Below are 113283 nucleotides of genomic sequence, written 5' to 3'. Positions count from 1 at the left end.
GCCACGACGTTCGACGGATCGTCCGGGTCGACCACCACGTCGATCAGGTCCCCCTCGATCGGCTCCGGATCCAGTTGGTCACCGCCGTCCACCTCGACCGCGACGCCGTCGGCCGGACGTGCGACCTTGACGGTCACCTCGCGAGACCTCGACCACTTGTCTTCCGAGACCGAGACGACGACAGCCTGCTGGACCGGGCCGTTGGCGATCAAGTGCTGGTTGTCACGCCCGCCCGAGATCCCGAGCGGCAGGATGGCGAGTGAACCCAGCGCGATCGGCACGCCCACCAGCAGCCGGACAGCCCGGATCAGCACCTCGCGCCATCCGATCCGCCGCGGTCGGCCGGCGTGTGCTGCGCGGGCTGTCGCCAACGCACGTGACATTGCCCGGTCGCGGGCTTCTCGTGTGCGTCTTGTTGGGGCCTCCAACCGCTTCCACCAGTCGAACCGTTCGGCCAGCCAGCGGGCGGGGTAGCAGGCCCCGCCCGCGATTGCGGCGCAGGCGATGGGGTTGTCGTAGAAGAAGCTCGGGCGGGTCAGCCAGCCGACGAAGTACAGGCCGCCGCCGACCGTGCAGAAGAAGAGCAGCAACAGCGCCAACTGCCGGCCATGGAGGTCGTCGTCGGGGTCGCTCACCGGAACATCATGAGCGATTGACGCCGGACGACAGAACCTGGTTCCGCTACTCGGGTTCGTTGTGGGAGTGGCCGCCTACTTGGTAGGGGGTGGTGATGCCTTCGTACATCAGGTGGGTTACCAGGCCTTGGGAGGCGTGGGGGAGGTTGTGGCAGTGGTCCATCCAGAGGCCGGGGTTGTCGGCTACGAAGGCGATCTCGTAGCTCTCTTTGTTGCCGACCTCGAGGGTGTCGGTCCACCAGGGTGAGCCGGTCGCTGCGACGCCGTTGCGGGACAGGACGACGACGTGATGGCCGTGCAGGTGCATGGGATGCGCCTGGCCGCTGGTGTTGGAGATCTTCATCTTGACGATGTCTCCTTCGGCGACCATGAACATCGGTACGTCGGGGAACTTGTGCCCGTTGATCGTCCACCACAGCCCTGGTATGCCATCGAGGAAACCGGCCGTCCGCCCGATCCGGTACTCGAAGCTGCGGTTCGCCTTCGCCGGGTCGAAGCCGAGCGGCGCCGGTGCGCCGTACGTCAGCAGATCGACGTTGTTCCCCGGCAGTTCCGCGTGAGGTGGATCAGCGGGGCCGATGCCTAGGGACGTTGACGCCGTGCCTGCGTCCAACCGCATCCCGCCGGCCGGTACGACGGCCTCAAGGTCGACGCGTCCGCCTGCCGCCAACGGATACGCAGCCGTCACCGCGGTCGGCCCGTGGACGTCGCGTCCGTCGACCGCGACCACCTTGTATGGCATACCAACCAAGCCGACCCGCAGGATCGCGTTGTCGGTGTTGATCACCCGCACGCGCGCCGTCGTACCTGCGGGAAGATCGACCCGCGAGGTCCCGGTGTGGCCGTTGATGGTCCGCCTGCCGTCGTAGGTGTGGATGGTGGCGATCACTTCGCCAGGCTTCTCCGGCGCGATCACGATCGGGCCGAACAGGCCGCCCTTCACCTCGTCGGCCGACACCTGATGCGAGTGGTACCAGTACGTCCCGGCCGCCGGCGCCTTGAACCGGTACACGTGCTTCCCACCTACCGGTACGGCGTCCTGTGTCACGCCGGCGACCCCGTCCTCCGCGTTCGGTACGTCGATCCCGTGCCAGTGCAACGTCGCGCCATCGGGGACGGACTCGTTCACGAACGTCACCTGGATCAGATCGCCCACTCGTGCCCGGATCAGCGGACCCGGCGACGTCCCGTTCACCGTGTACCCGTCGACGGTCTCCCCGGACGCGAGCTGGAACTTCTGCTTCCGCGCCGTCAGCGTCACGTTCACATTTGGTATACCAGTCTTCGGCCCGGTGAGATCGGCGACGCTCGTCCCGGTCATGCCGCTCATCCCGGCATGGTGCTCGTGCTCCATCGACTGATCCATTGCCGGTCCGCCGCCGTAATCGGCGTACCCCATCTCCGCCGGGTTGTACGAGCCCGGGACCAGGCTGGTCGCCCAGAGATACCCCAGCGGTACGAGTACCGCCAGGGTGATCCCGAGAGCGACCAGCCGGCCCCACCGCCGTTTCTTGACCTCAGCCACTGGTCACAGGCTGGTTGGGTACGGCGGCCCGTCGAGCCCCCATGCTCGCGACAGCGGCGATCGCAAGCCCGTTGATCCCGTGCAGCACGCCCAGCGCCGGGACCCCGAAGGACACCACCGCGAGCAGGAACTGCAGGACCACGAGACCGACCACGATCCCGGCCAGCACGCGACCCCGCGGTACGTCGGTCAGGAAGGAGACGATCAGGAACACCAGCGCGAGCAGACCGATCACCGTACCGGCGATGCTGTGGTAGCTCTGCCCGAAGTTGCTGTAATCGGCCCCGATCGCGGTCCCGTCGTCCGCATCCTTCGCGATCGTGAACCCGGAGAGCGCGATCGAGGCGATCTGCAGCACGACCGCGATCGCGATCAGCAGACCGAGCGTCCGGTATACCGTCCTCATGCTCGGCGCTCCGTCCGCCGCTTCCGGATGACGATCACGGCCGCGACGATCAACGCGATCGGCAGGAAGGGCGGATGCCCGCCCAGCACCACACACCCGAACGACGCCAGTACCCCGATCACCCCCACCACGAGCAACAACGGCAACGGAACCCGCCCAAGGAACCCGCGCTTGGCCCACTCGGGCCGCGGCCCCCCGAACGGCCCGGCGCCAGGCCCGCCACTACCGGCTCCACGCCAGCCGGCCCCCGGACCGGCGCCGGGCGCGGTAGCGTCGGCGGCGTTCTGCGGTGCCGTCCACGGCGGTTTGCGCCAGCCCCACGGTCCGGCCCATCCCTCACCGGTGCCGCCCTCACCGTCGCCGGCGAAGGCGGCGTCGCCTGGCTGGTGTGCGCCCGGCAGATCCGTGAACAAGCCGTCCAGGTCCACTCCAGTGCGTGCCTTCAGCGCCTGCTCGACTCGTTCGGAGTGCTCTTCGGCGCTCAGCCGGCCGGCTTCGTAATGCTCGCCCAGACGCCTGACCGCGTCCTCACGCTCACTGTCGCCGATGCGGATCGATCCGCCCGGCCTCTCGTCGCTCATGATTCTCCTTGATGCTCGTCGGTTCTCCGATGGCACCAAGGTTGTCGTTCCGGCCCCCGTCTCCGCGTCGCCTCAGCGGCGACACCTTGCCTACCCCCGGAGGAGCACCCTGCGCCTACCGACGCAGTACGACGTACTCCCCCGGGCGTAGGCCCGGCCAGGGTCAACCCTTAGCTATCCCCTCAGCTGTTCACCGCGAGGATCTTGTTCACATCGTTGTTGGCCTTCGCCAGCGACGAAGGCGCGGCTTCGAACGACATCACCGACTCCATAGCCGGCGTCATCACCGCGGTCACGTCCGCCGCGTTCGGGTTGGCCGGATACGGGAACACGTCGCCCGCCTCGACCGGCTCCAGGAATGGAGTGACGTCCCAGCCGCTCTTGGCGAACGCCGCCTTCGCCGCCGGCATGCTGGCCGCCACCGCCGGGAACACGACGCCTGCCTTGGCGACGATGTCCTGAGCGGTCTGCGAACCGAGGAACTTCACCCAGGCCCAGGACGCGTCGCGCCGCTTCGTCCCAGCCCAGATGGTGTCCGCCAAACCGTTCATCATCGACATCCGCTTCTCGACCGGACCGATCGGCAACCGCGCCAGCTTCGTCTTCACCTGCTTCAGCTGCCCGTACGTCCCGAGCATCCACGATCCGTTCGGCGTCATCCCGTACTTCCCGGCGCCGAACGACGTCGTCACATCCACACCGGATTTCGCCTGCGCGTACGTCGGCATCAGGCCCTTGGTGATCAGGCCCCGCCACCAGCCGATCGTGTCGGTGAACTTCGGGTCGCCGTAGAAGAACTTCGTACCCCACGGTTCGCCCTGGGAGTACTTCCAGCCGTTGCTCGCGGCATACCAACTCCAGCTGGTCTGCCCGTCACCACCGCCGGCATCGGCGTACCCGAGTCCGTAGACCTTCACGTTCTCCTTGTCGAACCCCGACTGGTCGCCGCGACGCCCCTTCGAATCCACCGTCAACCGGCGGATGATCTGCTCGAACGTCCCGCCGTCCTGCGGGTTCCAGGTCATCGAGTTGAGTTGGTCGGTGCTGATCCCTGCCGCCTCGGTGAACGCGCTGTTGTAGAAGTAGACCTCGGTATCCCAATCCTTCGGCAGTCCGTACCGCTTGCCGTCGGCACCGATCCAGCGATCGGCGAGACCCTTCTGGTAGATGCTCAGATCAACGTTGTCCTTGGCAACGTACTCGTCGATCGGCAGTACTTGGCCCTTGTCCGCGAACAGCGGGTACTTCGACGAGTGCCCGGTGAACACGTCCGGTGCCGTCTCCGAGATGAACCCGGTCACCAACTTGGACCAGTAGTCGTTCCACCCGTACTGCTCGATGGTCAAGGTGTACTGCGGGTTCTGCTCGTGGAACACCTTCGCGCACTCGGTGTACATCGGCAGCTGGGCGGAGTCCCACAGCCAGTAGATGACCTCGCCCGGTCCGCGTGCCGCGGCGCCGTTGTTGCACGCGGCAAGCGACGGTACGGCGAGAGCGGCGATCCCGGCCTTGAGGAGATTGCGTCGTGAAATCAGTGAATTCATGGGCCCGTCCCTCACTTGATTCCGGAGAAGCCGATGGAGTTCGTGATCCGTCTGGCGAACGCCAGGAACAGGATGATCATCGGCAGCGCAGCGATCAGTGTCGCCGCCATCAGCCCAGCCCAGTCCGGGCCGCCCTGCGGCGTCTGCGACCGGAACACTCCGAGCGCGACCGTCAGCACGCGGACGTTCTCCTGCTGACCGACCAGCAGCGGCCAGAAGTAGTCGTTCCACGAGTTGATGTAGGTCAGGATCGCCAGCGTCGCGATCGGCGCCGCGCTCATCGGGATGATCAGCCGGAAGAAGATCAGCCGGTGGCCGGCGCCGTCGATCATCGCCGCTTCCTCGAGCTCCCGGTTGATGCCGAGGAAGAACTGCCGCAGGAAGAAGATCGCGAACGGCGTCATGAACGCGCCGGGCAGGATGATGCCGGCGAAGCTGTTCAGCAGGCCGAGGTTCTTGATCAGCACGAAGTTCGGCAGCACGGTGAAGATCGGCGGCACCATCAGCGCGGCCAGGAACAATGCGAACACCTTGTCCCGGCCCGGCCAGCGCAGCCGGGCGAACGCGTAGGCCGCCATCGCGCTGAAGAACACCTGGCATACCGTCGTGATGGTTGCCACGACCAACGAGTTCCGCAGGTACAGCCAGAAGTTGACTGCGGCACCGGAACCGCCTTGAGCCTGTGCCTCCTCGATACTCGACAACCCGAGTACGCGCTTGAACGCGCCGAGCGTCGTCTCCACCGGCAGCAGCGAATTCGGGTGACCGGGCAACTGGGTGTTGTCCGAGAACGCGGTCCGCAGCATCCAGTAGAACGGGAACAGCGTGACAATCAGCAGAATGACCAACAGGACCCAGGCGACGGTGCGCCCGACGCTCACCTGCCGTACCGAACCGGTTGTGACGCTCATGCGAGATCACTCTCCCGCGCCCGCAGCAACCGCAACTGGACCAACGAGACGACCGCGAGGATCGCGAACAACACCAGCGCCATCGCCGAGGCGTACCCGAAGTCGAACCGGGTGAACGCTCGCTCGTAGATGTAGTAGTAGATGACTCTTGTCGCGTTGATCGGACCGCCCTGTGTCGTCACCGCGACCGTGTCGAAAATCTGGAACGACCCGATCATGGTGACCACCAGGACCATCACCAGAACAGGCCGCAGCAGCGGCAGCGTGATCCGCCAGAACGTCTTCCACTCGGTCGACCCGTCCACCTCGGCCGCCTCGTAGACGTACGACGGGATCATCTGGAGTCCGGCGAAGACCAGGAGCGCGGTATACCCCATATGGCGCCAGACGTTGATCCCGGCAACGGTCGGGATCGCCCAGTGCGAGTCGCCGAAGAATGCGATCGGGTCGATCCCGACCCAGCCCAGGAACGTGTTCACGACGCCGACCTGCACGTCGAGCATCCAGTACCAGACCAGCGCGACCACGACGTTCGCGACGAGGTACGGCGCGAGGATGATCGCGCGGACCGTGATCGATTTGGTCAGCCGGTACATCAGCATCGCGATCCCGACCGCGAGGACGGTCTGCAGGCCGATGTTGATCACGACGTACTCGACCGTGACGCCGAGCGCGTTCCAGAAGAAGCTGTCGTGGATCATCCGGTCGTAGTTGGCGAGCCCGTTGAACTTCGGCGCCGAGAGCAAGCTGTACTCGGTGAAGCTCAGGTACGCGCCGCGCAGCGTCGGCCAGATGTAGAACACGACGAAGCCCACGGTGGCCGGGGCGATGAAGATCATCGCCACCTTCAGGTCTCCTAGGCTTCGCCGCTTCCCCGGCGGTGCTCCGGAGTCCCCGTGACTTCGTCTCGTTGTGGGTGGTGCGTTGGTGGTGGCGGTCACGGGGATCTCCTCTTCTGTCTGCGATCGGGTGGGCTTACCCGATCGCGGTAACTTCCAGCAAGATCGCGCTCTCGGGCCATTGCACAGGCATGAGTACTCCGACCGAGGCGAGGGCGGCGCCGTTCAACTCCACGCTTCCACGGTCGACCGACCAGGCGGTGGACCGCGACTCGGGTCCGGGTGTCGCGAGCTTGCTGACTCGATAGGTCCGCTGCGGGTCGAGGCCGGGCAGCCTGACCCGACCGACAGCGGACGTCACCGACTGCTTCACCTGTACGACGCTGAACAGGCCTCGGGCGCCGTCTTGTGCAACTACGCCATGGACGAGCACGTCCTCGGGACCGCGGTCGGCGCGGACGACGCGACCGGTGTGGAGTAGCGGCCGCAGCTTCTTGTGCAGCGCGACCCAGCCCTTGAGTTCCTCGCGCTCCTCAGGGCTGGCCGACGCGATGTCCCACTCGATACCGAAGTGGCCGAACAGGGCAGTGGCCGCCCGGAACGACAGCGTTTGCGTGCGGCCGGTGGTGTGGGCGCGCGGCGGGCCGACGTGGCAGCCGATCAACTCCGGCGGCAGCAGCAGCTGCGTGTACCGCTGGATGGTCTGCCGCTCGAGGGCGTCGTTGCTGTCGCTGCCCCAGATCCGGTCCGTGCGTTCCAGGATGGCGAGGTCGACCCGGGCGCCGCCGGACGAGCAGGACTCGATCTCGAGGCCCGGATGCCGGCGCTTGAGCTCGTCGATCAGCCGGTATACCGCCAGCGTCTGCTCGTGGATCCCCGCCGTACCCGTCAACTGGTTGCCGCCGTCAACGAAGTCGCGGTTGTGGTCCCATTTCAGGTACGCGATGTCGTACTCGGACAGGATGCTGTCGAGCCGCTCGAGGATGTAGTCGTAGGCGGCTGGTATACCAAGATTCAGGCCGTGCTGGTGACGTGCTGTCGGCGGCAGCCGGTCGCCGGCGGCGAGGATCCAGTCCGGGTGCTCGCGCGCCAGGTCGGAGTCCGGGTTCACCATCTCCGGCTCGACCCAGAGGCCGAACTGCAGGCCGAGGCCTTTCACATGGTCTACCAACGGGTGCAGGCCCTTCGGCCAGATCCCCTCGTCGACGTACCAGTCGCCCAGCCCGGCGTGGTCGTCGCGGCGGCCGCGGAACCAGCCGTCGTCCAGGACGAAACGCTCGGCGCCGACCTCGGCGGCCGCGTCCGCGAGCGCCTTCAGCTTGTCGAGGTCGAGATCGAAGTACACGGCTTCCCACGTGTTCAGTACGACGGGACGCTCGGTCTTCGGGTGGTTCGCCCGCGCACGCAGGTAGTCGTGGAAGCGGTGTGAGACCTGGTCGAGGCCGACGCCGTACGAGCCGTAGATCCATGGGGTGCTGTAGGTTCCCTGCGGCTGGAGGCGGCCCTCGCCCGGGAGCAGGAGCTCGCCGCCGCCGATGACGGCGTACCCGCTCATGCCGCGCTCGGCGTACGAGCGGTGGTTGCCGCTCCAGGCGGTGTGCACGGCCCAGATCTCGCCGTCGCGGAAGCCGAAGCCGGGGGTGCCGGCGAACAGGAGCAGGGTCGCGTCCGCGCCGGTGCGGCCGCGGCGGTTGTCGCGGATATGCGCGCCCTGGGTGAATGCGTGGCGCTGCGGGTGGCGCTCGCCGATGTGCCGGCCGGTGAGGTCGAGCAACTCGGTCGCCTCGGTCGGGACCGGCAGCGCGAGCAGCAGTCCGTCGACGGTGTACGGCGTCGCGGCCGCGTTGGTCAGGTCCGCCTTGGCGCGCACCAGACCGGAGTCGGTCAGCTCGATGGTGAGCTTGAGGTCGAGGCCCGCCTCGGTGTCGGCGGCGTCGACCTGCACGGTGTTACCGGTCTGCGCGACGCTGGTCAGCCGGAAGCTTGCGGAGAAGTCGTGCCCGTCGCGGTGCCCGCTCAGGCCTGGTATACCAAACCAGCCGGCCGAGTACTCCGGAACGATCGCGATCGGACGGTTCTCGTCCAGGCCGTTGCCGTCCTGGACCGCACCTGCGCCGCGGCGCAGTTCAAGCAGAGCGCTCTCGGTCAGCTCGCCCAGGTCCGTACCCCAGTGCAGGACGGACGGAAGGCCGGGGCCGGAGCAGTCGAGCACCAGGCTGACCGCGGCGGCCCGGAGCTGCAGGATCTCGATGTTCGACACTGTTGATTCACTCTGCTTTCTGATTGATTTCAGGACGGAACTATTTACCCCGCCAGCCTCAATGTCAATGCTTCACGAAGTTAAGTAATTACCCTACGACTGTCCAGCGTTGTCATCCCAGAACCCGGCAACCGTTATCCAACCCACAGCCAAACAACACCGCCACCCCAGCCCGCGCGGCGGACTGCGACGTCCCCACATGCCGCGGCGGGGCGGCGTCCTCGCGTGCCGCGGCGGGGGGCGGGGTCCCCGCGTGCCGCGGCGGGCGGCGGCGTCTCCGCGTGCCGCGGCGGGCGGCGTTAGGTGAGGCGGGTGCGGATGAGGAGGTCGTGTAGGGCCGGCTCGGCTGTTGGGCGGTCGGGGAGGTGGCTTGCGGCCTCGGCCTCGTCGAGGGCTGTCTGGAGGCGGGTGACATCCTCGGACAATTGATCGGCCGACGGGCCATCCAGCGGCGCATGTTCGGCTTCGGCTTTGGCGGCCATCAGCTTGGGTAGATAGGCCGGCGCGCGGTCGAGCAACTCGCGCAGATCGGCCCGCTGCGCACCTCGCTCGGACATGCCGCCCATGCGCGCGTACCGGCGGATCTCCAGGCCATCACATTTGCGGGCTGCGGCCCACGCCCCGCAGGCCGCTGACACAGGCCGCCGATTGTGATGGCCTGGGGATCCGCATCCTCTTGACAAATTTTCCTGTCAATTGGAGATTGGCTTCATGATGCGGTACGTCGAGGAGCCGGAGAAGGTGCGGTTGGCGTTGTCGCCGATCCGGCGGCGGCTGCTGGAGCTGCTGCGGGAGCCAGCGTCCGCGACCCAGGTGGCGGCTGCGCTCGACCTGCCTCGGCAGCGGGTGAACTACCACCTGCGCGAGCTGGAGAAGGCCGGGCTGGTCGAGCTCGTCGAGGAGCGGCAGCGGCGCGGGTTCACCGAGCGGATCCTGCGCGCGTCCGCCGGCCTGGTGGTCGATCCAGGCGTGATGGGTCGGGCGTTCACAGAGATCCAGGACCAGTACGCCGCCGAGCACCTGGTCGAGGTCGCCGCCGGCACGGTGCGCGATGTAGCGCGGATGCAGAGCGCGGCCGACGTCGAGGGGAAGCGGCTGCTGACATTCACACTCGAGGCCGAGGTGCGGTTCGCGGAGCCGGGTGATGTGCACCGGTTCACCGATGCGTTGACCGCGGCCGTACAGCAGGTCGTCGAGCAGTTCGACAGCGAAGGCGGACGGCCGTACCGATTGATCGCGGGCGGTCATCCGGCACCCCGCCGTACCGAAGGAGAGTCATGAAGATCGTGGTCACCGTCGCGGCGCCGGTCGAGGCAGTCTGGGACGCCCTGCGGAACAAGGAGAAGATCCGGCACTGGCACGGCTGGGAGTACGAGGGGCCGCAGGGTGGATTGGAGGAGGAGATCGATCTCATCTACTTCACCGAGACGACCGAGGAGGGTACGACGCTGACGCTCGGCCACGGCGACCGGTTCGAGGTCGAGCCGTTCGAGGGCGGGTCCCGGGTCACGCTGACGCGTGCGGCGCGCGGCGCCAACCCTGAGTGGGAGGCGTACTACGACGACGTCACCGAAGGCTGGATCACCTTCTTGCACCAACTTCGCTTCGCCGTCGAGCGGCATCCGGGCGAGCCCCGGCACACCCTGTTCTTCTCCGGCACCGGCCCGGTGTCGCCGATCACGGAGCTGGGCATCCCCGCCGAGCAGGCCGGCGCACCCGTCGAGCTGGAGCTCGTTGGTCAGCCCATCAAGGGCGAGATTTGGTATACCAGCGAGCACCAGGTCGGTCTGACAGTAGATGCCTGGGGCAACGGTCTGCTCGTGCTCAGCCACCTCCCACCGGGCGAACAGAAGCCGGACGGCGCCACGATGGCGATCCTGTCCGTGTACGGCGACGCCGACCGCGACGAACTGGAGACCCGCTGGCGCGCGTGGTGGCAGCAACGCTGGCCCGAGGAACTCAACCTCCTCGGAGGCTGACCAGGGGCTGCCCCGGGGCGGGGCCTGACGCGGGACCGGGCGGGACTGGGCGAGACGGGGCGGGACGGGGCGGGACTGGGCGGGATGACACGGTGGTGACAGGGCGCAAACGTGTCAGTACGCTCGGTCTACCAATGATGGTTACCCGGGAGTACCTTGACGCCGACGGTGATCTGGTGGGGGTCCTGAGATCACCGAACTCCGGCGAGAGAGGCCTTCCGGATGAGAGTTCCGAGAAGTCGTCGAGTGTCCGCAGCAATCCTCCTACTCTCCCTGACCGGGCTCGGCCTGGTCGCTCCCCCGGCACACGCCGACGGCCCTGGCTCTGGTACGCCATACGTCGTCACCGTTGGGGATTCCTACATCTCGGGTGAGGCCGGCCGCTGGGCCGGTAGCTCGAACGACTCCGAGGCACCGGCCGACGCGCTCGGTGCTCACGCCTACCACGACAACGCGAGCCACACCGCCGAGCAGATCCCGCGATGCCACCGCAGCCAGTCTGCCGAGGCGTACATCGGCGGCGGCGTCGGCGGACTGAACCTGGCCTGCTCCGGCGCGAAGACCACGACCGCCACCGGCGACTACTTCAAGCCGGGCATCGACTTCTACGACGACGGCGCCGGCAACCTCGGTCAGGCGAAGATGCTGCAGCAGTTCGCCGTCAGCCACAACGTGAAGCAGGTCGTGGTCTCGATCGGCGGCAACGACTTCAACTTCGCGTCGATCGTCACCCAGTGCGTGCAGGACTTCCTGCTGTCACCGTCCTGGGATCCCGACTACTGCAAGGACGACTCGTCCGTCGTCGCCAACTTCACCTCCGCCAACATCACCACCGTCCGCGCCAGAATCGCGACCGCGTTCCAGAACGTCCGCACCGCGATGCGCAACGCCGGGTACGGCGACACCGCGTGGAGCCTCGTCGTACAGACGTATCCGTCGCCGATCCCGTCGGCCAGCGGGTTCCGGTACAGCCAGAGCGGTTTCACCCGGCAGAGCACCGGCGGCTGCGGCTTCTGGAACGCCGACGCCGACTGGGCCAACGCGACCGCACTGCTCACGATCAACAACACCGTCCGCGCCGCGATCGGCCAGTCCGGCCTCGGCAACGCCCGCCTGCTCGAACTCCAATCCGCCTTCAACGGCCGCCGCCTGTGTGAGAAGACTGTCGGCCTGTACGAGGAAGTCGGCCTCAGCTCCTGGACCCAGCCCACCGCCGTCGACAAGACCGAGTGGATCAACCAGATCCGCACCGTCACCACGATCGGCTCGAACTACTTCATCCAGGAGTCCCTACACCCCAACTACTGGGCCCAACTCGCACTCCGCAACTGCGTCCGCCAGACCTACACCCAGAACCGCGGCGGCACCTGCACCATCGCCGGCACCGGCCTCGTCAACGGCGAGCCCAGGATGTCCCTCAACTGAGCCGCAACCTGAGCCGGCCGCCGCACCCCCGAAGGTGCGGCGGCCGGGTTCTTTTCAGGGGGTCAGCTCAGGTTGAGGCCCGTGTCGTCGACGACGAACGAGGTCTGCAGGGAGCTGTCTTCGGTGCCGGTGAAGCTGATCGACACCGTCTGGCCGGCGAACGACGAGAGGTTGAACGACTTGAGCGAGTAGCCGCTCGCCTTGTTCAGGTTCGAGTACGTCGCCAGCGTGGTCGAGCCCGCCTTCACCGTGAGCTTGTCGTACTGCGTAGTCGTAGTGGTCTCCGCAGAATCGATGTGCAGGTAGAAGGTGAGCGTTGCCGCGCAGCCGGACGGGATGGTGACCGACTGGCTCAGCGTGTCGGTGTGCGTCTGGCCGTAGCCGTCCATCCATGCCTTCCAGGTGCCGCTGTGCGCGGGCTGGGAGGTGGTGTTGTCGATCACTCCGGCCGAGGCCGACCACGGCGACGCCGTACCGGTCTCGAAGCCCGCGTTGCCGAGCTTCTGGCCGGGCGAGGAGCAACCGCCGCCGACGGAGCTGACGGTGATGCTGAACGACGTGCTGCCGGATCCACCCGCGCTCGCGGTGGCCGTGGCCGTCACGTTGTAGGTACCGGCGGTGGTCGGCGTACCGGAGACGGTGCCCGTGGAGGAACCGATGGTGATGCCGGCCGGCAGACCGGTGGCGGACCAGGTGTACGGCGCGGTGCCGCCGCTGGCCGTCAGCGTGAACGACGCGATCGCAGTACCGACCGTGCCGCTCTTGTTGCCCGGGTTGTTGACCGTGACGCCACCGGAGACGGTGCACGTCGGGTCACCCGACTGCGCCGGAACGCTGACCGCGTCCCACGCCGCCTTGACGGTGTTGAACTCGGTGCAGCTGCCCGGGTACAGGTTCTTCGCCGCGGTCAGGGTCCAGGTGCGGTACTTCAGGTACGAGCTGCTGCTGGTCTTCATCAGCATCGCGTTGTACATGATCTTGATGGCCTTCTGGATGCCCAGACCGGTCACCGACGAGCTGTTGCAGGTCGGCACGTTCGGGTTGCCGCCGCTACCGATGGACAGCAGGACGAACCAGTGGTCGCCAGGACCGGCTGCCGCGTGCACCTCGGAGCCCGGGATCGAGCTCGAGTAGCAGTTCGGGTCGCCGACCGCCGACGGGTTGTACATGTTGCGGATCGGGCCGCTGCCGACCAGGTTGACCTCTTCACCGACCAGGAAGTCCGGCGGGTCGTAGGCAGAACCCTGGTTGCTGTAGAACTCGGTGGCCGCGCCGAAGGTGTCGGCCACGAACTCCTGCGTGCCCGAACCCGAGATGCCACCCGGGGTGTGGTCGTCGATGCCGTGGCCGAGTTCGTGGCCCACGACGTCCATCGAACCGATCCAGCCGCCGGCCGTGTTGTGGCCGACCTGCACCTGCGTGCCGTCGTAGTACGCGTTCTCGTCGTTCAGGCCGACGCGGATCGGCCAGCCGCCGCCGTTGCCGTCGAAGCCGTTACGGCCGAGCCAGTCGGTCAGCATGTGCCGCTCGGTCTGCGCGGTGAACAGGGCGTCGACGCAGCCGGTCTCCTTGTTGGACGCCGTCCCGTTGCCCCAGTTGTCGTCCGGACCGGAGAACGTGGTGTTGTTCGCCGCGTCCTGGCAGGACTGGTTGGTGGTGTTCGGGTCCTTCATCGAGTACGTGCTGCCGGACAGCGTGGTGTCCAGGTGGACCGGGTTCGGTCCGCTGTACGCCGCGGTGCCGTTGCCGGCCATCACGTGCTCCTGCGTACCGAGCACCTTGCCGCTCTGCGCGTCGACGTACACCGACAGACTCGACGGCTCGCTGGCGCTGCGGCCGGTGACCCGGGACTGCCAGGCGAGCTTCGGAGTGCCGTTGAGCGCGTAGACCGCGAGCGTCGGCGTGGTCGAGGAGTCGACCTTCTTCAGCTGCTTGGTCGCCGTCTTCAGCGCTGCCGCGGCGGTCACCTTGGCCGTCGTCGACAGGTCGGGTACGGCGGTGGTCTGGGCGACCGAGGTGGATTTCACGGCCCCCTTGGCGTCGGTAACGACGACGAAGTCACCACCGATGACCGGGAGACCCTTGTACGAACGCTCGTAGGGGACGTACTGCAGGCCGGACGGCTCCGAGATCACCGATTTCGCGGTGAACTTGTCGTCCTTCGAGGCGTGCAGTGCGCTCGGCCGGCCGGCGACCAGGGACGACGCGGAATCGACGGCGAACGCCTTCGACTGCGCCTGCGAGGGCCGGGGCGGGGGTGCCGCACTCGGCGCGGCCCCTGCGGCCGACGTACCGAATCCGGCGAGTGCTGCCGCGGCGAGGCCGGTAAGCCCCAGTACGACGGCAGGCTTGCGAGAACGCTGGAACAAGACCATTGGTATTGGTCCCTTCGCGAATACGGTGCTTTGGGCGGGTTGCGCCTCGCCGGACTGCAGGCGGTGCACCACTCCGCCCGGAACCTCCGGCCTACTCATCGGGCCTGTTACTGGGTCCCCCTTTTCATCCGGCCCCGATGAATCGCGCGGGGGGACACTATGTCCGCGACCCCACCCGGGCAAGGCGCTACCGTGCCGTTGGCACCGCAAAGACAACTGATCGCGTTGTCATCGCTACTAACAGCTGACAAAGGCGACCGAATCCTGAGATTTGTGACAACCGGAGGCTGTACGCCGGGAGCGTCGGGCCGGGCTGTGAGGGGGTTGTCGCGGAGGGTGCTGGTGGGGTACTGCCGGTGGTCCGGAGCGGGCGCGGATGGCAGAATCGCGCAGACGGGTTGGCTGTGGCGGGGTGCGACACGCCGGCAGCGGCGCGACGGAACGCGATCACGATGACGCCGGCTGGGGTGTGAGTGGAAACCGAATTCGTGCTGTCGCTCGGTGAGCAGCGCTGGACGCTGCCGGCCGGGACCGACACGTTCACCATCGGCCGCGCCTCCAACGCCGACATCCGGCTACAGGCCGACGACCAGATCTCCCGCATCCACGCCCGCCTGTCCCGCGACGGCACCACCTGGACCCTCCACGACGAGTCCCGCAACGGCACCGGCCTCAACGGCCACCGCATCACCGCCCCCACCGCCCTCAGCACAGGCGACCGCATCCACATCGGCCGCTCGATCCTCACCTTCCACAAATCCACCAGCCCCGACCGGGTCATGCCGGCCACCACCCAGCCGGACGGGGTCGAGTCGAACGAGGCCGGGTCGGGCGAGGCCGGGTCGGGCGAGGCCCGCGCCGCGGGACACCGGTCCCCAGCCGCTCCGGGTCCGGGTGCGGCTGCTGGTGCTGCTCCAGGTTCTGCTGTGGCTGCGGGTGCCGCTTCGGGTGCGAGTGCGGGTGCAAGCTCCGGCACGGCGGCGCCCGAGTACGCGCCTGCCGAGCCCCGGTATGAGCCCACGCCCGTCTCCGGATACACGCCCGAGCCCAACCCGGCGTACGCGCCGGAGCCCGACCCGGGGTACACACCTGAGCCCACGCCCGGCGCCTCCCCCGCCGCTCGCGGGCACGAGCCTGCGTCCGACCCCGGGTACGCGCCTGAGCCCACGCCCGGGGGCTCGCCCGACGCGCGCGGGTACGAGCCTGCCGACTCGGGATACACGCGTGAGCGCAGGTCCGGGGGCTCGGCCGACGGCCCCGGGTACGCCGGCTTCGCGGCTCAAGAGGCGCCTTCAGTTGCCCCGCCGGGACCTGCGGGTCCTGCGTCCGGTGGAGCGTTCCCGCCCGCTGAGGAGCCGTGGGGAGCTGACGCGGTCGGCGGTGGTGAGGAGTACGGCGGACTGGCGTACCAGGGCGACGCTGCGGCCGAGTACCAGGCCGCCGAGTACCAGGCGGACGAGGCCGTCGGCGGTGGTGAGGAGTACGGCGAACCGGCGTATCGGGGTGAGGAGGAGTACGGGGCTGCTGGGGTTGTGCCTGGGTTTGAGGTTGAGGAACCGGTCGGGCGGGCGGGCGATGGGGGTTGGGCGGCTTATCCATCGGCTGACAATCCGGAGCCGGTTCGGTCGCCGTGGGAGATCTCGGCGCGGGTCGAGCAGGCGGAGCCGAACTGGAGCCAGTCGGACAACTGGCCGGAACCGAGCAGGGCGCCGGCGGAGCGACGGCTGCCCGGCGCGGACCGGCGTACGAATGCGGATCGACGCGCCAACGCAGACCGGCGGACGAACGCCGAGCGCGGCGCCAGCACAGACCGCCGGACGGATGCCGAGCTGGGCACGAACGCAGACCGCCACACGAACGCAGAGCGGAGCTCGAGCGCGGAGCGGCGTGCGGCGGGGGGCGAGGGGGATGCCGTCGGGACGGTGCGGCTGCCTCGTCTGCTGATCGTTAGCGCGGGGATCATCGTCCTCGGGCTCATCGTGAACCTGATCGTCACGTTCCTCGCCGACGGGCCTGGGGGCGCGCTGCGGTGGCTGGTGCCGCCGGGGATTGCGTTGGTGGTGGCAATGGTGCTCGCGTTGCTCGATGCGGCCGCGCCGAAGGACCACCGTCCCGGACGGCTCGACGTGTCGATTCTGATCGCGATCGCCGTCGTGCTCGTCGGCGTCGGCGTCGGCGGGTTCGTGCTGACGGCGGGCACGGAGTACGTCGGCGGCTACCTGACCGGCAACGAATCTGGTGAGGACCGGCTGGTCAAACCCATCGCGAAGCCGTCCGGCGCGGTCACCGTCACGGTCGAGAACGTCACGTATACAAGCCATTTCACCCGCGTCGAGGTGATGCTTGCCAACGGCGCCAAGGAGCCGGTCACGATCCCGATCGCCGGAGCGACGTTCACCGCCGCGGACGGCACCGCCCTGCGCGCCGACACCCGGCGCAGCAGCTGGCCGAGCAAGGTGGCGACCGGCGGCACCCAGCACGGCACGATCACGTTCAAGGGCAAGCTCCCGGACAGCGCGGACGCCGCCGTCCTCACGTTGAAATCCGGCGAGACCGCGTTCGCCGTACCCGTTGCCCTCAGCAACTGACTTGAACATACATCGAAAATTGATATAGTCGTCGGCATGGATGTCGATCGGCTGACCACTGTCATCGAGGACTTCAACACGATCTTCATCCGGCTGCCGTCGGTGCGGAGATTCAACTTCTCGACTCTGTCGGTGCTGCACACGCTGAACCGCAAAGGCCCGCTGCGACTCACCGAGCTCCTCCCGACGGAGCAGCTGAAGCAGCCTGCCCTGACCAGCCTGGTCGCGAAGCTCGAGCAGGACGGTCTGCTCGAACGCCGCCCCGACCCCAGCGACGGCCGGGCCAGCCTGATCTCCCTGACCAGCGCGGGCCAGGAGATCGTCCACTCCCGGCACGCGCACCGGGTCGCGAAATTGACCGCACTCGTCGACCAGTTGACGCCCGAAGAGCGTGCCCTGCTCGCGGGCTCCGTCGACGTACTCCATCGCTTGACCGAGCTTGCGGAGGATTCCCCATGATTCCAACGCCCATCCACGTGTCCGACGACGTTCTCGAGGATCTCCGTCGGCGTCTCCTGGCGACGAAATGGCCCCGCGACGCCGGCAACGACGACGGCTTCTACGGAGTACGTCGTACCCGCCTGCAACCGCTCGTCGAGTACTGGGCCGACGGCTTCGACTGGCGGGCCGCCGAGCGCGCGATCAACGCGTACGACCACTACCGGGTCGACGTCGGCGACGTACCGGTGCATTTCATGCACAAGCCCGGCGTCGGTCCGAACCCGATCCCGTTGATCCTGAGTCACGGCTGGCCGTGGACGTTCTGGCACTGGTCGAAGGTGATCGACCCGCTCGCCGACCCCGCGTCGTACGGCGGTGATCCGGCGGACGCGTTCGACGTGATCGTGCCGTCGCTGCCCGGGTTCGGCTTCTCGACGCCGACGCGGCCGGACATGAACTTCTGGAAGATCGCCGACGTCTGGCACTCGCTCATGACGGAGGTCCTGGGACACCCGAAGTACGCTGCTGCCGGGTGCGACGTCGGCGCGCTGGTGACGGGACAGCTCGGGCACAAGTACGCCGATGAGCTGTACGGGATGCACATCGGATCGGCGCTGAAGCTGTCGTTCTTCAACGGCGATCGCGGGTGGGACCTGAGCGGCGGCAACCCGATCCCGGCCGGTCTCCCGCCGGAGATTCACGCCCGGATCATCGAGCTCGAACACCGCTTCGCGTCGCATCTCGCCACACACGTCCTGGACCCGAGCACGCTCGGTTTCGGTCTCGCCGACTCACCGGCCGGCATGCTCGCGTGGATCCTGGAACGCTGGCAGAAGTGGTCCGAGAGCGAGAAGGCGTTCACCGACGACGATCTGCTCACGCACGCGACGATCTTCTGGGCGGGCAACGCGATCGACACCTCGATCCGCACGTACGCCAACAACAACCGCTACCCGTGGACGCCGTCCCACGACCGTACGCCGGTGATCGAAGCGCCGACCGGGATCACCTTCGTCAGCCACGAGGACCCGCCCGGCGTCCACACCCCGCAGGAACGCGTGGACAACTTCCTCGCCAGCGACCGCGCGCCTTGGTACAACCACGTCAACATCACCGCTCACCCGAACGGCGGCCACTTCATTCCGTGGGAGCTCCCAACGGAATGGACCGACGACCTCCGGCGTACGTTCCGCGAGCTGCGCTGACGCGCGGTCAGCGGACGGCGGCCGACAGCGCTTGGTAGGCGGTGACGAGCTCGGCCCGGTGGGACTCGGTGTCGGTACGCTCGCTCCCGGCGAGGTACGCCGCGAGGTTCTCGGCGTGGATCTGCCAGCCGGTGCCGAAGTACTCGATCTTGTCCAGGGGGACGCCACGCACCTCGATGGTGAGGATCGTCTGCTCGCCGTCGGCGGTCAGCGTGGCTTCGATCGTCTTGTCGAACGGCGCCGGGCCGTTGCCTCGGTCCGCCGATTCGACGGTCTCCCTGGTCGTGACCCGCACATTTCGCGGCGGTTCGCAGACGTCGACGCGTCCGGTGCTGTGCAGGTCGGCGGCCTCGACGTACAGGGTGAAGTCGCCGCCGAGGCGAAGATCGCCGTCCACCTTCCCGTACCACCGGGCCAGCCGGTCCGGCTCGGTGACGGCCGACCAGAGATCGTTGATGTCGGTGTCGTAGCGGTCCTCGATCCGGACGACGCCCGCGCCGTCGGCCGCAGCCAAGCGGCCCAGAACCCGACTTGCTCCGCTGGATGTCATTTGTCGCTCCTCTTTCCCCTGGCGATCTCGGTGTGCAGCGCGTCCAGCCGCTGCTCCCAGAGAGCGCGGTACCGTCCCAGCCATTCGTCGAGCTCGGCCAGCGGCTCGGACCGCAGGCTGTAGACCCGGCGCTGCGCTTCCTGCCGGCTGTCCACCAGCCCCGCCTCCCGCAACACCTTCAGATGCCGGGAGACCCCGGGGCGCGCGATCGGCAACAGCTCCGCCAACTCCCCCGCGGTCGCGGGACCGGCGGCCAGCGCCTCTACCAGCGTCCGTCGACCGTCATCGGCCAGAGCCCGCAGTACAGCTTCCATGGCTCTTATGTAACCACCCGGGTACGTAACCGTCAAGATACATAAGTGGTCAGATAGTCCGCAGCGACGCCTCGAGGTCGTGGTCGACGTACCCGTGGCGCTCCCCGCGGACGAGGTGCAGACGGATCTGCTGGGCGATCGTGTCCGGGGCGTTGACGTCGGGCGCGTTGTGGTCGAGGCCGGGCAGGATCGTGTACTCGGCGCTCGGCAGGATCGTCGCGAGCTGCGGGAGTACTCCGGTCAGGTACGCGGGCGACTTCTCACCACCGAGGAGAAGGGTCCGCGACGCGATCCCGGCGTACCGGCTGCCGTCGGAGTCGAGCCGCGCGACCTCGCCGATCTCGGCCGGCGTCGTCGGCATCATCTCCCGCGTCTCGCGTCCACCCGAGCCGCGCAACATCAGCAACGAGATTGCCCACCGCAACGGACCGGCCCGGAACGGCAACAAATCAGTGCCTTTGAGGAACGTAGCCATCGCGGCCACCTTCCGCCCGTCACCCAACTGTTGCCTGAACACATCCAGCCAACTCGCATCGAACGACCCGCCGATGCTGACACCCGGCTCATAAGCAATCAACGCATCCAACGGCTGCCGCAATCCCACATGCAGCGCGATCAGCCCGCCGTAACTATGCCCGAACACCACCCGAGCCCCGGTGTGCTCCATCACCGCAAGCACATCATCAGCCTCGGTCTCGATGCTGTACGCCGTCCCGCGCGGCGCGCTGGCACCCCGCCCACGCCGCTCAACCACATGCACCGTATGAACCCCAGCCAACCCCCGCGCAAGCCGCTCGTAGTGATGCGCCCGCCGATTGTTCCCCGGAATTACCACCACCCCAGGCCCGGCCCCCGTGCTGGACACCTCGACCCCGTCGACCAACGACCGCCGCCACACCTCGGTACGCCCCATCCCCAACCCTCCCTGATTCACACCCCTACCATCCCCAACACCACTGACACACCCCTGACTTCCCGCTGGCACGAACTCAATTCCGCGAATTCGGACCGCCGCCCGCACGGAGCGTCTCGATGCGGCGCCGTACGGTGCGTGCCAGCCGGTTGTGTGCGCGAGGGACGCATGGGAGGCCCGGCCGTCCTCACCGAGGGCGTCGAGAAGGGCACGGTCGGCATCGGCGAACGCGGACCGGCGATGGTTCAGCCGATTCCTGAGCTGCAGCGCTGCCTCCCGGTTCCTAAACGGCTCGGAACGGTCTATAGCTGTAAGAAGGGACGTGGTCCCGGGGGAAGGCTTTCGCCGTGGTGCCGTTGGCATCCGGGCCGATCTGACACTGCGCAACTGGGGTGAACTGCGCCCCCGGCCACGCGACAGGGGAGGCTCTCATGGCGAGCATGAACGACAACATCAAGACGGTCGAGGCCATCTACGACGCATTCGGCCGCGCGGACGTCGGCTTCATCGTCGACCAACTCACCGACGACGTCGACTGGTCGTCCGTCTCGGAACTGCCGATCGCGCCATGGCACGGCGCCCGGCACGGCACGGCCGAGGTCCAGACCTTCTTCCAGCAACTGGCCGAGACCATCACCGTCACCGAGTTCACACCACTGTCGTTCGCCTCCAACGACACCGACGTGATGACCATCGTCCGCTTCAGCTCAACCAGCATCCGAACCGGCAAGTCCGGCACGATGGAGCTACACCACTGGTGGCGCTTCCGCGACGGCAAGGTCTACCACTACCGAGGCACCGAAGACACCGCCCTAGCCGCCCAACTACTCACCGACTGACGTCAGACGGAGCGTAGGGCGTCCTCGAACTGCCTGACGTGGCTCTCGCCGGGGAAGTGCCGCTGCAGTTCCTGGTCGAGTTCTGCCGCGACCATGCGCAGGTGCACCTTTGACTGGCGGCCCTCCTTCAATCCCTCCATGCCGAGACTGACAGCCTGCTCGAGGTCGCCTTCACGGCCCGCGACGAACCCGAGGTTGATACGGCACTCGGAGATCCGCATCGGTGACAGCTCCGTCCCATCAGGGGCGGTGTTGTCCCGGATCACTTCCTGTGCGTACCGGGCGGCCTGTTCGTTGTCGCCCGCCATCCGGTGTACGTCCATCGAGTAGTAGTCCCACTTCGCCGGGTCGACCTTGAAGTGGTTGTCGGGGCGGTCTGGGTACGGCAGCCGTTGAAGCATGTCCCTGCCGGACTCCAGCAGCACAGTCAGCCCAGCTTCACCCAAGCGGGCTTTCGCTTTCGCCTCCTGGGCTTTCAGCTGGACAGTGACACTGGAGTTCGGTGCCGCCTCCTGCCCCTTCAGCGACGCAGCGACGGCCTGACGGAACCGGCCCTGTGTCAACGCGAACCACGCAGTCATCTCGTGGCCCCATCCGACGATCTCAGGGTGACCGGCCTCCAACCCCAGCTGGAGCGCGGCAACCCTGGTGGACTCGGCTGCTGTCCCCATGCCCAGGTCGTACTCGACGCAGCCCGCGAGGAGAGCGAGCCAGCCGCCGGCCACCAGAAGCTCCGAATGGGCCTTCAGACCGACCGGGCGGCGCAGCAGCACACCGACGTGCTGGAGCCACTCGTGGGCCTCTTCACGCAGTCCTAGGGCGTCCCTGCGGTTGTACTGGCAGCACAGCTCTTCGACTGTGGCATGGAGCTGTTCGAGGGTCGCGGAGGTGGTGTCACTGACCTGCATTTTCTGGACGAGCTCTGCGGTCTGCCACGGTGTGTCGTTCAGCCGCGCGGCCACGTCCTGCCGGGCGGCTGCGATCAGCTCGCCCGTCGCCTTCAACGCCCGGTCGCAGGCGCTAGCAAGGTCATCGGTGGCGGTCTTGCGGCCGTTTTCGATGTTGCTCAGGTATGACCGTGAGTAGTTCGTGGCGCGCGAGAGATCCCCGAGCGACCAGCCGCGGTGGCCCCGGTATTCGCGTAGACGGCTCCCGAACGTCACGCCCCAAGTGTTACCCACCGTCTGTTTCCCTGTCTCCTTGTGTAGTGGGATACGCGGGAATCGTAGTTCCACGGCTTCCCTGGCCTGATGCTTCAACCATGGACGACGCGAAGTCGGGAACCTCGAGGGGCGGCACATCCTGGCCGACTCTTCGGGCAGCGCAGGACTTCGAATGCGATGGGCGCAACCCGCTGACAGACCGAGTCTGTGTCCTCGGCCATCACCAAGGGTTCCACCGGGACGAGGTCGGCGCTGAGTGGCTTGACGACGGCACCGAGAACTTCCGCCCGGACTGGTTGAAGCAGCGACCGTACGACCCGCGGGACTAGACCGGCGGGGCGTGCATGTCGATCCCTGCATCCGTGCCCGCCCCGCCTTCCACATCGGACCGTGACCACCAGGGGAGCAGAACTGTCACCGCTGATCGAGCAACTTGAGAGTCTCGGGATCGCCTTGGACGAGGGGCTGATTACCCGTGGGGAAGCGATCGCGTGCCTGATCGAATGGCGTGCGCTATCGCCCAAGGGGGCCGCCGAAATGCTCGACGACTGGCCCGAAGCGAGAGCAGACAGCAGAACGCGCAGGTCAGATGGGTCTGACCTGCGCGTTCTCAAAGGGGTGGAGGTGGCGGGAATCGAACCCGCGTCCTTCGGCGGGGTTTCAAGACTTCTCCGGGCGCAGTCTGAATGGCGCTTTTCTCAGCCCCAGCGTTTGTACAGACATCTCGCTGACAGGCTCAGTCACTGTAAATGTCCCGTGTTAACCCCGTGACCGGGCTAACACAGCAAGCTTCCTAGCTGAGGCCAGGAACCGGGTCGGAAGCATCCCCGGGCTGACCGCTACTTTAGTGCTCGGCCGTCAGGCGGCGAGAGCGTAGCTAGTGCGCGATGTATTGGCACTTATTGGTTTCCAGAGATCGTTAACGAGATAACCCTGGATCCTCGGCCCGCTTCCCTTGGAACCAACGTCCAAAGTCGAAACCGTTCACCCCCTGTTGAGTTGTCAAACTCCCACCGCCCCGGAGGGTGGTGGAAGATCCACACTATCAAGTCCAACGGACCGACCGCATCTGACATTCCCCAAGCGTCACTCGGCGGGCCCCACCAGGAAGATCACCGCGGCGACGGCGACGACCGCACCGGCGAGCGCGATCACCCAGCCGGTGGTCGACCGGAGTAGCAGCGCGCCGACGGCGGCACCGCCCAACATGGCCGCGATCGAGCCCAGCCGGCGGTACGGCCTGGCGGAGCGTCCACTCCCGAGCACACTGTCCGCGGCCAGCCCAGTCAGAGTCAGCGTGAGCACCGTGGTCGTCATGTCGCGCGGCGCCACGTGGCGAACGGTCGCGTTCTGCAGTCCGAAACACGCTGCGAGCGCCGCGATCAGCAGGTACGACGTCCCGCCCGATTCCCGGAGTACGCCGACGCCGACCAGCAGCCCGCACGTCCACAGCACGACCGCCTGAGTCCCGAAGGCGATCCCCAACCACCGCCGGGGTCGCTCCTCGAGTACCCGAGCCGCCCGTCCCCCGGCCAGCGACCCCAGCACGAACCCCACCACCGCCACCAACGGCGGCCCGAACCGGAACCCCGAGTCCGGCGCCACCGCGAACCCGAGGAACACCACGTTCCCCGTCATGTTCGCGACGAAGGTATGCCCGAGCTTCAGATAGCTCACCGCGTCGATCAACCCGGTCGCCGCGGTCAGCCCCAGGAACGCCCCGACCTCCCACCGCACCCCGACCGGAACGCTCACGCAGAAAGCGTAGGGCCTACTTGATCAACCGGAGCGTGAACGGGTAGCGGAACTTGCCGGTGGCAGCGGTGGCCAGGCCGCCGATGCCGGTCAGCAAGAACCAGAGGATGCCGAGGATGGGGAACAGGAACCCGAAGAAGCCGTGGGTGAACCCGGTGATGATGCCGAGGGCCGCGAAGGCGCCGACGGCGGTCAGCTGGAAGTTCAGGGCCTCGACGGCGTGGCGGCGTACGGCGGGGTTCTTCTGGCCGGTGGTTGCGACCACGATGGCCGGGCCGACGAAGAAGGTCGGGTACCCGAGCCAGTGGGCGACCGTACCCATGCCGCGGCCGTCACCCTGGTACTGCTGGATCGGCGCAGGGCGGGTGAAGGCGGCGGGCGCGAACGTCGGGACGGGCCGGGCGACCAGGCCGTCGAACGTGCTGTTCAGCTCCGCGCGGGTGCGGGCCTTCAGGGCCTTCTCGAGCCGGAGGTCGAACTCCATGTGGTCGAGCCGGCCGTCGGCGTACATCTCTTTCAGGATCTCGACTGCGCGGTCCCGTTGGGCCGGCGTCACCAGCAGGTCTGAAGTGGACATGCTTCCACTCTGCGTGCAGGCGACCGTTCACCCCATCGGGTTCAGCCCGGAGCAACCCCTGAGCGGACCCCAGTCAGGGGCGGTGGCGGTCGGAGAGAGCTCGTTGGGCTTCGCGGTTGGCTTGGCGTTCGGCCAGGGCGTGGCGTTTGTCGTAGTCCTTCTTGCCGCGGCCGGTGGCGAGCTCGACCTTCGCGTAGCCGTCCTTGAAGTACAGCGAGAGCGGGATCAGCGACACGCCCTGCTGCTCGACCTCCCGGATCAGCTTCTGCACCTCGTCCTTGTGCAGCAGCAGCTTCCGCGCACGGCGCGGCTCGTGGTTGGTCCACGTGCCGTGCTTGTACTCCGGGATGTGCATGCCCTGCAGCCACAGCTCGTTACCGCGGACAGCGGCGAACGCGTCGACGAGGGAGGCCCGGCCCTGCCGGAGGGACTTGACCTCGGTCCCCGTCAGCACCAGCCCGGCCTCCACCACGTCCTCGATGTGGTAGTCGTGTCGCGCCTTCCGGTTCTGCGCGATCGGCTTCTGCTGGCCGGTCTGTTTCACCATCCGACCAGTATCCCAGATCGCTCAGAGCCACTTCATCGGATTAACGACGTTCCCGTCCTGGTAGACCATGAAGTGCAGGTGGCAGCCGGTGGAGTAGCCGGTGGTGCCCGACCAGGCGATGATCTCGCCCCGCCGCACCCGCTCGCCGACATGCGCCTTGTACTTCGACAGGTGGTTGTAGACGGTCGTGATCGACCGGCCGTCCATCACGCCGTGTGAGACGAAGAGCCGGTTCCCGTAACCGCCGTTGTAGTACTTGTCCGTCACCACCCCGTCAGCCGCGGCGCGCACCGGCGTACCGCAGGGAGCGCGGAAGTCGGTGCCGTCGTGCAGCTTCCAGTAGTGCAGGACCGGGTGGAAGCGCATCCCGTACGGCGAGGTGATGTAGCTGCTCACCGGGTAGCTCAGCCGTCCGTCGCCCGACCCGCCCGGATCCGGGATGTTCCGCGGCGGCCGGTGCTCCTTGCGTGCCTTCTCCCGCTCGGCCTTCTCGGCTGCCGCCTTCCGGCGCGCGGCGGCTGCCTTCTCGGCCTTCGCCCGCGCGATCAGCAGCTGCTCGACCCGCGCCCGCTCCCGCAGCAGCGAGTTGTACTGCGCGAGCTCGGTGTTCTTCTCCTTCTCAGCGGCCTTGAACGCGACCAGCTTGACCTTCGCGACCGCCGCCGCCTCGGCCTTGTCGGCCGCAACTTGCTTGGTCAGCTCGGTGACCCGCTCTACCGTCGCCGCCGCCTCGGCCCGAGCGGCCTCGGACGCCTTCTCCGCGGCCGCGACCTTGACCCGACGGCTGGCGAGCTCCGCCTGCGCGTTGTTCAGGTTGGTGATCGCGTTGCTCTGGATGCCGAACACGTTCCGCTGGATCTGCATCCCGGTGGCGATATCGGCAGGCGCGGCGCCGCGCAGCGCGATCGACAGCCCGACCAGGCTGTTCTGCTGCTGGTACGCCGACCGTACGGCGCGACCGGCGACGGCGCGCTTCTCCGCGATCAGCCTCTCGCCGGCCTCGACGTCGGCCACCGCCGTACGCAGCGCCGCCTCGGCCGCGGCAAGCTTGCCCGCGGCAACCGCATCGGCGGCCTTCGCAGCGGCCAGCTGGCCCTGCGCGGCGGCGTACCGGACCTGGACGGCCTGGTACTTCGTCTCGGCTTGGTTGTACGCGGCAACGGACTTGCCGAGCTGGTCGGACGCGTCGTCGAGATCGGCCTTCTGCTGGCCGAGCTGCGCGTCGAGCTGTTTCTTCTTGGCGACTGGATCCGGCGGTTTCGCCTCTGCCGGTGCAGAGGGAACCGCCGCCAGAACTCCGGCGGACAGGGACAGGACAAGGCAGCATGCGGCAACCACCGTCTGCCGGCCCGGCGGTCGCGTGCGTGATCGCTGGTACGGAGTGGTGGAGGTGCCGGTGCTGTCGTCTCGCTTGATGCTCCCCCGCTCGCGCGGGTTCGCACCGGGGAAGTGCGGGACCACAGGTCGACCCCTTGCTCTGGGTTCAGTTGTGCGTAACAGGAGTGACTGCTGTTACTCCTGTTAACGCACGATAAGGCACCCGGATCAGACTTTGAGGTATTTCCGCGTCGTCAGGAATGTCGGGATGACGGCCAGGATCAGGCCGACCACGACCATGATCAGCGTCGCGCGGAAGGTTTCGGTCGCGCCGACCCACTGCCAGACCCGGAACGTCTCCTGGGCCCGCTGCATGACAACGAAGTACACCCCGACCCACAAGGTGCCGCAGGCAAAGACCGCGCCCACCAGGGCCGCCAGCACCGCTTCCAGCAGGAACGGCAGCTGGATGTAGAAGTTCGAGGCGCCCACCAGGCGCATGATGCCTATCTCCCGTCTCCGGGCGTACGCCGCCAACCGGATCGTGTTGGAGATCTGCATCAGGGCGGCGACCAGCAGCAGTCCGGCCGCTATCAGCGCACCGACTTGCAACCCGTTGAGGGCCTTGAACAACGGATCGAGGTACTGCCTGAGGTCCTGGACCGTATCGACGCCTGGTAGGCCGCTCACCGCGCTCACCAGGTTCTGATATCGCTGTGGATCCTTCAGCTTGACCCGGAAGGACTCCTGCATCTGGTCCTGGGTGACCGTGCTGACGATCGGCGAGTCCTTGTACAGCTTCTTGAACGACTCGAACGCTTCGGACTTCGACTCCGAGAAGACGCCGTCGGGCGCGGTGTCGGGGTTGGTCTGGATGACCTGCTGGATCCGGTTCTTCTGCTCCTGGGTCACCTCGGTGCCGGCGCAGCCGCGGCCGCCGGAGTCCTTGGTGCAGAGGAACACCGAGATCTGGATCTTGTCGTACCAGTTCCCCTTCATCAGGTCGACCTGCTCGCGGGCGAGCAGCGCGCTGCCGAACAGCGACAGCGAGACCCAGATGGTGACGACGACCGCGATCGTCATCGACATGTTCCGCTTCAGGCCGATCCCGAGGTCGGACAGGATGTAGTTCAAGCGCATCAGTCAGTCAGTCCCCTGGTCAGTGCTGGTAGCCGTAGACGCCGCGCGACTCGTCGCGGACGACGTGGCCGTTCTCCAGCTCGATCACGCGCTTGCGCATCTGGTCGACGATCGACACGTCGTGGGTGGCCATCACCACGGTCGTCCCGGTGCGGTTGATCCGGTCCAGCAGCTTCATGATGCCGACCGACGTACCGGGGTCGAGGTTTCCGGTCGGCTCGTCGGCGATCAGGATCATCGGCCGGTTCACGAACGCGCGGGCGATCGCCACCCGCTGCTGCTCACCGCCGGACAGCTCGTCCGGCATCCGGTCTTCCTTGCCGTCCAGGCCGACCAGCTCGAGCACCTCGGGCACGGTCTTGCGGATGTGCGAGCGGGGCTTGCCGATCACCTGCAGCGCGAACGCCACGTTCTCCGCGACGGTCTTGTTCGGCAGCAGCCGGAAGTCCTGGAACACGGTCCCGATCTGGCGGCGCATCTGCGGGATCCGCCAGCTGGCCAGCCGGTTCAGGTCCTTGCCGGCGACCATGATGTGACCGCGGGTGGTCCGGTGCTCACGCAGTACCAGGCGAAGGAACGTCGACTTGCCGGACCCGGAGGTGCCGACCAGGAAGACGAACTCGCCTTTCTCGATCTCGACGTTGACGTTCAGCAGAGCGGCCTTGGACTGGCCCTCGTACGTCTTGGACACATTCTCGAAGCGGATCACGGGTTCATCCGGCCGTGGTCGGGAACAGGAAGCGGCGCGACGGTAACCACGAAGTGCACCGTACGCCACCGGAGCGGCCGGCGATCAGTCTAGGCGTTCCCGGGCGTGCCGCCGACCAGGCCTGCCGGTCCGAGGGCCCGCGTCCGATACCCGGTGCGTTTGAAACGGTCGTGTCAGGCGTCCGACTGGCGCGCGATGGTTGCCGACGCCCGGCGAACGATCGGGACCGGCCCCTCGGGGAGCACGTCGCCGATGAACGTGTAGTGCTCGAGGACGGCCGGGTCGACCTCACCGGGGCGGTGCCGGGTGTGGTCGCGGACCCAGTCGATGATGTCGCCCCATCCCGGCGCCGCGAGCGATCCGCCGAAGTGCTGGACCGACAGGCCCGCACAAAGGTTGCCGAAAGCAAGCCGATGGGCCAGCGGCCAACCGCGGAGCGTGCCGAGGACGAGCGACGCGAGGAAGACGTCACCGGCGCCGGTCGGGTCGTACGAGCGCACCGGCAGCGCCGGCACCTGCTCCTCCTCACCGGTCGTCGAGTCGATCGCCAGTACGCCGTCCGCGCCGTTCGTCACGACCGCGAGCGGCACCCGGTCGGCCAGCTTGTGCAGCGCGGCCTTCGGCGTGTCGGTCCGGGTGTACGACATCGCCTCGGTCGCGTTCGGCGTGAAGGCGTAGAAACCGTCCAGTACGTCGAGAACGGCCGGGGACCACTCGTCCGTCGGGTCCCAGCCGACATCACCGAACAGCAGCGCGCCGGACTCTCGCGCCTCGACGGTCCAGCCGGGCAACTCGTCGGCGACCGGCACGATCGCGGACCGTGTCTTCAGGCCGGGACCGACCAGCTTGCTCGGGTCGCCGGGCGCCTCGTGGGCGTGCGTGACCATCGCACGGTCCCGGTCGATCGACATCGAGACCGTGACGGGCGAGTGCCAGTGGCCGATCCGCCGCGAGTGGGACAGGTCCACACCCTCCTGGTCGGCCAGGGTCCGCCAGCAGAAGTCGGCGTACACATCGTCACCGAAGACGGCGGCCAGGCCGCTCTTCAGGCCGAGCCGCGCGGCCGCGATCGCGAAGTTCGCGACACCGCCCGGGCAGGAGCCCATTCCCTCGGCGAAGATCTCGGTCCCGGTGGTCGGGGCGGTTTCCAGGCCGGTCATCACGATGTCGTAGAACACCGTTCCTTGTACGAACACGTCGTACATCTCGGGTCCGTCGGTCACGGTGACACCGCTCCTTGTCATCCTGGGTCAGCTCTGCCGGTGTTTGTGGGGGGCGGGTGGAATGCTCCTTCGTAACATCATCGACCGGTCAACACCATGCAATTGGGAGGCGCGTGAGGTGATCCCCACCTGGATCTCGATCGTTGGCGTCGTGATGACGGTGCTCAGTCCACTGCTCGCGCTCGGCGGCGTCTTCCTCGGGTCGTACCTGGTCCGCAAGTCCGATCGCGAGCTCGACACCTGGCGGCACCGTGAGGAGACCATGCGGATGGTCCGCTGGGCGGTCGAGCAGATCCTCGACGGCGAGGACGACGCGGGCACGGACGCCGGTGTGGTGACGCTGCGTTCACTGATGCGGTCGGAGTTGTTACAGCCTGAGGACTACGACCTGGTCGCCGCGCTGACTGCCGCGGTAGCGATCGACCGCGTCGGTGCAGCCGCGTACGCTGATATTGCGGATGCAGACATCGAGGTCGTCGAGGGAGACAGTGACAATGGCTGAGAAGAAGACCGTGAAGGTCTCCCGCCAGGCCGTCGAGCTGGCCCGGTTGCATGTCGAAGCCGCCCGCAAGGCCGGCCGCAAACCCGATGCCGGCGTCGCCCGGATCGCGAGCGCCCGCCCGGGCAACGGCGCAGGTGCTGCGCCGGCCCCTGCCTGATCCCTGGAATTACCGTCTTCGACGCCCCGCCGCCGACGTAGAGTCAGCGGATGCGCACGGGCTGTGGGACCGTGCGGGACTGGAGACGGCGTGATGAGCGGTGGGGTCAGCAGGCGGAGCGTGCTGGGATTCGGGGCCGGACTGGCGGCGATGGCCGTCGCCGGATGTGGCTCCAACAGCGGGCGGCCCTCGAGTAGCGGGAGTGGCGACAAGCCGGCGCTCCAGCAGTGGTACCACCAGTACGGCGAAGCGGGTACGCAGCAGGCGGTCGAGAAGTACGCGAAGGCGTATCCGGACGCGACCGTGACGATCCAGTGGTCGCCGGGCGACTACGAGAAGAAGGCCTCGACCGCGCTGCTCACCAACCAGGGGCCGGACACGTTCGAGTACCCGAACGGTCCGACGATCGACATGATCAAGAGCGGCCAGGTCGTCGATCTCAGTGGCATCCTGGGTGACGCCAAGGACGACTTCAACGCGGCGCTGGTCGAGCGAATGTCGTACCAGGGCAAGCTGTACGCGATCCCGCAGGTGATCGACATGCAGCTGATGGTCTACCGCAAGAGCATGCTGACCGCAGCCGGCGTACAGCCGCCGCAGACCGTCGACGAGCTGCTCGCCGCCGCGAAGAAGCTGACCAACGACAAGGTGAAGGGGCTGTTCGTCGGCAACGACGGCGGCGTCGGCGTGCTGGGCGGACCGGCGTTGTGGTCGGCCGGACTCGACTACCTGACCGCCGACAACCAGTTCGGGTTCGACGACCCGCTCGCGGCCGAGTCGCTGAGCAAGCTGCGCGAGCTCTGGACCTCGAAGGTTCTGTTGCTCGGGGCACCGACCGACTGGTCCGACCCGTCCGCGTTCACGCAGGGGCTGACCGCGATGCAGTTCACCGGGCTGTGGACGCTGCCCGTGATCGAGAAGGCGTTACCGGGCGACTACGGCGTACTCCCCTGGCCGAAGCTCAACGCGACCACCGGCAAGGCGAGCGTGCCCGTCGGCGGGTACGGCGCGTGCGTGAACGCGAAATCGACGAACATCGACGCGGCGAAGAAGTACATCAAGTGGTTGTGGGTGGACCAGACCGACGACCAGCTCGACTTCGCGCAGTCGTACGGCTTCCACGTCCCGGCCCGTAAGAGCCTGGCCGGCAAGGCGGACAAGCTCAAGTCCGGTCCGGCCGCCGACGCGGTCAAGCTGCTCACCGAGAACGGCCGTCCGCAGAACCCGATGCTGTGGTCGCCGAAGGCCAGTACGGCGTACTCCGACGCGCTGAACCGGATCATCCGCAGCGGGGCCGACCCGGCCGCGGAGATCAAGAAGGTTCGCACGGTCACCGAGGCGGAGCTGAAACGGATCGCCGGCTGAGAACGAACCAGCCGCGGCCCCCACGAATGGGAGCCGCGGCTGTTCGGAGTCAGACGACCTTGACGTTCTCCGCCTGCTGGCCCTTCGGGCCCTGGGCGATGTCGAACTCGACCCGCTGGTTCTCGTCGAGGCTACGGAACCCGTCGGTCTGGATGGTGGAGTAGTGGACGAAAACGTCCGCTCCACCGCCGTCGACGGTGATGAAGCCGAAGCCCTTGTCAGCGTTGAACCACTTCACAGATCCCTGTGCCATGTTGATGCTCCCTTGTCAGAGATGAGGCGCACCGCGGTCGCGGCAGGCCCGGCGTTCGTCGCACCGGCGCGGCACACCATCTCTCGCAAGAAACGATCGAGATAAACCACAGCTACTGAAACTAGACCTAGTACATCCAACCACGCCTGCGGCAAATTTGTTCCATCCGGCGTGGGCTGACGTGGCAGGCTTGGCCGCATGCTCTCCCTGCAACCGCTCACCGACGACGACCGCGAGCTGATCGAACTGGCCCGCCGCACGGTCGACGCGAACACCGACGGACCCGACGGCGTCTACACGATGGGCGCCGTGGTCCGCGGTATCGACGGCCGGATGTACGCCGGCATCAACCTCTACCACTTCACCGGCGGCCCCTGCGCCGAGCTGGTTGCCCTCGGCCGCGCCCGCGCGGAGGGTGCCCGCGAGCTCACGACGATCGTAGCCGTCGGCAACGAAGGCCGCGGCGTCAACGGACCGTGCGGTCGTGATCGGCAGGTCCTGCTCGACTACCACCCCGAGATCAGGGTGATCCTGCCGGGGCCGGAAGGGCCCGGATCGGTTCCGATCATCGACCTGCTTCCGGGTGCTTTCCGCTGGACGCCCTGATCCTTGAGCGTGCGCCGGTGATGTCCGGCGTACTGCGGGTCCGTGGCGAGTCGATCAGCCCGGATGCTCGAAGCGCACGGAACTGGGTCAGCTTGGGTTCGGCCAGCCTGTCGATCGCCCGAACCATATCGGTGTCGGGCGGGAGCGTGGCGCGGATCTGCTGAAAGCGTTCCACCCGCTGAGCGCTCCACGGCTGATCTTGCAACCTCTTGAGCTCTCGTTCGGCCGCATCCGGCGAGCCGCGGAAATCAGCTCCAGGTACTGCGTTGTCGCGGGTGACGAGGTGGAGACCCGCGCACGCGTCCGATCGGGCGATCGCCTGGACGACTCGCGGCAAGGCTTCGACACTGGCCGCGTGGTCTTCCGCGGTAATCAGTCGACCACCGTGGTTGTAGTACCTGTCCGCGGCGCTCAGCAGGCTCTCGGCCGGTTGGGTGGCGACCACAGCCACCACGACGCGATAGTCGTGCGCGCGGTGGTACTCCAGCTCACCGACCGCCAGCTGCTCGCTGTAGCAAGGTTGGCTCGTGACCAGGTCCCAGCCTTGTTCGTGGATCTCGGACTCGGCGAGATACGTCAGGTAGTTGATGTCGTCGAGCAGCTGTAGCTCGTTGCCCCCAGCAAACTCTGGATGCGCGGCGAACAGGTCGTCCGCCTCCAGCCGGCACGCCCCCGCGAGCCCCAAGGAAGCGGCGAGCGGTTGCATCACGCTCGTCTTACCGCTCGCCTCCTGCCCGGTGACAAGCAAGGCCGTCTTCGGTCCCGCCTGCCGCGACCCGTGCAGCTCCGGCCGGACCCTCCGACGAAACACCTCCCCCAGGGCACCGTCGTCGAGGATCCGTCCGCTCACACAGTCACGCTAACCGCACCTCGCCCTCGCGGAACCACCAGGTAATGACTTCGGCCTCGAGCATGCCCGCCCGCACGGCCGGATCCTCCGCCGCGTGCTTGCGCGCCTCGTCGATCCCGGTGCGGTAGACGCACAAGCCCCGCAGTACCTGGTCGTCATGATCGCGGAACGGGCCGGCCGCGCCCATCACGCCGGCCGCTCGCTTGCCGTCGAGGAAGTCGAGGTGGGCCTGCTGGATGCGGTCCGCCTCGTCGTCGGTGAAGTCCGTCGGAGTCGGCGGACGGCGGAGCAGGACGAGCGTCAGGCTCTCCATGCCCGGGCGCGGCGGTGTGCTCACGCCAGCCTCTCGGCGAGCATGAAGGTGTTGCCGTCGGGGTCGTAGAAGGTTGCGAGGCGGACTTCGTCGGCGATCTGTCGTGTTTCGCCGTCGAAGCGGGTGCCCAGCGACTCCAGGTGTCCGCGTGACTTGTCGATGTCGTGGACGCCGAACGTGACCACGACCCCGCCGTCGGTCTTCGGGTCCTCGACCTGGCCGAGGCCGATCGAGATCCCGGGCAACGGTGTGCTCAACTCGGCCCAGCCCCAGGACTCCAGCCGGTGTACGACCTCGAAGCCGAGCGCCTGCTCGTACCACTGCACGGCTCGCTCCAGGTCGGAAACGTCCAGCGCGCAGACCGCGCGCCCGTCGTACTCGATCCCACCCATAGTCCTGTTTTTATACTAAGCTTACTTTCGTGTCAACGCTTGCCCGCCTGGTCCATTTCCGCTGGGCCGTCCCGGTGCTGGCCGAGCTCCACCGCGGCCACGGCGGGCGATTCGTGAACCTCAGCCACACCCTGGGCGTGAGCCGCGAGTCGCTCCGGCGAACGCTGGCGTTCCTCATCGAGACCGGCCTGATCCAGCGCAACCCGGGCAAAGGGCACCCGCTGCGCCCGGAGTACCTGCTGAGCGACCCGCGACTCGGCGCGGACGCCGCCGTACTCACGGATGTCCTGGAGGACCTGGGCGTCACCGACGTGGGCCTGAAGAAGTGGTCGCTGCCGACCCTCACCTTGCTGGTCGAGGAACGACGCTTCTCGGAGATTCGCCGCGCGCTGCCCGGCGTCACGCCACGCGCACTGACACTGACGCTCAAAGATCTCGAGGCGGCCGACCTGATCAGCCGCACCGTCACCGACGACTACCCGCCCGCAACCGTCTACCGAGCCACCACGCCGGGCCTGCAGTTGGCGCACGCGGCTCAGAAGCTCGGGATGATGGCCTTGCCGTAGGCGGCGAGGGTTTCTTCCTTGGCGTCGTGCTGGAGGTAGAGCGCGAACTGGTCTACGCCGAGGTCCTTCAGTTCATTCAGCCGGGCGAGGTGGTTCTCGACCGGTCCGAGGATGCAGAAGCGGTCGACGACCTCGTCGGGGACGAAGGCGGTGTGGGTGTTGCCGGCGCGGCCGTGTTCGGCGTAGTCGTAGCCCTTGCGGCCTTCGATGTAGTCCGTGAGTGCCTTCGGCACGGCGCCGCTGGACCCGTAGCGCTCCACGATGTCAGCGACGTGGTTGCCGACCATGCCGCCGAACCACCGGGTCTGTTCGCGCTGGTGATCCAGGTCGTCGCCGACGTACGCCGGGGCCGCGACACAGAACTTGATCGCCATCGGATCGCGGCCCGCCTGCTCCGCGGCCCGCCGTACCGCGGTGATCATCCACTGGGCGATATCGGGATCCGCCAGCTGCAGGATGTAGCCGTCACCGACCTCCCCCGTCGCGGCCAGCGCGCGCGGACCGTACGCCGCGACCCACACGTCCAGCGCGCCGTTGTCGACCCACGCGAACTTCAGCTGCTGCCCGCGGTACTCGACGGTCTCGCCGCGGGCCAACGCGCGTACGACCTCGACGCACTGCTTCATCTCGGCGATCGTCCCAGGCTTCGCGCCGAGCGTGCGCAGGGCAGAATCGCCGCGGCCGATCCCGCAGATCGTCCGGTTGCCGAACATCTCGTTCAGCGTGGCGAACTGGGAGGCGATCACGGTCCAGTCCCGCGTTCCCGGGTTCGTCACCATCGGCCCGACGATCACCCGCTGCGTGGCGGCCAGGATCTGGCTGTAGATGACGAACGGCTCCTGCCACAGCAGATGCGAGTCGAACGTCCACACGTAGCCGAACCCGGCGTCCTCCGCCTTCCGGGCCAGCTCCACGACCGTGGACGCGGGCGGATCACACTGGAACACCACACCGAAGTCCACGATCTCCCCCTACATCAGATAAGACGACAGGCCGCGCTTCAGGAACTTCCCCCGGCCCTTGCGGCCATGGTAGTTGCCGTCAGCCACGATCACCTCGCCGCGCGAGATCACTGTGCCCACCCGGCCCTGGATCTCGACCCCTTCGTACGCCGAGTAGTCCATGTTCATGTGATGGGTCTCGACCCCGATCCGCGTCGTGCCGTTCGGGTCGTAGATCACCAGGTCGGCGTCCGAACCGGGCTGGACGATGCCCTTCTGCGGGTACAGCCCGAACATCCGGGCCGGCGTCGTCGCGATCGTCTCCACCCAGCGCTCGAGCGAGATGTTGCCGTCGACAACACCCTGGAAGATCAGGTCGACGCGATGCTCCACGCCGCCGATGCCGTTCGGGATCTTGGAGAAGTCACCGATGCCCATCTCCTTCTGGTCCTTCATACAGAACGGGCAGTGGTCGGTCGACACGATCGCGAGATCGTTGCTCCGCAGACCCTTCCACAGGTCGCGGGCGTGCGACTCGTGCTTGCTGCGCAACGGCGTCGAGCAGACCCACTTCGCGCCTTCGAACCCAGGCGCGCCGAGCTGGTCCTCCAACGTCAGATACAGGTACTGCGGACAGGTCTCGGCGAACACATTGCGCCCGAGGTCCCGTGCCTCGGCGACCTTCGCCAGAGCCTGACTCGCCGACAGGTGGACGATGTACAGCGGGCAGTCCTGGGCGACCTCGGCCAGCGCGATCGCACGGTTCGTTGCCTCGGCCTCCAATGCGGCCGGGCGGGTGATGCCGTGGTAGATCGGATCCGTCTCGCCGCGTTCCAGGGCCTGCTGGACGAGGACGTCGATCGCGATGCCGTTCTCCGCGTGCATCATGATCATCGCGCCGTTGGCCCGCGCGGTCTGCATCGCCCGCAGGATCTGTCCGTCGTCGGAGTAGAAGACGCCCGGGTAGGCCATGAACAGCTTGAAACTGGTGATGCCCTCGTCGGCGACCAGCTGATCCATCGCCTTCAGCGCATCGGTGTCGACGCCGCCGAGGATCATGTGGAACGCGTAGTCGATATGGCATTCGCCCTCGGTCTTCGCGTGCCAGGCCGCCAGCCCGTCCTGCACGACCTCGCCGGTGCGCTGGATCGCGAAGTCGATGATCGTCGTGGTCCCGCCGAACGCCGCGGCGCGGGTCCCGGTGTCGAACGTGTCGCTGGCCGACGTACCGCCGAACGGCATCTCCATATGCGTGTGCGCGTCGATCCCGCCCGGGATCACATACTTGCCGGAGGCATCGATCACCTCGTCGGCGGTGACCGTCGGCGTGAACGACGGATCCAGCACGGCAACGATCTTCTCGCCCTCGACCAGCACGTCCGCGACCCGCGTCCCGGTCGGTCCGACGACGGTTCCACCCTTGACCAGCAAAGACATGTGCGTCCCCTTAAGGCTTCGTCAGGTCTCCGTAGCCGTCCGGGCGGCGATCGCGGTAGAACTGCCAGCGGTCCCGGACCGTGTCCAGCAGTCCGAGGTCCAGATCGCGGATGATCAGTTCCGGATCGTGGTCATGGCCGACGTCGCCGACGAACTTGCCCTCGGGGTCGACGAAGTACGACGTGCCGTAGAAGTCGTTCTCGCCGAACTCGGACTCGATCCCGACCCGGTTGATCGCGCCGATGAAGTACTCGTTCGCGACCGCGCTCGCGGGTTGCTCCAGCTTCCACAGGTACGCCGAGAGCCCGCGACTCGTGGCCGACGGGTTGAAGACGATCTTCGCGCCGGCCAGGCCGAGCGCGCGCCAGCCCTCCGGGAAGTGCCGGTCGTAGCAGATGTAGACGCCGATCCGCCCGACCGCGGTGTCGAAGATCGGGTACCCGAGGTTGCCCGGGCGGAAGTAGAACTTCTCCCAGAAACCCTTCACCTGCGGGATGTGGTTCTTCCGGTACTTCCCCAGATAGGTGCCGTCGGCATCGATCACGGCGGCGGTGTTGTACAGCACGCCCGGCTGCTCCTGCTCGTACACCGGGAGCACCATCACCATCCCGAGCTCCTGCGCCAGCGCGGCGAACCGCTCGGTCGTCGGGCCCGGCACGGACTCGGCGTACTCGTAGTACTCGGCGTCCTGCTTCTGACAGAAGTACGGTCCGTAGAACAGCTCCTGGAAACAGATCACCTTCGCACCGGCCGCAGCCGCCTGCCGCGCGTAGTCCTCGTGCGCCTTGATCATGGACTCTTTGTCACCCGTCCACGACGTCTGCACCAAAGCCGCCCTGACAACGTCTGCCACAAGACCTCCCCAAGTAGCCGAGCACTCATCCTCCATCCGACCCGGGAGAGAGTCAACGGACACCCCGGTCACCCCCGCCGTCAGAGAACGGGTCGCCGTCAACGGGCCGGTGGGTACCGCAGCGCATCAGTGGCATCGAGGCCGACGGCAGTCAGGTCGGCAGTCACCCTCCGGGTGAACGCACGGACGGACCGCTCCACCTCACCCCAGGACACCGGATCACTGGCGACATCAGGCACAAAGACCGAACCGAAAACCCATCCCGCTCCCTGTCTGCGGACGGTCAGCGCGCCCGGTTCCTCGAAGGACATCGAATCGAACACGAAGTCCCCTCGATCAGGCTGATCCAGCCACCTCAACAGGCTCCACGCCAACTCCACCACCGGAAACGATGGGTCCTCATACACCACCCGATCACCGTCAACCACCCGAAACCCGGCGTCCACTCCCGCCAGAACATCCACCGGCGCCCTACCCCGAACCTCGGTCAAGTCGAGCGCGTCATAAGTCAGCAGCACGTCTGCTCTCCGTATCGCCGGACAGGGACGGCGGAGCGGATCGGGACAAATCGTCGTCCAGCGGCAGGACGTGAATATTCAAGAGGAAGTCCCGCAACAACAAAAGGCTGTCCTGCACAGACATGTCTGGCAACTCGTCGAAATCCGCGAGGGTCACGTCGACCGAGAACATCCAGTCATGAGCGGATCCGAACAGCACCGCATCGCACCGAAGAAAGTCTCTGGATTTGAAGTTCTGCGCAAACAGCACCACACGTCGCACCGACCCCGCATTCTCTGCAAGCCATTGCGGGCGACCGTTAGCTCCGCGACCTGTTGTCGTGTTCTTCTGCATGAATCCCGACAGTTGCGAGACCGAGAGCTCCTTCGGCCTGGCCGGCACACGTCTGCCAGCCTCCCCAGTTACCGCCGGCAAGGTTCGCACAGAACGACGAAGCCGCCGAGAGCACCGCAGCACTGAGATCATTCGTCGAGTCCCGTCATGTAGATGTGCATGGCCTTGAGTCGCAACTGCCCCATCAGACCCTAGTAGACGCTGAGGTCGGAAAGCTCGAGGTTCGCGACCAGGTCGTCACCCCCGAGAAACAGCGGTACCCGGTAGCCGGCGCACTGATCCAGGCGCAGGGCGGACTCGTGCACGGCCATCCACTCGGCGTAGAAATTGGACGCGAGCGCCTCATCGGAGTACTCCACCACTTCGTCATCGTGGAAGGCCGACACCGGCACCGGTATCTCCAAAGCCTCACCGGTGCCCGGCTCGAGCATCATGACCTCAGGATCGTCACCGGCACCGCGCTTGTTGTCGCTGGCGAACTGCCGGCCGAGCCAATCGAATCCAAATAGTCGAACCTTCCCCCGAACTCGGGAAAAGCCGCCTCCGTGAACTGCGCAAGCAGCCTCCGCCGAGGCGTGCGTATGAACCCGGTACAGCCCGTGCTCGAAGGTGCACCCGCCGAGACGCGCCCGGACCAGTTGCGACACCGATCCCCCGGAGGTCTGGCCTCCGGAGGCCAGACGCCGCCTCCGTCATCCTGAACGTGGCACAGAACCGCTCCAACATCTTCGCGTTCACCTGGCAAATATCCCTTGCGCAGGACCTCCGTGACCTCGGGGTTGCCTTGCTTAACGCGGCAACCTTCCCGACGGCGGCCGCACGCTGCGCCGCCGTCCATCCCGACAGCCTCTCGTAGGCACGATGGTTCTGGCCGTCAGTCCGTGCTCGAAACCAGCCGATCACCCTCGTCGTACGCCGACGTCGTGGTGCCGGCGTCCGGATCGGCGCTCTGGACCTTCCGGCCGCGCAGGTCGTATGTGTACGTCCAGACACCACCGGCCCCCTGCATCCGGGTCATCCGCCCGGCCAGGTCGAACGTGTAGGTCGTGTCGTCCGGCGTACCGGTGGCCGCGTTCCCGTCGTACTCACGTCGCTCCACCACCTGGCCGCGCGCATCGGTGACGTCAGCGGGTCAACGAAGTTGCAGCAAGTGACAGTCTTCGCCGGCAGCACTGGCGTTAGGCCCGAAACCGTGCATGCGGCTGGTCAGAGGGTGAGAGTGCGGGGTGCGGCGCGGAGGACGTGGCCGCCGACTGTGGCGTGGGTTGGGGGTTCGTGGGTGGTGTAGAGGTGGGAGCCGGCGCCTTGGATGGCGTGGAGGTTGCGGCCTAGTTGGGCTGTTAGTTGGGTGACGGCGGAGCCGGTGGCCTCGTCTTCTAGGACGCCCATTGCGGGGGCGAAGGCTCGGGCGCGGATGATGCCGTGGGGCTCGTCGAGCCAGGACCACAGGTAGGTGTGGCCGGCGTCGTACGACGTGGGATCGGCGGCGAGGACTGCCTCGGGTGAGGCGAGGTGGTGCCACTCCCAGGTGCTACCCCAGGTCGTGTCGGCGCGGACGGAGAAGAGGTCGTCGCTGCGGGTGACTGCGATGGGGCCGACGGGGACGTGGAGGGTGTCGACGGGGTGGCCGGTTGAGTGAAGCCAGGCGGCTGCGCCGACGGTTGGGTGGCCGGCGAAAGGCATCTCGCCAGTGGCGGAGTAGATGCGGAGGGTGCCGGTCGCCGCGTGGTCGACGTACACGGTTTCGCTGTAGCCGAGGGCGGCGGCCACCGTCTGGCGGTCGGGCTCGGGGACGAGCGCGCCGTCGACGATGCCGAGGGGGTTACCGAATCGGCCGTCGGGGTCGGTGAAGACCCGGACGACCTCGACGTGCAGGTCGGTCAACTACAGGACTGCGATTGCGGCGATCACTGCGATCAGCAGTACCGCGGCGCCGATGACGGCGAGCACGCGGCCGTTGATCTTGGGATCGCGGGTCGTCTCGGTCGCGCCCTCGTTGACGAACGCGCGGAACATCTGCGTGTTCGCGCCCGGGTCCTGCTCGTTCTCCAGGTTCTGCATGTTCTGCGGGACGTTCTGGTCAGCCATGGGCCAAGACCCTACCTGCCGCTGGGATCGGCCCGGCAGACCACCCGCTGAAGCCTCACACAGACCTGATGTACCATTTGGTACATGCGCTTCGATCATTCCAGCACGATCCAGGCCTCGCCAGAGCGGGTCTGGGAGGTTTTCAGCGATGTCGAGCGGTGGCCCGACTGGACCCCGACCGTCGATTCCGTCGAGCGGCTCGACGCGGGCCGCATCCACATCGGCGCCCGCACCCGCATCCGCCAGCCCAAGCTCCCGGTCGCCGTCTGGGAGGTGACCGAGCTGAAGGACGGCGAGTACTTCGAATGGGTCTCGAAGGCGCCCGGGATCAAGACGACCGGCGGGCACCGCGTCATCCAGACCCCGGAAGGCACGGTCGCGACCGCGACGATCATCCAGGAAGGTCCGCTCGGCTGGCTCTTCGGCAGGCTGTACGCCGGCCTGACCAGGCGCTACATCGCCACCGAGACGGCCAAGTTGAAGGAGATCAGTGAGTCGCGACAGTCTGCTGGCTGACGCGGTCGACCATTTCGCCCGGAACGGGATCGGCGACGCCAGCCTGCGCAGTATCGCGACCTCGGTAGGCACCAGTCACCGGATGCTGATCTACCACTTCGGCTCGCGCGAGGGGCTGCTCGCCGAGGTGGTCCGCACGGTCGAGCAGCAACAGCGCGACCTGCTGGCCGAGGTGCTGGCGACCGATCTCCCGATCGCGGAGCAGAGCGAGCTGTTCTGGCGCCGGGTCACCGAGGCGGCGCTGATCTACGGTCCGCTGTTCTTCGAGCTCAGCGCGCACGCGATGCAGGACCTGCCGCACACCGAGTCGCTCAAGGCGGATCTGATCAACGTCTGGTTGCCGCCGCTGATCGAGCTTTGCATCCGCGCGGGGCTCCCGGCGGACGAGGCACCGGCGTACGCGCGGCTCGGTCTGGCGGCGTCGCGTGGCCTGCTGTTCGACCTGCTGCTGACCGGCGATCGCGCGGGCGTCGACGAGGCGTCCGCGCTCCTCAACCGGCTGTTCAGTCTCCCGGTTGAGTAGGCGTCTCCACCCAGCCGGCCACGATCGGCAGCCGCGACTCCCGCAGTACAGCGGTGAACGCGAACGGCCTGTCCAGCGCGAGCTCGAGCCGGCGCTGCTTGGTCGTGATCATCGCGGCGCGGGTCATCGCCATCGCGGTCACGGCGGCGGCCTCGAACCCGGTCGCGAAGAACCGGGCGAGCACCTTCTGCTTCGCCTGGCCGACACGAAGTGGCGTCGGACTGAGCGCGCTGAAGTGTCCGTGATCGCCGGGATCCGAGGTGACGGCGGTCAGGCCGAACAGCTCGCGGGACTGCATCAGGTCGTGCTCGACCTCGACACTGAACGACGGCAACGCCACCTTCAGATCCGGCCGCGCCGACGTCGTCTGCCCGATCCGCAACCCCGGGCCTGGCTCGTCGTCGTCGATCAACCGACTGCCTGGTACGCCGTCGTTCGGGTGAGCCGCGGCTTCGAGCAGGCCCGCAAGTACGTCGCCATCGCCGATGCCCAGCAGCACGTCGACATCGGCATCACCCTGCACCGTGACAACAGTCAGGTCGCCATACCGGCGTACGGCGTCCAGGTCTGAGTCGACGCGCTCCAGCCAGTGCCACGAACCTGCCCACGGGCCGTTCGGCACGTGCCGCACCTGCTCGGTGAACGGGCGGACCCACGTCGTACGCAGCAGCAGAGCCGACGCGAGCACGAGGAGTACGTCGGGGTCGATCTCGAGTGGCATCTCGCGGATCAGGTCGTCGGTGTGCTCGGCGGCCCACGCGTCGAGCTTCGGTTTGTCCACGGACGGGTTGCCGGTGAGCATGCCGACGAGCGGCGCGGGCATCACGGCATCGAACGACTCCGCGAGCTTCAACTGCTCGCTCACCCATACCCCGAGCGCGGCGTGCAGGTCGGCGGAGTCTTCGATCGCCTCGATCAGCCGGATCGCGTCGGTCGAGCCCGTCGCCGCGTCCACCCCGGCGGCCGCGGCAAGCTCGCTCCGGCCGGGCTCGTCCGCTCCGGTCGCGAGCAGCGCAAGCAGCGGCCACAACCCGAGACCGGACACAACCGTGTTGCCCGCCGGGAGACTCCGGGCCCAGCGGGTGGTGAGGTCGTTGACTGCGCGCACGATGTCGGCGTCCATACCTCCACACTGCCACGCCGGTGGCTGTCGCGCGGATCTCCAGGCCATCACAATCGCGCGATCGCGGTGCGGCCCCGCGTACGACGGCCGAGAGCCGGCGATTGTGATGGCCTGGGGATCCGCAACCCCTCACACATCCCGACCCTGCGCCGTTCCATTCACATGAAGCGAACTGTCGAGCCCAAGGTCCTGTACTTCGGTACGCCCGTTGTCCTGATCAGCTCCCTCAACCCGGACGGCACTACGAACCTCGCGCCGATGTCGTCGGCGTGGTGGCTCGGGTACACCGCGATGCTGGGGATGGGGACGAGCGCGCAGACCGTGAAGAACCTCGTCGAGCGGCCGGAGATCGTGCTCAACCTGGTCGACCCGGACATGGTCGCCGCGCTCGACCGGATCGCCCTGCTGACCGGGTCGCAGCAGATGTCCGACGCGAAGCGGGCGCGCGGCTACCGGTACGAGCCGGACAAGTTCGCCGCCGCCGGCCTGACCCGCGAGCCGAGTGGAGCAGGCCCCGACTCCGTCCTCGAGAGCCCGATCAACCTCGAAGGCAGAGTCGTGGCGATCAACGAGATCGGCGGGCCGGACTCGCACCTGTGCTCGCTGGAGATGAAGGTCGAGCGCGTGCGGGTACGCGAGGACCTCCTGATGAGCAATGACCGCTACATCGACCCGCTGCGGTGGGATCCGCTGATCATGAAGTTCACCGAGTACTTCGCCGGCGGGAGCCCGACGTACGCATCCTCGCTCGCCCGCGGCTGGCAGATGCCGCCGATGCCGATCCCCGTCGGGTCAGGCGACTGACGTCAGCTCCGGATCGCCGGACTCCACCGCGCGCGGGGTCCGGCGCCGGATGACCGTGCAGGCCATGCCGCCGATCACCAGCACCGCGGCAATCCCCTGCTGCAGCCCGACGGCCTCGCCGCGCAGTACCCAGGCTGCCGACATCCCGACGATCGGCACGAGCAGCGAGAACGGCGCGACCGTGCTCGCGTCGTACTGCCGGAGCAGGTAGCCCCACACCCCGAAGCCGAACAGCGTGGCCCCGAAGGCGAGGTACGCGATCGCGCCGATGCCGCTCAGGTCGATGTCGCGCAGCGCGTCGACGTCGGCCCGCGGTCCTTCGGTGATCAGCGACAGGATCAGCAGGGGTACGACGGCGACCGCGCTCACCCAGACCATGAAGCGCAGCGTGTCCGGCGGCTTGGCGTACCGGGTGATCGTGTTCGACACACCCCAGAAGCCGGCCGCCACGATGACGAGAACGAGCGCGCCGAGCGGGGCCGACAGCTTGCGGTCGAGCACGATCAGCGCGATCCCGACGCAGGCGATCACGATGCCGGCGAGCTGCGCCGGCCGCGGGCGCTCCCGCAGTACGGCGATCGCGAACAGGACCGTGAAGATCACCTGGGCCTGCAGGACGAGTGACGACAGGCCGGCCGGTACGCCGTGATCCATCGCGATGAACAGCAGGCCGAACTTCGCCACGCCGAGCGCGAGCCCGACGCCGACGACGTACCGCCAGGGGACGCGGGGTTTGCCGAGCAGGAAGATCGCCGGTACGGCGGCGAAGAAGAACCGCAGCGCGGACAGCAGGAGCGGCGGCACACCCTCCAGACCGACCTCGATGATGACGAAGTTGATGCCCCAGACAACGACGACGGCGAGTGCGAGGAGCAGGTCACGAGGCTTCATACGGTCCAGTGTGGGTGGCGGTACACTTAAGGACCAGCACCGATTTCTACCGCCTTCAATGTAGGAGTGCTACATGATCGATCTCGGTCGGCTCCGCGCGTTGCACGCGGTCGCGCAGTACGGATCGGTCAACCGGGCGGCCGAGGTGCTCGGCTACACACCCTCCGCGGTGTCGCAGCAGCTGGCGAAGCTGGAGCGCGAGACGCGGACGACGCTGATCGAGCGGCAAGGGCGCGGGATCGTGCTGACCGACGCGGCCCAGCAGCTCGCGTCGACGGCGGCCCGGATTCTCGCGCTGGTCGAGGACGCCGAGCTGACGCTGGACGAGCAGCGCGGGCAGGCGATCGGGACGCTCAGCATCGCTGCCTTTCCGACCGCGGCGCGCGGGCTGCTGCCGGCGGCGCTGGTGCGGCTGCTCCACGATCACGGCGGGCTGGATATTCGCGTCCGGGAGACCGATCCGTTCGAGGCAGTGGCGGCAGTCAACCGCGGCGAGATCGATGTGGCGGTCGTGCACGACTGGCACAACACACCACTCGCCTTGCCGGAAGGTTTGTCGCGGGCGAAGCTCGGCACGGATCCGGCCGACGTACTGGTGCCGGCATCGCATCGCCTTGCCGGCAAGGAGTTTGTGCGCGCGGAGGACCTGGTCGGTGAGCGCTGGATCTGCCAGCCGGCCGGTTCGATCTGCCATGAGTGGCTGATCCGGACGATGCGTCGCGCGGGCGTCGAGCCGGACGTCGCGTACTCGGTCGCGGAGTACCAGACCCAGCTCGCAATGCTTGCCCGCGGCATCGGCATCGGCCTGCTCCCACGCCTCGGCCGCGGTCCGGTCCCCGACGGCGTGGTCGTCGTACCCCTGCAGCCCGCGCCGACTCGTCGCCTGTACGCCGTCTGGCGGACGACCACGTCGCGCCGCCCAGCTATCGCGGTCACGCTCGCGACCCTGAAAGCCGCCTGGCCGGACCGCGACACCGCCTGATCAGGCGTGATCGACGATCTGCCGGAGCTTGGTCTCGGTCTCCTCGTCGAGCGCCGTGTACACGGTCACGCGCAACGGCCCGACCGGCGACAGCCACAGGTTGATCGGATCGATCCGCAGGATCCCGAACCCGTCGATCTCCAGCATCTTCGTCCGGGTGCTCGGCGCCGCGACGTCGTACCGCTCCCACAGTTCGGCGAAGTACGGCGACACCCTGAGCAGGCTCTGGATCAGGTCCTGCCAGAGCGCGTCGCCGAGGTGGTCGGCCGATGCCGCGCGGAACGCCGCGACCATGTGGTGCTTGGTCGCCTCGGCGTCGACGAAGCTGCAGTTCCAGTCGTTCGAGGCGAAGTTCAGCCAGAGCAGGTTCCGGTCCTCGACCGGCACCTTCTCCAGATCGATGATGACCCGGCAGTACGCCTCGTTGAAGGCGAGGATGTCGTAGCGCTTGTTCAGCACCACCGCCGGGTACGGCGAGACCGCATCGAGGGTCTTCTGCGCCGACGGCGGCACCGCCGAGCAAACTCCCGGCGCCGGACCGGACCGGCTCCCGGCAAGCCGGTACAGGTGGCTGCGCTCCTGCCGGTCGAATCGCAGCGCCGTCGCGATCGCGTCCAGGACCTGCGCGGACACGTTGATGTCGCGGCCCTGCTCGAGCCAGGTGTACCAAGTGACCCCGACCCCGGCGAGCAGCGCGACTTCCTCGCGGCGCAGTCCCGGCGTACGCCGTCGGCCGCCCGGCGCGAACCCGACCTCGTCCGGCCTGATGCGCTCGCGCCGGCTGCGCAGGAACACGCCGAGCTCCCGCCGCTCGGCAGTCACGGTTCTGTCGGTGGCGGCTGGGACAGTGGTCATGGTTCCATCATGGGCACAGATCGAGCCTGGTGCCAGGTGCTGCGAGTAATAGGATAACCAGGCTCTCACCACCAGGCTCCGATCGCGTTCAGGCTGGACGCATGACAGACCAGCTCCAAGCCGCCACCACCGGAGCGCCCGCCCGGCCGCAGGCCGTCGCGTCGCCGCTGAAGCCGGTGGCCCTCACGACTCTCATCTTCGGCGCCTTCCTGCCGATGCTCTCCTTCTTCGTCATCAACGTCGCCCTGCCCGCGATCGGCTCCGACCTGCGGGCGTCCTCCGGCGAACTCCAACTGGTGGTCGGCAGCTACGGCATCGCCGTCGCCACCCTGCTCGTGGTCGGCGGTCGCCTCGGCGACACGTTCGGACGCAAACGCCTGTTCCTGATCGGCCTGGTCGGCTTCACCGTGATGTCGCTCATCTGCGCCATCGCCCCGACCATCGGCGTCCTTCTGGTCGCCCGCGTCGTCCAGGGCGCTGCCGGCGCCGCCGTCACCCCACAGGTGCTGGCGACGATCACCAGCCTGCTCACCGGCGAGCACCGCGCCCGCGCCATGGCCATGTACGGCGTGGCGGGCGGCGCCGCTGCGGCGTTCGGTCAGATCGTCGGCGGCGTACTGGTCGAGGCGAACGTGTTCGACCTCGGCTGGCGGGCCGTGTTCCTCGTCAACGTGCCGGTCGGCATTGTGGGCGTGGCCGCGGCGATCCGGCTGATCCCGGAGACCAAGGCAGCCAAGGCTCAGCGGGTCGACCTCGTCGGAGCCGCACTGCTCGCGCTGACGCTCGTGCTCCTGCTTCTGCCACTCACCGAGGGCAGGCCGCTCGGCTGGCCGCTGTGGACCTGGCTCTGCCTGGCGGCGACGATTCCGGCCGTCCTGCTACTCGGCGCACACCAGCACCGGTCCGAGCGGTCCGGACTGTCTCCACTGATTCCCCCGACTGTGCTGCGGTTGCGGGCGATGCGGATCGGCCTGCTGCTGGCAGTAGCGTTCTTCACCACGTTCGGCGGCTTCATGTTCGTGTTCGCGATCGCCACCCAGGGTGAGGCGCACATGTCCCCGCTGGAAGGCGGTCTGAGCCTGCTGCCGATGGCGGTCGGGTTCCTGATCACCTCGATCTACGGACCGCGTCTGCAGGTCCGGTACGGCGCCGGCCTCATCGTGCGCGGCTGGATCATCCAGGGCATCGGGTACGCCGTACTCGCGGTCGCGGCGCTCACCCTGTGGCCGGACGTGAACCCTCTGAAGCTCGCCCTGCCGATGCTGATCGCCGGCTTCGGCTCTGGCCTGGTCATGGTTCCGCTGATGGGTGTCGTGCTCAGTCAGGTCCCCCCTGCGCAGGCAGGCCTCGGCAGCGGCATCCTGCTCACCAGCCAGCAGACCTGCCTGGCTCTTGGCGCCGCCACGGTCGGCACCGCCTACCTGTCGCTGGCCGGTGGTTCCTGGGGCCAGGGCGGCGCGTTGGCCGCAGTAGCTCTGGCCATCACCGTGATCTCGCTACTGATGACCCCGGTCACGCACCAGCTGCGGTCCAGTGGGCAGGGCGCGTAACAGCGTCGGGAAGTCTGGTGGAGTGGTCGCCTCGCGCGGCGTTGATCTGGGACTGGGTGAGGAACAAGGCACCCCTCAGGTCGGCGCCGCGCAGGTCTGTGTCCCGCAGGTCCGCACCGATGAGGTCGGACTGGCGCAGGTCTGCTTCGCGGAGATCGGCGCCGATCAGGTAGGCACCGCGAAGGTTGGCTTTGGCGAGGTCGGCGCCGCGCAGGCGGGCTCCGATCAGGTCGGCGCCGCGGCGTTCCTTCTTCTTGCTCTGTTTGCCGCGGACGCGTTGGCTGGTCTTGAGGAGCAGCTCGTTCACGGCCGCACGCTCGGCGTTCACGTCGACGGTTGTGAGGTCCGGCGTGCGGCTCACGTCCTCGAGGTGGGCGATCGCCTCGCGCGCGGCCTCGTCGTACTCGAGGACCTGGTCGAGATACCAGAGCAGCTCGTGCAGCTGGCGGAGGATCGGGAGGGCCGCGAACATCTCCGGAGCGGACTGTCCGCGGCTGGTGATCGCCTGACCGGCGCCGAAGCAGTCGTACACCGTGCAGCCCTGGAAACCCTTGCTGCGCAGGTCTTTGTGGATCGTGCAGCGGAAGTCGTCACTGAGATTCGGGCACGGCTCACCCGCGGGCTTGTCCAGCGCGAAGTCCGCCGACTTCGTGAAGGTCAGCGCGATGCAGCACAGGCCGACGCAGTTAGCGCAGTCGGCGCGGAGTTCAGTTCTGCTCTGCAACCGTGTGGCCGGTACGGCGCCAGCGGATGCCGGCCTCGATGAACTCGTCGATCTCACCGTCGAAGACCCCGGACGTGTTGCCGGACTCGAACTGCGTCCGCAGGTCCTTCACCATCTGGTACGGATGCAGGACGTACGACCGCATCTGGTCGCCCCACGAGCCCTGCACGTCACCGCGCAGCGCGTCGATCTGGGCCCGCTCCTCGGCCTTCTTCAGCGCGAGCAGCTTGGCCTTCAGGATGACCATCGCGGAAGCCTTGTTCTGCAGCTGGGACTTCTCGTTCTGGCAGGAGACCACGGTGCCGGTCGGGATGTGCGTGATCCGGACCGCGGAGTCGGTCGTGTTGACGCTCTGACCACCCGGACCGGACGACCGGTACACGTCGATCCGCAGTTCCTCTTCGGGTACGTCGATCTCGTCGGTCTGCTCGAGCACCGGGACAACCTCGACCGCGGCGAACGAGGTCTGCCGGCGGCCCTGGTTGTCGAACGGCGAGATCCGGACCAGCCGGTGCGTACCCGACTCCACACTCAGCGTGCCGTACGCGTACGGCGCCTTGACCCCGAACGTGGTCGACTTGAGCCCGGCCTCTTCGGCGTACGACGTGTCGTAGACCTCGGTCGGGTAGCCGTGGCGCTCGGCCCAGCGCAGGTACATCCGCTGCAGCATCTCGGCGAAGTCCGCCGCGTCCACACCGCCCGCGCCGGAACGGATCGTGACCAGCGCCTCGCGCTCGTCGTACTCACCGGACAGCAGCGTGCGGACCTCGAGGGACTGGATCGACTTGGCCAGCGAGCTGAGCTCCTTCTCCGCCTCAGCGATGGTGTCCGCGTCGTTCTCCTCGCGGGCGAGCTCGACCAGGATGCCGAGGTCGTCGACCCGGCTGCGCAGGGCGCTCACCCGCTCGACGTCGGCCTGCAGGCTGGAAAGCCGCGACGTCACCTTCTGCGCGTTCGCCTGGTCGTCCCAGAGGTCAGGCGCAGCGACCGCCTCGCCGAGGTCGTCGATCTCCTTGCGCAGTGCGGGGAGATCAAGCACTTTCTCGATCGAGGTCATCGTCGCGTCGAGCTGCTTCAGCTCCGCGTCAAAATCCAGTCCAGCCACAACGAAACAGCGTACCTCAGCCGAGACCTCGACGAAGAACGGCGAAGACCTGGGTAACCGCCTGCTCGAGTTCGGTTTGGGCCGTGGCGAGCTCCGCGGGTGAAGCATCGTCGGCCAGGATGCGCATCAGCTGTTCCTCGAGCACCTTCTGCGCGGCGGCGTACTGCGCTGCGATCAGCCGGTTGCGCAGGTGATCCGGGGCGCGTTCGTCGAGCGCCGCGGTGAGCGTGGTCTCGAGTTCGGCGGCCTGCAACCGGCGCCGGGCCTCCAGCGCCGGGCTGTTCTCGATCGTGCGGACGAACTGCTTCCAAGTCGCCAGATGCCCGACCTCGAACCGATCCCGCGTGCCGGCCAGGTAGTGCGCCTCGAGCAGATCGATCGGATCCGCATCCGCCGACGCCTCCCGGATCGCCAGCGCCGGCCCCAGCCACCACCCCGACTCGTCGAAGAACAGATCCTCCTTGGCCGGGAAGTGGTTGAACACGGTCTGTACGGCGACATCGGCCGCGCGCGCCACCTCCGCAACAGTGACCGCGTCGAACCCGCGCTCGAGGAACAGCCGCGTGGCCACGTCCGAGATGGCGTGCCGCGTCTGCTGCTTCTTGCGCTCCCGCCGTCCGAGCTCCATTGCACCGAGCGTAGGGCATCTGCTTTACTGATTCCAATCATGTAGTCACTACATCTTTGGAGCACATCCAATGACTATCCTCGTCACCGGCGGCCGCGGCGCGATCGCCCGCGCCGTCACCGCCGGCCTGATCGCCTCCGGACACGACGTCCGCGTCGCCAGCCGGGAGCCCTCCGCTCTCCCGTCGGCCGTCGGCTACGACCCCGCCGACCCGGCACCCGCTCTCCGCGACATCAGCCAGGTCTTCCTGTACTCCGACCCGTCGACGGCACCTGCCTTCGCCGCAGCGGCCGAGTCGGCCGGAGTGAAGCAGGTCGTGCTGCTCTCGTCGCTGTCCTCACTCGGCGGACCCGACGATCCGCACGCGAAGACCGAGCAGGTGATCGCCAACGGGTCGTATGCGACGACCCGCCTGCAGCCCGGTGCGTTCATGAGCAACGCGAAGTACTGGGCACATCAGGTCCGCGCGACCGGTCAGATCCGGCTGCCGTACCTCGACGCCGAGGAGGCGCCGATCCACGAGCAGGACATCGCCGACGCGGCACTCCGCATCCTCCTCGACGGCCCCGGCAACGCGCATGACGGTCGCGGCTATCCGCTCACCGGCCCGGAGTCGATGACCCGCCGCCACCAGATCGGCCTGATCACCGCGACCACCGGCGTACCGATCGAGGCCGTCGACCTCACGCCCGATGAGGCGCGTGCCGAGATGCGGATGCGCGACGAGGGTCAGCGCGAGACGCTGCTGGCCTACTGGAAGTCCCGCGTGGGCTTACCCCAGCGCATCGAGCCCGGCGTCGAACTCCTCACCGGCCACACCGGCCGGACCTTCACCACCTGGCTCGTGGACAACCCCGGGCTGTTCTGAGCTCAGCGGATCGGGACGATCGCGGCGGCTTCGGCGGAGAGATCGGTCGAGGTCGGGAAGCCTGGCGGGTGGAAGGGGAGGTTCGCGGTGGAGGTCAGCCTGACGGTGACCGTCGTACCTTCGACGTCGACGGACCAGCCCAGACTGTCGAATCTGTTGCTGGCGGCAACTTCATTGAGGTAGTCGGCGGTCAGGCGGGCGGCTTGGTCCGGGTCGATCGCCGCATTGCCGCCCGCGCCGGGCTGGGCATAGACGGCGGCCAGGCCGTTGGCGGCCGCGAGGACGGCGCCGTCGGCGGTCGCGTCGAGGTCGCGGCGGACCAGGAAAGCCTTCGAGATGTCGGTCACCACGACGATCATCAGCAGGATGACCACGGTGAACCCGATGATCAGGACGGTCATCTGCCCGTCTTCTCCCCGACGCCGGCTCATCCGTTGCCCTTGGCTTCGCGGTAGTCGCCGAATGCCTCGGTGTGCGAGGCACTGATGCGGATCGCCGGCGGTTCGCCGCCGAGCGCGTCGGGGATCAGCGGCAGACGTACTTCGGTGTTGAGCGTGACGGTCACCGTCGACCCGGGCTGCAGACAGGCCGGGCTACAGGTGATCGTGAGCTCGTCGGTGCTGAGCTCCATCCCCTGGTCCTTCATCGCGAGCTTCGCGGCCTCGAACGCCCGCGATCGCGCCTCGTCCTCGGACACACCGTCCGGCACGATGACGAAAGCCCGGCCGGCGGCGCGGGTCGCCGCGGTCGCGCCGTACGAGGCTCTCTGGACGTCGAAGACGCCGAGCATGAAGTACACCAACGGGACCATCAGCAGGATCGCCAGCCAGGAGAACTCGACGATCGCACTCCCGCGCTCGTCCCGCCGGCGCCTCATTCGCCCGTCTCCTTGACCGCGTGCCCTTGGACGCTGAACGAGATGCCCGGTCCCCACAGCCCGAGCGGCGGCATGTGTGCGTCGACGGTGACCTCGACGCCGGGCTGCCCGTCGACGTCGGTCGCCTCCGCCGACACCGAGTCGATCAACTGGTCCCGCACCACGCCGCTGATCAGCTCGCGGGTGCGTGCCTCACCGTCGGCCGGCTCCCGGTTGAGCACGGCCGCGTAGTGCGCGCCCTCGGAGGCTGCGGCGGTCACCGTGTTGCGTACGTAGAGAAACAGACCGACCTGCAGGATCCCGAGGAACAACGGCACCACGAGGGTCGAGACCAGGACGAAGTCGACAACCGCCGCGCCCCGCTCGCCACGGGCCCTGCGCATTACTTGTTGGAGACCGACGACAGCGCGTCCTTGAGCATGGTGGCGAGCTGCTCGCCGGCCACGCGCCAGATCACGACGACCAGGCCGGCCGTCATCACGGTGATCAGCACCCAGCCGGGGACGTCGCCGCGCTCTGTCCGCGCCGGGCGTGGCTTCAGCAGCAACGCCACGAACAGTCTCGTCAGGTGTAGGGACATGACCTCTCCTCGATTCATCCGGCGATCAGCCGGATTCCGACAGCGCCCGGGTAGAAGGCGAAGGCGATGGTCACCGGGAGGACCAGGAAGATCACCGGCACCATCATGGCTACTTCGCGGCGCGCGCCCGACTCGATCAGCTCACGGCGCCCCGCTTCCCGGATATCGGCGGCCTGCGCCCGCAGTACGTCGGCCAGCGGGGTGCCGCGCTCGAGCGCCACCGCCAGCCCGTCCGCGAAGCGCGAGAGCGCCAGCAATCCGGTGCGGTCCGCGAGCGCGTCGAGCGCGCGAACCAGTGACTCCCCCGCCCTGGTCTCCGCCAGGACCCGTTCCAGCTCGTCGGCCAGGTCGCCCCGGCATGATCGCGTCACCCGGTCGAGTGCCGCCGCCGGCCCCTCACCGGCCGCCACCGACAACGCCAAGAGCTCGGCAACCGTCGGCAACTCAGCAAGCAGGCGCCGCTCGCGGCGACGCACCTGTGAGGTCAGATAGGTGTCTCGGCCAAGCACTCCGACGACACCTAGAACCAAGCAGAACACCATCAGGGCAACCGGATCCCCGGTGTCGAACGCCGCCGCGATGATCGAGATCACCAGACCGGCGCCGAAAGCCAACGCTCCCCACAGCAACTGCTCGATCCGGAACTCTTCAACGGTCCGCTGGATCCCCGCTCGCTGCAGCCGCCGGCGGACCGTGTTCGCCCCGCCGAGGATCCGCTCGAGCCGGGCCGCGGCCGAACGCAGCGACGGCCCGAACAACCGCAGGATCGCGTAGAACGGCGACCGCGAATCGACCACGCCGACGAACACATCCGGCGCCCCGAGATCCCGCAGGTACGGCGAGATCCGCTCGTCGACCGTCGGTTTGCGCAAGAACGGCAACCGCAGTACGACGACGAGCAAGCCGGCGCCGAGCAAGGCACCGAGGAAACCGCCGACCAGCATCGGGCTCATCGCAGCACCCGCTCGGGCTCGGGCAGGCGGCCGATCCGCAGCATCAACCGGTACGCGAGCACGCAGATGACTGCACCGCCGGCGATGATCAGCGCACCGACTGGCGAGTTGTAGCGCTGGATCACGTCGCCCTGGAACGACAGCATCGCCAGCACCAGCCACGGTGCGGCGACCGCGACCCGAGCGCCGTTGACCGACCACGACTGTCGCGACTCGAGCTCGGACCGCGTCCGCGCATCGTCACGCAGGAACGTCGACAGCGATCGCAGCAGCCGACCGAGATCGCCACCGCCGACCTCGCGCGCGATCCGGAGCGCCTCGACCACGCGGTCGCCGACCGGGTCGGCCAATCGCGCCTTCAAGCGGTCGAGCGATTCGGCGAACCGGCCCGTCGACGCATAGTCCGCACCGAACCGCCGGAACGGCTCGCGCAGCGGCAACGGCCCGCGCTCGCCGACCTGAGCCAATGCCTCGGACAACGACAACCCGGCACGGACCGCGGATGCGACGTTGTCCACTACGTCCGGCCACAGCTCACGAAACTCCGCCAGCCGCCGACGAGCCCTCGACCGCACCAACGCGATCGGCAGCCAGCCCGCCATCAACCCGAACACCGCACCGACCGGCAAGGCCCTGGAGACGAGGAACATCAGCACGAACGCGGCGAGCCCGGTGATCACACAGGCACCCATGAAGGCACCCGGCGTCAGGCCCTCGATCCCTGCGCTCGCAAGCAATTCACGACTCCTGCGACGCAGCCGGCCGTCCGTGCCGGCCGCCGCTTCCGATGGCGACACGAACGCCGCGATGATCAGCAGCAGGCCGACCCCGAAGAACAGCCCGATCAGGAGTCCCATCAGCCCGCGCTCCGCGGCAACTCGGTGAGCAGTCCGGCCACGTTGTACCCGGCCTGCTGGAAGCGCTCCGCATGCGGCAGGTGTCCCTCGGCGCGGCGCAGGTACCCGTCGTACGTCACGAAGAGCGACTCGGTCTCGATTGCCTGCTCCTCGACCCGCCCGGTGACCGCGACGATCTCCCGCACGCGTCGATGTCCGTCCGCCGCAATCCCCAGGTGTACGACGATGTCGACGCACCCCGCCACGGTCGGCAGCACGAACCGGGAGCCGATGTTCTCACCGGCCAGCAGCGGCAGCGTGCACATCTTGGTCAGTGCTTCGCGGGCGGAGTTCGCGTGGATCGTGCACATGCCGGGGAGGCCGCTGTTCAGCGCGAGGAGCAGGTCGAGGCACTCCTCGCCGCGCACCTCGCCCACGATCACCCGGGACGGCCGCATCCGCAGCGACTCCTTGACCAGGTCGCGCAGCCGCACCTCGCCGGTGCCCTCGAGACCGGCCTGACGGGTCTGCATCGAGACCCAGTCGGGGATCGGCAGCTTGATCTCGAAGACCTCTTCGCAGCTGATCACCCTCTCGCTGCCGGGGATCGAACCGGCCAGCGCGTTGAGCATCGTGGTCTTGCCGGCCTGCGTGCCACCGGAGACCAGCACATTGAGGCCGACGGCAACAGATGCCTCGAGCACCGCGGCTGCGTGCGGCGTCAGCGAACCCAGCTGGACCAGGTCGGTCAGTCGGGTCGCGCGGACCGTGAACTTGCGGATGTTGATCGCCGCATACCGCTGGGTGATGCCGCCGAGGACGATGTGCACCCGGCTCCCGTCCGGCAGGCGCGCGTCGGTGAACGGCTGTGACACGTCGATCCGGCGGCCGGTGGTCTTGAGCATCCGCTCGACCAGATCGCTGACCTCCTCCTCGGTCAGAACTGTCGTGGTCAGCTCGTGCCGGCCCTCGCGGGCGATGAACACCCGGCTCGGCTCGTTGATCCAGATCTCTTCGACGCTGGGGTCGTCCAGGTAACGCTGCAGCGGCCCGAAGCCGGCGACCCGGTCGTGCACCTCACGGCTGACTGCCTCCACGTCGCCGATCGGCGGGACGACCCCGGTCAGGCTGCGCTCGTCGTACTCCTTCACGACAAGGGCGACGATCGCGCTCACCGAGCCGGGATCGCGGAGCGGGTCGATGCCTTCGCGGCGCACGACGTCGCGCACCTGGGCGTCGATCAGCTCGATGGCACCGTCCCAGCCGGATCGGTGCGCGTCGAGCCTGTCCGCTGTCATCGATCTCCCCGTGTGTGTCCCGTCTGGCGACCACGCGGTCACCATGCGCGACCATCCTTTCAATTCCGGGGCAGCCGGCGCCACTCGCGGAGGCGGCCCTGTGGATAACCGTGACACGCGGAGGGCTCACTCACCGTATCCATCGCCTCACCACCGGTCCAGGAAGTTGCAGCTTGTTGCAATTCGGCGGTAACAGAACGCCGACTCGTGGCGTCGAACCGGGTGGAGGGACCTCGGGAGGGTGCTTTGACACGGTCTACACAGGACTTCGAGGAGTTCGCGCGGGCGCGGACGCCGCAGCTGTACCGGTCGGCCTGGCTGCTCGCGGGCGAGCATCACCTGGCGGAGGACCTGGTCCAGGAGACGCTGGCCAAGCTGTACCGGGCGTGGCGGCGGGTGGAGCAGGCCGACAACCCAGCGGCGTACGCCCAGACGGTGTTGGCGCGGACGTACATCTCCCAACGGCGGCGGCGTAGCTCGACGGAGCGGCCGGTGGAGCGGACACCCGACCGCGCGGACCCTCCGGGGGACCACGCACTGCGCCTGTCCCTGCTGCAGGCGATGGCAGAGCTGTCCCCACTGGACCGTGCCGTGCTGGTCCTGCGGTACTTCGAGGATCGCAGTACCGAGCAGGTAGCGCAGGACCTCGGCAAGAACACCGGTGCGATCAGGACGCGTACGTCGCGCGCGCTGGGCCGCCTACGAGCGGTGCTCGGCGACGAAGCCGTCCACCTGACCGCGCATTGAGCTGGGAGCACCATGACCAACCTTCACGACAGCCTCCCCGACCTGATGCGGCGGGCCACCGAGGACCTCCAGCCGGCCACCCCCGAGCTGGTTGCCCGGGGCATCCGTCGCGGCAAGGTCCTGCGCCGCCGTCGGACCGCACTGGCCAGCCTGTCCGGGGCAGCCGCCGTACTGGCGACCGTCGGCATCATCGTCGGGAGCACACAGCTGCTCCAGCACGACGCAGCTGTTGAGCCAACCAGTACGCCCAGCTCGCACCGCCCGAAGCCGTTGACGCCTGCGGAGACTCTGGCCGCAGCACTTCCCAAGAGCCTGCACCGCGGTCACATGACCACATCTGAAGACGGCACCCTCTCTGTGGTGCTCGACGACGGTCACGGCGCCGGACTGCTCACGGTCGACATGATGACCGCGCAGGCGAACACCAACTGCAACGGCTCCCCCGCCGGGACCTGCACCGTCCAGTCAGACGGCACGGTGTACGTCGCCTACGCCAACAGGCCGCTGTACACAGACGAGTCGAACCCGGGTGGCATCACAGTGACCACTGTGGAGCTCTTCTACCCGGACGGGCGACAGATCAGCATCAGCAACTACAACGCGCGTCGGGACCAAGGCGTTGAGCACAGCCGGCCCGCTCCGATCCTGTCGATCGCGCAGCTGACGCAGATCGCTCGCAGCAAGCAGTGGGTGTACCCGCCGCGGGTCTCTTAGCGGTGCACCAGCGTGTGCTCGAAGGAGTAGCGGCTCGCGCGGTACAGGTGGGCGCCATACTCGACCGGTTGCCCGTGGTCGTCGTACGTGATGCGGGTGGTAGCGAGGAGCGGTGAGCCGGGCTCCTCCGACAGCAGCCGTGCCTGCTCCAGCGTTGCTGGGATGGCGGAGATCGTCTGGTGGGCCACCTTCAGGCGGACACCCTCGGCCCGCAGCAGTTGGTAGAGGCCCCGCTCGGCCAGCGTGTTCGGGTCGGTCTCCAGTAGCTCCGGCGGCAGCCAGTTGCGCATCAGAGCCAGCGGCTCGCCATCTGCCCGGCGCAGTCGCTCCAGCCGGAGGACGCGGTCGCCCAGCTCGCACTGCAGTGCCGTGGCCACCTCTGCGGTCGCAGGCGAGATACCGAAGCGCAGGATCTCGGTTTCGGGCTTGCGGTGCGCGGCGGCCAGGTCGTCGTACAGGCTGGTCAGCTCGAGCGACCGGCGTACCTGACCGGAGTTGCCCACGACTTGCGTGCCGACGCCACGCTTGCGGACGAGCAGGCCCTGGTCGACCAGGCGGGCGATCGCCTGGCGCACTGTGGGCCGGCTGAGCCCGTACGCCTCGGCCAGGTCCACCTCGTTGCTCAGCCGGGAGCCGACCGGCAGTTCACCGCCCTGGATGGCCGCTTCGAGCTGCTGCGCCAGTTGAACGTGCAACGGCGTACGGCTGTTCCGATCGACCTGGACCTGGACGGTACTCATGGGCACATCTTGAATGCTGGGCCCGATTCCGTCGACCCACCACCCGGATTTGATCAGATCCGCACCGGACGGTGCTCTTCGTACGACGCCATCGCCGCCAGTGCGACCTGCAAGGCGTTCCGTGCGTCCTGGCCGGTCACCGGCGGTACGCCGTTCGTCCGCACCACGTCCACGAAATCGGTGAGCTCCTGCACATACGCGTCGTGGAACATCTCCTCGTCACTACGCAACGTCTGCTGGTGCACGCCGCTCGCGTTGTAGTGCTCCAGCGCGCTACTGGCGAGCTGACCGGCGACGACCATGCCTTCACTGCCGAACACCTCGCCGCGCACGTCGTACCCGTAGTACGACGAGAAGTTCGCCTCGGCGGTCGCGATCGCACCGTTGTCGAAGGTGATCATCACGACTGCTGTGTCAAGCAGTCCGTTCTCCTTGTACTCCGGTGCCACCAGCGCGTCTGCGCGCGTGTAGACCTCGACCGGCCGTGCGCCGGGATTGAGCCAGAGCAGCGTGTCGAAGTCGTGAATCAGCGTCTCGCGGAAGATCGTCCACTGCGGAATGCGGTCGGCGTACCGCAGGCCGCCAGGTCGACCGGGGTCGCGGGTGATCGAGCGCATGAGCCGCGGCGTCCCGATGCCGCCGTCCGCGATCGTCCGGCGCGCTGCGGCGAAGTCTTTGGCGAACCGCCGGTTGAAGCCGACCTGGAACGGGACGTCGGCGCGATCGGTCGCAGCGATCGCCCGGTCAAGCTCCGGCAGCGTCAGCGAAGCCGGCTTCTCACACCAGACCGCCTTACCTGCCTCGGCCGCACGGGTGATCAGCTCGGAGTGCGCGATCGCAAGCGAGGTGATCACCACGCCGTCGAGCTCCGGATCCTTGAGCAGCTCGTCGACGGTCACGGGCGCCGTGTCGTACCGCGCTGCGAGTTTCTGAGCAGCCTCCGGCCTGGTGTCGGCGACCGCCGCCAGCTCGGCACCGGGCACGTGCCGGGCGATGTTGCCGGCATGCATAGTGCCGATCCGACCGGCCCCGATCAGTCCCAGCCGTACCACTGGCAGCCCGTGGTCTGTCCGCATAGTCAAACCCTAGAACGCTTCAGACCCGACTGGTACGGCGATACTCCGACGGCGACTGCCCTGTCTGCGCACTGAACACTCTGCTGAGGTAGAACCCGCTGCGATAGCCGGTGTGCTCTGCAATGACCTGGAGCGTCTGGTCGGTCTCGGCCAGCAGCTCACGCGCCTTCTGCAGGCGCAGGTCGCGCAGGTAGGCGACCGGTGTCGTGCCGCGGACCGCGCGGAAGCGCCGGGAGAGCTGTGACGGGCTGATGCCGAGGGCGGCTGCCAGCTCGGTCAACGACACTTCCGGTTCGGCGTAGTGCTCGTTGAGGTAAGTCAGCGCGCTGTGAACCAACGGGTCTCGCGGGGAGCCAGCGCGGTTGAGCATGAGCATGAGGACGAGGTCGGTGACGACGTGGGTGGCGATCGCGGTGGCGGCATCCTCGAGCAGCTTGAGGTTGCCGCGGAGGCGGTCGAGGTCGCGGACCCGGGTGCGGCCGCTTGGCGGCTCCAACTCGGTGGTGAAGCGGGCGTGGAAGAACGACGTTCGCGTGCGCATGCGGCGGTGGAGGATACCGCCGGGCGGGCAGATGACGACGTCGCCGAACTTGGCGGTCCCGTGCGCGTCGCCGACCTGGTAGTCGAAGGAGCCGGCGGCCGGGAGCAGAAGGCACCAGGTGTCGTAGGTGTCGAAGGGCAGAGCGAACTGCGGCCGGGGCGGCGCGAGGAGGTAGCCGTCCAACTCGAGCATGGCAAGAAAGTACATGGACCTGCTCAGAGCCGCTATTTTCCATCGACACCGGCTGTTGCAGAGTGCATGGCATGGTGGATGTCTGCGTTTACGGAGGAACGGCCGCGGGCTGCGTCGCGGCGATGACGGCGTACCAGGAAGGTGCGTCGGTGGTGCTGATCGAGCCGAGTCGGTGGCTCGGCGGCATGCTCGGTGCGGGGATAAAGCCGGCGCAGGACTGCCCGGTCCCGGCTGCCGCGGGCGGGCTGACCCGGGACGTGGTGTTCGGCTTCGGCACTCACCCGCACGAGGTGATGCGCGCGTTCCACGAGTGGATTGCCGTGGCTGGTATCGAGGTGATCTTCGAACGCCGCGTGCGATCGGTGACGCGCACGGGCAACCGGATCAGCTCGATCGAGCTCGAGACGTCGACGCCGGACCGATGGGGCGTCCCGGCCGCCGACTCTCTGCACGATGGCGAGATCCAGGCGGAGTTCTTCATCGACGCGTCGTACGAGGGCGACCTGATGGCCCTGGCCGGTGTCCCCTACCGAACCGGACGCGAGTCCCAGGACACCTTCGGCGAAGAGATCGCAGGCGTCCGTCCGGTCACCAACTGGACCCCGATCGACCCGTACGTCGTCCCTGGTGACAGCACGAGCGGACTGCTACCGCTGGTCGAAGACGACCACGGCATGGCGATAGGTGCAGGCGATGACTACACGCAGGCCTACAACTACCGCTTCTACGTCACCACCGACCCTGCCAAGCGCGTGGAACTCACACCGCCCGACAACTACTCACCGGCCGACTACGAGCTGGTCCGGCGCTACCTCGAGCACGCAGAGGACCTGTCCGGCATCTTCCCCGGCTGGATCAATTCAGGCGAGTACAACTACCAGCGTGGTTCTCTGATCACCAATGCTCCGCTCGGACTGAGCCGCGAGTACCAGGACGGCGGCTGGGACGCCCGCTCGCGCATCTGGCGTCAACACCTCGATTACCTCCGTGGACTGCACCACTTCCTGTCGACGGACCCGTCTGTGCCAGCAGCGTTCCGTGCGGAGACAGCGGCGTACGGACTGGACGGGAGCGTCTTCCCGGAGACGGACGGCTGGCCGCCGCAGCTGTACATCAGGGTCTGCCGGCGGCTCGAAGGTCAGTACACGATCACGCACGCCGACGTCATCAACCAGACCGAACCAGCGGACAGCATCGGTCTTGCCCTGTTCGGTGTAGACGTCTATCCGGTACGGCGCATTGCCAGCCGCAACGCATCCGGCCAGCTGGGCGTGGCCACCGAGGGCGACATGTTCATCGGCGGCCACCTCGGCACCGGCCGGCCGTACCCGGTCCCCTACCGTGCCATCACTCCACAGCAGACCGGCAACCTCCTGGTCCCGGTCTGCCTGTCCGCCTCCCACATCGGGTACGCCGCGACGCGGATGGAGCCTGTCTTCTGCGTACTGGCCGAGTCGGCCGCAGTCGCCGCAGTGCAATCGCTGCGCGCGCGGACCGACGTACAAGCTGTAGATGTGGAGAAGCTGCAGGCCAGACTGCTCGAACGTGGACAGGTGCTCAGCTGGTCAAGCAATCTGTAGCCATGTGGCTGAACCCTGCCGATGTCCGGCTCGACGACCTGCTCACCGTCCTCGAGGACAAGACCGACCCTGCCGACTACCCCCATGCTGCGGCCGTCGAGCAGCAGGTCCCGGTGTACGACGCCACGCGGGTCCGGGCGGCCGATCCACGCGACGTACAGACCGAGTTCGTCCGGGCGTTCGCCGACGGGCCGGGGATCGTCGTACTGAAAGGGGCCTTCAGCAACGATGTGGTCGATGCCACGACCGTCGAGTTCAACCGGCTGATCGACGAGCAGCATCGGTCCGGCGTCGCGGCCGGCGACCACTTCGCGAAGCCGGGTGCGAACGACCGGGTCTGGAACGCGCTCGAGAAGCTTGCGGTCGGTGCGCCTGACGTGTTCACGGCGTACTACGCGAACGATCTGCTCGCGTTGGTGTCGGCTGCCTGGCTCGGGCCGGCGTACCAGGTCACGTCACAGGTGAACGTGGTGAACCCGGGCGGCGAGGGGCAGACGGTGCACCGCGACTATCACCTGGGATTCCAGTCCGACGAGGTGGCGGCGCAGTACCCGGAGCATGTGCATCGCCTGTCGTCCGTGCTGACTTTGCAGGGCGCGGTCGCGCACTGCGACATGCCGATCGAGTCGGGGCCGACGCTGTATCTGCCGCACTCGCAGAAGTACGGGCTGGGCTACCTCGCGTACCGGCGGCCCGAGTTCCAGGCGCATTTCGTCGAGAACCACGTGCAGTTGCCGCTCGAGAAGGGCGACGCGGTGTTCTTCAACCCGGCGCTGTTCCATGCTGCCGGGAGCAACCATTCGGCCGACATCAAGCGGATGGCGAACCTCCTGCAGGTCTCGTCCGCGTTCGGCCGCGCGATGGAGAGCATCGACCGGGCCAGGATGATAGAAGCGGTCTATCCCGCCCTGATCGCCGTGGACGACCCGGCAGCGGTCGAGAACGTGATCGCGGCGACGGCCGAGGGCTATGCGTTCCCGACCAATCTCGATCGCGACCAGCCGATCGGCGGGCTCGCGCCACAGTCCCAGGCCGACGTACTGCGGTCCGCGGTCACGGAGCGTTGGCACCCCGACCGGTTGCACCAGGCACTCGTCGAACATGCCGACCGGCGACAGACAGACGACAGAAACGCGTGAACGTTGGGTGAACCGCGTCCGGATCACGGGCAGCCGCTGTCGGGCCGGAGTGATCGTCAGGCAGGATGGCGCGTTCGCTGTCCGGTCCGGGAGCTACCCTTACCGGCGGAACACGCGCCTCGTGGACGCACCGCCGTACGCCGCCCGTGCGGCCGACCCTCGAAGGAGAAGGCATGGAACCGCTGCGGATCGGGATTCTCGGTGCCGCCCGGATCTCGGGCCGGGCCATTGTCGAGCCGGCCAAGCTGACCGGCGCCCGGCTGGTCGCGGTCGCCGCGCGCGACGCCGACCGCGCCGAGGCCTTCGCCGCCGAGCACGGGGTCGAACGGGTGCACGCGTCGTACCAGGAACTGCTCGACGATCCCGAGGTCGAGGCGATCTACAACCCGCTGGCCAACGGCCTGCACGGGCCGTGGAACCTCAAGGCGCTTGCCGCGGGCAAACACGTGCTGACCGAGAAGCCGTCCGCCAGCAACGCCGCCGAGGCGAGGCAGGTGCGGGACGCTGTCCACTCGTCCGGACTGGTCTTCATGGAGGCGTTCCACTACGCGTACCACCCGGTGATGCGCCGATTGCTGGAGCTGGTCGCCAAGGGTGAGCTCGGCGACCTGCAGCACGTTGAGACGACGATGGTGATGCCCCCGCCGCCGGAGGACGACCCACGCTGGTCCCTGCCGCTGGCCGGTGGGGCCGTGATGGACGTCGGTTGCTACGCGCTGCATGCCCAGCGGATGTTCACGCCGTACGCCGGTGGCGCGCCGCGGCTCGTCAGCGCGCGGGCCGGTGAGCGGAAGCGGCTCCCTGGCGTGGACGAATGGCTGAACGCGGACCTGGAGTTCCCGAACGGCGCGACCGGTGCGGTGCGGACCAGCATGGCGGCCGAGGAGGTCGAGTTCAGCCTGAAGGTCGTCGGCAGTCGCGGTGAGGCGTTCGCGCCGGTTTACGTGCTGCCGCAGCGCGACGACCGCGTGGTGGTCACGACCAAGGAGGACACCTGGGTCGAGCACCGCGGCACGCGTACGTCGTGGACGTATCAGCTCGAGGCCTTCACCGGCGCCGTCCGCAACGGCGCCCCGGTGCTCACCGACGCCGACGACGCCCTGGCGACGATGGAGCTCATCGACGCCTGCTACGTCGCGGCCGGGATGACGCCGCGGCCTGCGACTGCCCTCTGAGCCGCGGCGCGCGCGAACGCCCGGATGAACGGGTGCGGTCGCGTGCCGTCGCCGGCCAGCTCCGGCTGGAACAGCGTGGCGAGGTAGAACGGGTGATCGGGTAGCTCCGCGATGCGCGGATCGCCCTCGTCGTCATACCCGCTGAAGACCAGGCCGTGCTCGCGCAGCAGATCGAGTCTGGTGGTGTCGAGGCCGTACGAGCAGTGGTAGCGCTCCATCGATCGCTCGACGCCCAGGAGCGCGGCCGCCCGGGTGCCCGGGGTCACCTGGATCGCGCCCTCATGACCGTCGAGTGAGCACGCGAGCGGGACGATCAGCAGGTCGTCGGCGTCCGGGGTGCTCTCGCCGTGCTGTGCCTGCGACGCACCGCAGACGTTGCGGGCGAACTCGAGCATCGCGTGCTGGAACCCGGCACACGTGCCGAGGAACGGGATGCCGCGCTCGCGGGCGATCCGGATCGCGGTGATCGCGCCGGCCTCGCTGCGGTACGGGCTGCCGGGGAGGAGCCAGATCCCGTCGAAGCCTTCGAGCGCCTCGTCCACCTGCTCGGTCGGGATCCAGTAGGCGTCGAAGTCGAGGTTGTCGCGGTCCCGCAGGCGGTCGAGGAGCCCGGGTACGCGGACGTGCGAGCGGACATGCGGCGAGCGATCACCGACGAGGGCGATGCGTCCGGAGTAGGCGTTCATGGCTCCATCCTCACCGCGATGCATGTATCAGCGCCAACGATGATCTCTGCACTCTGTATAAGCGATACTGATCCGCGTGGATCCACATCTGCTGCGGACGTTCGTGACGGTGGCCGAATGCGGCTCGTTCTCCGCCGCCGCCGAACGCCTCGGGTACACCCAGTCAGCCGTCTCCCAGCACATCTCCGCGCTCGAGAACGACTTGGGTACGCCGCTGCTCCGCCGCCGCCCGGTCACCCCGACGCCGGCCGGCGAACGTCTTCTCGAACATGCCGCGCCCATCCTGCTCCGACTGGCCACCGCCCGAGCCGACGTACGCCGCACCCTCGCCCAACCGCCGACAGCCTTGATCCTCGCAACCACACCACTGGCCACCGCCGGAGCCGGTGCCACCGCCGGAGCCGGTGCCGGAGCCGGTGCCGGTGCCGGAGCCGGTGCCGACGCCGGCGCCGCAGCGCAGCCCGGTGCGCTCGCCGTCGCGTTGCGTGAGGTGCGGCGGTCGCACCCCGGCACCGAGGTGACGCTGACTGTCTGTGGTCGGGACGAGGTTGTGGAGGGTGTGGCCGCCGGGACCTTCGCCATCGGACTCGTCGACGGAGTAGCCGCCCCCAGCGACCCACTCCGGCTCTCCGATGCCGTGCATCTGCGCACCACGCCGGTCGCCCACGACGACCTGATTGTTGCCCTCCCCAACGACCATCCGTTGGCCGGCCGGCGAGGTCTCGCGTTGCGGGACCTCGCCGACGCCCGCTGGATCGACGCACCGGACCTCGCCGCGCCGCTCCCGGTCCTGCGCGCAGCAACCGGCTCCGACGGCTTCCGCCCGGCCTTCACCTACGCAGGCACAGACCTCCACACCCTCCTCACCTTGATCACCAGCGGCCACGGCCTGGCCGTGCTGCCCCGATCAGTTCCGGCTCCGAGCACCGTCCCTGTGATGAGTCCGCGTCTGGTCCACAGAACCGAACTCCTTCACGGCGACCTGTCCGAACCAGCCGCCCTTCTACTCTCGAACCTCAAGTAGTTGCTCGAGGCCCACACGAGTCATCGGCCGGTCGAGCACCCCGACGGCCTCGCGCTCGGCGAACTCCGCGTGGTCGGAGTCCTGCGGATCGATCGCCTCGCAGATCGCGTTGTACGCCCAGTTCAGCCAGCTGCTGATCGCTGCACTGAACGAAGACAGCTCGATCGCCGGCCACTCGCCGTACCCCTCCCGGAACGCCGCGAGCGCCTTGTGGTTGACGGTCGGCCGCATCACCCACTGCGTCAGCGCCGATCCCAGCTCCAGCGCAGGCGTCATAGAGCCGGTGAAGTCCCACTCCATCACGATCAGCTCGCCGTCTCGCCCCAGCCGGACATGCGTCGGGATCAGATTGCTGTTGCAGAGAATGAGCTCCGCGGGATCGACCTCTGCCTCGATCGTCTGCAGATCGAGCCATAACGGCAGCACCGCCTCCAGCCGATCAGCCCACGGCTTGCCGGCTGTTCGGGCCCGCTCCAGCAACTTGTCCCATTCGGACTCGGGTCGCCGCCAGACGATGTACGGATTCATCGGCGTCTCGGTCGGGATCGCCAACGCATGCAGCTTCCCGTACGCCGCACCCGCCCGTCTGGCCACGTCCGCAGACACCGGCAACGCGGGCGACGGCCCGACCTCGAGCCACTCGTGAATTCGCCAGTTCTCGTCCTGCACGCCCTCGACGAGCAGACCACGCGGACTCCGTACGGCGACCGGCGCGGCCACCCCGACCGCGGCGGCGGCATCCCGCAGTCGCGCGCCGAGCTCCGCCTGCTCGTTGGTGATCCAGTCGAAGACCGTTACCGCCAACCACCGCCCGCGGTCGGTCGTCAGCTCCCAGCACCGCCCCATCGCGGTGAACGAAACAGGTCTGGGCGCGGCGGTCACCGTGCCCAGACCGAATGCTCCGGCGAGCGCTTCGGCCAGCCCGTTCGGTGCAGCGGGCGTGGCGGCCACCCGGCGTTCGACCTCGGCCTTCAACGCCGGCCAGTCTCGTACGCCGTACTCCGCGGCCAACGCCCGCTGCGCCTCGGCGAGCGACGTCTCCGGGCTGGAATCGCGCAGTACCGCCAGCAGATCCTTCGCTTCCTTGCGCAGGAACTCGATACTCGGCCGATCAGGCAACAGCTTCACAACGCATCCTCTCGCGCCCGGACTCGCACGGGCCACAAGAGAGCGTCAGCAGCTCACACGGAAGGAACGTGAGGTGGCTTCCAGCCTTCCGGCGAGTCTCGGCGCGTCCTCACGACGCCCTCAAGAAGCTACCCAACCTCACCTCGCCGGTCAACGGCCGCTATTTCCGCGCCTGTTTGGTGGGCGGGATGATCGCGTTGTCGCTCGGGTTGGGTTTCGGCTGTTTGGGTTGCTTCGGCTTGCGGACTTCGCGTCCGCCCTTGTTCTTCGACATGACGCACTCCGGGGCTTGATGTTCGCGGAAGATCGGACGGGCCGATGGCCCTGCCTGCGCCGCGGTACTCCTCATGCCCCGGGGGTCGTCTTCGACGCTACACCCAAAACCCGCCTTTCAGTCGTGGGTGGGGAAGCCCAGATTGATGCCTCCGTGGGACGGGTCGAGCCAGCGCGAGGTGACGACCTTGCCGCGAGTGAAGAAGTGCACGCCCTCGGTGCCGTGCGCGTGCGTGTCGCCGAAGAGCGAGTTCTTCCAGCCGCCGAACGAGTAGTACGCCATCGGGACCGGGATCGGCACGTTGATGCCGACCATCCCGACCTCGACCTCGTTCTGGAACCGTCGCGCCGCGCCGCCGTCGTTGGTGAAGATCGCCGTGCCGTTGCCGTATGGGTTCGAGTTCACCAGGTCGAGCGCGTCGTCGTACGACGCCGTACGCAGGACGGACAGCACCGGGCCGAAGATCTCGTCGGTGTAGACCGACATCTCCGGGGTGACCTTGTCGAACAGCGTCGGGCCGAGCCAGAACCCGTCGGCCGCACCATCGAAGTCGCCTTCGCGTCCGTCGACGACCAGCTCGGCGCCCTCCTCGACGCCGGCAGCGACGTACCCCGAGACCTTGTCGCGGTGCGGACCTGTGACCAGCGGGCCCATGTCGCAGCCGCGCGTCCCGTCGCCGGTCTTCAGCTTGCCCATCCGCTCCTTGATCTTGCCGATCAGCTCGTCCGCGATCGGCTCGACCGCGACCAGCGCGGAGATCGCCATGCAACGCTCGCCGGCCGAACCGAAGCCTGCGTTGACCGCGGCGTCGGCGGCGAGGTCGAGGTCGGCGTCCGGCAGCACGATCATGTGGTTCTTCGCGCCGCCGAGTGCCTGCACCCGCTTGCCGTTCTTGGTGCCGTTCTCGTAGACGTACTTGGCGATCGGGGTCGAGCCGACGAACGAGACCGACTTGATGTCCGGGTGCTCGAGGAGGCGGTCGACGGCCTCCTTGTCGCCGTGTACGACGTTCACCACACCGTCCGGCAGGCCGGCCTCCTTCCACAGCTCGGCCATCGCGTTCGCCGCGGACGGGTCCTTCTCGGACGGCTTGATCACCACACTGTTGCCACAGGCAACGGCGATCGGGACGAACCACATCGGCACCATGGCCGGGAAGTTGAACGGCGAGATCACCGCGCAGACACCGAGCGGCTGGCGGATCGAGTACACGTCGACCTTCGTCGACACGCCCTCGCTGAACCCGCCCTTGAGCAGGTGCGGGATACCGCAGGCGAACTCGATCACCTCGAGACCGCGGGTCACCTCACCGAGCGCGTCGGACAGCACCTTGCCGTGCTCGGCGGTGATGATCGCGGCGATCCGCTCCTTGTCCCGGTTCACCAGCTCGCGGTAGGCGAACAGGACCTGGGCGCGCTTGGTGAGCGACGTCTGCGCCCACGCCTTGGAGGTCTCGTGAGCGACCTTGACGACCTCGTCGACGGTCGCCGCAGACGCCAGGTCCAGCTCGCCGGTGACCTGGCCCGTCGCCGGGTTGTAGACCTTGCTGGTCCGCTCGGCCACGCCGGTCCACGAGCCGCCGCCGACGAGGTGGGTGATGCGCTTGATCTCAGTACTCACGATGCTTCCTCACTGCCGAATTCCTGAAGGTGTTTCATCCGAGGACCTTGCTGCGGTCGGCCAAGGTGACTTCGACCGGTCTACCAGAGCTGAGCGATTCGAGGCCTGCCTCGCAGACCGCGGCCGCGGCGTACCCGTCCCAGGCGCTCGGTCCGTCGATCTCACCGCGCACGGTGGCATCGACCCAGCGTTGCACCTCGATGTCGTACGCCTGCTCGAACCGCACCCGGAAATCGGCCGGCATAGCGCCGCCCCACTGCCCGCCGGCCCGGGTGAACACGCCGGCCCCGAGCCCGATCGTCGCGCTCCCACGCTCGGCAACGGCCTCACACCGAACCTCGTACCCGACCTGGAAGTTCACGAACACCTCCACGTCGGCCATCGCGCCGTTCGCCAGCTCGAACAGGGCGAGCTGCGGATCGAGCACGCCGTCGGCCACGAGGCTCGTCGGCTGCGGCGTACGCACGGTGATCCGGGTGATCTCCGAACCGAACAACCAGCGCGCGACGTCGACCTCGTGCACCATCGAGTCCCGCACGATCATCTCGCTGCGGAACGTCGTCGGGACCGACTTGTTCCGGTGCACGTTGTGCAGCAGCAACGTCCGCCCGAGCTCCCCCGAGTCGAGCAGTTGCTTCATGGCGGCGTACTCCGGGTCGAAGCGCCGCATGAACCCGACCTGGATCAGCTGCCGTCCGAGCTTGTGCTCCCGCTCGACGACCTGCAGCGCCGAGGCGGCATCCATGGTCAACGGCTTCTCGCAGAGCACCGGTTTGCCGTGCTCGAGACAGGCGAACAGCTGCTCGGCGTGCACAAACCCCGGTGAGGCAAGGATCACCGCGTCGACCTCGTTGCTCGCGATCAGCTCGAGCGGGTCGGCCACGACGCGGGCATCAAGTCTGGCCCCGAGGCCCTCGGCCCGCGCCCAGTCCGGATCCGACACCGCGACCAGGCGCGCTCCTGCCGTCTTCCGCACGACTCGCTCGGCATGATCGGCGCCCATCACCCCCACGCCGACGACCCCGACCCGCAGATCGCTCATGTGTCCTCCTGCCGCTGGGATTCATTCTCCACGACCAACTCGGGGTTGACGCTGCGCAGTTCGTGACTCAGCGCTTCCAGCTCGGAGCCGCCCGCCATCTCGGTCGTCAGCTGCTCGAGCGTGATCTCCGACCGATGCGTGTCGAGCGCCACCCGGCCCAGCTTCAGCACGACGAAGTGGTTCCCGACCAGGTAGGCGTGATGCGGGTTGTGGGTGATGAAGATGACCCCGATCCCGGCGTCCCGCGCCCTCACGACGTACTTCAGCACCACGCCCGACTGGTTCACGCCGAGGGCCGCGGTCGGCTCGTCGAGGATCAGCACCTTCGCCCCGAAGTGGATCGCCCGCGCGATCGCGACGCACTGCCGCTGACCGCCCGACAGCTTCCCGACCGGCTGCTCGAGATTGGGGATCGAGATCCCCATCTTCGTCAGCTCCTCCTGCGCGATCCGCTTCATCTTTGCCGCGTCGAGCTGCCGGAACGGCCCCTTGGTGATCTCGTTGCCGAGGAAGAAGTTCCGCCAGACCGACATCAGCGGCGCCAGCGCGAGGTCCTGGTAAACGGTCGCGATGCCGCTGTCCAGCGCCTCACGCGGCGAGCCGAAGTGCCGTTCCTCGCCGTTCACCGACATCCGGCCCGAGGTGTAGTCGTGCAGGCCGGCGATGATCTTGATCAGCGTCGACTTCCCCGCGCCGTTGTCGCCGAGCACACAGGTGATCTCACCCTGGCGGACCGACAACGACACCCCGCGGAGCGCGTTGATGTTCCCGTAGCTCTTGCCGATGTCCTCCAGCAGCACGATCGGCGTGTTGGGAGCGGCCGAGGCTTCGTCCGCGAACGACTCCGTGGTGGTCATCGTGCCTCCGCCCTGTTCTTGACGACGAGGTTGACAATGGTTGCCAGCAGCAACATCACGCCGAGGAACGCCTTGAACCAGTCCGGGTTCCAGCCGGCGTACACGACGCCGAGCTGGACCATCCCGAAGATCAGCGCACCGACCGCGCCACCGACCACGGACCCGTAGCCGCCGGTGAGCAGGCACCCGCCGACGACGGCCGCGATGATGTACAGGAACTCCTTACCGACACCTTCACCGGACTGCACGACGCCGTTCTGCACGAACAGCAGTTGCATGCCGGTGAACCAGGCGAAGAACCCGACGGCCATGAACAGCCCGATCTTCACCTTCCGGACCGGTACCCCGACCGCCCGCGCGGCGGCCGCGTCGCCGCCGACCGCGAAGATCCAGTTGCCGATCTGGGTCCGCAGCAGCACCCAGGCGGCGATCGCGACGAAGGCGATCCACCAGACGATGATGATCTTGATCGTCACGCCGCCGAGCTTGAACTCCGACGCGAAGATCGCCTTCGCCCCGTTGAACCCGTCCATGTCACTGATCGAGTTCGACGCGACGGCGCCGGAGGCGAGCCGGGTGACGGCGATGTTGAGGCCTTGCAGGATGAAGAACGTGCCCAGCGTCACCAGGAAGCTGGGCAGTCCCGTCCGCATCAGCAGCCAGCCGTTGAACGCACCGATCGCCAGCGAGAGCAGCAGGGCAACGAATACGCCGAGCCATACGTTCACGCTGAACTGGTACGCGAACAGACCCGCCGTCAGGCCGGAGGTCGTCACCGCGACCCCTGCCGACAGGTCGAACTCGCCGCCGATCATCAGCAGCGAGACCGGCACCGCCATCACGCCGATCAGCGCGGCCTGGTACAGGATCGTGCCGGTGTTGTTGATCTCGCGGAACGGCGGTGCGGCGATCAGGAAGAACACCAGGATCACGGCCGCGCCGACCAGCGATCCGATCTCCGGCCGGCTGAGCAGTCGCGCCCCGAGGGACCGCGCGGAGACGCGGTCGTCGGCCGAGGCCGGTGAAGTGATGGTCGATGCCATGGGGTTACCTCAGCGCGTCCCGGCTTCGGCGAACTTCTGCACCGCCGCGATGTTGGACTTGTCGATGAACGCCGGCCCGGTCAGCGTCGCCTCGCCACCACCGATGGTGTTGCCGTTGGTCCGGTAGAGCCAGATCGCGTCGACCGCCAGGTAACCCTGCAGGTACGGCTGCTGGTCGACGGCGAACTGCACCGTGCCGTCCGCTACTGCCTTGGCCATCTCCTTGCTCATGTCGAAGCTGCCGATCTTGGCCGACGACCCGGCGTCCTTGGCCGCCTGAACGGCGGTCAGCGCGATGCCGGCGTTCAGCGCGACGACGTAGTCCGCGGCCTTGTCCTGCTGCAGCTTCGAGGTCAGTGTCGCCTGCGTGCCCGGCTGGTCGGTGCCGTTGACGTTGACGTTCTCGGTGGTCGGCAGCTTGTCCTTGATGCCCTGGCAGCGGGCCTCGAGGCTGACGTTGCCCTGCTCGTGGATGACGCAGAGAACCTTCTTCGCGCCGAGCTGCTTGAGCTTCTCACCCGTGGCCTGACCGGCGATCCGCTCGTCCTGACCGAAGTACCCGAGCGCTCCGGTGGTCTTCCACTGGTCGAGGCCGCCGTTGAGGATCGTCACCGGGATGCCGGCTGCGATCGCCTTCTTGACGTTCGGGATCACCGCGTCGGGCTTGTTCAGGGTGACGGCGATGCCGTCGACCTTCGAGTCGATCGCGGTCTGCACGAGGTTGGCCTGCGCGGCGCCGTCCGGGTCGGCGGAGTACTGCAGCTCGATGTTGTCCTTCTTCGCGGCCGCCTCGGCGCCGCGCCGGACGATGTCCCAGAAGGTGTCGCCCGCGCCCGAATGGGTGATCAAGGCAACCTTCATGCGCGGGGTGTCGGCGACGTTCCCGCCACTGCCGCCGGTGCTCTGCTCCGACTGCTTGCCCCCGGACGAACTGCACGCCGCCAGCGCCGCGGCCAGCGCAAACGCGACGCCCGCGGCCACCGCCTTCTTCTGCCACCGAACCATGACTTCGACCAGCCTTTCAAATCTACCGCGGCGAGTCCGCGGACTGCGTGGGACCAGAGAGTGTCACACCCCGCCGGTCGTCAGCTCGATACGGCACCCCCGAGTGCAGTGAGATATGCCAACGTCCGCTCCGCGATCGGCAGCGGTACGTCGGGCGGGCACGGATACATGTCTTGCTCGACGATGGCGAACAGATCCTGGTCGAGCGCGGCCAGCGCGTCCATCACCGGCGGCAGCTCAGGCACGCCGTTCGGCGGCTCGCACATCACGCCACGCCGCACGGCCTCGTCGACGCTCAAGTCCTCGGCGTCGACCTCGGCCAGGATCTTCGGATCCACCTGCTTGAGGTGGAGGTAGCCGATCCGCTCCGGGTACTTCCGGATCAGCTCGAGGTTGTCGCCGCCGCAGTAGCTGATGTGCCCTGTGTCCAGGCACAGATTCACGTAAGTCCCGTCGGTCTCCTCGAGGAGGCGCTCGACGGTGTCCTGCGTGTCGATATGCCCGTCCGCATGCGGGTGGTACTGCGTTTGCAGCCCGAACTCCTCCGCCAGCCGCCGACCCAGCTCGGTCACGGCCTGCCCGTGCTTGGCCTGGCCCTCTTGGTCCAACCGCTCCTCGACGATCTCGCCGTTGTCGCCGCGCCACATCGACGGCATCACGACCAGGTGCTTCGCGCCCATCGCGGCGGTCAGCTCGGCGGTCCTTGCGACGTCCCGCCAGGTCGACTCCCAACCGTCCGGGCGGTGCAGCTGCTCGAACGTCGTACCGGCGGTGATCGTGAGACCGCGCCGGTCCAGCTCGTCCTTCAGCCGCACGGGGTCGGCCGGCAGGTAGCCGTACGGTCCGAGCTCGATCCGGGTGTATCCGGCCGCGACGACCTCGTCGAGGAACCGCGTCCACGGGGTCTGCTTCGGATCATCGGCGAACCAGACACCCCAGGAGTCCGGCGCCGTGCCGATGCTGATCTTGCCCATCAGCTGTCACCTTCGACCGGAGCAAGGTACGGACGCTGGGCCTTCTTGCTCTCTTGATACGTCGCCGCGGCGCCCTGCGTGGACTGCAGCTCGGACACCTCGCTGACCGGAACGTCCCACCAGGAATCGCTGTCCGGCGCGCCGATCAGCGGATCGGTGGTGACGTGGATGGCGATCGGCCCGGTCGCGGCCTTTGCGGTCTGGATCGCCTTCTCCAGCTCGGGGCGGCTGTGGACGTCGATCACCTCGACGCCGAAGCTGCGGACGTTCGCCGCGAGGTCGACGGGCAGGTAGTCGCCGTCGAGCCGCCCGTCGCCGGTGCGCTTGCGGTACGCCGTACCGAAGCGTTGGGAACCGAGCGACTCCGACAGCGCGCCGATCGACGCGAAGCCGTGGTTCTGCACGAGAACCACGATGATCTTGAGGTTCTCCTGGACCGCGGTGGCGAGCTCACTGGACATCATCAGGTACGACCCGTCGCCGACCAGGACGAAGACATCGCGATCCGGCGCGCCGAGGCGGACACCGAGACCACCGGCGATCTCGTATCCCATGCAGGAGAAGCCATATTCGACGTGGTATCCCTTCGGATCGCGCGTCCGCCACAGTTTGTGGAGGTCACCCGGCATCGAGCCAGCCGCGCAGACAACCACATCAGACGCCGCCGACAATTCGTTGACGGCACCGATCACCTCGCCCTGTGTCAGCAGGCCTTCGGCCAACTTCGCGGTGATCTCCGCGGAGGGCCGGAAAACTGCGTCCACAGTTCCGTTCCAGTTCCTTGTGAGTTCCTGGGCCTCGGCTGTGTACTTGGCATCCACCGACCACTCGCCGAGTGCGGATCCCAATGAAACAAGGGCTTCCCGCGCATCGGCCACAACCGGAAGGCCGGCATGTTTACCACTGTCGAAACGCGCCACGTTGATGTTGACGAACCGGACCCGCGGGTTCGCGAAGGCGGTGCGCGACGCTGTCGTGAAGTCGCTGTAGCGAGTGCCGATCCCGATCACCAGGTCGGCGTCACGGGCCAGAGCGTTGGCTGCCGTGGTCCCGGTCGAGCCGACCGCGCCCACCGACTGCGGGTGGTCGTAGCGCAGACATCCCTTACCTGCCTGGGTTTCCGACACCGGCACGCCGGTCCGCTCAGCGAACTCGCGCAACGCGTCCTCGGCTCCCGAGTAGTGCACACCACCGCCCGCGACGATCAGCGGTCGCTGCGCGGACCGTAGGAGCTCTGCCGCCTTGTCGACAATTGATGCCTCCGGCAAAGGTCGTGCGACGTACCAGGTGCGCTCGGCGAAGAGCTCATCCGGCCAATCGAACGCCTCGGCCTGGACATCCTGCGGCAGGGCCAGTGTCACCGCGCCGGTCTCGACCGGATCCGTCAGCACGCGCATCGCGTTCATCAGCGCCGAGGGCAACTGTTCGGGCCGCCAGACGCGGTCGAAGTACTTCGACACCGGGCGGAACGCGTCGTTGACCGAGATGTCGCCGGCGCCGAAGCTCTCGAGTTCCTGCAGCACGGGCGTCGCCACCCGGGTCGCGAACACATCCGAAGGGAGGACCAGCACCGGGAGACGGTTGATCGTCGCGAGGGCCGCGCCGGTGACCATGTTGGTCGAGCCCGGCCCGACGCTGGCTGTGCAGGCGTAGGTCTGGAGCCGGTCACGGGTGCGAGCGAAGGCTGCCGCTGTATGCACCATGGCCTGCTCGTTGCGGGCCAGGATGTACGGCAGCGCCTTCGGGTCCTCGAGCTCCGACTGCAGCAGCGCCTGACCGACGCCGGCGACGTTCCCGTGCCCGAAGATGCCCAGACAGCCGGCGATGAGCCGCTGCCGGACCCCGTCCCGCTCCGAGTACTGGACGCTCAGGAATCGCACCAGGGCCTGGGCGACCGTGAGACGCACCGTCATGACTCATCTCCTCCGACAGATTCTTCTTTTCCGAAAGGTAGGCGCGGATCAATATGTTGGGAGTTCCACAGCTCGCGGACCCAGGCATGCTGCGGGTCGTCGGTGATCAGCCACTGGCGCTCGGTGCCGGGGCCGGCCATCACATTGAGGTAGTACATGTCGTAGCCGGGCGGCGCCATCGCCGGGCCGTGCCAGCCGTGCGGGACGAGCACCAGGTCGCCGCTACGGACTTCGGCAAGGACTTCGATCGGTCGGTCGTCGGTCCCGTAGACCCGCTGGTAGCCGATCGGATCGTTGCCCTTGACACCTTCCGGTACGTCGTCGGACAGCTGCAGCTCAAAGTAGTAGATCTCCTCGAGCTCGCTCTCCTTCCCCGGCTTGTGCTCGTCATGCTTGTGCGGCGGGTACGACGACCAGTTGCCGGCCGGTGTGATCACCTCGCAGGCGATGATCGAGTCGGCGTCGAGGACACCGGGTACGCCGAAATTCCGCACCTGCCGGGAGGACACGCCCGCGCCGCGCAGTTCGGTCTCGACGTCGTCGGCGGCGATCCGCTGGAACGGGACATCCTTCGCGGCCTTCGCGTGCGGGAACGCGATCCTCGCGCCGCCCGCACTGACGACGGCAAACGTCGTACCGCGTGGGACATAGGCCAGGTCAGTCGCGCCGGCGAAGACATCCGCCCGTCCGCCGAGCGGGACGGAGTCGCCGTCGATGACGACCTCGGCCGATCCGCTGAGCGGGAGGACGATGTACTCGCAGTCGCCGGTGTCGATCTCCACCGACTGGCCTGGGAGCAGGGTGCGGATCGACAGGCCGGTGTGGTGCCAGTCGGGCTCACCCGGTCGGACCATCAGCTCGAAGCCCTCGTGCGCGGTGGACCCAGCGGGCCGGAACCATTCGGTCATGCCGCACCTCCGTGGACGAGCATTGCAGCGTGGTCGACGGCTGCGGCGACGTCGCCGTCGGGTGGGAAGAGGAGTGCCCGGCCGACGACGAGACCGCGTACCGAAGGGAGGCTGAGCGCCTTGCCCCAGGACGCGTACGTCGCTTCCGGTGCGACCGTCGGGTCGCCGCCGAGGAGCAGGGTCGGGAGGGTTGTTGCCTCCATCACCCTTTCCAGCTCGTCGACCACCGGCAGCTTGAGCCAGGTGTATGCGCTCGTCGCGCCGAGCGCGGAGGCGATGTGGATCGACTTGATCACCGAGTCCGGGTCGAGCAGGTTCGTCACTCGGCCGCCCTCGGTGCGGGTCGACCAGAACGGTTCGACCATCGCCATCAACTTGTGCTCGGCCAGACCGGTGACGGCTACGGCGCTGGACTCCAATGTCGTCACGGTGCCCGGGTCGCCGAGGTCGATGCGGGTCAGCATCTTGCCGCCATCGAGCCGGCGGGCAGCAATCTCGTCCGCGGTCCGGTACGCCGTGAAGCGATCATCCACCTCGAACGCGGCGCCTTGCAGCCCGCCACGATTCATCGAGCCGATGACCACTTTGCCTTCCAGCGCCCCCAGCAGCAGAAGATCTTCAAGGATGTCCGGGGTCGCTAGGACACCGTCCACACCGGGACGTGCGAGCGCGGTCATCAGCCGACCGATCAACTCCGGCCGGCTACCCATCGCCATCCGATCCCCACGCACACCGAGTGCCCCACGCGCCGGGTGGTCAGCAGCAACAATCAGCAGCCGCCCGTCATCCCCCACCAACGCCCGAGTCCGCCGCTGCTGCCAAGCCTCTGCCACCCGCTCCGGATGCCGCACCCGAACCTCAGTCAACTCGGCCAGCCGAGCGCCGTACTCCTGATAACTCGACTGAGTGCTTCCCCACGCAGGCTGCTCCGCAGTCAACTCCAAGTCCGCGATCCCCGTCACCTGCCCATCCGGCAACCATCCCCCGCCACCCCGCCCACCACCCTGCTCCACAGACTCCTGCTCCACAGACACCCGCTCCACAGGCTCCTGCCCGCCGGGTCGCTGCCCGCCGACCTGCTCCGCACTCGCCTGCTCCAGGCCAGCCGGCTGCGCGCCAGTCTGCTCCAGGCCAGTCGGCTGCGCGCCAGCCTGCTGGAGATCCGGTTGCTGCATGCCTGCGTCCTGCAGGTCGGATTGCTCCGCGCCCGCCTCCTGCACCGCGGGTAGCTGCACGGGGTGCTCGACCGTCGGATCGTTCGAGCCGGCGCCTGAGTACGCAGTAGCCGTCGGGCTGCCGTGCTCACCTGGAACCGCCTGGTGCGCGGTGCCCACCGGGGCGCCTTGCGTTCCCGGACCCGAGGTGCCGGGGATGCCTGCGGCGCCCGCGCTGCCCGAAGTACCCGTGCCCGCGGCGGCGCCCGAAGTACCTGTGCCCGCGGCGTCGGCGATGACGGTCACCTCGTCCTGCCAGGCCGCAGCCGTACCCTGCACAGAGTCGTCGTACACACTCCGGTCGACAGCTACTGTCGGGTCATTCGCACCCGGCTCCTGCGCGAACGGCGAGTCGCCCGGCTCACCGCGGTACGGGGTCTGCGGCCCGTGCGCGTCCGCCTGCGGGGCGAACGGCGAGTCGCTCGGCGCACGGCCGTGGGCGGTCGCCCGGTCGCCGGCACTTGGAGCCGCCTGGTGCGGTGGGCGCGTGGGCGTACCGGGATGCTGCGTAGCAATTGTCGGATCGTTGGCGCCGGGCTGCGGAGCAAATGGCGAATTACTCGGAGCGCCGCGCTGGGCAACCGTCGGGTCGTTCGCCCCGGGGCCCGGGCGCTGGGCGAGGACTGTCGGGTCGTTGGCGCCTGGTTGCGGTGCGAACGGGGAATCGTTCGGCACTACGCGATGGGCGTGTGTCGGGTTGTCCGCACCCGGCTGCGGCGCGAACGGCGAGTCGCTCGGAGCGCCGCGCTGGGCAACCGTCGGGTCGTCCGACCCGGAGCCCGGACGCTGGGCGAGGACTGTCGGATTGTCCGCCCCCGGCTGCGGCGCGAACGGCGAGTCGCTCGGAGCGGCGCCGTGGGCAACCGTCGGGTCGTTCGACCCGGGGTCTGGGCGCTGGGCGAGGACTGTCGGGTCGTTTGCGCCTGGCTGGGGGGCGAATGGCGAGTCGGCCGAGGGGCGGCGGTGGGCGATTGTGGGGTCGTTGGGGCCGGGGTCGTAGGCGGTTTCTTCTTCGGAGGTGGGCCGTTGGATGGGGATGGGGCGGGCGGATTCGTCGTAGGGGTCCTGGGCTCGTTTGGTCATGAGGGGTCACCCAACTTGGACAGGACTTCTTCGGTGGTGGGCATGGCGGTGGAGCATTCGAGGCGGGAGGCGACGATGGCGCCGGCGATGTTTGCGAAGCGGATGACCTTTTCGAGGGGCCAGCCGGACAACAACCCGTGGCACAGCGCGCCGCCGAAGCCGTCGCCGGCGCCGAGGCCGTTGACGACCTCGACCGGGTACGGCGGGACCTCGACGCGCTCGTCGCGAGTCCGCGCCAACGTCCCGCGCGGCCCCTGCTTCACGACAGCAAGGTCCAGCCCACGATCGAGCAGCGCCTGCGCCGCCTTGTCCGGGTCCGTCTCGCCGACCGCGACCTCACACTCCTCACGGTTGCCCACAGCAACCGTGCAGTACTCCAGCGCCCGCGACACCTGCTCGTGCGCCTCGCTCGGATCGGCCCAGAACATCGGCCGGTAGTCCAGGTCCAAAACCGTGATCGGCCTCCGCTCACGCGCTTCCCACGCGGCGAAGTGCGCCGACCGCGACGGCTCCGCGGACAGCCCGGTCACCGTCGACCAATAGATCCGCGCCTCCCGGATCGCGTCCAGGTCGAGCTCGGACGGGTTGATCACCAGGTCCGGCGCCTTCGGGAACCGGTAGAAGTACAACGGGAAGTTGTCCGGCGGGAAGATCTCGCAGAACGTGATCGGCGTCGGCAACCCGTCGACCGGCGAAACGAACCGGTCGTCGACGCCGAGCTCACCCAGCGTCCGGTGGATGAAGGTGCCGAACGGATCGTTCCCGGTCCGGCTGATCACCGCCGACTTCCGCCCGTGCCGCGCCGCCGCGACCGCGACGTTCGTCGCGCTCCCGCCGAGGAACTTCCCGAACGATTCCACGTCCTCCAGATGCGTCCCGGCCTGCAACGGATACAGATCGACCCCGATCCGCCCGATCGTCAATACGTCGTCCATCGTCAGACCATCCCATCCACCCGGGTCGGCCCTCGCCTCATCGGACTGTCTCGGCGATCGCTTGCAGGTGATCGATACTGGCCCGAACGTCCACCACCGGCCCGTCGTCGGTCGGCCGCGCCGGCAGGATCGTGTCCTGCTCCAAGACGTACCAACCGTCGTACCCGGACTTCTCCAGGGTGCCGACGATCGTGGCGATGTCGATGTCACCGGCGCCCAGCGGCCGGTACATCCCCTGACGTACGGCGTCGGTGTACGAGACCGAGCCTGCCTGGACGCGGGCCGCCCACGCGGCGTCGACGTCCTTCAAGTGCGTATGGCGAATGCGATCGGTGTGCTTGACCGCGAGAGCGACCGGGTCGACTCCGCCGATCAGCAAGTGGCCGGTGTCGAGGGTGAGCCCGATGGACGACCCACCCAGCACCCGCTCGACGTCGTCGGAGTTCTCGACCATCGTGCCGACATGCGGATGGATCGTCGCGAGCACCCCAGAAGCGGCCGCCGCCGCAGACAGCTTGTCGAGGTTGCCGAGCAACGTGTTCCAGCCGGTCTCGTCCAGCACCGGGCGGTCGTCGTACCCCTCCTGGCCGGTCGCCGCCGCGAGAACCAGCGTGGTCGCTCCCGCGGCAACGAAGCCCTCGAGTGCCGTGGCGACAGCGGGCGCGGGGTCGTACGACGGATCGTGCAGCACGACCGGCACGAAGCCTCCAACGGCCCGAAGCCCCACGTCCGCAAGGGTTTTCGCCTTCTCGGCCGGATCCTCCGGCAGGAACCCGTCCGGCCCGAACTCCGTTGCGGCCAGACCGGCGTCGCGCATCTCGGCGAGAACCGTCGCGGCGTCGTACTGCCAGCCCCACCCGGGTACCTCGCAGACTCCCCATGAGATCGGGGCGCCGGCGATGCGAGCAGCGAGATCAGTCATACGATTGGGTCTCCTCAGAGGGTGATGATGCAGTTCTCGTGGCGGGACAGTTCGCAGGCGTCGGCGATCCGGAAGGCGGCGAGCGCGTCCCGGACCGTGCACGGGACCTCGCGGGTGCCGGCGACGAGCTCCGTGAAGGCAGTCAGCTCCGCGACGTACGCGGGCTGGAACCGGTCCATGAAGGTCATGTGCGGCTTCCCGTCAGGGAACGTGACGCCGGGCTCGGCCGAGCGCAGCGCGGTGTGCGAGTCGAGCCCGACGGCGATCGATCCGAGGCTGCCGTGCAGCTCCATCCGTACGTCGTGCCCGGCGCCGTTGTACCGCGTCCCGCTGACCGCGACGAACGTGCCGTCGTCGAGTGTGAGCAGCGCGGCCGCCGAGTCCACGTCGCCGTACTCGCCGAAGAAAGCCTCGCCGCGGTTCGCGCCGGTCGCGTAGACGCTGACCACCTCGCGGCCGGTGACGTACCGGATGATGTCGAAGTCGTGGACCGTGCAGTCGCGGAAGAACCCACCGCTCTGCGGGATGTACTCGTGGTGCGGCGGGAACGCGTCGTTGGTGTTCGCCCTGATGTGGTGGACGAAACCGAGCTCGCCGGACCGGACAGCCTCCCGGGCCGCCTGGTACCCGGCGTCGAACCGGCGCTGGAAGCCGATGTGCACCGGCACGGTCGATGCCTCGACCAACGCCACCACCCGCTCGGTCTCCGCCAGGTCCAGCGCGATCGGCTTCTCACAGAACGTCGGAACGCCCGCTGCGATAGCGGCCTCGATCAAAGAAGCGTGTGCCGAGGTCGCGGCCGCGATGACGAAGCCGTCCGGACGGCTCGCCAGCAGCGTGTCGACGTCGGGTGCGAACTCCAGGCCGAGATCCTTCGCGACGAGCTCCGCCCGGCCCGGGTCCGCGTCGGCGACGACCACCTGATCCACCGCCGGCAGATCCTTGAGCGTCGCGGCGTGGAACGCCCCGATCCGCCCGACCCCGACCAACCCGATCCGCATCCCGGTCACCTCTCTGTTCACCCAAACACGCCTCCGTCAGCCTTCCCGGCCGCCGACAGGGTGTCAATACTTTGTAAACACATTTTCACGTCAAGACATACATACCTTCCTCATGTAACATCCCGGCCATGATCGCTCTCCCGGTCAGTATCGATCGGGCCAGTCCGGTGCCGCTCTACCACCAGCTGGCCGAGCAGCTGACGTCCGCGATCACCGACGGCTCGCTCCGTCCGGGCGACCCGTTCGAGAACGAGATCGCCATGTCGGACCGGCTCGGCCTGTCCCGGCCGACCGTGCGGCGCGCGATCGCCGAGCTGGTCAACCAAGGCCTGCTGGTCCGCCGGCGCGGCATCGGCACCACGGTCGCGAGCCAGATGGTTCACCGCAAGGCCGAGCTGACCAGCCTGTACGAAGACCTCGAGCGCGAGGGCCGTACGCCGCGCACCGAGGTGCTGTCCCTCGACTGCGAAGCACAGGACGACCGCGCCGCGACGGTCCTGGAGCTACCGCCCGGCACGCCGCTGGTCTCGATCGTCCGGCTCCGGTACGCCGACGACGTACCGCTCGCGATCATGCGCAACTGGTTGCCTCCGGCCCTCAACAACCTCACGCTGGAACAGCTCACGCACGAGGGCCTGTACGCCGTACTCCGGGCCCGCGGCATCCGCCCGACGGTCGCCCGCCAGCGCATCGGCGCCCGCAACGCCACCGCCGACGAACGCCGCACCCTCCACATGTCCAAGGCCGAGCCGCTCGTCACCATGACCCGCTCCGCCTACGCCGCCGACGGCTCCCCCATCGAATACGGCAACCATTGCTACCGCGCCGACCACTACTCCGTCGACGTCGTGGTCTCCGAGCGCTGACCTACCCCTGGTTGGCGATCAGGGTGCGGACCAGGCGGAGGCCTACCGAGAGTTGGGCGAGTTCGGGACCTTCGGTTTCGACGATCTCTTCGAGCATCGACGCCGCGCGGGACAGGGCCACGTCGTTCTGGTCCTGCCAGGTGATGACCCGGTCCTCGGGGTCGGCCGAGGCGTCGGTGGTGGCCAGGACCTGTTGGGTGAGGCGGGAATGGACGGCGTGCAGGTCGTCGCGGAGGGCGGCGCGGGCCATGGTCTGCCAGCGGTCGGTGCGCGGCAGGCCGATGATCCGCTCCAGGAAGCGGCCGAGTTGCAGCCGCTCGCCCAGCGCGAAGTGCACCTTGGCGACCTCGAGGATGTCGATGTCGTCCCGCGACGCGGTCTCGACGATGCCGAGTCCGGCGTACGCCGGAGGCAGCACCGCGATCCGGGTCGCGAAGTCGTCCGCAACGCCCTTCTGCACAAGGCTTTCCCGGCGCTGCTCGAACAGGGCCAGCTCACGGCCCCGCAGTACGTCGGGCAACGCCGCGGTCAGCTTCGCGATCCCCGGACCGAAGAAGTCGATCAGGTCCTCGATGTCGACCGGTGGCCGACGGTTGCTGACCAGCCAGCGCGTCGCGCGCTCGACCAGCGTCCGGGTCTCCAGCCGCATGTGGGTCTGGGTCTCGGCGCCGACGACGTTGTCCAGCTCGGAATTGCGCGACAGCAGCTCCGGCTGCGAGAAGATCCTGCTGGCCGCGAGGTTCGCGCGGACGACGTCCTCGACCGTCCCGCCGGTCTCCAGCGAGAGCCGGTGGTACGCCGTGATGCCCGACGTGTTCACGAACTCGTTGACCACCTGCGTGGTGATGATCTCGCGCCGCAGCTGGTGGCTCTGGATCTGGTCGCCGAACCGCTCCTTGATCTCCTTCGGGAAGTAGCTGGCCAGCTTGTGCTTCAGGAACGGGTCGTCCGGCAGCGACGTCTTCAGCAGCTCGGCGTCCATCACGATCTTCGTGTAGGCGATCAAGACCGACAGCTCCGGCGAAGTCAGCCCTCGCCCCTCGGCCTTGCGCCGCTTGAACTCGGTGACGCTCGGCAGGAACTCCAGCTCGCGATCGAGCAGGCCCTGGCGCTCCAGCCGCCGTACCCAGTCCTGGTGCACATGCATCAGGGCCGCGGCCTGGGCACCGGCGTTGGCCAGCGCGATGTTCTGCCGGTAGTTGCTCTTCAGCACCAGCGCTCCGACCTCGTCGGTCATCGACGCGATGATGTCGTTGCGCTGCTTCTCGGTCAGGTCGCCGTCGGCAACCACCTTGTCCAGCAGGATCTTGATGTTCACCTCGTGGTCGGAGGTGTCCACGCCGGCCACGTTGTCGATGAAGTCGGTGTTGATCCGGCCGCCGGCCGCGGCGTACTCGATCCGGCCGAGCTGGGTGAAGCCGAGGTTGCCGCCCTCGCCGACCGCACGGGCCCGCAGGTCGGAACCGTTGATCCGGATCGCGTCGTTGGCCTTGTCGCCGACGTCGGCGTTCGACTCGCCCGACGACTTCACGTACGTGCCGATGCCGCCGTTCCAGAACAGGTCGACCGGCGCCTTCAGGATCGCGTTCATCAGCTCGGCCGGCGTCAGCTTCGCCGGACTGCCTTCGATGCCGAGCGCGTCACGCACCTCGGCAGAGATCGGGATCGCCTTCTCGGTCCGCGGGAACACGCCGCCACCGGTGGAGATCAGCGACGCGTCGTAGTCCGCCCAGGACGACCGCGGCAGGTCGAACAGCCGCCGCCGCTCGGTGAACGACGACGCCGCGTCGGGCGTCGGGTCGAGGAAGATGTGCCGGTGGTCGAAGGCCGCGACCAGCCGGATGTGCTCGGACAGCAGCATCCCGTTGCCGAAGACATCGCCGGACATGTCTCCGACGCCGACGACGGTGAAGTCCTCCGCCTGGCAGTCGTGGCCCATCTCGCGGAAGTGCCGCTTGACCGACTCCCACGCGCCGCGGGCGGTGATCCCCATCGCCTTGTGGTCGTAGCCGACCGAACCGCCGGATGCGAACGCGTCGCCCAGCCAGAACCCGTACTCCTTCGCGACCCCGTTCGCGATGTCGGAGAACGTCGCCGTGCCCTTGTCCGCGGCAACGACCAGGTAGGCGTCGTCACCGTCGTACCGGACCACGTCGCGCGGCGGAACGATGTCACCGGCAACGATGTTGTCGGTGATGTCCAGCAGCCCGGAGATGAAGGTCTTGTACGACGCGATGCCCTCGGCCAGCCACGCGTCGCGGTCGACGGACGGATCCGGCAGCTGCTTGGCGTAGAACCCGCCCTTCGCGCCGACCGGCACGATCACCGAGTTCTTCACCATCTGCGCCTTCACCAGGCCGAGCACCTCGGTGCGGAAGTCCTCACGCCGGTCCGACCAGCGCAGCCCGCCGCGCGCGACCGCGCCGAACCGCAGGTGCACACCTTCGACCTGCGGCGAGTACACGAAGATCTCGTACGCCGGTCGCGGCTGCGGTAGGTCCGGGATCGCCTTCGGCTCCAGCTTCAGCGACAGGTACGACCGCGGCTGACCGTCGGGACCCGGCTGGAAGTAGTTGGTCCGCAGCGTCGCCTTCATCACGGTCAGGTACGACCGCAGGATCCGGTCCTCGTCCAGGCTTTGCACAGTGTCCAGTGCGGCCAGGATCTCCTTCTCCAGCTGGTCCGTCCTCATGGTCCGGTCCGGGTCGTCGGCCGGGCCGCGCGCCGGATCGAAGCTGGTCTCGAACAGCTGCACCAGCAGACCGGCGACGTCCACGTGGTTCAGGAACGTGTTCTGGATGTAGTCCTGGCTGAACGGTGTACCGCCCTGGCGGATGTAGCGCTGGTACGCGCGCAGGATCGACACCTGCCGCCAGCTGAGGTTGCCGCGCAGCACCAGCGCGTTCAGCTTGTCGGACTCGGCGCGGCCCTCCCAGACGGCCTGGAACGTGTCGGAGAACAGCTTGCGCAGTTCCTCCCGCTCCTGGGTGTCCTCGGGCGCCTTCAGACCGAAGTCGTAGATGTAGGCCATCGTGCCGTCGTCGCAGCGGATCTCGTACGGCCGCTCGTCGATCACCTCGACGCCCATCGCGCTCAGATGCGGCAGCACCTGCGACAGCGACAGCGCCGTACCTCGCCGGAAGACCTTGAAGCGGCGCTCGCCTTCCCACTCCTCGTCGATCGGGTTGTAGAGCGACATGGCCAGCCCGTCCTCGGCCGGCAGGCTCTCCAGGACGTGTACGTCATTGACCGCGACGCGGGCGTCGAAGTCCTCCTTGTAGGCCTCCGGGAACGCCTGCGCGTACCGGCGGGACAGTTTGGTGACCGCACCGTCGCCGCCCTGCGCGTGCAGCGCGGCGGTGAAGTCGTCTGCCCACGCACGGGTCGCGTCGATCACCTGCTGCTCGAGCAGGTCCGCGTCGTACTCCCCGACTGTCTCGCCCTGCTTCATCCGGACCACGAAGTGCACGCGGGCCAGCACCGACTCGGTGACGTACGCGGCGTACGTGACGGTCTCCGCGCCGATAGCGTCCTTGAGGATCTGCTGCATCTTCAGCCGGACCGCAGTGGTGTAGCGGTCACGCGGCAGGTACACCAGGCAGGACAGGTACCGGTTGTAGACGTCGCGCCGTACGAACAGCTTCACCGCGCGCCGCTCTTGGAGGTGCAGCACCGACTGCACGATCGGGAGCAGGTCCTCGACTGGCGCCTGCAGCAGCTCGTCGCGCGGGTAGGTCTCCAGTACGTCGAGCAGGCCCTTGCCGCTGTGGCTGTTCGGGTCGAAGCCGGTCAGGCGGAACAGCTCGAGCGCCTTGCGCCGCAGTACCGGCACCTGCATGACGCTCTCGGTGTAGGCGGTCGACGAGAGCAGACCGATGAACCGGCACTCCCGAACCGGCTCGCCGTTCTCGTCGAACTGCTTGATGCCGACGTAGTCGAGGTAGGTCGACCGGTGCACGGTGGAGCGCGAGTTCGCCTTGGTGAGAATCAGCAGCTTCCGCTCCTGCGCCTTGGCGCTCACCTCGGGCGGCAGCTTGCCGGAGCCCGGCTTCGGGTCCGGCCGGAGGATGCCCAGGCCCGTCCCGGGACGGCCGCGCAGGATGCCCTGCTGACCCTCCATGGTGAAGTCGTACTCACGGTAGCCGAGGAAGGTGAAGTGCTCGTCGGCCAGCCACTCGAGCAGCTCGCGGGCCTCCTCCACCTCGCTCTCGGGGACCGGCAGGTCGTCGGCCGTCAGCCCGGCGGCGATGCTGACCGCCTTCTCGTGCATCTTCGGCCAGTCCTCGACCGCCTCGCGTACGTCGTTCAGCACCTTCTGCAGCGCCTGCTCGAGGGCGCGATGCTCGGCGACGTCCGAGATCCGCTCGATCTCCAGGTGCATCCAGCTCTCGCGGACCAGGTCGTGCCCGTCCGCGGCGGCGCTGTCGTCCAGGACCTCCTGCAGCGTGCCGGCGACGTCACGGCGTACGACGAACTGCGGGTGGATCAGCAGCTGGAGCTCGAGGTTGTGCTCGGTGATCGCCATCGAGGCGCTGTCGACCAGGAACGGCATGTCGTCGATGACGATCTCGACGACCGTCCGGCCGCTCGCGGACCAGCCGTGCTCGTCGACGGTGGGGGTGAAGACGTGGACCTTCGCCGTACCCTGCGGGCGGCTCATCGCGGACTTGTAATGGTGCCGCGCGGCGCCCAGGCAGTCGTTCGGCTGGCGCTCGGCGACGTCCTCGGCGGCGACGTGCCGGTAGTACTGCTCGAGGAACGTCCTCAGCTTGCCCGGGTCGACCAATTTGTCGTGCCCATGAGTGCCCGCGGCCACCGCCTTGGCGAGCACATCTGCCTTCTGGACGTCCAGCTTGCTCTGCATTCCCCACCGTCTCCACACGTGACGTCGGCGTCGGTTCTCGCCGGACCGCACGACGTTGTGCGGTCACTCAGAGATTAGTCCACCTTTGTCACTGGTGTGGTGTCGGGACGGAGCTGTCATCGATTGTTGAGGCGCAAGGCAAGAGCGGGACAGGCGAGGACTGCGCGGCGCGCATCCGACAGCTCACCGGCGGTGATTTCGCGGCCTCGCAGCACCGGGAATCCCCACTCGTCGAGCAGGATGTCATCGGGCACCAGGCCTGCGCAGAGGCCGTGCCCGTCGCACCTGGTCCAGTCGATCTCGAGCTTGTTCATCGGGTACCTCCGAGGACTCCCAGAACCGGCCGGCCGCAGCCCTGACCGGTGAGGTGATGCTGTACGTCGTCGTCGAACTCCTCGAGCGCGGACGTGAGGAATCTCGCAGTCCCGTCCGGGTGCGCACAGGCTCCTCTCCCCGGAACCAGACCGAGATGCCGGTGGGCGTCGTGCCAGCCCTGCGGATCGCCGACGGTCAGCCGCGCGAAGTCGTCGACCAGTGCTGCCAGGCCGAACACACAGGGTCCGCACTGCCCGGCTGACTGACTGGACAGCCACTGGGTGACACGGGTGATCTCACCGAGCGGGCAGGTGTCGGACCCGAGCGCCAGGATGATTCCGGCGGACACCTCCGGTCGCTGCAGCGTCACGCCCTCGGTCCGCTGCAGCCAGCGGCCGTGGTAGCCGCCCAGTAGTACGGGACCGGCTTGCGCGCCGGAGTACTGCAGGACTGTGTCGAGTGGGACACCGGTTGGTGTCTCGATCACGCCGGGCCGACGTACGGCGCCGTCGATCGTCAGCAGCTGCGTACCGGGCTCGCTGATCAGTCCGGTGCTGCTGAAACCACGGGAGCCGAGTCGCGCGAGTACGGCGAGCTGGGCGAACGTCTCGACGTTCGACAGGAACGTGGGTCGCCGGTGGTAGCCCTTGCGCGTCGGCAACACCCTCCGACCAGGCGGTACGGCGGCGCCGCCCTCCAGCGCGCTCAGCACCGCACGGGCCTCCCCTGCGACGAACCGACCCGGAGTCTCCTGTACTTCGATCGCGAGCCTGTCGTCACGCTCCATCAGCGCCTCACGGACCGAGGTGGCGGCTCTTGCGTCATGTACGGCGATCAGCACGTGCGGTGCGCCCAGTGCGTGCGCCAGGCCGACTGCGCCGTCCAGAACGAGGTGTGGTGATCGGGTGAGGAGCAGGCGGTCCTTGCGGCTGACCGGCTCGCTCTCTGAGCCGTTGACCACTACAGCTTCTACTCCACGAGCTGGGAGGTCCTGCAGCTTCAGTGCGACCGGGAACGCGGCCCCACCGCGTCCTCTGAGTCCCACTGCTTCACACAGCTTCGTGTAGTCGTCCCGGGTCAGTGCAGGCAGGCTGCCGTGAGTGCTGCGATGACGCAGCAGGTCCAGGCGGCCCTGGTCGGTTCCGGCGAGGACTCTGGCCTCACCGATGACCCGGGTGTCGTCGACGGTGATCATTGAGTCCTCCAGGCACGGGTGAGCTTCGGGGCGGCATTGAGGCGGTACACGCCAGCAGTGGCGACAGCAGCCAGGCAGCCGATGGTGATCGCGAGCATCCACGGCGTACTGCGGTCCGTGCCGGCGAGCAATGCGTGCCCGATGGACAGCAGCCAGCCGACCGACGCCGCGATGTGGAGCTTGCGCCAGTACTTCGTGAACGTCGCGGACGCCGCCAACCGACCACGGGATGCGCCGACGAGGGACGCCAGTACGAGGCTGTAGAGAGCCAGTACGCCGACCGCCATGGCGAACGGCCGGTAGCCGGAGCCGAATGGCCAGACCAGCACGGTCGGACTGATCGCTACGTAGCTGTCGGCGATTACTGCGACCACGTGCGTTGTCAACAGGACCAGTCCGGTCACTGCGGCCGAGCGGTGCACGTACTGCAGCCAGAACCGGCGCTCGGGTCGGCGTACGTTCGGCATCACCATGCCGAGCACGGCCGACAGCGTGAACATGACCATGGTGACCACGCCGGCAGCGCGGGCCAGGTACCAGAGCGTCATCAGGCAGCCCTGCTTGCTGTCGGCCAGCCCGCCAGTTCGGTGACCTCGCCGTCCTCAGCAACCAGCCGGGCCGGGTGTCCGGCCAGCTTCAGTCGACCGAGCGCGGCGTCCCCGGTGGCAACAAGCGCAGTACTGAAGGTGTTCGCCCGTACTGCGGTCGGAGCCCAGACGGATGCGGTCCGGTACGGGCCTGCCGCGGGCAGCCCGGTGCGCGGGTCGATGACGTGGTGGTTGTAGCCGGTGGGCGTCTGCCAGCGCCGTACCGTGCGGGTCGACGTGGTCAGACCGCCGTGGGCGAGCGTGACGAGGACGCCCTCCTCGCCGGCGCGCTCGGCGACAGTTATTACCCAGGGCTTGCTCGGCGTACCAGCGGCCCTGAGGTCACCGCCGATCTCCACGAGGACGGCGCAGCCGTAGCGCTTGCTGATGACGTTCGCGGCACGGTCCGCGGTCCAGGCCTTGGCCGTCGCACCCAGGTCGAGCGCACAGTCCGTCGGTACGCCGAGCAGAGCGAGCTTGCGGTTGAGGCGAACCTCCTGCCAGCCCGCGACCGGCTTCGGGTCGTGCGGTGCTTGCGGGAAGCGGCGTCGTACCGTCTCGATGTCGGCGTCGTACCCGGCCGCGATCACCGCCGCGCCGACGGTCGGGTCGACCGCTCCGCCGCTCATCTGGGCCGCGACCAGGCTGACGTCGACGAGATCGACGAGCAGACGGGACACCGGTACGAGCGCGCCGGCACGGCTGTTCACGGCCGACACCTCGGAGTCCGGGCGGAAGCGGCTGGCCGCCTTGTCGATGCGGTCCATCAGCGTCTTGAGCTCACCGCAGGCCGCCCCCAGTACGGCGGGGTCGTCGACGGTCAGCCGGACCGTACAACTCCACGCGGTCCAGGTCCGGGAGGCGGTCATGAACCGTTGCTCCCACCTTGCGAGGTTGAGCTGGAGCTGGACGAGCCGAGGCCGCTCGAGCTGCCGTTGTCGTCCGAGCTGCTGCTCGATCCGGAGCTGGAGCTGCTGGTCGAGCTGGAGTCGTCGGAGCTGCTGGTCGAGGTTGACGTCGTACCGGTGCTGTCGCTGTTCTTCGACGACACGACCGCGACCGAGATCCCGGTCGCGCCGACGCCGAGGACGGCAGTGGCTATCGCGGCTGCGGACGCCCGGTGCAACCAGCGCCGGCGAATGGACTGGGGTTTGTCTGTGCTGACCATGCCCCAAGACTCGGCCGAAGCCCGTCAGCCGCACTCCAAGAGAAGATCAAGCCACCGTCAAGTCTTGCTGAAAGCTCTCTGAGAGCCCTTCTCAGGAGCGGTCCGCCAGCGGGCAGTCGGTATCGCAGTGCTTGCCGATCGTCGCGACGACCTCGTCGGACACCTCGCCGAGGACCGTCATCCGGTCGGGGCCGAACACGTCGACGAAGAACTCCCGGACCCGGGCCGCATGCGCCGGCGCGCACTCCTTGATCGCGGCCATCCCTGCCTCGGTGATGGCGATCTCCGGGTAGCGGGACTCGCAGGCCTCCTTGCGGATCAGGCCGCGCTTCTCCATCCGGGTCAGGTGGTGCGACAGCCGGCTCTTCTCCCACTGGGTCGACCGGCTCAGCTCGAACGCCCGCATCCGGCCGGACTCCGACTCGGACAGATTGACCAGGATCTCGAAGTCCGATTTGGACAGGCCGAAGTCCCGCTGGAGGTGTCGCTCCAGGTGCGTCTCCAGCGTCCGGGTCATCAGCAGGTAGCTGCGCCACGCCTTCTGCTCGTCGTCGTCGAGCCACGGTCCCTTGCTCACGAACCCATCCTACCGGGTCGGGTTGACACATCAACCAAACGAGCTACGATCGGTTGGGTTGACACATCAACCCAAACTTTCTGGGAGTAGATATGAGCAAGCTGATCGCTGTCGTCGGCGCCACCGGGAACCAGGGCGGCGGCCTGGTCCGCGCGATCCTGGCCGACACGTCAGGCGAGTTCGCCGTCCGGGCCCTGACCCGGAACCCGGACTCCGCGAAGTCCCGCGAACTGGTCGCGGCGGGGGCCGAGGTAGTCGCGGCCGACCTCGACGACGAGGCGAGCGTGCGGGCCGCGTTCGACGGCGTGTACGGCGCTTTCGTGGTGACGAACTACTGGGTCGAGCGGACCCCCGAGGAAGAGGCCGCCCGGACCCGCGCCGAGATGGAGCTCGACCAGGCCGAGATCGCCGCCCGGGCCGCCCGCGACGCCGGCGTCCAGCACGTGGTCTGGTCGACGCTCGAGGACACCAGGACCTTCTTCGCCGGGCGCGACGACGTACCGAGCCTGGACGACGGGCGCTACAAGGTCCCGCACTTCGACGCGAAGGGCGAGGCCGACGAGATCTTCACGAAGTACGGCGTGCCGACGACGTTCCTGCGGACCACGTTCTACTTCGACGCGTTCATCAACGGCCTGCCGCCCGCGCGCAACGCCGACGGCAAGCTGACCATCACCATCCCGATGGCCGACCGCCCGCTGTCCGGCGTCGCCTCCGAGGACATCGGCCGCACCGCCTTCGCCATCCTCAAGCACCCCGACCTGATCGGCGAAACCATCAGCATCGCCGGCGACCACCTCACCGGCGAGCGGTACGCCGCCGCCCTCAGCGAAGCCTTCGGCGAAGAGGTCCTCTACCACGCCCCCACCTGGGAAGAATTCCGCGAATACCCCTTCCCGATGGCCGTAGAAATGTCCAACATGTTCCAGTTCTACGCCGAAGACCACAAACGCTTCACAGGCGACCGCGACGTCACCAAGACTCGCGAACTGAACCCCGACCTCGAGTCCTTCGCCGATTGGCTCGACAAGCACAAGGACGAGCTCAAAGCCTCGCAAAACTGACGATTCCGCGCCCCAGACTGTTTGCTGCGGGCATAACGATCGAGGCTGTAAGACGCGGGGCTGCGGCTTTACTGTTCGATCATGTCCGACGCTTTGGTGATGCATGAGCTCGTCGAACGGCTCACGGGCTGGCTGTGTCGGCTGATGCCACCCGGTGTCCGTCGCGACAGACTCATCGCGGTGCTCACCGAACAGTTTGGGGTGCTGGAATCTCCGGTCACCAGCGCCGACTGCAAGGAGATCGAGCGGTGCGCGTGGACGGTCTCCCGCCATCTTGCGCTCAGCTTCGAGCCCGGAGGTACCGCGCAGCTCGACACCGAGTCGCCGGGCTGGCCGGAGCCGGAGCCGGAGGTGGTTCGTGCCCGGGCCGCGGGCGTCTCGCAGGTGCGGTGGCTCGCGGATAGCACCTGCCTCATCAGCGTCGATGAGCTCGACGACATCAGCCTTGCCCAGCCGTATCTCGACGCCGCGTTCGCCCTGGCGCAGGGCTCGGCCCGCATCCTGCTCGATCTGCGCGCCAACGGGGGCGGCGATCCCGCGACAGTGGCGCACATCGCCGGCCGACTGCTCGGCGAGACACCGACACAATTGTCCGAAGTCGTTTACACGGATCGACGGCGGCAGTGGTGGTCACCCGCCCTGCCATCCGGCACGACCCTGCGGCAGCCGGTCGCCGTCCTCGTGGGCCCAGGCACATTCTCGTCCGGCGAAGCCCTCGCATATCACCTGCAAACACGAGGCCGGGTCACCGTCATCGGTGAGACCACGCCCGGAGCCGCCGATCACATCACGCCGATTCGGCTGGCGCCAACAGTCCTGGCCTACCTGCCCGAGGCGTACGTCGTCGACAGCACCACCGGCACCAACTGGGAAGGCGTCGGCGTCGTACCCGACGTCACGAGCCCACCCGACACTGTGATCGAGACCGCCATCGCAGCGCTGCGATGACGGCCGTCGACTGGCCGGGCCGGATGTCCGCTCAGTCTGAACCTGGTCTTCCGACGTGGCGCACGAGCACGAAGCCGAGGAGTAGGAGCCCGAGGATGAGGGATCCGAGGGGGATCCAGACCGAGATTGCCTTGAGCTGTGCTGCCTTCGCCTGGTAGCCGCCTTCAGCGATGTTGTTTTCCTTGGCGCCCTTGACGTTCTTGTGCACGGTGGCGTCGTCGTAGGCGATGGTGACCTTGGTGGCGGTGAGTTTGTCCTGGCCCTGGTAGGCAATGGTCGCGAGCTGCTGCTCCTGACCCTTGATGATCGCGCCGGTCACCGGCTCGATCCACAGGGTGCGCGTGTTCTGGTAGGTACGCTGCACCGCGACCGACGGCTTGCTGGGGTCGTCGACGAGCGTGCCCGGGACCATGAGCGCATTCGCCACCGGGATGTTCTGCTTCGGGATCACCTGCTCGAACACGTACACCTTGAGCCCGTACAGGTGCTCGACCCGCTTGTACTCGATCGGGAAGGCCTTGCGCAGCGTGGTGTCCCAGAACGTGTAGCTCTTCTTCTGGGTATCGAACGGGAACTTCAGCACCAGGCCTTCGTGGCCCTTGAAGAGCGCGCTGTTCCGGTTCGGCTTGAGCCGATCCGCCTTGTCCAGCGTGGTGGTGATGTACTCACCGCTGTTGTCGTTGCCGGTCGGGTTCCACGGCACCGCCTCCCCGGTCTTCGCGTCCAGCACAACCCGCTCCTGGACGAAGCTCAGCGGCATCTCGGCGGTCTTGGAGTCGTCCTTGGGGAACTGATAGTTCTTCGAGTCGTCGGTCACCACCGCGGTGTCGAAGACGACCACCTTGCGGTTCAGCGCCTTGCTGATCTTCTCGGCCGCGACGACATCGCCGCGGACGGTCCGGCGCGCCTCGAGATCGACGTGGTCCTTCTGCTTCAGGTCCGCGGCGCTGAAGATGGTGGCGTCGGCCCCGGTCGACACGGTGTGCGCGACCTGCCCTGGCGGCGCGACCGCCAACGTCGGGTATGCGTAGAACCTGGCCAGCGCCGCAACGCCGACGAAGAACACTCCGAGCCCCACCAGCGCCGCACGACTACGAGTCCCCACTGCATCCCCTCCCGGTCTGTGCGCGGGACGCTACCAGCGAGTAGTGACGTTGACCAGACGCCGGAGACGACGAGTTCGAAACGGTCCGGACTGGCATATAGTCGCGGCCCATGAGGGGGATCTCAGGCCGGCCGGCGATGCCGGAGACATCGGTTCTCCGCGGCGTGGTGGTCGCTGTCGCGGTGCTGCAGACGGTCGGGCTCGGCCTGCTCGCACGCCGCGGCTCCTGGCTGACCGACGACCTCGAGTTCCTGGTCCAGGGCGACCGCGGGTTCGCGCCCAAGGAGCTGCTGACGCCGCTCAACGACCACATCGCCCCCGGCCTGCGGCTCGTCTACGCGGCCTTCGCGGCGATCGCGCCGCTCAACCACGACGTCACGATCGGCTGGCGGATGGCGATGCAGGCGATCGCGACCGTGCTGATGGGCCTGCTGCTGCTCCGGATCCTCGGCCCGACCTGGTGGGTGGCCATCGGTACGGCGATCTACGCGCTGGTGCCGGTCAGCATGCCGTCGTTCCTGTCGCTGTCGAGCGGTGTGAACAACTTGTCCGCCCATGTCTTCGGCCTTCTGTTGCTTCATGCAACGATCGACTGGTACGGCGGGCGCCGCCGCCGAGCCGTTGCCTACGGCCCGCTCTCGCTGCTGATCTCGCTGGCCTGCTGGGAGAAGTCCGGCCTGATCCTCTTCACGGCCGTTGCCCTTGCTCTCTATCTGCGCGACGAGCCGTTCCGCAGCTGGTTGCGCCGTACCCTGCCGTACGCGGCCGCGCTCGGCCTTGCCGTGATCGGGTTCGGAGTCCTCTACCTGACCACCGGCAATCCGTCGGCCGGTCGCGTGCCATCGCCGGCAGACCTGGGCCGACTGGTCGCGCAGAGCTTCGAGGTGCCGTTGACCGCAGTCGTCGGCGGCCCCTGGCGCTGGGCCGACACCGGGCAGGTGTTCAGCCTCGCCGATCCGCCGATCGTGGCGATCGTGCTGGGCGGATTGATCACCGCTCTGCTGCTGGCGGTCGCCTGGCGGCGAGACCGACGCGCCCTACTGCTGTGGGGTGCGGTGATCGGCTACGTGCTCGCGACGGTCGCGCTCTTGTCGTACGGCCGGTTCGGCGTCTTCGGATCTGTCTTCACCGTGCACTACCACTACTGGTCCGATCTCTCGATCCCGCTGACGCTGGCCGTCGTGCTGACTGCCCAGAACCTGCGGATCGTCGTACCGGCCATGGTGCTGGCCGGTGCGCTCGCCGGGGTGGTCGTGTCGGACGCCGGGTTCGCCGGTGAGTGGGGCAAGAACCCGGCCAAGGCGTACTTCGCGACCGTCGACGCTGAGCTGGACCGCACCGGACCGAACGTGAACCTGTGGGACACGACGATGCCGCCGCCGATGGGCAGTGCGCTCATGTCCGACCGTCGGTTGTCGCCGGTACTGCGGATGGCCGGCCGGCGCTTCCAGTTGCAGGAACCGGGCAGTGAACCGCTGCTGGTCGACGACAGCGGTCACATTCGGCCGGCCCAGTTCGCCGTCTGGTCCAGGGACAAGCCGGCGGCGCAGCCGAACAACTTCTGCAGCCTGTTGCTGCACGGAGCCGGACCGTTGGTCATCCCACTGGTTCCGACGCAGGACGAAGTTGCGACCTCCGAGTGGTTCGTCCGGGCCGCCTACTTCTCGAACCGCGAGAACCAGGTGTCCGTCGAGTTGGTCGACGACGCGGGCCGGGTCGCCGCGCTGCCGGCGAAGAACTGGCCGGGCGGCGTGGGCACGATGTACTTCGGTCCGTCGGAACGGATCCGGGCCACCCAGCTGCGACTGCGTTCCACCGATCCCGCGACCAACCTGTGCGTTGCGAACCTCCAGGTCGGACTGCCCCGATGAAGGTCCGGTTCGCGGCCCTGGACGGGCTGCGCGCGATCGGGGCGCTCGCCGTCCTGACCACCCACGTCGGGTTCCACACCGGCGCGTCGCTGAACGGCCCGTTCGCCGGACTGCTGGCCAGGCTGGACGTCGGTGTCGCGATCTTCTTCGCGATCTCCGGGTTCCTGCTCTGTCGTCCACACGTCGCCGCCTGGTTCGACGGCACTCCGCGACCCAGGACGACGCCGTACCTGCGGAACCGCGCGCTGCGGATCCTGCCCGCGCTGTGGATCGCTGTTCTGCTTGCTGCGCTGCTCCTGCCGCACAGTGCCGACGTCACGTGGGTCATCTATCTCCGGCACGCAACACTGACGCAGATCTACCTCGACGGACCTCCCGCGGACGGTCTGACCCAGCTGTGGAGTCTGTCGACCGAGGTCGCGTTCTACCTGCTCCTGCCGCTGTTGGCGAGACTACTGACTGGCCGCGGCCGCCCGAGCCGGCGTGGCGTCGCAGCGCGTCTCTTCGCACTCGCAGTGCCAGTGCTTGTCGGTCCGGTGTGGATGGCATCGATAACTGCCACCGGACATCCACGGGCCGGCTTGTGGCTGCCCGGGTACGTCGGCTGGTTCGCGATCGGCATGGGATTCGCCCTCTGGCAGGTGGCACGTCAGCATGGCTTTCTCACCACCCCAACCCTCCAGACACTGGCCAACGTGCCCGGCACAGTGTGGACCGCGGCCGTAGCCCTGTTGCTGATCGCAACCACCCCTCTAGCCGGGCCGTACAACTTGACGGCGCCGTCTGCCGGACAGGCGTTCATGAAGACGCTGCTCTACACAGCCATTGCAGCCTGCGCCCTCTTCCCCGCGCTGACGCCGACACCACGATCCGCTCGGGTCCTGGGCGGCCGGGCAGGACATGTCGCCGGTGACATCTCCTACGGAGTGTTCGTGTACCACCTGATCGTGCTCGGCCTGGTCGAGCGGGTCACGGGCTACACCTTGTTCAGCGGGCGGTTCCTTCTGCTTTTCCTGCCCACACTGGTGATCTCCGCGCTGGTCGCTGCCGCCAGCTACTACGGGATCGAGCGACCCATCATGCGCCTGGGCAGACGGGACAGGTCGTACGACGTCTCGCCGGCGAGCAGCGCCAACGCCGAGCCGAACAGCACCGACGCCTGGACCGCGACCGAGGTCACTCCGGCATCTCCGCCCGGCCAGGGCTGAACGGCAGCCACCAACGTCCCGGCACCCACCACGGTCGCCACCAGGCCGAACGCGACGCGTCGCGGTACCAGCCATGAGCAGACGATCGCAGCAGCAACCGCTGCGAGGCCGATCCACCCCGACATGAACACGCCCGCGACCAGCCCGCCGCCCGCAACGACCCACGCACCTGGACGACGTGCACCAGCAAGAGGAGGATCAGGCGCCAGCCGCCGCGAGAGCAGCGCAACGCCCAGCACGAGCAGGCAGCACACCAACCCCACCAGCAGACCGGTCCGGTAGCCACTGTCCGGTCCGAAGCGTGCAGTCACCAGCTGCTCGGCGCCCGCAGGCAGGATCCAGCCCTGCTGCCAGCCACCGACCCGGATCGGCGTCAGCTTGTGCCCGCTCTCGTCGTACGCCTCCCAGCCCTCGTTGTAGTTCTGCGAGACCACGAGCACCGACTGCTCGTCCCGTGCTGGAACGTCGGTGGTCAGCTCGGCCGGACTCGAGCGCACCACGTCAACGCTCCGCTCGGGCGGCGCATAGCCCGACGTCAACGCACGGACGGTCAACTTCGCCTGGATCGGAACGAACCCACCGCCGGGCAGGAAGTCCACGGTATGGCGTCCCGCTCGAAGCGGGACGCCGGAGTCCTTCCCGCAGGCCGTGATCGGCACCGGCCTGCGCTGGAGCAGATCCCGAACGGTCGCCTTGACCTGCGTGTCCACCCGTGTGCCGTCAACCTGGACACCGGGTCCGTAGCCGCAAACGGCCCCGGAAGGACCGTTCGGGTCGAGTGCTTTGCGCAGGTCGTCCGCTCCGACGACCCGCGCCTCGGCAACGCCGACCGGAGCGGTGCGCGCGATACCCGTGGCGGAGTCGAAGTCCAGCAACGGCCTGGTGCGAGTGAACCTCACCTCGACAGTTCGTGCCGTCCGCGCCGCGAACCGCACATACCCTTCCGGATCGACCGCGGCGCGTGTCGGCGGCCCGCCGTCGAAGGAGAGCTCCACCCCGGTCGGCCGGGACGCCGTCAGGTACGGATCGGTCAGGAACTGCAAGGCACTCACGCTTCTCCGTGCGGGCAACCGCAAGGTTAGACGCGGTGCGGTGTCGTCCGGGGCCGCTACCCAGCCCGTCCCGAGATCACGGTCGACAGCCGCGCCCGGCCGGCCCTCGGGTGCTGCCACAGCCCGGGACGATGCGGTGGCCGTGATCGCTCCTGGTACGACGAGCAGGCGTTCCAGCGCGTCGCCGTCCTTCGGCAACGCCGTACCGAACAGCTGGTACGTCGCGCCATGCGGTACGTCGACGCTGCGCTGCAGCCCGGTCGGCTCCTCCGAATCAGCGGCCTGACTCTCGCTGCACAGCGGCCGCGTACCGACGTGCAGACAGGCAGATCGCCCGATCTGCTGGTTCCTGAACACCAGCGCGCTCGGCTGCCTGACGGACGCGGGCACCAGCAGCCTGCTCGCCGCCGTCATGCCAGGAACAGTCACCTCCGCTATCGACACCCCGTTCGGGTCTTTGCCGTCTGTGGTCGCGACGCTGAGCCGGAGCCGCTGCGTGAGGCCCGGCGGCGTCGGAAGGTGTTGCGGATCGCCAGTGGCCGATACCACCGACGTCAAGGCGCCGGCGTCGGTCTCCAGCCGCAGCGTCCGCACCGGTTCGGTCGTTGGAGCGGCCAACGAGAACTGCACGGTCAGGCCGTCCACCGAACGCGGCGCGGCGAATGTCAGCTCAAGCCACTCGCCGCTCGCTCGACCGAACCGCCCCGAGATCCAGCGCGTCGACGGATCGCCGTCCACCGCGGCGAACGGCCCGCTGCCGGCACCTGTGTGCAAGGACGCGGCAGCGTCCGCGGCCGACGAAGACGCGCGGACATCGACGAGGTCGCCGTTCCAGACCCGCGTCGTCTCCTTCCCGTTCACGGCGTACCCGAGAGCTCGCCGGCCCTGCGTACCGGGATCGGCTGCGGTCAGTACGGGTGAGTAGTTGTTCGCGGGCCGCCCGAACGACACCTCACGGCGCTGCACACCATCGGTCTGGGTCAACGGCAGACCGGTCAGTTTCCCCGCCGCGTCGGACGAGGTGATCGCGCTCCGGTCGCCACCCAGCGCGGTCAATGCGGCGGGCACGTCCTCGGGTGCGCCCTGGACCTCGACCAGCCGGGACTGCGGCAGCAGTACGCCCGAGCTCGTCTCGCCCGCGTCGTAGATCTCGACGCTCGGATACGGCAGCCGTGTGTGGCTGTCGAGCGTCGCGTCCGGCTGCTCGATCGTGCTGCCGGTGACCGGCCCGAACTGCGCGACGCGATCGATGCCGGCGTCCGCGAGGCTCTCGTGGACGGCGAGCAGCGGTGTCGCCTGCGCGTCGTACCGGAGGTCGTTGCGGACCACGACGTAGCGGATGCCGGCTCGGGTCAGCGCCTGGCGCAGGGTCGCGTCACCCACCCCGGAGCCGAGACGTCGTTCGATCTCGTCGAGCCATCGCGTCGCACCCGCGGATCCGAGCGGTACTGCGTCGCGCACCGCCATCGGGCGCTTCAGCAACGCCTGGAACGGTTCGTCCTTCGTCGAGCCCCAGGTGAAGTCCGCGAACGACGAGGCCGGCACCACGAGTACCGAACCCGGTCCGGGCTGCCGGTCGAGCCAGGTGGCAGCATCACGCCAGTAGGCCGGGATAGCGTCGTACCCCTCGCGTCTGGGCAACTGGCCGAGGAGCGCCGGTGTTGCTGCCGAGACGATCAGACAGGCGACGAGCACGGGTACGACGCGGCGGTGCAGCCCGCGCGCTGTCGCCAGCTGGGTGATTCTGTGCAGCGAATGCGCCGCAGCCAGGGCCAGCGGCAGGCGCACGACCAGCTCGAACTTGTGCGTGTTGCGAAGTGCTGCGAGCGGTCCGTCGAGCAGGTCGTGCAACTGCGGTGCCAGCGGCGAGCCGGCTGCGCCTGAATGTCCCAGCGTCAGCAGCAGGAGTCCGACGACGAAGGACAGCTGGAGAAAGCCGCGGTGGCGCAGCGAGCTCATTCCTAGACCGAGCAGGCCGACCAGAGCGATCGCTGCACTGACCAGGATCAGCGTCGGCTGCGTGACGTACAGCCAGCCGGCCGGCCAGCTCGGTCCGCCGCCGGCGGACAGGAAGTTCAGCCACTGCGACGTACCGCGGAACGACTCGAACACGCTGGCCATGCCGGTGGTCACGGCCGCGTTCTCGATCCAGTCCAGGAATGGCGGGCTGTGCCGGCCGAGCAGCACCAGCGGCACGAGCCACCAGACCGAGACAGCTGCGACGCAGCCCAGCCAGGCCGCAGTGACCTTCACGGTGCCGCGCCTGGTAATCAGCCAGAGCGCAGGAAGAACCAGTGTCGCGCCAGTCGCCACAGCGTTGACTCCGCCGACCAGCGCGAACGCCACGGCAGACCAGCTGACCCGCCACCACATGGAGCGTCCTGCCGGGGTCACGAGCGGCAAGAGAACCCACGGCGCCATCGCCATCGGCCATACCTCGATCGAGGTGATCGAGAGCTCGCCGAGCATGCGGGGGCTCGCGGCGTACAGCAGTGCGACGGCGAAGCGAGTCCATGGAACGCCGTACTGGAAGGCGTTGCAGAGCTTCCAGACACCGACGAAGGCGACGCAGAGGACCACCGACCACCACAGGCGCTGAACGATCCAGCCCGGCACGGACACGGTGTCGAGCAGCCAGTGGAACGGACCCATCGGCAGCAGGTAGCCATACGCCTGGTTCTGCAGCTGGCCGAAGGCGCCCTGCGGATCCCACAGGTGCAGGGCCCGTCCGAGGAAGGCGCCCGGACCCGCGGTGAGGTCGAGCTTGGTGTCCGGCACGATCTTGCCGGGCGCCTGGTGGAAGCACAGCGCAACCAGCACCAGGCAGCCCACGACGACTCGAGCCCGCCAGATGACCTTCATCGGCGCCTTAGCACCAGCACGAGGTTCCAGGTGACGACCTCCCGCAGCCCGGGCACAGCGAGTACGCCGTACGCCCAGCGCGGGTGGTACCGCGGCACAGCCGCTACGAGGTCCACGTCCGGACACGTGCGCGCCCATCGCAACCCGCTCGCGACGGTGATCGGAAAGAGCGACTCCCCGAACCTGTTCTTCGGCGGACGACCTGTGCGTCGCTGGTAGCGGCCGGCCGCGCGGTGACCGCCCAGGTAATGCCACGGCGCGGTCTCGTGACCACCGTGCGGCCCCCACCAACCGGTGTAGGACAAGAAGACCGTACCGCCCGGCCGAGTGACCCGGACCATCTCGCCGGCCATCAGCCAGGGGTCAGGGACGTGCTCCAGCACGTTTGACGAAAAGCAGACGTCCACCGACTCGTCCGCGACCGGCAGGGCCATCCCACTACCGAGCACAGTGCCCGGCGCGGGAGCTCCACGGCCGCTGAGCTCGCCAAGGTCCGAGTCGACAGCGAAGTACGCCGCACCGGCGCGACGGAACGCGTCGGCGAAGTAGCCGGGGCCTCCGCCGACGTCGAGCATCAGCGCTCCGTCCAGCCCGACGTACTCGCTCAGCTGACCGACGGAGTCTTCAGCAAGCGTTTCATAGAAGCGATCCGGGTCCGACTGCTCGACGCCGAAGGCGCGGAGCAGCCGCACCGATCGGCCGAGATCGGCCCGCCACCCCCGGCGTGCTGTTGCATTCGTCATCCCCTGCACAGACGGACATTAACGGAACTTCTGAGGTCTGGTGGAGATCGTTACTCCTTGGTAACGTCCGCGCCCATACCTCGGGGGAGGTGACCAGAGGGTGGGGCTGATCAGGTGCGTCCGCAGAGCGTGCTGTTGCTGAACTGGCGTGACACGACGAACCCGGAGGGCGGTGGCTCGGAACGCTACGTCGAGGAGGTAGCGCGTGGCCTTGCGATGCTGGGCTGGACAGTGACCGTGCTGTGCGCGGCGTACCCGGGAAGTCCGCGAGAAGCCCGCCGCGGCGAGGTTCGGTACGTGTATCGCGGCACGAAGGTGACCGTGTACTTGCACGGCCTGCTGTACACCTGGCTGCACCGGCCGGACCGCGTTGTCGACGTCCAGAACGGGCTGCCGTTCTTCACCCGGCTGGTCCGGCGGGCCGTCGTCGTCCTCGTGCACCACGTTCACCGCGAACAGTGGCAGGTCGTCTACCCGGGCTGGCGGGGCCGGCTCGGCTGGTGGCTGGAATCGCGGGTCGCACCAACGTTGTACGCCAATTGTCCTTACGTGACAGTGTCTTCGGCCTCTCGCGACGAGCTGGCCGGCCTCGGCGTCGACAACATCACCATTGTGCATAACGGAACCGACCCGGCACCGGCGCGGCAGCGCGCGCAAGCCGCCGTACCGACGGTGGTGTGCGTCGGCAGGATCGTTCCGCACAAGCAGCTCGAGCACGCGGTGGACGCGATCGCGGTCGCTCGCGAGAGATTGCCGGCGGCACGCCTGATCGTCGTCGGCTCCGGGTGGTGGGAGGACTCGCTGCGGGCGTACGTCGAGACGCGCGGGCTGACCGAGGCTGTCGAGTTCCGCGGGCAGGTCAGCGAGGCCGACAAGCACGCGGCGTACGACGAGGCCTGGGTGCTCGCGTTGCCGAGCCTGAAGGAGGGCTGGGGTCTCGTCGTCGGTGAGGCGGCCGGGCACGGCGTACCGACCGTTGCCTACCGCAGTGCCGGCGGGCCGACCGAGTCCGTACACGACGGGGTCACCGGCGTGCTGGTGGACAGCCCTTCCGAGTTCGCGGCCACCATCACCTCTTTGCTGGCGAACGCCCCACTGCGCCAGCGCCTGTCGGCAGGGGCCCTGGCGGGTGCGGGCCGGTTCACCTGGCGCGCAGCCGCTCGGGCGTTCGACGGACTGCTGGCGTCTACTTCGAGCCGTAGTTCACGATCGGGACGTCGGCCTGCCCCTGGGTCTGACCCTGCGGCGGCGCCGGATCGTCCTTCACCGACTGAACCACCCCGACAACGGTCGTCGTAGCCACTGCGAGTCCAGCGAGCACGGCGATGGCCGCACCGATCAGCGATCCCATGAAAAGCGTCCCCTCCCGATCAAGTGAACCGAAGAGTAACAACGCTGTCCCACCGACGCCAGGGCCGGGAGCAAGGTCAGCACGGCGATCCCCCAGGCCACCAGAACGGTCACCGTTCGCCAGATCGGAAGCCGCTCGGGCGCCGGCGTACCGGCGACCTGGTAGACCGCGATCGTCGGGCCTTCGAACCGTTTCGTGAGTCCCCGGATCACAGTGTCCGGCGCTGGGCCGCCGGCCTCGCGGTCGACGACGATCCAGCCCACGCCGTTCCGCAACAGCACCGGCGCCAGGTCGGTCCCGTTCCTGAGTGCGTTCGCGATGTCTGCTGCCTGCGGGTCCTCGCCACCGAGCCGGCGGCCGGAGACGATCAGTTCGTCCGGCACGATCGACGGCTGCGCACCGAAGTACCGCGGCATCGGGTCGAGCACCGCGCGGTGGCCGTTCCAGGAGGGGGCACGGTAGGCCTCGAAGGGCCACGGGATGAAGCGACCGGTCAACGCCTGTTTCGCCTGCGGCCAGTCGCCCGGGTAATGCGACAGGTGCAGTCCCGCACCACCGGCCAACGCAGGTAGGGCAGCAACCGGAAGCAGTGCTGCGGTGAGGCCGACGACGAGCTTTGGTTTGACCTGCGCCTGCAGCCAGGCGGCAGCGACACCGAAGCCGATCGACTCGAGCAACGCCAGCGGCGCCAGGTAGCGCTGACCATCACGAAACAGGCCGGCGCCCGGGACGTGCTGGACCACCTGTGCGAACAGCCCCGGTGCGACGACTCCGGCCAGCGCGATGAGCAGCGCCACAACCGCAGGGACCACCAACGCACCGGCGAAGCGATCTCTGCGCCACCACAGCTGTACGCCGGCCAGCGACATCAGCAGCATCGCGAAGGCGAGGACGAGCCCGAGCGGTTCGCCACGGCTGCCTGGAACGACGTCTGCGTTCCACACCCCGCCCAGCGTGAGCAGCGTCGGGAGCGTACCCCCGTAGCCCTCGTCACGAGCCGCGAACGCAGACACCGATGCGCCGTCGGTCGCCAGACCGGAGTGCGTGATGCCTGCCACCAGCCAGGGCGCGTTCAGCAGTAGGGCTACTCCCACGGGCCATCGACTGTAGGCGCCTGGTCGCCAAAGCAGCACTACACCGCCAACGAGCAGGCCCACCACACCACCCGACGCCGTCAGCGCACACAGCGCCGCGGCAAGGACGAAGCCGGCCCACCCCCGTCCCTGACGCAGCCTGATCGCACCCCGGACCAGCCAAGGCAGTGCGGCGTACCCGAGCAGTAGCGCCCACGCGCCGAGCCGCAGACGCTCGGCCACAAAGGGATTCCAGACGTACAGCGTCGCGGCCGCGGCTTCAGCCAACCGGCCACCAAGCCGGAGCTCCCGCCACAGCACGGTCACCCCGAGCCCGGCCAGCAACGGGATCGCGACCAGGACCGCCTTGTTGAGCACCTGGCCACCACCGAGCTCGTCGAGCACGGCAACCACGACATCCGACGGCACCGCCCGCGGCATCGCCGCCGAAACTCCGAACAGATCCAGCCGCACCGGCAGGTCTGGCACGAACACCATGTCGTAACTGACGACAAAACCCGGCGCCAGCAGTGGACCTGTGATCACAGCCGTGAGCACCAAAGGCCAGACCATCGGCACGATGCGCCTCATGTGATCGGACAACAACAGTCCCCGTTCCCTCCGCGCCGCAGCACCCGAGCGTCGGTGAGAGGAATTTACAACATCGACTAGCGTGCCTCGGACCACGAGGTGACGGCTTCTCGCAGGCGCTCCGGGTGCCGGGTCGGGACGATCCAGGTGAGGCTCTCTTCCGGGGTGAGGAACGTCCGGAAGGGTCGGCCGATCGCGTTGGGGAAGAAGCTGGCGCGTCGGGTGCTGGGAAACCGGGCCCAGCCGGCGTGCAGTTCGACGACGAGGGCGGCCCGCATGAAGGGCGCGGTCAGGACGCCGAGCTTGCAGGTACCCACGTCGCGGGACTTGCCGTACCGATTGCTGAGCGTGAAGTACTGCGGCGACTGCTTGATCCTGCGGATCGCGGCGCGATCGGTCTCAACGGTCATGCCGCGCACAGCGGTGAGCGGCACCGTGAACAGCCCCCACGTCTGGTGAGTGACCGTCGGCTTGCGCATCGCCGCCCGCGGGGACCGCACAGCGCCGATCCGCAGTTCGTCCCCGGTGATCCGTATCCCGGTCGGCCAGTTCCGGTAGAGAAACGCCGTGCCGAGCATGAGAGAGAAGCAGAGCCCGACGGCCGCCCCGGACCACAGCCGCCTGTTCCGAACACCACGCCGATGACGAACGCGACCACACAGGCCAGCGGCGTCAGCGCACCGAGCACGACCATCGGCCATCGCACAGCCGCCCGATCCTCGGCGTACCTCGTCCCGCTCATCAGCGGCCGATCCTGAGCATTCCCACGCCTCCGCCTCGAGCTTGTACGACCAAGCATGCCGCACCCGGAAGGCCAACGGGATCTTGCTAGCGATCGGCAATGCGGAACACGTGGCGGGCGGTACCGGCGAGCACGCGCTGAATGTCAGGTGGCGCATAGTCGGTCAGGGCGGCGCGCACCGAGTCAATTGCAGTTGCCCAGCTTCCGCCCGTCACGCAGACCGGCCAGTCGGAGCCGATCATCGTTCTCCCCGGACCGAGGATGTCGACGGCCTGACGGACCAGGTCGGAACGCCAAGACGACGGGCCTGTCAGTTGCGTCAGGATGCCGGACAGCTTCACATACACGCTTGGTAAGGCGGCCAGGTCCATGAGCCCGCCCGACCACCGCTCAAGCGCGTCTATGCGGTGCGGAGCGTCCGGTGGCCCAGCCAGATGATCCAGCACGACCGGGACGTCTGGCCCGAGTAACTCCACCAGCCGGCCGACCTGCGCGAACTGCTGCGGCGAGCAGTTCACCTCCAGGGCCAGTCCGTGCTCAGCGAGTTGACCGGCGACAGCGCCCCCGATGTTGGCGAGCAGCCGACCGCCGAGTCGTTCGCGGAGTCCAACAAGGTACCGGCCGTGTGGCCCGGTGATCAGCCACTCGAGCCGGTGCCCAGCCCCGTGACACTGAAGGTTCGCGGTACCGACAACGCCTGCGATGGATGGATCGGTGGCGGCGAGAGCCAGGAGATCGGAGCTCTCGGCGGCGTCACCTCGACCAGCCTCGACAACGATCAGGGACACCGAGGTATCCGGCTCGACGCATCGACGCAGATCATCGAGCCGGTACCGGCGCCGCAGCGGGCCGGTCAGCCACGGGTACCCGCTGACTGGGTCCCACACGTGCACATGTGAGTCGATCAGTTCCATCGGCATGGCACGCGGTCAATCCAGCGCTGTCGGGTCGACTCCGGCGTCGAGGTCGTCGAGGACTCGCCGGGCCAGTAGGTTCCAACTGATGAAGCCGGGATTGAACAGCGGGGCGCCAGTGTCTGCATCGTAGGACTCGTGGATGGTGTCGTTGGCTTTCAGGTCGTCGGCCATCAGGTTCACCAGGCGGGTGGCGATGCGGACGGCTTCGTGGCGGTAGCCGTAGCGGGCGAGTCCGTAGCAGGTGAGGAACGTACTCAACCCCCAAACCGGTCCCTGCCAGTTGGACGGGTCAGCCATGGCGATGTTGTTGTACATGGGCTCATCGGCCGCCATGGAACGGATCCCGAACCCAGACAGGTACTTATGGGGGTTGAGTACGTGCTCGGTGATCAGTCGGTCGGCCAGCGCCGGTTCGGCGACACCGGTCCACAGCGGGAACAGGCATCCCCAGGTGCCGACTTGGAGGGGGACCTCCCAGGTGATGTGTTGGTGGGTGGTCCGGTGGTGCTCGGACAGGTCGAGGTGCCGGTAGGTGCCGGCCCGGTCGTCCCACATGAAGGCGTTGATCGCCCGGCGCAGCTGTTCGGCCTCGCGGCGGTACTGATCGGCGCCGGGTTCCCCAAGCATGTCGGCCAGAGCCGCCATCGAGTTCAGTTCCCGGACGTGGAAGCAGTTCATATCCACTAGCCCGACCGTTCCGCCGAGCCGTCCGTACATCGCCGGATCGTTGTCGATGCCGGATCCTGATTCGTCGGTCCAGCGGAACAGCCCGTGCCGCCCCGAGCATTCGCGGCGATGCCAGTCGCGGGTGGCGACCAGCGCCGGCCAGTACTGCGTGAGCCACTCCCCCGCTCCGGTCAGGCGCGCCGCGGCGAGTGCCCATTGCGCGTGGATCGGCTGGCCCATGTGGTCGTACGACGCAGTACCGTCCGGTTCGACGAGTGATGCGGCCCGGCCGTCGGCGCGGATCGCTTCGAGCAGGATCCGCAACGACCCGACGAAGTGGTCGAGGTATCGCGTCGGCAGGGCAAGTCCGGTGAAGTAGGCGTCCCAGGTCCAGACCGAGTCGTAGATCGCTCCGGGCGCGATGTAGGGGTAGGCCAGTGCCAGGCTCGTGCGCAGTGTGTCCGTCACCATGTCGTCCAGTCGGGCGGCGACGTAGCGGCGATCGTCGCCCGGGCGAGGCCGGATCGAGAAGGCCGGGCGAGGACGCGGATCGCGGACCTGCCGGTCCAGGTAGCGGTCCATCTCCATGGTCACCGCGAACGGCTCCGGGTCGACCGCCTGCCCTGGACCAGATCCGGTCACGTGATCAGCCACCGCTCTTCCTGAAGGTGTCGAGCTGCTTCTGCGCCTCGGCCAGAACCTTCTGCATCCCTGCGTTGTCGAGGTTCTTGAGCAGGCTAGAGACGCCCTTGTCAGCGTCCTGCAGTCCGTTGACGACCTGCGGCCGGTACTGGCCGAGGGCCGCCGACAGTGTCGCGATCTGTGTCTTGATCGGGGTGGTGTCCAGGGCGAAGCCGATCGCCTTCGAGGTCGCCGCCGTGCGGTTCACCTGCGCCTCGGCTTCCCACCGTTTGTGCTTGGCGTCATCGACGCTGCGGTAGTAGGCATTGAACTGTTTTCCGAACACCCAGTCGGTGTTCGGGTTCCACTTGCTGTTGGCCGCGCTCTGGCCGGACGGAAAGCCCACGACGCCGAGGCTCTCGTCGGTGAACACCCAGTGGGTGCCCTTGATCCCGAAGCAGATCGTGTTGTAGAAGTCCCGGTCGGAGTTCAGCATCTCCAGCAACTGCACGGCTTGCTCAGGATTGCCCGCGTGGCTGTTGATCCCGGTCAGCGTCGCGCTGACACCGTCGGTGTTCAGCAACGGCGTCGGTACCAGTACCTTTCCGACCGTCGGGAACGGATAGTACTGCGGGTTGGTCGGGCCGGTCTGGCCTGCCAGGACGGCGACCTTGCCACCGGAGTTCTGCGCCGCCGCGTCGGCCGCCGACAACGGCGAAGAGACAGCGTAGCCCGCCTCGTGCCAGCGCCGGCTGACTGCGGCGGCGGCCTTGAACTCAGGTGTGTCGTACATGTTGAAGACCTGCAGGTTTGCGTCGTCGTAGCGAACGGCCAGACCGTAGGCGCTGGCGACCGGGTCCCAACCGAACAGCTCAGGGTTGAAGACCGTGTTGTTCCCGGCGCTGTCTGTCGCCCAGGGAACGATGCCGTGTTCGTGCTGCTTGATCGTGGCCAGGAACGGCTCGAGCTCTTCGTAGTGGCTGATCGAGGCGACGTCGAAGCGGTACTTCTCGACGAGCTTCTGCTGCGCGATGAATCCCCACAGTTTCGGGAACCGCTGCTGGTTGATGGCGCCGTAGATCTTTCCGTTGACCCGGACGGCGTCCCACGTGGTCTTGGCCATGCTGTTCCACAGCGTCGGGGCATGAGCCGGGAGCAGATCGTCCAAGGCCAGCAGGCTCTTGGCGGCGGCCAGCCGGTAGTAGTCGGTGGCCCATGGCGCGGTGAAGAACATATCGCCGAGTTGGCCGGCCGACGACTTCAGCGTCATCGCCTGGGTGTAGTTCTGCACCGGTTCCAGCGAAACGGTGAAGCTCTTGCCTTTCTCCTTCAACATCGCGTTGAGCGCGGTGGACACCGCCGCGGCATCACCCTCGTTCGGGTTTCCGAGGAACTGGTAACTGACCACTCCGTCGCCGCCACCGCCGGATTTCGTGGACGAACTGCACGCCGCCAGCGACGGCACACCAAGGGCCGCCAGTCCCGCTCCGAGGGCGACCTTTCCGGAGCCGGACAAGAACGCCCGGCGAGAGACCACTGTCATCTGAATCCTCCTGCTGAAGGGGCGCGAGCGCGAGGGCGCGCCCGCGGCTGGTCAGTCCTTCAATCCACCGAGCGCGATACCGCGGATCAGGAACCGCTGAATGAAGAAGAAGGCGGCGACGATCGGTCCGATGGCGAGTACGGCGACCGCCATCCGCACCGTCTGGATCGGTATCGCGATGGTCGTGCCGGCCAGTTGTGAGTTCGACGCCGCGTAGTCGATGTTGGTCAGAATGCGGTACAGATACAGCTGGAGCGGCGCCAACCGGTCGTCGGTGATGTAGAGCAGCCCGAGCCACCAGTCGTTCCAGTACAGGAGCATCACGAACAGCCCGACAGTGGCCAGCGCCGGCTTCGAGAGCGGCAGCACGATGCCGGTGAACACTCGCCATTCGCCGGCGCCGTCTATGCGCGCCGCGTCCATGATGTCCTTGGGCAGCTGCGAGAAGTACGTGCGTAGCAAGAGCAGGTACCACGGCGTGACGACGTACGGCAGGACCAGCACCAGCAAGGTGTTCTGCAGATGCAGATACTGCGTGATCAGGATGTAGGTGGGCACCAGCCCGCCGTTGAAGATCATCGTGAACAGCACGTAGAACGACAGCGGACGGCGCAGTCTGTAGTCGTTGCGGGAAAGCGTGTACGCGAGCATCGACATGATCGTCAAGGAGACGATCGTTCCGGTGACGGTCACGAGGATCGAGACCCCGTAGGCCTGGACGATCTTGCCCGGGTCGCCCAGAACGTAGCGGTAGGCGGTCGCGCTGAACCGCTGCGGCAGTGGTGAGTAGCCGTTGTCGGTGATTGCGGACTCGCTCGAGAACGAGGCCGACAGCACGATGATCAACGGTGTGACGAAGCCGAGCGCCACGATCGCCAGGCCGCAGTGAATCGCGAGGCGGCGCAGGTTGAAGGCCGGCGGAGAATGCCGTGCGGGGCGGTGCGCCTTCGCCGGCGGCGCTGTCTCGGTCACCACGATTACCCTTTCGCAGTTGGTGTCTCGCTGGTTTGTGTCGTGACTCGTTCAGAACAGTGCGTCGGTGCCGCGGCGGCGGACCAGCCAGTTGGCGGTCACGACGAGTACGAAGCCGACGAACGACTGATAGAGCCCCGCGGCCGCGGCCATGCCGACGTCGCCGATCGAGGTCAGCGACCGATAGACGTAGGTGTCGATCACGTCGGTGGTCGGGTAGAGCGTCGTGCTGTTCTGCGTCACCTGGAAGAACAGCCCGAAGTCGGCGTTGAAGATGTGGCTCAGCGAGAGCAGAACATTGATCACGATGAGCGGAACCAGCAGCGGCAGCGTGATCTGCCGGATCTGCTGCCATCGGGACGCCCCGTCGATGGCCGCGGCCTCGTAGTACTCGGGGCTGATCGAGATGATGCCGGCCAGGTAGACGATGACCCAGAAACCGACGCCCTTCCAGACCTCCACGACCGTCAGGATCAGCGGCCACCAGTTCGGCGCGTTGTACCAGTCGACACCAGAGGATCCGAAGTTGTGCAGCAGATGGTTGACGATCCCCGTGTCGGCGTTGAGGAAAGTCAGTGCGAAGTTCGTGATGACCACATAGGACAGCACGAACGGCAGGAACATCGCCGACTGGTACAGCTTGCTGAGCCAGGGAGCGCGGTCACGGACTTCGTTGAGCAGTAGGGCCAGGCCGATCGAGATCACCAGGTTCGCGGCGATGAACAGCGTGTTCATCACGACCGTGTTGCGGGTCACCCGAAGGGCATCGCCACTGGAGAACAAGAAGTGGAAGTTCTGCAGCCCGACCCACGGGCTGTGGAGCACACCGTCGTAGGTGTCGTAGCTCTTGAACGCCAGGATGATCCCCGCCATCGGCAGGTAGTTGAAGACCAGCAACGCCACCAGGGCAGGTGCACCCATGAGCAGTAACGTCAGATCTCGTTGCCGCGAGCCCCGGTTTCGTCGGCTTCGCTCGGATCGGCCGCGTCCTGGTGGCGATGCTGCGTCGGTCTCCGGCCCGTCGACGGAGTCGGCGGTCAAGACTGGCGCCGTAGGCGGCCCGAGCGCACCAGACATGCTCATGACACCCTTCGCTGGATCAAAATTTCCTGCCCTTCGTCTGTTATATTCATGGAATGAGCCTTCTTCGTCAAGCGCCGCTCCGCGGTACGAGGTCTGCTGCGCTCCAACGCATCCGCGCGGCCCTGCCCACCCTGACCCCCGCAGAGCAGCGGGTCGCCGAACGCATCCTGGCCAACCCGGGCGAAGCGATCGCGTTGTCCATCGGAGAAATGGCCCAGGCCTGCGGCGTCGCCCAACCGACCGTCTCCCGGTTCGCGCGCAGCGTCGGCTTCGACGGCTATCCCGCGGTGCGCCTGGACATCGCGCACGACTTCGCCAACGACTCCGAACCGGCGGCCACCGGCCACCGATCCGACCCGGCCGCGCAGATCGCGCTCGATGCGGCGATCCCCGCGGTCGCGACGGCGTTGCGAACCGCGGCAGCGGTCGAGATCTGGACCACCCCCGACCTGGCCTTCGCCGGCGAACTGCTGGAGACGTCGCTGCGCGAGTTGTCGGTGCCGGCGTCGACTTCGGCGATCCCGTCGCACTGGCCTCGCCGCGCGGCGGGATTGCCACCGCAGTCCGCGGTGCTGCTGCTGTCGTCCGATGCCGAGCACATCGCGTGGAGTCAGGCCCCCGCCGCCGCCCGTGCCGCGGGCGCGACACTCATCTCGGTGACGCAGCGGTCGACGCGCACCCAGAACCGGCAGGTCGACATCCTCCTGACGATCCCCGAAACGGATACGGTCGAAGGCGCCGCACTGGCCGCCGTCGAGGCGGTCACCGCAGCCGTGCGTGAGGCATCGCTCTTCGCGGGACCGCCAGGGCCGGCGTCTCCCTGGCGCGGTTGGCCGAACCAGCGTGAGGTGATGATCCCGACGCCCGGCGATCCGCTGCCGGTCGTCGTTCTGCAGCAAGCCGACGAGAGCCCCGATCGCGGGGTCTGCATCTTCTTCAACGGGATGGGCACGACCAAGGAGGAGGCGCTGCCCGGTGGCAACGGGGATCGCATCGCGCCGTCGATCGTCGCCGGCCTGCTGAACTGCGGCTATCACGTGGTTGTGGTCGACAATCCGGCCCACGGCGTTCGCAAGCGGGTCTGGGAGGACACGACAGAGCTGCTGACGGCCGACTTCGCCAGGGACCAGCCAGTACTGCTGGGGCAGTCGCGTGAGTTGGCCACCGCCCTGGTCGACGGAGTGCTCGCGCTCGGGCTCACAGCGGATGCCGGCCGGATCGCGGTCGTCGGTCAGTCGTGGGGTGGGCTGCAGTCGATCCTCTCGATGTGCGGCGATCAGCGCATCGCGTGCGGGGTGATGATCATGCCGGTCTGTGACGCCAGCAATCTGGGTTCGTTCCAGGGGCTCGCAGACGAACCAGGGGCAGCCGCCGGCCGGGTTGGGCCCGACGAGGTAGCGATCCTCGCGCCACGACCGGTCCTGCTGGTGAGCGGCGCCGACGACGAGATCGCCACCGACGCGGACGCGGCAGCATTCGCGCGCGATCTCGCCGGTGCGTACAGCCGACGCAAGGCCAAGACGAAGCTGCAACACGTCACGCTCGAGGGAGTCGGGCACGTGTTCGATGCGCGTCAGGTCGACCACGCCGCCCACTGGCTCGCCACTCACCTCCCGGCATGAGCTGGCGGCCGGAGCTGACCGTTGTCGGCGACCTCCCGCTCGGGCCTCCCCCGGCCTGGGCCGTGCTCGAGCGCGATCTCCTCGAGACCCTCGAC

112 protein-coding genes, 1 other RNA gene and 2 pseudogenes (2 of these 115 cut by a window edge) are annotated in these 113283 nt (G+C 67.8%); 33 read left to right on the top strand and 82 right to left on the bottom strand.

The window, feature by feature from the left end; all coding sequences use genetic code 11:
- From EV645_RS17175 to EV645_RS17135, 9 genes are all read right to left on the bottom strand, one after another.
- A protein-coding gene (locus EV645_RS17175; protein WP_130444877.1) for a DUF3592 domain-containing protein crosses the window boundary here: on the bottom strand, positions 1 to 635 show its 5' portion. It extends 100 nt beyond the left edge of the window; the window shows 635 of its 735 coding nt (coding positions 1–635); the start codon lies at positions 633 to 635; its stop codon lies beyond the left edge, outside the window.
- A 46-nt stretch (positions 636 to 681) separates the two neighbouring features.
- Positions 682 to 2160 carry a multicopper oxidase family protein gene (locus EV645_RS17170; protein WP_242000468.1) on the bottom strand — a complete coding sequence of 493 codons (1479 nt, stop codon included), beginning with the start codon at positions 2158 to 2160 and terminating at the stop codon, positions 682 to 684.
- On the bottom strand, positions 2153 to 2566 hold the full coding sequence (locus EV645_RS17165; RefSeq protein ID WP_130444875.1) for a hypothetical protein: 414 nt from the start codon (positions 2564 to 2566) through the stop codon (positions 2153 to 2155). Before EV645_RS17165 ends, EV645_RS17170 begins: the two co-directional genes overlap by 8 nt.
- Positions 2563 to 3147 (bottom strand): DUF1707 SHOCT-like domain-containing protein, encoded by a 585-nt coding sequence (locus tag EV645_RS17160; protein ID WP_130444873.1) that lies wholly within the window; start codon positions 3145 to 3147, stop codon positions 2563 to 2565. Before EV645_RS17160 ends, EV645_RS17165 begins: the two co-directional genes overlap by 4 nt.
- A gap of 182 nt (positions 3148 to 3329) precedes the next feature.
- Positions 3330 to 4691, bottom strand: a complete 1362-nt coding sequence (locus EV645_RS17155; protein WP_130444871.1) for an ABC transporter substrate-binding protein — start codon at positions 4689 to 4691, stop codon at positions 3330 to 3332.
- A gap of 11 nt (positions 4692 to 4702) precedes the next feature.
- Positions 4703 to 5602: a carbohydrate ABC transporter permease gene (locus tag EV645_RS17150; RefSeq protein WP_130444869.1), complete on the bottom strand. Its 900-nt coding sequence runs from the start codon at positions 5600 to 5602 to the stop codon at positions 4703 to 4705.
- A complete protein-coding gene (locus EV645_RS17145; RefSeq protein ID WP_130445441.1) occupies positions 5599 to 6441 on the bottom strand; it encodes a carbohydrate ABC transporter permease in 843 nt (280 codons plus the stop codon). The genes EV645_RS17150 and EV645_RS17145 overlap by 4 nt, the downstream gene beginning before the upstream one ends.
- Positions 6442 to 6577: 136 nt before the next feature.
- Positions 6578 to 8701, bottom strand: coding sequence for an alpha-galactosidase (locus EV645_RS17140; RefSeq protein ID WP_130444867.1), 2124 nt, complete (start codon positions 8699 to 8701; stop codon positions 6578 to 6580).
- Between the two features lie 299 nt (positions 8702 to 9000).
- Complete coding sequence (locus tag EV645_RS17135; RefSeq protein ID WP_130444865.1) at positions 9001 to 9258, bottom strand: hypothetical protein; 258 nt, start codon at positions 9256 to 9258, stop codon at positions 9001 to 9003.
- Between the two features lie 154 nt (positions 9259 to 9412).
- Between EV645_RS17135 and EV645_RS17130 the strand changes: the two genes are divergently transcribed.
- The 3 genes from EV645_RS17130 (at position 9413) to EV645_RS17120 (ending at position 12105) form a co-directional block, all read left to right on the top strand.
- Positions 9413 to 9982, top strand: coding sequence for a winged helix-turn-helix domain-containing protein (locus EV645_RS17130; RefSeq protein WP_242000467.1), 570 nt, complete (start codon positions 9413 to 9415; stop codon positions 9980 to 9982).
- Positions 9979 to 10680, top strand: coding sequence for an SRPBCC family protein (locus EV645_RS17125; RefSeq protein ID WP_130444863.1), 702 nt, complete (start codon positions 9979 to 9981; stop codon positions 10678 to 10680). The genes EV645_RS17130 and EV645_RS17125 overlap by 4 nt, the downstream gene beginning before the upstream one ends.
- A 246-nt stretch (positions 10681 to 10926) precedes the next feature.
- Entirely contained in the window at positions 10927 to 12105 is a 1179-nt protein-coding gene (locus EV645_RS17120) for an SGNH/GDSL hydrolase family protein (RefSeq protein WP_130444861.1), read from the top strand.
- A 62-nt stretch (positions 12106 to 12167) separates the two neighbouring features.
- Here the strand turns inward: EV645_RS17120 and EV645_RS17115 are convergent, their stop codons facing one another.
- The gene (locus tag EV645_RS17115; protein WP_130444859.1) at positions 12168 to 14480 is read right to left on the bottom strand and encodes a M4 family metallopeptidase; all 2313 of its coding nucleotides are present in this window, start codon (positions 14478 to 14480) and stop codon (positions 12168 to 12170) included.
- 473 nt (positions 14481 to 14953) lie between these two features.
- Here EV645_RS17115 and EV645_RS17110 point away from each other — a divergent pair, with 473 nt between their 5' ends.
- Genes EV645_RS17110 through EV645_RS17100 form a run of 3 tightly spaced genes read left to right on the top strand, consistent with a single transcriptional unit; the run spans position 14954 to position 18714 of the window.
- Positions 14954 to 17068 carry an FHA domain-containing protein gene (locus tag EV645_RS17110; protein ID WP_130444857.1) on the top strand — a complete coding sequence of 705 codons (2115 nt, stop codon included), beginning with the start codon at positions 14954 to 14956 and terminating at the stop codon, positions 17066 to 17068.
- 36 nt (positions 17069 to 17104) lie between these two features.
- The gene (locus EV645_RS17105) at positions 17105 to 17527 is read left to right on the top strand and encodes a MarR family winged helix-turn-helix transcriptional regulator (protein WP_130444855.1); all 423 of its coding nucleotides are present in this window, start codon (positions 17105 to 17107) and stop codon (positions 17525 to 17527) included.
- Positions 17524 to 18714 carry an epoxide hydrolase family protein gene (locus EV645_RS17100; protein ID WP_130444853.1) on the top strand — a complete coding sequence of 397 codons (1191 nt, stop codon included), beginning with the start codon at positions 17524 to 17526 and terminating at the stop codon, positions 18712 to 18714. The genes EV645_RS17105 and EV645_RS17100 overlap by 4 nt, the downstream gene beginning before the upstream one ends.
- 7 nt (positions 18715 to 18721) lie before the next feature.
- On the opposite strand, the gene EV645_RS17095 is transcribed toward EV645_RS17100, so the two are convergent.
- Genes EV645_RS17095 through EV645_RS17085 form a run of 3 tightly spaced genes read right to left on the bottom strand, consistent with a single transcriptional unit; the run spans position 18722 to position 20491 of the window.
- Positions 18722 to 19264: an SRPBCC domain-containing protein gene (locus tag EV645_RS17095; protein ID WP_157997089.1), complete on the bottom strand. Its 543-nt coding sequence runs from the start codon at positions 19262 to 19264 to the stop codon at positions 18722 to 18724.
- Positions 19261 to 19578 (bottom strand): ArsR/SmtB family transcription factor, encoded by a 318-nt coding sequence (locus EV645_RS17090; RefSeq protein ID WP_130444849.1) that lies wholly within the window; start codon positions 19576 to 19578, stop codon positions 19261 to 19263. The genes EV645_RS17095 and EV645_RS17090 overlap by 4 nt, the downstream gene beginning before the upstream one ends.
- A gap of 49 nt (positions 19579 to 19627) precedes the next feature.
- Positions 19628 to 20491: an alpha/beta fold hydrolase gene (locus EV645_RS17085; RefSeq protein ID WP_157997088.1), complete on the bottom strand. Its 864-nt coding sequence runs from the start codon at positions 20489 to 20491 to the stop codon at positions 19628 to 19630.
- A 431-nt stretch (positions 20492 to 20922) separates the two neighbouring features.
- Here EV645_RS17085 and EV645_RS17080 point away from each other — a divergent pair, with 431 nt between their 5' ends.
- A complete protein-coding gene (locus EV645_RS17080; RefSeq protein WP_130444845.1) occupies positions 20923 to 21330 on the top strand; it encodes a nuclear transport factor 2 family protein in 408 nt (135 codons plus the stop codon).
- Between the two features lie 2 nt (positions 21331 to 21332).
- On the opposite strand, the gene EV645_RS17075 is transcribed toward EV645_RS17080, so the two are convergent.
- The 9 genes from EV645_RS17075 to EV645_RS17030 all read right to left on the bottom strand — a co-directional run bounded on the left by EV645_RS17075 (position 21333) and on the right by EV645_RS17030 (position 29761).
- The gene (locus EV645_RS17075) at positions 21333 to 22589 is read right to left on the bottom strand and encodes a helix-turn-helix domain-containing protein (RefSeq protein WP_242000466.1); all 1257 of its coding nucleotides are present in this window, start codon (positions 22587 to 22589) and stop codon (positions 21333 to 21335) included.
- Between the two features lie 520 nt (positions 22590 to 23109).
- Positions 23110 to 23485, bottom strand: a transfer-messenger RNA (tmRNA) gene (ssrA, locus tag EV645_RS17065).
- 94 nt (positions 23486 to 23579) lie between these two features.
- Complete coding sequence (locus EV645_RS17060; RefSeq protein ID WP_130444839.1) at positions 23580 to 24248, bottom strand: YoaK family protein; 669 nt, start codon at positions 24246 to 24248, stop codon at positions 23580 to 23582.
- Positions 24249 to 24264: 16 nt separating this feature from the next.
- Positions 24265 to 24825: a DUF1707 and DUF4870 domain-containing protein gene (locus tag EV645_RS17055; protein WP_130444837.1), complete on the bottom strand. Its 561-nt coding sequence runs from the start codon at positions 24823 to 24825 to the stop codon at positions 24265 to 24267.
- 73 nt (positions 24826 to 24898) lie between these two features.
- Positions 24899 to 25372, bottom strand: coding sequence for an SsrA-binding protein SmpB (smpB, locus tag EV645_RS17050; protein WP_130444835.1), 474 nt, complete (start codon positions 25370 to 25372; stop codon positions 24899 to 24901).
- A 21-nt stretch (positions 25373 to 25393) separates the two neighbouring features.
- Entirely contained in the window at positions 25394 to 26833 is a 1440-nt protein-coding gene (locus EV645_RS17045) for a M23 family metallopeptidase (RefSeq protein WP_130444833.1), read from the bottom strand.
- Between the two features lie 84 nt (positions 26834 to 26917).
- The gene (ftsX, locus tag EV645_RS17040; protein WP_130444831.1) at positions 26918 to 27829 is read right to left on the bottom strand and encodes a permease-like cell division protein FtsX; all 912 of its coding nucleotides are present in this window, start codon (positions 27827 to 27829) and stop codon (positions 26918 to 26920) included.
- A 19-nt stretch (positions 27830 to 27848) separates the two neighbouring features.
- The gene (gene ftsE / locus EV645_RS17035) at positions 27849 to 28538 is read right to left on the bottom strand and encodes a cell division ATP-binding protein FtsE (protein WP_130444829.1); all 690 of its coding nucleotides are present in this window, start codon (positions 28536 to 28538) and stop codon (positions 27849 to 27851) included.
- A 173-nt stretch (positions 28539 to 28711) separates the two neighbouring features.
- The gene (locus EV645_RS17030) at positions 28712 to 29761 is read right to left on the bottom strand and encodes a carbohydrate kinase family protein (protein WP_242000465.1); all 1050 of its coding nucleotides are present in this window, start codon (positions 29759 to 29761) and stop codon (positions 28712 to 28714) included.
- A gap of 118 nt (positions 29762 to 29879) precedes the next feature.
- On the opposite strand from EV645_RS17030, the gene EV645_RS17025 reads away from it, so the two are divergent.
- From EV645_RS17025 to EV645_RS17020, 3 genes are all read left to right on the top strand, one after another.
- The gene (locus tag EV645_RS17025) at positions 29880 to 30263 is read left to right on the top strand and encodes a hypothetical protein (protein ID WP_233714559.1); all 384 of its coding nucleotides are present in this window, start codon (positions 29880 to 29882) and stop codon (positions 30261 to 30263) included.
- On the top strand, positions 30256 to 30420 hold the full coding sequence (locus EV645_RS41895) for a hypothetical protein (protein ID WP_157997087.1): 165 nt from the start codon (positions 30256 to 30258) through the stop codon (positions 30418 to 30420). Before EV645_RS17025 ends, EV645_RS41895 begins: the two co-directional genes overlap by 8 nt.
- A gap of 120 nt (positions 30421 to 30540) precedes the next feature.
- Complete coding sequence (locus EV645_RS17020; protein ID WP_242000464.1) at positions 30541 to 31785, top strand: ABC transporter substrate-binding protein; 1245 nt, start codon at positions 30541 to 30543, stop codon at positions 31783 to 31785.
- A gap of 49 nt (positions 31786 to 31834) precedes the next feature.
- On the opposite strand, the gene EV645_RS17015 is transcribed toward EV645_RS17020, so the two are convergent.
- Complete coding sequence (locus EV645_RS17015; protein ID WP_130444821.1) at positions 31835 to 32038, bottom strand: cold-shock protein; 204 nt, start codon at positions 32036 to 32038, stop codon at positions 31835 to 31837.
- Positions 32039 to 32236: 198 nt separating this feature from the next.
- Here EV645_RS17015 and EV645_RS17010 point away from each other — a divergent pair, with 198 nt between their 5' ends.
- Positions 32237 to 32644: a cytidine deaminase family protein gene (locus EV645_RS17010; RefSeq protein WP_130444819.1), complete on the top strand. Its 408-nt coding sequence runs from the start codon at positions 32237 to 32239 to the stop codon at positions 32642 to 32644.
- Here the strand turns inward: EV645_RS17010 and EV645_RS17005 are convergent.
- Genes EV645_RS17005 through EV645_RS16995 form a run of 3 tightly spaced genes read right to left on the bottom strand, consistent with a single transcriptional unit; the run spans position 32604 to position 34199 of the window.
- Entirely contained in the window at positions 32604 to 33494 is an 891-nt protein-coding gene (locus EV645_RS17005) for a zeta toxin family protein (protein ID WP_130444817.1), read from the bottom strand. The two genes, EV645_RS17010 and EV645_RS17005, sit on opposite strands and share 41 nt — an antisense overlap.
- Before the next feature lie 4 nt (positions 33495 to 33498).
- On the bottom strand, positions 33499 to 33831 hold the full coding sequence (locus tag EV645_RS17000) for a YciI family protein (protein WP_130444815.1): 333 nt from the start codon (positions 33829 to 33831) through the stop codon (positions 33499 to 33501).
- Positions 33828 to 34199, bottom strand: a complete 372-nt coding sequence (locus EV645_RS16995; RefSeq protein WP_130444814.1) for a VOC family protein — start codon at positions 34197 to 34199, stop codon at positions 33828 to 33830. Before EV645_RS16995 ends, EV645_RS17000 begins: the two co-directional genes overlap by 4 nt.
- A 29-nt stretch (positions 34200 to 34228) precedes the next feature.
- On the opposite strand from EV645_RS16995, the gene EV645_RS16990 reads away from it, so the two are divergent.
- A complete protein-coding gene (locus EV645_RS16990) occupies positions 34229 to 34765 on the top strand; it encodes a winged helix-turn-helix transcriptional regulator (RefSeq protein WP_130444813.1) in 537 nt (178 codons plus the stop codon).
- Here the strand turns inward: EV645_RS16990 and EV645_RS16985 are convergent.
- From EV645_RS16985 to EV645_RS16950, 9 genes are all read right to left on the bottom strand, one after another.
- Positions 34735 to 35727 (bottom strand): TIGR03842 family LLM class F420-dependent oxidoreductase, encoded by a 993-nt coding sequence (locus EV645_RS16985; RefSeq protein WP_130444812.1) that lies wholly within the window; start codon positions 35725 to 35727, stop codon positions 34735 to 34737. The genes EV645_RS16990 and EV645_RS16985 overlap by 31 nt on opposite strands.
- A 9-nt stretch (positions 35728 to 35736) precedes the next feature.
- A complete protein-coding gene (hydA, locus tag EV645_RS16980; RefSeq protein WP_130444811.1) occupies positions 35737 to 37143 on the bottom strand; it encodes a dihydropyrimidinase in 1407 nt (468 codons plus the stop codon).
- A gap of 10 nt (positions 37144 to 37153) precedes the next feature.
- Positions 37154 to 37996 carry a nitrilase-related carbon-nitrogen hydrolase gene (locus tag EV645_RS16975; RefSeq protein WP_198681660.1) on the bottom strand — a complete coding sequence of 281 codons (843 nt, stop codon included), beginning with the start codon at positions 37994 to 37996 and terminating at the stop codon, positions 37154 to 37156.
- A 98-nt stretch (positions 37997 to 38094) separates the two neighbouring features.
- Entirely contained in the window at positions 38095 to 38514 is a 420-nt protein-coding gene (locus tag EV645_RS43550; protein WP_479684497.1) for a DUF7878 domain-containing protein, read from the bottom strand.
- Positions 38498 to 38848 (bottom strand): hypothetical protein, encoded by a 351-nt coding sequence (locus tag EV645_RS16970; RefSeq protein WP_130444810.1) that lies wholly within the window; start codon positions 38846 to 38848, stop codon positions 38498 to 38500. Before EV645_RS16970 ends, EV645_RS43550 begins: the two co-directional genes overlap by 17 nt.
- Positions 38849 to 39039: 191 nt before the next feature.
- The gene (locus tag EV645_RS16965) at positions 39040 to 39495 is read right to left on the bottom strand and encodes a DUF1851 domain-containing protein (RefSeq protein WP_130444809.1); all 456 of its coding nucleotides are present in this window, start codon (positions 39493 to 39495) and stop codon (positions 39040 to 39042) included.
- A 227-nt stretch (positions 39496 to 39722) separates the two neighbouring features.
- Entirely contained in the window at positions 39723 to 39947 is a 225-nt protein-coding gene (locus EV645_RS16960; RefSeq protein ID WP_130444808.1) for a hypothetical protein, read from the bottom strand.
- A 107-nt stretch (positions 39948 to 40054) separates the two neighbouring features.
- Positions 40055 to 40732: a PhzF family phenazine biosynthesis protein gene (locus EV645_RS16955; RefSeq protein WP_130444807.1), complete on the bottom strand. Its 678-nt coding sequence runs from the start codon at positions 40730 to 40732 to the stop codon at positions 40055 to 40057.
- Entirely contained in the window at positions 40733 to 40936 is a 204-nt protein-coding gene (locus EV645_RS16950) for a hypothetical protein (RefSeq protein WP_130444806.1), read from the bottom strand. It abuts the gene before it with no gap.
- Positions 40937 to 41020: 84 nt separating this feature from the next.
- Here EV645_RS16950 and EV645_RS16945 point away from each other — a divergent pair, with 84 nt between their 5' ends.
- Entirely contained in the window at positions 41021 to 41452 is a 432-nt protein-coding gene (locus EV645_RS16945) for an SRPBCC family protein (protein WP_130444805.1), read from the top strand.
- The gene (locus EV645_RS16940) at positions 41427 to 41975 is read left to right on the top strand and encodes a TetR/AcrR family transcriptional regulator (protein ID WP_130444804.1); all 549 of its coding nucleotides are present in this window, start codon (positions 41427 to 41429) and stop codon (positions 41973 to 41975) included. The genes EV645_RS16945 and EV645_RS16940 overlap by 26 nt, the downstream gene beginning before the upstream one ends.
- Here EV645_RS16940 and EV645_RS16935 read toward each other — a convergent pair.
- Entirely contained in the window at positions 41956 to 43098 is a 1143-nt protein-coding gene (locus EV645_RS16935; protein ID WP_130444803.1) for a serpin family protein, read from the bottom strand. The two genes, EV645_RS16940 and EV645_RS16935, sit on opposite strands and share 20 nt — an antisense overlap.
- A gap of 162 nt (positions 43099 to 43260) precedes the next feature.
- On the opposite strand from EV645_RS16935, the gene EV645_RS16930 reads away from it, so the two are divergent.
- A complete protein-coding gene (locus EV645_RS16930) occupies positions 43261 to 43902 on the top strand; it encodes a flavin reductase family protein (protein ID WP_130444802.1) in 642 nt (213 codons plus the stop codon).
- Here the strand turns inward: EV645_RS16930 and EV645_RS16925 are convergent.
- Positions 43891 to 44793, bottom strand: coding sequence for an EamA family transporter (locus EV645_RS16925; protein WP_130444801.1), 903 nt, complete (start codon positions 44791 to 44793; stop codon positions 43891 to 43893). The two genes, EV645_RS16930 and EV645_RS16925, sit on opposite strands and share 12 nt — an antisense overlap.
- 73 nt (positions 44794 to 44866) lie before the next feature.
- Between EV645_RS16925 and EV645_RS16920 the strand changes: the two genes are divergently transcribed.
- Positions 44867 to 45775 (top strand): LysR family transcriptional regulator, encoded by a 909-nt coding sequence (locus EV645_RS16920; protein WP_130444800.1) that lies wholly within the window; start codon positions 44867 to 44869, stop codon positions 45773 to 45775.
- Here EV645_RS16920 and EV645_RS16915 read toward each other — a convergent pair whose 3' ends face one another.
- Positions 45776 to 46630, bottom strand: a complete 855-nt coding sequence (locus tag EV645_RS16915) for a helix-turn-helix transcriptional regulator (protein WP_130444799.1) — start codon at positions 46628 to 46630, stop codon at positions 45776 to 45778.
- A 101-nt stretch (positions 46631 to 46731) separates the two neighbouring features.
- Between EV645_RS16915 and EV645_RS16910 the strand changes: the two genes are divergently transcribed.
- A complete protein-coding gene (locus tag EV645_RS16910; RefSeq protein ID WP_130444798.1) occupies positions 46732 to 48180 on the top strand; it encodes an MFS transporter in 1449 nt (482 codons plus the stop codon).
- On the opposite strand, the gene EV645_RS16905 is transcribed toward EV645_RS16910, so the two are convergent.
- Genes EV645_RS16905 through EV645_RS16895 form a run of 3 tightly spaced genes read right to left on the bottom strand, consistent with a single transcriptional unit; the run spans position 48143 to position 50637 of the window.
- A complete protein-coding gene (locus tag EV645_RS16905) occupies positions 48143 to 48904 on the bottom strand; it encodes a pentapeptide repeat-containing protein (protein WP_130444797.1) in 762 nt (253 codons plus the stop codon). The genes EV645_RS16910 and EV645_RS16905 overlap by 38 nt on opposite strands.
- Positions 48888 to 50009, bottom strand: coding sequence for a peptide chain release factor 2 (gene prfB, locus EV645_RS16900; RefSeq protein WP_130444796.1), 1122 nt, complete (start codon positions 50007 to 50009; stop codon positions 48888 to 48890). The genes EV645_RS16905 and prfB overlap by 17 nt, the downstream gene beginning before the upstream one ends.
- 16 nt (positions 50010 to 50025) lie before the next feature.
- Complete coding sequence (locus EV645_RS16895; protein WP_130444795.1) at positions 50026 to 50637, bottom strand: TetR/AcrR family transcriptional regulator; 612 nt, start codon at positions 50635 to 50637, stop codon at positions 50026 to 50028.
- A gap of 70 nt (positions 50638 to 50707) precedes the next feature.
- Between EV645_RS16895 and EV645_RS16890 the strand changes: the two genes are divergently transcribed.
- Positions 50708 to 51505 carry an SDR family oxidoreductase gene (locus tag EV645_RS16890; protein ID WP_130444794.1) on the top strand — a complete coding sequence of 266 codons (798 nt, stop codon included), beginning with the start codon at positions 50708 to 50710 and terminating at the stop codon, positions 51503 to 51505.
- Between the two features lie 2 nt (positions 51506 to 51507).
- Here the strand turns inward: EV645_RS16890 and EV645_RS16885 are convergent, their stop codons facing one another.
- From EV645_RS16885 to EV645_RS16855, 7 genes are read right to left on the bottom strand one after another with little or no spacing between them, the layout of a single operon-like run.
- Positions 51508 to 51906, bottom strand: coding sequence for a pilus assembly protein TadG-related protein (locus EV645_RS16885; protein ID WP_130444793.1), 399 nt, complete (start codon positions 51904 to 51906; stop codon positions 51508 to 51510).
- A gap of 26 nt (positions 51907 to 51932) precedes the next feature.
- On the bottom strand, positions 51933 to 52382 hold the full coding sequence (locus tag EV645_RS16880) for a TadE/TadG family type IV pilus assembly protein (protein ID WP_130444792.1): 450 nt from the start codon (positions 52380 to 52382) through the stop codon (positions 51933 to 51935).
- On the bottom strand, positions 52379 to 52765 hold the full coding sequence (locus tag EV645_RS16875; protein ID WP_130444790.1) for a TadE/TadG family type IV pilus assembly protein: 387 nt from the start codon (positions 52763 to 52765) through the stop codon (positions 52379 to 52381). The genes EV645_RS16880 and EV645_RS16875 overlap by 4 nt, the downstream gene beginning before the upstream one ends.
- The gene (locus EV645_RS16870; RefSeq protein WP_130444788.1) at positions 52765 to 52962 is read right to left on the bottom strand and encodes a hypothetical protein; all 198 of its coding nucleotides are present in this window, start codon (positions 52960 to 52962) and stop codon (positions 52765 to 52767) included. Before EV645_RS16870 ends, EV645_RS16875 begins: the two co-directional genes overlap by 1 nt.
- Positions 52963 to 52976: 14 nt before the next feature.
- Positions 52977 to 53915 carry a type II secretion system F family protein gene (locus EV645_RS16865; protein WP_130444786.1) on the bottom strand — a complete coding sequence of 313 codons (939 nt, stop codon included), beginning with the start codon at positions 53913 to 53915 and terminating at the stop codon, positions 52977 to 52979.
- Complete coding sequence (locus tag EV645_RS16860) at positions 53912 to 54772, bottom strand: type II secretion system F family protein (protein WP_130444784.1); 861 nt, start codon at positions 54770 to 54772, stop codon at positions 53912 to 53914. The genes EV645_RS16865 and EV645_RS16860 overlap by 4 nt, the downstream gene beginning before the upstream one ends.
- Entirely contained in the window at positions 54772 to 56049 is a 1278-nt protein-coding gene (locus tag EV645_RS16855; protein WP_130444783.1) for a TadA family conjugal transfer-associated ATPase, read from the bottom strand. Before EV645_RS16855 ends, EV645_RS16860 begins: the two co-directional genes overlap by 1 nt.
- Positions 56050 to 56295: 246 nt before the next feature.
- Here EV645_RS16855 and EV645_RS16850 point away from each other — a divergent pair, with 246 nt between their 5' ends.
- Positions 56296 to 56796, top strand: coding sequence for a SigE family RNA polymerase sigma factor (locus EV645_RS16850; protein ID WP_130444781.1), 501 nt, complete (start codon positions 56296 to 56298; stop codon positions 56794 to 56796).
- A 12-nt stretch (positions 56797 to 56808) separates the two neighbouring features.
- Positions 56809 to 57510 (top strand): hypothetical protein, encoded by a 702-nt coding sequence (locus tag EV645_RS16845; protein ID WP_130444779.1) that lies wholly within the window; start codon positions 56809 to 56811, stop codon positions 57508 to 57510.
- Here the strand turns inward: EV645_RS16845 and EV645_RS16840 are convergent.
- The 3 genes from EV645_RS16840 to EV645_RS16830 are packed head-to-tail and all read right to left on the bottom strand — an operon-like array spanning position 57507 to position 60059.
- Positions 57507 to 58250 (bottom strand): GntR family transcriptional regulator, encoded by a 744-nt coding sequence (locus EV645_RS16840; RefSeq protein ID WP_130444777.1) that lies wholly within the window; start codon positions 58248 to 58250, stop codon positions 57507 to 57509. The genes EV645_RS16845 and EV645_RS16840 overlap by 4 nt on opposite strands.
- Before the next feature lie 53 nt (positions 58251 to 58303).
- The gene (locus tag EV645_RS16835) at positions 58304 to 59326 is read right to left on the bottom strand and encodes a Gfo/Idh/MocA family oxidoreductase (RefSeq protein ID WP_130444775.1); all 1023 of its coding nucleotides are present in this window, start codon (positions 59324 to 59326) and stop codon (positions 58304 to 58306) included.
- Positions 59327 to 59345: 19 nt separating this feature from the next.
- Positions 59346 to 60059, bottom strand: coding sequence for an AraC family transcriptional regulator (locus EV645_RS16830; protein ID WP_157997086.1), 714 nt, complete (start codon positions 60057 to 60059; stop codon positions 59346 to 59348).
- 71 nt (positions 60060 to 60130) lie between these two features.
- Here EV645_RS16830 and EV645_RS16825 point away from each other — a divergent pair, with 71 nt between their 5' ends.
- The 3 genes from EV645_RS16825 (at position 60131) to EV645_RS16815 (ending at position 63953) form a co-directional block, all read left to right on the top strand.
- On the top strand, positions 60131 to 61639 hold the full coding sequence (locus EV645_RS16825; protein WP_130444771.1) for an FAD-dependent oxidoreductase: 1509 nt from the start codon (positions 60131 to 60133) through the stop codon (positions 61637 to 61639).
- A gap of 2 nt (positions 61640 to 61641) precedes the next feature.
- Positions 61642 to 62778 carry a phytanoyl-CoA dioxygenase family protein gene (locus EV645_RS16820; protein ID WP_130444769.1) on the top strand — a complete coding sequence of 379 codons (1137 nt, stop codon included), beginning with the start codon at positions 61642 to 61644 and terminating at the stop codon, positions 62776 to 62778.
- A gap of 173 nt (positions 62779 to 62951) precedes the next feature.
- Positions 62952 to 63953, top strand: coding sequence for a Gfo/Idh/MocA family protein (locus EV645_RS16815; RefSeq protein ID WP_130444767.1), 1002 nt, complete (start codon positions 62952 to 62954; stop codon positions 63951 to 63953).
- Here the strand turns inward: EV645_RS16815 and EV645_RS16810 are convergent.
- The gene (locus EV645_RS16810; protein WP_130444765.1) at positions 63908 to 64639 is read right to left on the bottom strand and encodes a CTP synthase C-terminal region-related (seleno)protein; all 732 of its coding nucleotides are present in this window, start codon (positions 64637 to 64639) and stop codon (positions 63908 to 63910) included. The two genes, EV645_RS16815 and EV645_RS16810, sit on opposite strands and share 46 nt — an antisense overlap.
- A 76-nt stretch (positions 64640 to 64715) precedes the next feature.
- On the opposite strand from EV645_RS16810, the gene EV645_RS16805 reads away from it, so the two are divergent.
- Positions 64716 to 65663, top strand: coding sequence for a LysR family transcriptional regulator (locus tag EV645_RS16805; protein WP_130444763.1), 948 nt, complete (start codon positions 64716 to 64718; stop codon positions 65661 to 65663).
- Here the strand turns inward: EV645_RS16805 and EV645_RS16800 are convergent.
- The 13 genes from EV645_RS16800 to EV645_RS16740 all read right to left on the bottom strand — a co-directional run bounded on the left by EV645_RS16800 (position 65643) and on the right by EV645_RS16740 (position 81603).
- Positions 65643 to 66791: a glyoxalase superfamily protein gene (locus EV645_RS16800; protein ID WP_130444761.1), complete on the bottom strand. Its 1149-nt coding sequence runs from the start codon at positions 66789 to 66791 to the stop codon at positions 65643 to 65645. The two genes, EV645_RS16805 and EV645_RS16800, sit on opposite strands and share 21 nt — an antisense overlap.
- Before the next feature lie 391 nt (positions 66792 to 67182).
- Complete coding sequence (locus EV645_RS16795) at positions 67183 to 68685, bottom strand: CoA-acylating methylmalonate-semialdehyde dehydrogenase (protein ID WP_130444759.1); 1503 nt, start codon at positions 68683 to 68685, stop codon at positions 67183 to 67185.
- A 34-nt stretch (positions 68686 to 68719) separates the two neighbouring features.
- Positions 68720 to 69727 carry a Gfo/Idh/MocA family protein gene (locus EV645_RS16790; protein WP_130444757.1) on the bottom strand — a complete coding sequence of 336 codons (1008 nt, stop codon included), beginning with the start codon at positions 69725 to 69727 and terminating at the stop codon, positions 68720 to 68722.
- Complete coding sequence (locus EV645_RS16785) at positions 69724 to 70584, bottom strand: ATP-binding cassette domain-containing protein (RefSeq protein ID WP_130444755.1); 861 nt, start codon at positions 70582 to 70584, stop codon at positions 69724 to 69726. The genes EV645_RS16790 and EV645_RS16785 overlap by 4 nt, the downstream gene beginning before the upstream one ends.
- The gene (locus EV645_RS16780) at positions 70581 to 71627 is read right to left on the bottom strand and encodes an ABC transporter permease (RefSeq protein WP_130444753.1); all 1047 of its coding nucleotides are present in this window, start codon (positions 71625 to 71627) and stop codon (positions 70581 to 70583) included. Before EV645_RS16780 ends, EV645_RS16785 begins: the two co-directional genes overlap by 4 nt.
- A 9-nt stretch (positions 71628 to 71636) precedes the next feature.
- Entirely contained in the window at positions 71637 to 72632 is a 996-nt protein-coding gene (locus tag EV645_RS16775; protein WP_130444751.1) for a sugar ABC transporter substrate-binding protein, read from the bottom strand.
- A gap of 80 nt (positions 72633 to 72712) precedes the next feature.
- A complete protein-coding gene (locus EV645_RS16770; RefSeq protein ID WP_130444749.1) occupies positions 72713 to 73606 on the bottom strand; it encodes a sugar phosphate isomerase/epimerase family protein in 894 nt (297 codons plus the stop codon).
- Positions 73606 to 75519 carry a 3D-(3,5/4)-trihydroxycyclohexane-1,2-dione acylhydrolase (decyclizing) gene (iolD, locus tag EV645_RS16765; RefSeq protein WP_130444747.1) on the bottom strand — a complete coding sequence of 638 codons (1914 nt, stop codon included), beginning with the start codon at positions 75517 to 75519 and terminating at the stop codon, positions 73606 to 73608. Before iolD ends, EV645_RS16770 begins: the two co-directional genes overlap by 1 nt.
- Positions 75516 to 76427 carry a 5-deoxy-glucuronate isomerase gene (iolB, locus tag EV645_RS16760; RefSeq protein ID WP_130444745.1) on the bottom strand — a complete coding sequence of 304 codons (912 nt, stop codon included), beginning with the start codon at positions 76425 to 76427 and terminating at the stop codon, positions 75516 to 75518. Before iolB ends, iolD begins: the two co-directional genes overlap by 4 nt.
- Positions 76424 to 77302 (bottom strand): Cgl0159 family (beta/alpha)8-fold protein, encoded by an 879-nt coding sequence (locus EV645_RS16755; RefSeq protein ID WP_130445438.1) that lies wholly within the window; start codon positions 77300 to 77302, stop codon positions 76424 to 76426. Before EV645_RS16755 ends, iolB begins: the two co-directional genes overlap by 4 nt.
- A gap of 1418 nt (positions 77303 to 78720) precedes the next feature.
- The gene (gene iolC, locus EV645_RS16750) at positions 78721 to 79659 is read right to left on the bottom strand and encodes a 5-dehydro-2-deoxygluconokinase (RefSeq protein WP_130444743.1); all 939 of its coding nucleotides are present in this window, start codon (positions 79657 to 79659) and stop codon (positions 78721 to 78723) included.
- Between the two features lie 37 nt (positions 79660 to 79696).
- Positions 79697 to 80581 carry a sugar phosphate isomerase/epimerase family protein gene (locus tag EV645_RS16745; protein ID WP_130444741.1) on the bottom strand — a complete coding sequence of 295 codons (885 nt, stop codon included), beginning with the start codon at positions 80579 to 80581 and terminating at the stop codon, positions 79697 to 79699.
- A gap of 14 nt (positions 80582 to 80595) precedes the next feature.
- Positions 80596 to 81603, bottom strand: a complete 1008-nt coding sequence (locus tag EV645_RS16740) for a Gfo/Idh/MocA family protein (RefSeq protein ID WP_242000463.1) — start codon at positions 81601 to 81603, stop codon at positions 80596 to 80598.
- A 107-nt stretch (positions 81604 to 81710) separates the two neighbouring features.
- On the opposite strand from EV645_RS16740, the gene EV645_RS16735 reads away from it, so the two are divergent.
- The gene (locus EV645_RS16735) at positions 81711 to 82448 is read left to right on the top strand and encodes a GntR family transcriptional regulator (RefSeq protein WP_130444739.1); all 738 of its coding nucleotides are present in this window, start codon (positions 81711 to 81713) and stop codon (positions 82446 to 82448) included.
- Between the two features lies 1 nt (position 82449).
- Here the strand turns inward: EV645_RS16735 and EV645_RS16730 are convergent, their stop codons facing one another.
- From EV645_RS16730 to EV645_RS16710, 5 genes are all read right to left on the bottom strand, one after another.
- On the bottom strand, positions 82450 to 87312 hold the full coding sequence (locus EV645_RS16730) for an NAD-glutamate dehydrogenase (protein WP_130444737.1): 4863 nt from the start codon (positions 87310 to 87312) through the stop codon (positions 82450 to 82452).
- Positions 87313 to 87428: 116 nt separating this feature from the next.
- Positions 87429 to 87626 (bottom strand): ferredoxin, encoded by a 198-nt coding sequence (locus EV645_RS16725; protein ID WP_130444735.1) that lies wholly within the window; start codon positions 87624 to 87626, stop codon positions 87429 to 87431.
- Positions 87623 to 88822: an NADH-ubiquinone oxidoreductase-F iron-sulfur binding region domain-containing protein gene (locus tag EV645_RS16720; protein WP_130444733.1), complete on the bottom strand. Its 1200-nt coding sequence runs from the start codon at positions 88820 to 88822 to the stop codon at positions 87623 to 87625. The genes EV645_RS16725 and EV645_RS16720 overlap by 4 nt, the downstream gene beginning before the upstream one ends.
- Positions 88819 to 89370, bottom strand: coding sequence for a hypothetical protein (locus tag EV645_RS16715; RefSeq protein WP_130444731.1), 552 nt, complete (start codon positions 89368 to 89370; stop codon positions 88819 to 88821). Before EV645_RS16715 ends, EV645_RS16720 begins: the two co-directional genes overlap by 4 nt.
- Entirely contained in the window at positions 89370 to 90278 is a 909-nt protein-coding gene (locus EV645_RS16710) for an FAD:protein FMN transferase (protein ID WP_130444729.1), read from the bottom strand. Before EV645_RS16710 ends, EV645_RS16715 begins: the two co-directional genes overlap by 1 nt.
- Before the next feature lie 6 nt (positions 90279 to 90284).
- On the opposite strand from EV645_RS16710, the gene EV645_RS16705 reads away from it, so the two are divergent.
- Positions 90285 to 90659, top strand: a complete 375-nt coding sequence (locus EV645_RS16705) for a hypothetical protein (RefSeq protein ID WP_130444727.1) — start codon at positions 90285 to 90287, stop codon at positions 90657 to 90659.
- A 9-nt stretch (positions 90660 to 90668) separates the two neighbouring features.
- Here the strand turns inward: EV645_RS16705 and EV645_RS16700 are convergent, their stop codons facing one another.
- Positions 90669 to 91154, bottom strand: a complete 486-nt coding sequence (locus tag EV645_RS16700; RefSeq protein WP_130444725.1) for a MarR family winged helix-turn-helix transcriptional regulator — start codon at positions 91152 to 91154, stop codon at positions 90669 to 90671.
- 92 nt (positions 91155 to 91246) lie between these two features.
- On the opposite strand from EV645_RS16700, the gene EV645_RS16695 reads away from it, so the two are divergent.
- Together EV645_RS16695 and EV645_RS16690 are read left to right on the top strand one after the other, a co-directional pair.
- Positions 91247 to 92218 carry an NmrA/HSCARG family protein gene (locus EV645_RS16695; RefSeq protein ID WP_130444723.1) on the top strand — a complete coding sequence of 324 codons (972 nt, stop codon included), beginning with the start codon at positions 91247 to 91249 and terminating at the stop codon, positions 92216 to 92218.
- Between the two features lie 81 nt (positions 92219 to 92299).
- Positions 92300 to 93166 carry a S41 family peptidase gene (locus EV645_RS16690; RefSeq protein ID WP_130444721.1) on the top strand — a complete coding sequence of 289 codons (867 nt, stop codon included), beginning with the start codon at positions 92300 to 92302 and terminating at the stop codon, positions 93164 to 93166.
- A gap of 31 nt (positions 93167 to 93197) precedes the next feature.
- Here the strand turns inward: EV645_RS16690 and pgfA are convergent, their stop codons facing one another.
- The gene (pgfA, locus tag EV645_RS16685) at positions 93198 to 94271 is read right to left on the bottom strand and encodes a cell envelope lipid trafficking protein PgfA (RefSeq protein WP_130444719.1); all 1074 of its coding nucleotides are present in this window, start codon (positions 94269 to 94271) and stop codon (positions 93198 to 93200) included.
- 110 nt (positions 94272 to 94381) lie between these two features.
- Between pgfA and EV645_RS16680 the strand changes: the two genes are divergently transcribed.
- Together EV645_RS16680 and EV645_RS16675 are read left to right on the top strand one after the other, a co-directional pair.
- Positions 94382 to 96142 (top strand): hypothetical protein, encoded by a 1761-nt coding sequence (locus tag EV645_RS16680; protein WP_130444717.1) that lies wholly within the window; start codon positions 94382 to 94384, stop codon positions 96140 to 96142.
- On the top strand, positions 96139 to 97350 hold the full coding sequence (locus tag EV645_RS16675; RefSeq protein WP_130444714.1) for an acyltransferase family protein: 1212 nt from the start codon (positions 96139 to 96141) through the stop codon (positions 97348 to 97350). The genes EV645_RS16680 and EV645_RS16675 overlap by 4 nt, the downstream gene beginning before the upstream one ends.
- An 803-nt stretch (positions 97351 to 98153) precedes the next feature.
- Here the strand turns inward: EV645_RS16675 and EV645_RS43365 are convergent.
- Positions 98154 to 101264 (bottom strand): annotated as a pseudogene (locus tag EV645_RS43365) (alpha-(1->3)-arabinofuranosyltransferase); the annotation flags it as partial.
- Positions 101261 to 102007, bottom strand: a complete 747-nt coding sequence (locus EV645_RS16665) for a class I SAM-dependent methyltransferase (RefSeq protein ID WP_130444712.1) — start codon at positions 102005 to 102007, stop codon at positions 101261 to 101263. The gene EV645_RS16665 and the pseudogene EV645_RS43365, both read right to left, overlap by 4 nt.
- Positions 102008 to 102121: 114 nt before the next feature.
- Here EV645_RS16665 and EV645_RS16660 point away from each other — a divergent pair, with 114 nt between their 5' ends.
- Positions 102122 to 103306 carry a glycosyltransferase family 4 protein gene (locus EV645_RS16660; RefSeq protein ID WP_242000462.1) on the top strand — a complete coding sequence of 395 codons (1185 nt, stop codon included), beginning with the start codon at positions 102122 to 102124 and terminating at the stop codon, positions 103304 to 103306.
- Here the strand turns inward: EV645_RS16660 and EV645_RS42755 are convergent.
- The 8 genes and pseudogenes from EV645_RS42755 to EV645_RS16625 form a co-directional block, all read right to left on the bottom strand.
- Positions 103260 to 103358 (bottom strand): annotated as a pseudogene (locus tag EV645_RS42755) (DUF2613 family protein); the annotation flags it as partial. The gene EV645_RS16660 and the pseudogene EV645_RS42755 sit on opposite strands and share 47 nt — an antisense overlap.
- Positions 103346 to 105022, bottom strand: a complete 1677-nt coding sequence (locus tag EV645_RS16655; RefSeq protein ID WP_130444710.1) for an MmpA family trehalose lipid delivery protein — start codon at positions 105020 to 105022, stop codon at positions 103346 to 103348. The gene EV645_RS16655 and the pseudogene EV645_RS42755, both read right to left, overlap by 13 nt.
- Positions 105023 to 105099: 77 nt before the next feature.
- Complete coding sequence (locus EV645_RS16650; protein WP_130444708.1) at positions 105100 to 105600, bottom strand: hypothetical protein; 501 nt, start codon at positions 105598 to 105600, stop codon at positions 105100 to 105102.
- A gap of 250 nt (positions 105601 to 105850) precedes the next feature.
- Positions 105851 to 106684 carry an amidohydrolase family protein gene (locus EV645_RS16645; RefSeq protein ID WP_130444706.1) on the bottom strand — a complete coding sequence of 278 codons (834 nt, stop codon included), beginning with the start codon at positions 106682 to 106684 and terminating at the stop codon, positions 105851 to 105853.
- A 9-nt stretch (positions 106685 to 106693) separates the two neighbouring features.
- Positions 106694 to 108001 carry an amylo-alpha-1,6-glucosidase gene (locus tag EV645_RS16640; RefSeq protein WP_130444704.1) on the bottom strand — a complete coding sequence of 436 codons (1308 nt, stop codon included), beginning with the start codon at positions 107999 to 108001 and terminating at the stop codon, positions 106694 to 106696.
- Positions 107994 to 109511, bottom strand: a complete 1518-nt coding sequence (locus EV645_RS16635) for an ABC transporter substrate-binding protein (protein ID WP_130444702.1) — start codon at positions 109509 to 109511, stop codon at positions 107994 to 107996. The genes EV645_RS16640 and EV645_RS16635 overlap by 8 nt, the downstream gene beginning before the upstream one ends.
- A gap of 51 nt (positions 109512 to 109562) precedes the next feature.
- Positions 109563 to 110483 carry a carbohydrate ABC transporter permease gene (locus EV645_RS16630; RefSeq protein WP_130444700.1) on the bottom strand — a complete coding sequence of 307 codons (921 nt, stop codon included), beginning with the start codon at positions 110481 to 110483 and terminating at the stop codon, positions 109563 to 109565.
- A gap of 51 nt (positions 110484 to 110534) precedes the next feature.
- Positions 110535 to 111404 carry an ABC transporter permease gene (locus tag EV645_RS16625; RefSeq protein ID WP_130444698.1) on the bottom strand — a complete coding sequence of 290 codons (870 nt, stop codon included), beginning with the start codon at positions 111402 to 111404 and terminating at the stop codon, positions 110535 to 110537.
- A 215-nt stretch (positions 111405 to 111619) separates the two neighbouring features.
- On the opposite strand from EV645_RS16625, the gene EV645_RS16620 reads away from it, so the two are divergent.
- Together EV645_RS16620 and EV645_RS16615 are read left to right on the top strand one after the other, a co-directional pair.
- Positions 111620 to 113188, top strand: coding sequence for an alpha/beta fold hydrolase (locus EV645_RS16620; RefSeq protein WP_130444696.1), 1569 nt, complete (start codon positions 111620 to 111622; stop codon positions 113186 to 113188).
- Positions 113185 to 113283, top strand: partial view of a DUF8034 domain-containing protein gene (locus EV645_RS16615; RefSeq protein WP_130444694.1) — the 5' end (the start) only. Its footprint extends 1833 nt past the window's final position; only the first 99 of its 1932 coding nucleotides appear in the window; its start codon is at positions 113185 to 113187; its stop codon lies off the right edge, out of view. The genes EV645_RS16620 and EV645_RS16615 overlap by 4 nt, the downstream gene beginning before the upstream one ends.

It is taken from the genome of Kribbella rubisoli, assembly GCF_004217145.1.
Lineage (GTDB): Bacteria > Actinomycetota > Actinomycetes > Propionibacteriales > Kribbellaceae > Kribbella > Kribbella rubisoli.
The sequence above is the reverse complement of the archived record's forward strand: the minus strand, read 5'-3'. Positions and strand labels throughout refer to the sequence as shown.

Bases quoted from the DNA above. Each gene is read 5' to 3' on its own strand.
- EV645_RS17165 (WP_130444875.1), bottom strand. From the start codon at position 2,566: ATGAGGACGGTATACCGGACGCTCGGTCTGCTGATCGCGATCGCGGTC.
- EV645_RS17160 (WP_130444873.1), bottom strand. From the start codon at position 3,147: ATGAGCGACGAGAGGCCGGGCGGATCGATCCGCATCGGCGACAGTGAG.
- EV645_RS17155 (WP_130444871.1), bottom strand. From the start codon at position 4,691: ATGAATTCACTGATTTCACGACGCAATCTCCTCAAGGCCGGGATCGCC.
- EV645_RS17150 (WP_130444869.1), bottom strand. From the start codon at position 5,602: ATGAGCGTCACAACCGGTTCGGTACGGCAGGTGAGCGTCGGGCGCACC.
- EV645_RS17145 (WP_130445441.1), bottom strand. From the start codon at position 6,441: ATGATCTTCATCGCCCCGGCCACCGTGGGCTTCGTCGTGTTCTACATC.
- EV645_RS17135 (WP_130444865.1), bottom strand. From the start codon at position 9,258: ATGTCCGAGCGAGGTGCGCAGCGGGCCGATCTGCGCGAGTTGCTCGAC.
- EV645_RS17130 (WP_242000467.1), top strand. From the start codon at position 9,413: ATGATGCGGTACGTCGAGGAGCCGGAGAAGGTGCGGTTGGCGTTGTCG.
- EV645_RS17125 (WP_130444863.1), top strand. From the start codon at position 9,979: ATGAAGATCGTGGTCACCGTCGCGGCGCCGGTCGAGGCAGTCTGGGAC.
- EV645_RS17115 (WP_130444859.1), bottom strand. From the start codon at position 14,480: ATGGTCTTGTTCCAGCGTTCTCGCAAGCCTGCCGTCGTACTGGGGCTT.
- EV645_RS17105 (WP_130444855.1), top strand. From the start codon at position 17,105: ATGGATGTCGATCGGCTGACCACTGTCATCGAGGACTTCAACACGATC.
- EV645_RS17100 (WP_130444853.1), top strand. From the start codon at position 17,524: ATGATTCCAACGCCCATCCACGTGTCCGACGACGTTCTCGAGGATCTC.
- EV645_RS17095 (WP_157997089.1), bottom strand. From the start codon at position 19,264: ATGACATCCAGCGGAGCAAGTCGGGTTCTGGGCCGCTTGGCTGCGGCC.
- EV645_RS17090 (WP_130444849.1), bottom strand. From the start codon at position 19,578: ATGGAAGCTGTACTGCGGGCTCTGGCCGATGACGGTCGACGGACGCTG.
- EV645_RS17085 (WP_157997088.1), bottom strand. From the start codon at position 20,491: ATGGGGCGTACCGAGGTGTGGCGGCGGTCGTTGGTCGACGGGGTCGAG.
- EV645_RS17080 (WP_130444845.1), top strand. From the start codon at position 20,923: ATGGCGAGCATGAACGACAACATCAAGACGGTCGAGGCCATCTACGAC.
- EV645_RS17055 (WP_130444837.1), bottom strand. From the start codon at position 24,825: ATGTCCACTTCAGACCTGCTGGTGACGCCGGCCCAACGGGACCGCGCA.
- smpB (WP_130444835.1), bottom strand. From the start codon at position 25,372: ATGGTGAAACAGACCGGCCAGCAGAAGCCGATCGCGCAGAACCGGAAG.
- ftsX (WP_130444831.1), bottom strand. From the start codon at position 27,829: ATGCGCTTGAACTACATCCTGTCCGACCTCGGGATCGGCCTGAAGCGG.
- EV645_RS41895 (WP_157997087.1), top strand. From the start codon at position 30,256: ATGGCTGAGAAGAAGACCGTGAAGGTCTCCCGCCAGGCCGTCGAGCTG.
- EV645_RS17015 (WP_130444821.1), bottom strand. From the start codon at position 32,038: ATGGCACAGGGATCTGTGAAGTGGTTCAACGCTGACAAGGGCTTCGGC.
- EV645_RS17010 (WP_130444819.1), top strand. From the start codon at position 32,237: ATGCTCTCCCTGCAACCGCTCACCGACGACGACCGCGAGCTGATCGAA.
- EV645_RS16995 (WP_130444814.1), bottom strand. From the start codon at position 34,199: ATGGGTGGGATCGAGTACGACGGGCGCGCGGTCTGCGCGCTGGACGTT.
- hydA (WP_130444811.1), bottom strand. From the start codon at position 37,143: ATGTCTTTGCTGGTCAAGGGTGGAACCGTCGTCGGACCGACCGGGACG.
- EV645_RS16970 (WP_130444810.1), bottom strand. From the start codon at position 38,848: ATGCAGAAGAACACGACAACAGGTCGCGGAGCTAACGGTCGCCCGCAA.
- EV645_RS16950 (WP_130444806.1), bottom strand. From the start codon at position 40,936: ATGGCTGACCAGAACGTCCCGCAGAACATGCAGAACCTGGAGAACGAG.
- EV645_RS16945 (WP_130444805.1), top strand. From the start codon at position 41,021: ATGCGCTTCGATCATTCCAGCACGATCCAGGCCTCGCCAGAGCGGGTC.
- EV645_RS16935 (WP_130444803.1), bottom strand. From the start codon at position 43,098: ATGGACGCCGACATCGTGCGCGCAGTCAACGACCTCACCACCCGCTGG.
- EV645_RS16930 (WP_130444802.1), top strand. From the start codon at position 43,261: ATGAAGCGAACTGTCGAGCCCAAGGTCCTGTACTTCGGTACGCCCGTT.
- EV645_RS16925 (WP_130444801.1), bottom strand. From the start codon at position 44,793: ATGAAGCCTCGTGACCTGCTCCTCGCACTCGCCGTCGTCGTTGTCTGG.
- EV645_RS16920 (WP_130444800.1), top strand. From the start codon at position 44,867: ATGATCGATCTCGGTCGGCTCCGCGCGTTGCACGCGGTCGCGCAGTAC.
- EV645_RS16915 (WP_130444799.1), bottom strand. From the start codon at position 46,630: ATGACCACTGTCCCAGCCGCCACCGACAGAACCGTGACTGCCGAGCGG.
- EV645_RS16910 (WP_130444798.1), top strand. From the start codon at position 46,732: ATGACAGACCAGCTCCAAGCCGCCACCACCGGAGCGCCCGCCCGGCCG.
- EV645_RS16895 (WP_130444795.1), bottom strand. From the start codon at position 50,637: ATGGAGCTCGGACGGCGGGAGCGCAAGAAGCAGCAGACGCGGCACGCC.
- EV645_RS16890 (WP_130444794.1), top strand. From the start codon at position 50,708: ATGACTATCCTCGTCACCGGCGGCCGCGGCGCGATCGCCCGCGCCGTC.
- EV645_RS16885 (WP_130444793.1), bottom strand. From the start codon at position 51,906: ATGACCGTCCTGATCATCGGGTTCACCGTGGTCATCCTGCTGATGATC.
- EV645_RS16880 (WP_130444792.1), bottom strand. From the start codon at position 52,382: ATGAGGCGCCGGCGGGACGAGCGCGGGAGTGCGATCGTCGAGTTCTCC.
- EV645_RS16875 (WP_130444790.1), bottom strand. From the start codon at position 52,765: ATGCGCAGGGCCCGTGGCGAGCGGGGCGCGGCGGTTGTCGACTTCGTC.
- EV645_RS16870 (WP_130444788.1), bottom strand. From the start codon at position 52,962: ATGTCCCTACACCTGACGAGACTGTTCGTGGCGTTGCTGCTGAAGCCA.
- EV645_RS16865 (WP_130444786.1), bottom strand. From the start codon at position 53,915: ATGAGCCCGATGCTGGTCGGCGGTTTCCTCGGTGCCTTGCTCGGCGCC.
- EV645_RS16860 (WP_130444784.1), bottom strand. From the start codon at position 54,772: ATGGGACTCCTGATCGGGCTGTTCTTCGGGGTCGGCCTGCTGCTGATC.
- EV645_RS16855 (WP_130444783.1), bottom strand. From the start codon at position 56,049: ATGACAGCGGACAGGCTCGACGCGCACCGATCCGGCTGGGACGGTGCC.
- EV645_RS16845 (WP_130444779.1), top strand. From the start codon at position 56,809: ATGACCAACCTTCACGACAGCCTCCCCGACCTGATGCGGCGGGCCACC.
- EV645_RS16840 (WP_130444777.1), bottom strand. From the start codon at position 58,250: ATGAGTACCGTCCAGGTCCAGGTCGATCGGAACAGCCGTACGCCGTTG.
- EV645_RS16835 (WP_130444775.1), bottom strand. From the start codon at position 59,326: ATGCGGACAGACCACGGGCTGCCAGTGGTACGGCTGGGACTGATCGGG.
- EV645_RS16830 (WP_157997086.1), bottom strand. From the start codon at position 60,059: ATGCTCGAGTTGGACGGCTACCTCCTCGCGCCGCCCCGGCCGCAGTTC.
- EV645_RS16825 (WP_130444771.1), top strand. From the start codon at position 60,131: ATGGTGGATGTCTGCGTTTACGGAGGAACGGCCGCGGGCTGCGTCGCG.
- EV645_RS16820 (WP_130444769.1), top strand. From the start codon at position 61,642: ATGTGGCTGAACCCTGCCGATGTCCGGCTCGACGACCTGCTCACCGTC.
- EV645_RS16815 (WP_130444767.1), top strand. From the start codon at position 62,952: ATGGAACCGCTGCGGATCGGGATTCTCGGTGCCGCCCGGATCTCGGGC.
- EV645_RS16810 (WP_130444765.1), bottom strand. From the start codon at position 64,639: ATGAACGCCTACTCCGGACGCATCGCCCTCGTCGGTGATCGCTCGCCG.
- EV645_RS16790 (WP_130444757.1), bottom strand. From the start codon at position 69,727: ATGAGCGATCTGCGGGTCGGGGTCGTCGGCGTGGGGGTGATGGGCGCC.
- EV645_RS16785 (WP_130444755.1), bottom strand. From the start codon at position 70,584: ATGACCACCACGGAGTCGTTCGCGGACGAAGCCTCGGCCGCTCCCAAC.
- EV645_RS16780 (WP_130444753.1), bottom strand. From the start codon at position 71,627: ATGGCATCGACCATCACTTCACCGGCCTCGGCCGACGACCGCGTCTCC.
- EV645_RS16775 (WP_130444751.1), bottom strand. From the start codon at position 72,632: ATGGTTCGGTGGCAGAAGAAGGCGGTGGCCGCGGGCGTCGCGTTTGCG.
- EV645_RS16770 (WP_130444749.1), bottom strand. From the start codon at position 73,606: ATGGGCAAGATCAGCATCGGCACGGCGCCGGACTCCTGGGGTGTCTGG.
- iolD (WP_130444747.1), bottom strand. From the start codon at position 75,519: ATGACGGTGCGTCTCACGGTCGCCCAGGCCCTGGTGCGATTCCTGAGC.
- iolB (WP_130444745.1), bottom strand. From the start codon at position 76,427: ATGACCGAATGGTTCCGGCCCGCTGGGTCCACCGCGCACGAGGGCTTC.
- iolC (WP_130444743.1), bottom strand. From the start codon at position 79,659: ATGGACGACGTATTGACGATCGGGCGGATCGGGGTCGATCTGTATCCG.
- EV645_RS16745 (WP_130444741.1), bottom strand. From the start codon at position 80,581: ATGACTGATCTCGCTGCTCGCATCGCCGGCGCCCCGATCTCATGGGGA.
- EV645_RS16735 (WP_130444739.1), top strand. From the start codon at position 81,711: ATGATCGCTCTCCCGGTCAGTATCGATCGGGCCAGTCCGGTGCCGCTC.
- EV645_RS16730 (WP_130444737.1), bottom strand. From the start codon at position 87,312: ATGCAGAGCAAGCTGGACGTCCAGAAGGCAGATGTGCTCGCCAAGGCG.
- EV645_RS16725 (WP_130444735.1), bottom strand. From the start codon at position 87,626: ATGAACAAGCTCGAGATCGACTGGACCAGGTGCGACGGGCACGGCCTC.
- EV645_RS16720 (WP_130444733.1), bottom strand. From the start codon at position 88,822: ATGATCACCGTCGACGACACCCGGGTCATCGGTGAGGCCAGAGTCCTC.
- EV645_RS16715 (WP_130444731.1), bottom strand. From the start codon at position 89,370: ATGACGCTCTGGTACCTGGCCCGCGCTGCCGGCGTGGTCACCATGGTC.
- EV645_RS16710 (WP_130444729.1), bottom strand. From the start codon at position 90,278: ATGACCGCCTCCCGGACCTGGACCGCGTGGAGTTGTACGGTCCGGCTG.
- EV645_RS16695 (WP_130444723.1), top strand. From the start codon at position 91,247: ATGAGCAAGCTGATCGCTGTCGTCGGCGCCACCGGGAACCAGGGCGGC.
- EV645_RS16690 (WP_130444721.1), top strand. From the start codon at position 92,300: ATGTCCGACGCTTTGGTGATGCATGAGCTCGTCGAACGGCTCACGGGC.
- EV645_RS16680 (WP_130444717.1), top strand. From the start codon at position 94,382: ATGAGGGGGATCTCAGGCCGGCCGGCGATGCCGGAGACATCGGTTCTC.
- EV645_RS16675 (WP_130444714.1), top strand. From the start codon at position 96,139: ATGAAGGTCCGGTTCGCGGCCCTGGACGGGCTGCGCGCGATCGGGGCG.
- EV645_RS16665 (WP_130444712.1), bottom strand. From the start codon at position 102,007: ATGACGAATGCAACAGCACGCCGGGGGTGGCGGGCCGATCTCGGCCGA.
- EV645_RS16655 (WP_130444710.1), bottom strand. From the start codon at position 105,022: ATGAGGCGCATCGTGCCGATGGTCTGGCCTTTGGTGCTCACGGCTGTG.
- EV645_RS16650 (WP_130444708.1), bottom strand. From the start codon at position 105,600: ATGCTCGGCACGGCGTTTCTCTACCGGAACTGGCCGACCGGGATACGG.
- EV645_RS16645 (WP_130444706.1), bottom strand. From the start codon at position 106,684: ATGCCGATGGAACTGATCGACTCACATGTGCACGTGTGGGACCCAGTC.
- EV645_RS16635 (WP_130444702.1), bottom strand. From the start codon at position 109,511: ATGACAGTGGTCTCTCGCCGGGCGTTCTTGTCCGGCTCCGGAAAGGTC.
- EV645_RS16625 (WP_130444698.1), bottom strand. From the start codon at position 111,404: ATGGGTGCACCTGCCCTGGTGGCGTTGCTGGTCTTCAACTACCTGCCG.
- EV645_RS16620 (WP_130444696.1), top strand. From the start codon at position 111,620: ATGAGCCTTCTTCGTCAAGCGCCGCTCCGCGGTACGAGGTCTGCTGCG.